Source organism: Ruegeria sp. BF12, from assembly GCF_056538705.1.
Genome location: NZ_JBQFTP010000005.1, coordinates 171,315 through 285,555, shown reverse-complemented (window position 1 = coordinate 285,555; position 114,241 = coordinate 171,315). Strand labels below are relative to the sequence as shown.

Below are 114,241 nucleotides of genomic sequence, written 5' to 3'. Positions count from 1 at the left end.
CATCTGCTCAGCAGTCAGCCAGAAAAGGTCGCTCATATCACCGCTCCGGTTTTCGAGCCGTGAATCACGCAGCGCTTTGAAAATCAATGCATCCTGACCCTAAGCATATCAGCAACAGTGCATTCATACTTGTTACTATTTTTAACGGCGCAGTTAGTGAAAATCGTACAAATGATAGGTGTTAAAAAAACGTGATGTAATTGGTCACGAAGATCTCCGAAGGTGTATTTGCCTATGCCGTGCTACTCTTTCGGTTGCGTTTGGCCACTAGGCGCGCCGCGCCAATTAACCTAAACCGGCGTGGCATCCTGTCTAATTCGACGCAGCACGCCACAACAACTTCACAAAAATCCATCTGCAAACAACGCGCAACTGCCTCCCGCGCTACATCAAGAAAGTACTTATTTTTAATATATTACGCGGTTTTTTCCATTTACTAAAAATTTAGTTTGACAGGTGCGCAAGAAATCGCTGATGCTGAGCGCCATCCGGTTACACCCGGTTATGCTAAAATTTTGGGAGGAAAGAGATGCGGAGACATCTACTTTCCGCAGTGGCGGCGGCTGCCGTCATTGCGGGGCACGGCTCTGCTTGGGCCGACGAAGCCGCAGCACAACGTTGGATCGACGACGAATTCCAGCCATCGACCCTGTCGAAAGACGAACAGATGGCCGAGATGCAGTGGTTCATCGAAGCTGCGCAACCTTACGCGGGAATGGAAATCAATGTTCTGTCCGAAGGTATTCCGACCCACTCTTACGAATCTGAGGTTCTGACCAAAGCATTCGAGGAAATCACCGGCATAAAGGTCAACCACCAGATACTTGGTGAAGGGGAAGTGGTTCAGGCTGTTCAGACACAGCTACAAACCGGTCGAAACCTGTATGACGGCTATGTCAATGACAGCGACCTAATCGGCACCCACTCGCGTTTGCAACTGGCTTATCCGTTGACCGACATGATGGGCGGCGACTGGGCGGCGACAACCTCGCCGACGTTGGATCTGGATGACTTCATGGGCATTCAGTTCACCACTGGTCCGGATGGCAAGCTGTATCAGCTGCCTGACCAGCAGTTCGCCAACCTCTACTGGTTTCGCAAGGACTGGTTCGATGACGAAGCCAACAAGGCGGCGTTCAAAGAGAAATACGGCTATGATCTGGGTGTTCCGGTCAACTGGTCCGCTTACGAAGACATCGCCGAGTTCTTTACGAATGACGTCAAGGAAGTCGATGGTGTGACAATCTATGGTCACATGGATTACGGCAAGCGTGCGCCTGACTTGGGTTGGCGTATGACCGACGCCTGGCTGTCGATGGCGGGTGCTGGTGACGTGGGTGAGCCGAATGGTGTACCCGTTGATGAATGGGGCATCCGCATGGAAGCGGGCACCTGTAACCCTGTCGGGGCCTCCGTCTCGCGCGGTGGCGCGGCCAACGGTCCGGCTGCGGTCTATGCGATCCGCAAGTGGGATGAATGGCTGCGGGCCTATGCGCCTCCGGGTGCGGCGTCATATGACTTCTACCAGTCGCTGCCGGCACTTAGCCAAGGCAACGTGGCCCAGCAAATCTTCTGGTACACCGCCTTTACCGCAGACATGGTGAAGCCGAAATCCGAAGGCAATAACACTGTCGACGACGAAGGCACGCCACTTTGGCGCATGGCGCCCAGCCCGCATGGCCCCTATTGGGAAGAAGGTCAGAAGGTTGGCTATCAGGACGTGGGGTCCTGGACCTTCCTGAAATCGACCCCCGAGGATCGTGCTCAGGCGGCCTGGCTCTATGCTCAATTCGTGACCTCCAAGACTGTTGATGTGAAGAAATCCCATGTGGGTCTGACCTTCATCCGCGACAGTTCGGTCAATCACGAGTCGTTCACAGAACGCGCACCCAAGCTGGGTGGTCTGGTCGAGTTCTACCGCTCACCTGACCGCGTGGCATGGTCGCCGACCGGCATCAACGTGCCGGATTATCCGAAGCTGGCCCAGATCTGGTGGCAGCAGATCGGTGACGTGAACTCGGGCGCCTTCACCCCGCAAGAGGCGATGGACCGTCTGGCAGAAGAGATGGATATCACCATGGCCCGCATGCAGGCCGCGGATGAAAGCGCCGGTGTCTACGGTGGCTGCGGCCCCCGTCTGAACGAACCGCAGGATCCCGCCTTCTGGCTGGAAAAAGCGGGTTCGCCCAAGGCCAAGCTTGAGAACGAAAAGCCGCAGGGCCAGACCGTCAACTATGACGAACTGGTTCAGCGCTGGCAGTCTCAGTAAGGCAATGAAACCAGGGGACGCCGTTTCAGGCGCCCCCAACCTCAAGACCAGTGCGGCGCACTGAAGGACCGGAATCCACGGACATGATCGAATTACAGGACGCGACCAAACGGGTCGGTAACGTCATCCACATTAAGCCCACGAACCTGACATTGCAGACCGGCCATTTCAACGTGTTGCTGGGGGCGACGGGATCGGGCAAAACCTCTCTGATCAAGATGATGGCCGGATTGGACCCAATTGCGTCCGGTAAGGTCGTGATGGATGGGCAGGACGTCACACGGCTGAACACGCAAAAGCGGCAGATCAGCCTGGTGCACCAGTTCTTTGTGAACTACCCGCATATGACCGTGTTCGACAACATCGCCTCGCCGCTGCGCGTGGCGGGCATGGCGAAATCTGAGATCGAAGGCCGCGTGGAAGAGGCCGCCGACCTGTTGCAACTGCGCCCGATGCTACACCGCCGCCCGCATGAGTTGTCGGGCGGGCAGCAGCAACGCACCGCCTTGGCGCGTGCGATTGCCAAGGAAAGCCGCGCGGTGTTTCTAGACGAACCGCTGGCTAACCTGGACTACAAGCTGCGTGAGGAACTGCGTGAGCAACTTCCGGACCTGTTCGCAGGTCGCGGAGCGGTCGTCGTCTACGCGACTTCGGAACCGGAAGAAGCCCTGCTGTTGGGCGGCTACACCGCCTTGATGGAAGACGGTCGCGTCACACAGTTCGGGCCGACCGCCGACATCTACCGTAACCCGGAAAACATCGCTGCCGCGCGGGTCTTCTCGGACCCGCCGATCAATGTAGCGCGCATCACCGTATCTGGCGCTCAGGCGCAACTGGCTGGCGGAGGCGGCTGGGCTGTCACCGATGTGGCCGACGGAGATTACATGGTCGCCGTACGACCCCATCGGGTAACGCCGTTCCGCTCTTCCGATGATGATGTGGAACTCACCGGCCGCGTGATTGTGACCGAACTGTCCGGCTCGGATTCCAGCGCGCATTTCCAACATGGCGATGACGCGTGGGTGTCGCTCGCCACAGGTGTGCATCCGTATCAGGTTGGCGAAGATCACAGCTTCTACATGAACCCGGCCCACTGCCGGTATTTCGGCCAAGACGGCAAAAGGGTGGCCTGACATGGCACAGATCAAGCTTTCAAACCTGCGACACAGCTACATGCCGACGCCAAAAGGCCCGGAAGACTATGCACTGAAGGAAATCGACGTGACATGGCGCGATGGTGGCGCTTATGCGCTGCTGGGGCCATCGGGTTGCGGTAAATCCACGTTGTTGAACATCATTTCGGGCCTGCTGACTCCGTCAGAGGGGCAGATTCTGTTTGACGGCAAAGACGTCACCGCCCTGCCCCCCGATCAGCGCAACATCGCGCAGGTGTTCCAGTTCCCGGTGATCTACGACACGATGACCGTGGGTGAGAACCTGGCTTTCCCTTTGAAGAACCGAGGCGTCGATGCCGCGACCATAAACCGCCGGGTCTCGGAAATTGCCGAGATGCTGGACGTCACCGACATGCTGAACACCCGCGCCAGCGGCCTCAGCCCGGACAATAAACAAAAGATTTCGATGGGTCGCGGTCTTGTGCGTGATGACGTGAACGCAGTGATGTTCGATGAACCGCTGACCGTGATTGACCCGCATCTGAAATGGAAGCTGCGGTCCAAACTGAAAGAGCTGCATCAGCGCGTCAAAGCGACGATGATCTATGTGACTCACGACCAAACCGAGGCGCTGACTTTCGCCGATGAGGTGGTAGTGATGCAGGAAGGCGAAGTGGTGCAGATCGGCACCCCTGTCGAATTGTTCGAACGCCCTCAGCACACCTTTGTTGGCCATTTCATCGGCTCTCCGGGCATGAACGTTCTGCCGTGCGAGGCCAAAGGCGACCGCGCCGTGTTCGAAGGGCACGAGGTAGTGCTGGAAGGCCCGACCCACGGTGAGGGAGGCCGCACCGATCTGGGCATCCGCCCCGAATATGTAGGCTTTGGCGACACCGGTATCCCGGCGCATGTGACCAAGGTCTCGGACATTGGCCGTCATTTTGTGGTCAGCGCGATGGTCGGCAACACGGCTCTCAAAGCCGTGACCGAACACAGCGTGCCCGAACCCGGATCACAGGTCTTCCTGCAATTCAAACCAGAACAATCCCGCGTCTATCGCGACGGCTGGATCGCTACCGAGGAGCGGGCGCAATGAGAACAGAAAACCAAAAGGCGTGGTTCTTTGTACTGCCCGTGTTGGCGCTGGTCGCGTTCAACGCACTTGTGCCGATGATGACGGTGGTCAATTACTCGGTGCAGGAAACCTTCGGCAACAACCAGTTCTTCTGGGAAGGTCTGGGTTGGTTCGAACAGATCCTGCGCTCTGACCGGTTTCAGGCCGCACTGGGGCGCCAGTTCCTGTTCACCTTCCTGATCCTGATCATTGAGGTGCCACTTGGCATCATCGTGGCCCTGTCAATGCCGCGCAAAGGTTTCTGGGTGCCTGTCTGTCTGGTCCTGATGGCCCTGCCGATGCTTATCCCATGGAACGTGGTCGGCTCGATGTGGAACATCTTCACCCTGCCCAAGATCGGCCTGCTGGGGTATTTCCTGAATGACGTATTGGGCATCAATTATGACATGACACAACAGCCGCTTTCGGCCTGGATCACCGTCATTGTCATGGATGTCTGGCACTGGACCTCGCTGGTCGTGCTACTCTGCTACGCGGGCCTCGTGTCGATCCCAGATGCCTACTATCAGGCGGCGAAGATCGACGGTGCCAGCCCATGGTCCGTGTTCCGCTACATCCAGTTGCCCAAGATGAAAACCGTTCTGACGATCGCCGTTCTGCTGCGCTTCATGGACAGTTTCAACATTTACACCGAACCTTTCGTTCTGACTGGCGGCGGCCCCGGCAACTCAACCACCCTGTTGTCGATCGACCTTGTGAAGATCGCGCTGGGACAGTTCGACCTCGGCCCTGCGGCGGCGATGAGCCTGATCTACTTCGCCATCACGCTACTGGTTAGCTGGGTCTTCTACACTCTGATGACAAAGGATGACGCGCAATGAAGAAGCGGTCCCTCATCCCGATCCTCTATATCGCGTTCCTGATGCTGCCGATCTATTGGCTGGTGGCGATGTCCTTCAAGACCACGAACGAGATCCTGTCGGGTTTTTCCCTGTTTCCCCAGACGTTTACGCTGGAAAACTATATCACCATCTTCACAGACCCGACATGGTATTGGGGCTACATCAATTCGATCGCCTACGTCACGATCAACACGGTTTTGTCCGTCTGTGTTGCCCTGCCTGCGGCATATGCGTTCTCGCGCTATCGGTTCCTGGGGGACAAACAGCTGTTCTTCTGGTTGCTGACCAACCGGATGGCCCCGGCGGCGGTGTTCGCGCTGCCGTTCTTCCAGCTCTATTCGTCGATACACCTGTTCGACACCTATCTGGCCGTGGCGCTGGCGCACACGCTTTTCAACGTGCCGCTGGCGGTCTGGATTTTGGAAGGCTTCATGCGTGGTATTCCCAAGGAACTGGATGAAACTGCCTATGTCGACGGCTACTCCTTCCCGCGGTTCTTCGTGACCATATTTCTGCCGAACATCAAAGCGGGCGTAGGCGTTGCGGCATTCTTCTGCTTCATGTTCTCATGGGTCGAGATGCTGCTGGCGAAAACCCTGACCGCAGTCGAGGCCAAACCCATTGCTGCCGTAATGACCCGCACCGCCTCAAGCGCAGGGTACGAGCTCGGCCTGCTGGCCGCTGCCGGCACCCTGACCATCATCCCCGGAGCCATCGTCATCTGGTTTGTCCGCAACTACATCGCGCGCGGTTTCGCGATGGGTCGTGTGTGAGGTTCGATATGCGAAAACTACTTCTCGCCCTCCCCTTTCTGCCCTCGACAGCCTTCGCCCAGGCGCAGGCCGGTTGGGGCAATGTCGGCCAGCAAGAGGAAAAGGGGTTCTCCTGGACCGACCCGCTATGGCCAGATTTCTGGATGGCCTGGACCCCAGCCACACTTGCAATTTTTATCGGAATTTTCTCGGCTATCGCCCTGATTGGCATTCTGGAAGTCTTCAAGTTCCGCGACGGCATTGAACGCCGCGGCGTGCTGGGCCTGACCACCACTCTGGGTGACCGCTTGTTCATCACGCTGTTGGGCTCGGCTTATATCTTCCTGGCCTGGCTTGGATTGGTGGGCCAGCCGGTCTGGACACCTCTGTTCCTGTCAATCGGCTGGGGCGTTTTTGTTTTCTGGAAAGTTTAGGCTTTGCGAAACCACAAAAGAATGCTTGTCTGGCGGGCATACTAAAAATGGCGACACAGTACCCGATGCGTAAGAAAAAAACGACAAATCTGATGACCGAAGTTGAACTAGAGTTCATGAACGAGCTCTGGGCGATCGGACAAGGGTCGGTGCGGGATGTACTTGATCGCCTGCCATCGGAACGCAATCTGGCTTATACATCAGGCGCGACTATTCTGCGAATTCTTGACGAAAAAGGCTTCGTTGAGAGTCGCAAGGACGGCAAGACGCTGATCTACAAGCCACTGCTGGAAAAGGACAGGTATCAGGCGCGGTCACTCCAGAACCTGTCTCGCACCCTGTTCGACGACACCCCCGCGACGCTGGTCGCGCGTCTTGTCGATGATGCGGGGCTGAGTGAATCCGATCTTGAGGAAATTCGGGCACTGGTAGAGAGGAGACTGCAAAATGACGGCGGTTAAACCGGTTCTCGATGCATTTCTCGAGTTCAATGTCGTGCTTGGATTATCAGCGCTGATCTGGCTGGCGGCCCGTGCCATGTTAGATCGGACATCGATGCGACACGGCTTTGTGGCCCAACTCCGCTCGCTCAAGGCTCTGTGTCTTTGTGTTGTGCTCAGCCCGGTTCTTGCGCTGGGTGTATCGACAATTGCCAGTCTGCTTTGGCCGGGGCGTGCAGTGGCATTGGGTGACATTGCCGTAGCGGCCTTCCTGCGCGGCGAAATCGCGATGCCTGCCGCACAATTCGAGTCACTGCTGAATACGCGTGAGCGATGGCTCGATCACATCCTGTCAGGCAACAGCTTCTTTGTTACTTGCGTTTTTGTTCTACTAACTTTTGTGTCGGCAATATTGGCCATCCGAGTAGCACGCGACGCTTGGGCAATCCGAAAAGCCGTGAAGTCCAGTTTCCTTTGGCGCCAGTCATCGAAAGTCGACATTCGTCTGTCGGACCGTGTAACCGTCCCTTTCGCAGTGCGCGGTTTGCGCCGCCGTCACGTCGTTTTGCCCAGTCACCTGCTGAACACGCCGCGCGAATTGCGGTTTGCCCTGGCACATGAGTTCCAGCACATTCGGTCTCTGGACGTAGAATGGGAGCTGGGCTTTGAACTTCTGCGCCCGGTGCTTTTCTGGAACCCGGCCTATCTGGCTATGAAGCATCAGTTCGATCGTCTCCGCGAAATGGCATGTGATCAGTCCGTTGTGTCCCGCAAAGGGATCGACGCAAAAGAATACACCACCTGCCTGTTGGATTACTGCACGCGTTCTGTCGCCCTCAGCAACCCGCGTGTGCTTCACGTTGCCCTCGTAAATGGGACCAAAGCAAAAAACACGTTGCGTCAGCGTGTGATTGCGTTGACCGAGGCACCGGCGTCGACATCACCTTTACCTGTCGCGTTTCTCGGCCTGACACTGTCATTGGCCACGGTTCTTGCCATTGGTTCAGCATCTGTCCGGCAAACTCAAGATTGGAGCCACGACCGCTTGATGCTTTCAACGGTTGTGAATCTGGAACGGTTGGAGGCCCGAAACCGGGGAAACTGAAAAGGATTGATGACTATCGGCCTCCGGCAGAAGTCGTGAACCATTGAACAGTTCTCTGGCGTTCGGTTGTTCAAAACAGTTTTGCGATACGACCTTTGCAAGAGGCTTGGTCGGCGTGGCACAGTACCCTTCAAACGTTCACGTTTGGGGCAACGCGAAAATGAACCAGATCAAAATAAACCTGATCGGAGCAGGTCGAGTCGGGCAAACATTCCTGACCCTGTTAAATGAATTGCCGAATTGCCAGATACAGGACGTTCTCAGCGCAAGCCTCACTTCTGCGCAGAAAGCGGTTCAGCGAACCGGAGCAGGCAGGGCCGTGGATAGCGTTTATGATCTGAGACCCGCTGATCTTTGGATCATCGCGGTTCCGGATACTCAGATATCAGCAGTTGCAGTTGATCTTGCGGATGCGCTTTCGAAGACAGACACAACAGCGCAGCCGACAATTGCCTTTCACTGCAGCGGGTTTTTCCCTGCCAACGAGATGGAGCCTTTGCGAAATTTGAATTGGCATTTGGCGAGTGTCCACCCGGTCTTGTCCTTCGCTGATCCCGAAAAGGCAAAAGACCAGTTCCAGGGCGCCTTGTGTGGCCTTGAAGGAGACCCCGACGCCCTCGCGTTTCTGCAACCGTTGATGGAAAACTTGGGGGCAGAATGCTTTTCGATCCGCTCCGAAGGAAAGAGCCTTTATCACGCGGCGGCGGTGATCTCGAACAACTTTGCCGTCGTGTTGCAGGCGATTGCATGTGAAGCATGGGCAGACGCGGGCGTCGCAGATGACGTGATACCACAGCTAAACGCAAAACTACTTGAAAGCACCGTCGAGAATGTGACCGCTCTGGGTCCTCAGGACGCCCTAACAGGTCCTGCGGCGCGGGGAGACGAAGAGGTCGTTGCCATACAGGGCCGCGATGTTGCGCGCTGGCATCCTCAAGCGGGCAACGTGTACCGAACTTTAAGCGACATGGCGCGTTCTCTCAAAAAGGACGGCTCAACCAAATAGGACTTCCAAGTCGCGGCGCGCTTATTCTTCAAAGCAAAGATGTCCCGAGAAAGCTTCGTTGAGAAGTCGACAGGTTCGAGGCTCCACAGAAGGTTGCCCGGACTTCACCAAGTTGCTTCGAAGCGACCCCTTGCTAGTCGGCGATCCCGACAAATCGGTTGTGAGCGATGCCTGCAGCGAGCGCTTTAATGTCTCCACCCAATGGCCGGTCTTTGGTGAGCGCAGGAGACACCTCACGAATATCTTCGCAGAGCCTGCTCAAAACTTGCCCCAATGAGCGACGGCTTCCACGCAACTCTACCGCTTGGCACGCTGTCAGAAGCTCAATAGCCGTCAATTGCCGGAGATACCTGACAACCGCGCTCAGGGCTTTGACAGCGGTTGGTGATCCGGTGAAGCAGTCCTCGACTCCATTGGCGTTCAAGCTGGGCCAGATCGGCACTGGTTGGGCTGCGTGCGCAAGTTCTGACACCAACGCCTCGGCCACTTTCATCACCGGCGCAAACCCGTTTGAGGCGCTGTCCTGCTGAGCCAGAAAACTAGGCAACCCGCTGAATTCAGGGTTCAGCAGTTTGGCGATACGCGCCACCAGTGCCATGGCCAACGGAACGATGGACCGGCTGAGCGCTTCGACGGCGCAGGTAATCTCGGACGTGAAGTAAGCGCCACACGATATCATCTCCTCACTTTCGACCAGAGCTATCGGATTGTCGCTGGAACTGTTGATTTCGATGGTCAAACACTCAATCGCGCGATCCAGGGCCGCACGGGCCGTGCCGTGGATCTGAGCCACGTTTCGGAACGACAGCGGATCCTGCAGGCGACGGGCCTGCCCCGGATCGAACAGCAGCCCTCCGGCCAAACGCTTGCGCAGACCTTCGGCTGCCTTCAATTGACCGGGATAGGGCTTGATCCGCAGCACCCTTGGCTCCAGCGGTCCGGTATTCGCACAAAACCCTTCCATAGACAGCGCCACGGCAGATTGCGCCGCCTCGAATGCGCAAGCTGCCTCGGTGACTGCAAGCGCGGCTGCCCCGCTAACCGCACCAGCGTGATTGATCAGGGCCAGCCCGTCACGCGGCGCAAGCGTGAGCGGTACGATCCCGTGGGCGCGCATGACCTCGTCGCTTGGGCCTATTGCTCCTCTCGCGTCTCGCATCTGACCTTCGCCGATCAACGCCAGACCTACGGTTGCATTCAAAACAAGATCCGCCGCGCCGATCGAGCCGATATCACCTACGACAGGTGTCAGGCCGGCGTTCAGGCAGGAGGCTATGTGCCGCGCCACCTCGGGTCGGGCGGCGCTGTGCCCCTTGAGCATGGAGTTCAAACGCACGATCAGCCCTGCCCGCACCACCTCCGGCGCGGTCTCTGAACCGATCGCTTGCGCGCGGCCACGCAAGGTTTGAACTGAAAACTCAGACAAGGCTTGTGCAGACAGCACTTCGGTCGCCCGGGCACCCAAACCCGTAGTAACGCCATAAACCGGAATTTGATCCTGAATTGCCCGTGTCACCAGCGCATGAGATCGATCCATGGCCGCCAGCCCAGTGGGATCGAGCACAACCTTCTGCGATAGCTTGGCGGCCCCGCTGAGTGCTGCAACTGTCAGCGATTCACCGTCAAGGCCAAGCGTCTCCATATCAAACGTTCCGGTACAGCAGGTTTTGAACGATACCAAGCTCGCGGGCGCGTTCTAAAATCCGCGCGCCCAACGCGATATCTCCGGTCGACATTCCGCGATGCCAAAACAGAATGGTTTCGTCATCTGCCTCGCGGCCCGGTTTCGATCCTGCCGCTATTTCGCCGATTTCCGCATAAAACGTGTCTTCACTGACTAGGCCCGCATCAATATGCGGCCGCAGGGCACCAAGATGGCCCGCTCGCATCTGCCCCAGATCATCCATGACGAATTTATCAAAACCCTCGGTGAAGTTCAGCGGTAGGGCACTCATGGTGCCATAGGGAACAACAAACGCGCCTTTCTTGACCCAAGATCGGTCAAACATCGGCGTTGGCTTGTTCAATCGCGTCGCCTCGACCAGGATGTCCGCGTCTTTCAGACAGCTTTCCCAATCCTCGCTTACGATCACCTTTTTGCCAAGATCACGGCTCAGCCTTTCACCGAACGCTTCCCGGCTTTCAGGGCGTCGTGAATGCACCCGGATTTCGTCGAAATCGAACAGGTGATCCAACAGCCTGACATTCCAGTAGGACGTGCCGCGCGCGCCCACATGCCCTAAAACTCTTGGATTTCGCGGCCCCAGCCATTTGGCGCCAAGGGCAGTGAGTGCACCAGTCCGCATATCCGTTATTCCCGCGGCATCAATCACGGCACGCGGGGCGCCAGTTCTTGGGCAGAACAGGTTCAACAGAGCCAGTTCCGACGGCAGGCCACGCTTATAATTATCGACATAGTCGCCGACGATTTTCACACCTGCATATCCCAACGGCTCGACGTACCCGCGCAGCACATTGAAGTGACCGTTGAATGTCGGGTCAGGTGTCAGGTGCATACGTGGCTCGATGACCGTTTTACCCTCGCCCGCAGCAATCAAGCCCTGCTCGATCGCATCCAGAATATCATCATTGCCAAGCGACACCTGATCAATTTCAGGCTGGCCCAAGTATTCAATCTCAATCTTCGCCATGCACGCTTCCTTTGCTTTTCTCCATAATTGGCGGGCGCGAGCTGGCGTTCCAGATCGAAAAATGTCAGTCATGGTTAAGAAAATCTGATGCAGATAGGATGTTCTGCAATGCGACTTCCACCGCTGAATTCTCTAAAGGCCTTCGAAGCCACCGTTCGCATGGGCGGCTTCACCGCAGCCGCGTCCGAACTGGGCGTGTCACCCGCCGCCGTCAGCATGCAGGTCAAAAAGGTCGAAGAATTTTTAGGAAAAACACTGTTTCGTCGCACCAATAACAGTCTACATCTGACCGATGCCGGGCGGTACTACTACCCGACTATTTCTGATGCCCTGATGAGCATTTCAGTCGCCACCGACCAGTTGCTTGAAAGCGAAGTGCGATCCCGGATCGTAATCAGCACAATCCAGTCTTTGGCAGAAAAATGGGTCGCGCCAGCGGTTTCGAAGTTTCGTTCATTAAATCCAGAGACTGGACTGGAATTGCGTATCGAAAGTGATCCGGTGGACCTTCTGCGCACCCAGACCGATATAAGGGTGACTTCCGAAAGCCACCTTTATCCGCAGCACACATCAGTGCCTCTCTTCGCCGACACCGTCTATCCCTACTGCAACCAGCCGTTCAGAGAACAGAACCTTGCCGAAGGAGATCTGACCAGAGTACCCGATAGTCTGCTGATCCACACCGACTGGGGAGAGCAATATGCCTCGTATCCGACATGGTCAGCATGGTTTCGGGCCGCAGGAACTGCAAGAACACCGGACGTTCGCAAAGGCTTGCGGGTCGGCGGTGCGGCTGTCGCTTTTGCACTTGCGTCTCAGGGTGCCGGTATCGCACTGGTTCCTAAGATGCTAATCTGTGCGAAGACCGGATCGGAACACTTTCTGCAGTCGGATTGGCCCGGCCTGCCGCTGCCTTATGCTTTTGTCGCTATTCTCCCTAAACACACTTCGCCCCCTCATGAGACTTCCCGCAAGGCTGCATTGGTGCAGGCTCTTCTTGGCAACCTCACTCAAATCAATGGACAAACCTGACGCGCATTTCAGCCTTCACAGACAGGTGCAATCGGGCCATCGCAGCCGTTCGTTCGGATCACAGAACGAAAATCTTCAACTCTGCTTGTCGTCCGCCTCATCGATCTGCTCTGCGTGCGGATTGGCCTTCACTTCTTCCAGCATCTGCAAGACTTCGGACTTCCAACCCGCTTTGATCTTCAGAGCCAGTTGCGATGGAGGTCGGTGGTCAGGCTGCAGTATCGCATATTCGTATCTGAGCGGTCTTTCGAAAGGCACGAAGACGACCTTTCCTTGCGAGAGGTCAAGTTCCCGCTCGGTTGCGACCGTCAACGGATCAACAATCGTGCAGCACTGACCCGAACTTACAAAGGGTATCAGCGGCAGAAAGTACTGGCAGGTCACGGTCGGGTTGTAGTTTGCGGACTCTTCCTGAAACTCTTGTCGAACCTTACGCTGGAACGGATGAGTGGCGTGCAATCCCCCCATTGGAATCCCGTCCAAATCTGAAATCGTTATACTCTCGCGAGCGGCCAGAGGATGCGTAAGGTCAACAGCGCAAAAACAGTCGGCCCGGATGATCTCGGTCGAATATTGTGGCTCCCTTCCGACCGAGTGTTCAAAATCAGCGAAGCCAAAATCGATATTCTGTGTCCCGGCAAGTTCCATGATCTGGGGTGAGCTGCGCGTGGACAGCGTTATCCGAATATTCGGATTTTCACCAACGGATTGGCTGATGAACCGGGGAAACAGGAATGCCGAAGGACCGGGCATAGTGGCGATATTCAAACTGCCGGAGCGACCTTTGATCAAACCCTCCATCGTGCCGGATATCGTTGAGAGGCGGTCCAGGATACCTGTCGTTTCCGCAAGAAGGTAATGCGCTTCCGGCACCGGAACCAGACGACGGCCCTTGCGTTCGAACAACGTCAAACCCAAGGACTTTTCAAGGTTCTTCAGCGCCAGGCTGATCGCCGGTTGCGTGCGGTGCAGTTTTTTCGCGGTCTGAGAGATGGACCCGGTTTCCATCACTTCGCGAAAGACGGCTAGTTGTGTGAGATTCATCCTCAATACATAAATCAAACTTTAGTTTAGTGAAATATAACAAATTTGTATTTATGAAATTTGCCTCTACGCTTGCGGGATCGAAGTTTGGGAAAACCGAATCCGACGATCTAAAAAGGGAGATGAGAATGAAATTTATGAAATGCTTGACCGGATTGGCCTTGGCTGGCGCGCTGGCCGCGCCTGCGCTGGCACAGGACCCGACGTTTTTCCGCATCGGCACCGGCGGTGCTGGCGGAACCTATTTCCCCATTGGCGGCACCATCGCAAACGGTATCTCTGCCCCTCCGGGATCGCGTCCGTGTGAAGAGGGCGGACAGTGCGGTGTTCCGGGTCTGATCGCTATTGCGCAATCCACGACTGCATCGGTCTTCAACAATGCGGCCGTTCAGAACGGCGAATTGGAGGCCGGCCTGGCCGCAGCGGACGTCACGCGCTCGATGTATCTGGGTGAAGGAAAGTTCGAGGGCAAACCCCACCCCAAGCTGCGCATCGTGGCCAACCTGTTCCCCGAAGACCTACATCTGGTGCTGCCCGCCGGGGCAACGATCAACGATCTGAGCGATCTTGAAGGCAAGCGCGTTGGTATCGCGCAAGCTGGTTCCGGCACGCAGGTTGCCGTTTTGCAGATGCTGGATGCCTGGGGCATCAACCGTGACAACATGGACGAAGCCGAACTGAACAACAGCCAGAGCGCCGAGCGTCTGGCCGACGGTCAGCTGGACGCCTATTTCTATGCCGCAGGATGGCCGGTTGCCGCAATGGTGCAGCTGTCCTCGACCAAGGGCATGAACCTGCATTCCTTCTCGGACGAGGATCTGGCGAAAATCAACGAGATCATCCCGGCCTATATCCCCTCGGTCATTCCGGGTGGAGTCTATGAAGGGATCGACGCCGAAACCAAAACCCCCGCGGTCAGCGCAATGCTGGTTGTGTCCTCGGACCTGTCGGACGATCTGGTCTATGAGTTGACCAAAGCCCTGTGGAACGACAACACCCGCAAGTTGCTGGATAACGGTCATGCCAAGGGCAAGCAGATCACAGCCGATACGGCCCTGGACGGTGTCGAGGCGCTGGGTGTTCCGCTGCATCCGGGCGCTGAGAAGTTCTACAAAGAAGCCGGGCTTCTTCAGTAATTCAGCTTTACGAAACCTAAACGTCCGGTGTCCCATCTGGGGCACCGGGTACTCGAAATACGCGTAATCAGGGGGGCCATCATGTCCGAGACACAGAAACTTGATGACCACGAGCTGACAGCCGAGGAACTGGCTGCCATTGAAGAACAATTCGACGAAGGCGCCGCCGTCCGGCAAGTCACACCGACAACCGGTAAGGTTCTGCGTGTCGTTGCCCTGATCTTTGCATTCTATGAATTCTTCACGGCCGGTTTTGGTCTGCCCGCCGATCACTGGCATATGGGCATCTATCTGGCCCTGCTGTTCATTTTGGTCTACGCAACAATCCCGATTATCGGCGCCAAAAGCCTCTATGCGCTCAAGGTAAGCCGGTTCCGCATCGGCAACATCCCCCTGTATGATCTGGTCTTCATGGCCCTGGGGATCATCGCTGCGCTGTATGTCGGCGTCGCCTGGCGCGGCATTCCGCTCCTGGGGATCGAGGAACAGACGTTCCGCATGGGTAACCCCAACACTTACGACGTGATTTTGGGCGTGATCATCATCCTGCTGGTGCTGGACATCGCGCGCCGCACTTTGGGTTGGGTGCTGCCGCTGATCATCTGTGTCTTTATCTCATACGCCCTGCTCGGGCCCTATTTCCCCGGCCTGCTGCAGCATCCCGGCGTGAATTTCAAAACCTTCGTGTCGTCGATGTATTTCCCGCAGGAAGGCATCTACGGCGTCACCCTTTGGGTTGTTTCGACCATCGTGTTCCATTTCGTGCTGTTTGGCGTGATCGCGCAGCGCACCGGGTTGGGACAGCTTTTCATCGACAACGCAACGATTTTGGCGGGCCGCTATACCGGCGGTCCGGCAAAAGTGTCGGTGGTATCCTCGGCCTTCTTCGGCACGATCTCGGGTTCTTCGGTGGCCAACACCGTATCAACCGGCGCGCTGACAATTCCCAACATGAAGCGCCTTGGATACCCCGGCCATTTTGCAGGCGGCGTCGAAGCTGCTTCTTCGGCCGGTGGTCAGATCACTCCGCCGATCATGGGCGCAGCCGCCTTCATCATGGCCGAGTTCCTTGAGGTTCCCTACACAACCATCGTGATCGCGGCGATCTTCCCGGCCATCCTGCACTATGTCGGCGTATTCGCTGTGGTGCACCTGATGGCGCGCAAGCTGAACCTGAAAGGTCTGGCGAAAGAGCAACTGCCGCAGCTCAAGGCCGTCTGGGCCGAAGGCTGGGCCAACATTGTGCCTCTGATCGGACTTTTGGTGGTTCTGTTCACCGGTTACACGCCCTTCATGTCGGCCTTCTGCGGTATCTCGCTGGCGGTGATAGCCGGCATGTCGCGCCTGAAACAGCCTCCGACACTGATTTACGCGGCGGCGTTCCTGGCCTTTGTGCTATGGAAATTTTCAGATGGCGGGTTCGATCTGACCATGACGGCAATCTTGTGTACTCTGTCCGTAATCGCGACGCTTAACCCGCAAAAACGGATCGAAGTCCCCGAGATGCTTCAGGCGGTCGAGTTGGGCGTGAAATACTCGCTGGCCGTGGGTGCTGCGGCCGCAGCGGTGGGCATCGTTGTAGGCGTGATCAACACGACCGGCATCGGCTTCCGCATCGGCTTTATGGTGACGCAAGGCGCGGGCAATCTGGCGGCGGATCTCTATAACATGATCTCGTTCGGCAGCTTCCAGCTGTTTGCCATGGAAGACCTGCAGCTGTTCATCTCGCTGGTCTTCATTGCTGTTGTCTGCATCCTGATGGGCGCGGGCATCCCGACGACCGCGCTGTACATCATGCTGGTTTCCGTCGCCCAGCCTGCGCTGGCACAGCTGGGTGTTCCGCCGATCGCAAGCCACCTGTTCGTCCTCTACTATGGTGTGGTGTCCGAGATCACGCCCCCGGTCTGTACATCGGCCTACGCGGCCGCAGCCATTGCCAACTCGAACCCATTCCGAACCGGATTGTCCGCCTTTACACTTGGCTTGGGTAAGGTGATCGCGCCAATGGCCTTTGTCTACGCTCCGGTTCTACTGTTCGTGTCGTCAACCGGGTTCAACCTCTGGGAGTTCACCTACACCGCAACCAGCTGTATTGCAGGGGTGATCGCGCTGTCGGCCGCAGTGGTGGGCTATTGGCTGAAACCGATGAACATTGCATCGCGGGTTTTGATGGCAATCGCCGGGGTCATTTTCGTCGCGCCAAGCCTGACTGCGGATCTGATCGCGCTGGCCGTGGCCTCACCGGTCATCGTCACCCAGATGATCGGTCGCAATCGCAGCCATTCTCCGGCGTGACACGATGACAGAACAAGTCACCATTATCGGCGCTGGGATCGTCGGCGTTTGCTGCGCCTTGTCGCTACAGGAACGCGGCGTCCCGGTCCGGCTCATCGACCGGGGCGAACCGGGGCAGGAAACCTCGTTTGGCAATGCCGGTGTGGTGTCGCCATGGTCGATTATTCCACAAGCGATGCCAGGTATCTGGAAGAAAATTCCCCAGATGTTGCTGGATCCGAAAAGCGCGCTGTCAGTTCGACTTGCCTTCTGGCCAAAAATGATCCCCTGGGGAATGCGTTTCTTGGGCAACTCCGGCGAAAAGACCGTTCGCGAGGTCTCGGATGCGATGGAAATTTTGTGCCGCCCGTCCATCGATCTTTACCGCCGACATTTGCAAGGCACAGGGCACGAAGACCTGATCACCGACAGCTATTATGTCCATGCTTTCCGCCATCCGGAACAAGCCAATCTGGGCGGGCTTGATTACCTGATCCGTAAGGAAAAGGGCGGCGATCTGGAGCGCATCGACGGCGACGAGCTTCGGCGCCTTGAACCCGCGCTGACGGATGCGTTCAAGGCAGCAATCGTGATCAAGGGTCAGGCACGCGTGACCTCTCCGGGGCGCATGGGTGCGGTTCTGGCAGACAAAGCGCGCATGCAAGGTGCTGAGATCGTACGAACCGAGGTTACAAAACTGACCCGAGCTGAGGATGGCGGCTGGACGCTTACTACCCCGCAGGAAACACTGCACGCCCAGTGCGTCGTACTGGCGGCTGGTGTTTGGTCCGCCGACTTGCTGAAGCCGCTGGGCCTGCCTGTGCCGCTTGTCGCCGAACGGGGTTATCACGTTGAGTTCCCGATCCCCTCGGCGGAATTGAACAACTCGGTCATGGATGTGGATGCAAAGGTTGTCGCAAGTTCTATGCAAGGCGGCCTGCGGGTCGCCGGCACGGCCGAGTTTGCCGATATCGACGCCCCCGTCGATCCGCGTAAGGAAACGATCCTGACCAAACAAGCAAAGTCCATGATCCCGAACCTTGAGACAAACGAGGCACGTTTCTGGATGGGACGACGCCCGTCCTTTCCCGACAGCCTTCCTGCAATCGGCTCTGTAGATGGCAATGACGGACTCTACACCGCGTTCGGGCACTCTCACTATGGGTTGATGATGGCCCCGAAAACCGGCGAGCTCATTGCCGACCTTGTGTCCGGGCGCAGCCCAAACGTCAATCTGGACCCGTTTTTGCTGGCCCGGTTTTAAACCCCAAATCGAAAGGACCTGAACACCATGCCAATTTACGATGGCGGCCAAAACATTTGCGGGGCATCGATTGGGGTTTTGTGCCTTGAAAGTTATTTTCCGAAACCACCCGGTCACATCAAGAACCCGTCCAGCCTGCCGTTTCCGGTGCTCTATGAGATGATCGACGGCGTCACAGTTCCGACCCTGTTGAACAATCCCTCTCCGGAACTCTTGGAGCCTTTTATCAAAGGCGCACAGCATCTTGAGGCCGAAGGCGTACGGGCCATAACCGGCAGCTGCGGTTTCCTGGCGTTGTTTCAAAAGGAATTGGCGGCAGCCGTTTCCGTACCTGTCTTCGCATCCAGTCTGATCCAGGTCCCTTTGGCCTACCACATGACCGGAGCCAACGCTCCGGTGGGTGTGTTGACGGCAGACGCGTCGGCCCTGACTCCGCAGCATTTCGAAGGCGTCGGAGCAGCAGAGATCCCGGTTGCAGTACAAGGGTTAGAGCACACCAGAGAATTCGCCGAGGTGATCTTGCGCAACATGCGGACTCGTATGGATACCGATGTGATCGAAGCCGAAGTTCTGGAGGCAGCCCGGCGCCTGAAGCGCCAAACGCCCGAAATACGGTCACTAGTTTTGGAATGCACGGATCTGCCGCCCTACGCCGCCCGGCTTCAGGAAGAGCTGCGTCTTCCGGTCTTCGACCTGACGACGCTGGCACAAATGGCGCATTCCGTTGCAGCCCGAAGTTCGTATTCAGGGATCATGCCTTGGTCGCGATGATGCCGCGGATCATCACGGATTATTGGGCCAGGTCGGGCCCCGACGATATAGGCATGGACCTGGCTCGAAACTCTGGATACTTCCACCGTTGCAACGGGTGGTCGCTGCCATGAGGGGTTGAAGTGTCCGTCGAACTATCCATTCTGATAGCCGCCATCTGCCTTGGCGCCATGCTGCAGGTCGGGGTCGGCATTGGGTTCAGCATCATTGCTGGGCCGCCAATGATGGTTTTGCTTGGTACGTCGACCGCTGTTCCTGTTCTGCTTCTGTTGAACACCGTTGTGTCAGCCGCAGCCACCGACAGGCACATCCTTCAGACCGAAGGCAAGACTATTCGCATCGCAGTTTTTGGATGCCTTATCGGAGTGATTGCCGGTCTTGCCGTTTATCCCATGTTGAACGAGGCATTTGTTCTGGCCCTGACCGCCTGCCTGCTGCTGATCGGTCTGATCACGACCCTGATCCCTTTTCACAACGCGATTGGAACTGCGGGATTTTCAGCGGTATCCGGATTGTCCGGTCTTGCGACCGTTTGGGCGGCAACGCCCGGCCCTTTGATGGTGTTCGGTTTGATTGCAAAAGGCCGCTCGGGCAAAGATGTCGCCAAGCTGGTTCAACCCATTGCGCTGGTGGCATACGGTATCGCCTTTCTGTTGCACAGTTTTTCTGGGGCTCAGGCAATCCCGTACGGGTCGCAACTTTGGATCTTTATTGTCACAACTCTGGTCGGCAGCTTGCTAGGTCGCGCCACCGGCGCTTACCTGCCGCAGACATTCACCACGACAGCCATTCGGGTCGTTTCCCTGATTGCTTGCTGTGTTCTCTTTCAACGCGCTTTCGCGATGGCATAGTTTCGGAGGGCAGAAGATGACACCAACAAACACTCTGGCCAGTTTCCCTCGGGCCCGGCTCATGTCCGGTCCGACACCGCTGGAAAGGCTGGACCGGATGTCGAGCACACTGGGCATCGACCTCTGGCTCAAACGCGACGACCTGACCGGCCTAGGATTTGGTGGAAACAAAACACGCCAGTTGGAGTTCTACTTCGGTGACGCGCTGCAACAGGGAGCGAACACCATTTTAATCACAGGTGCCGTTCAGTCAAACTATGTGCGCTCCGCAGCTGCGGCAGCAGCCCGTTTGGGTATGCAATCCGTTCTGCAACTGGAAGAGCGTGTTTCTGGTATGGGACCGGATTACTACACTTCGGGCAATGTGCTGTTGGCCAAAATTCTGGGTGCCGAGCATATGAGCTATCCCGAGGGTGAGGACGAAGCAGGCGCCGACGCTGCGCTGCACGCCCGCGCGGAAGAGCTGAAGGCTGATGGACGCAAACCATACGTGATCCATCTGGGTCTGAACCATCCACCGCTGGGCGCATTGGGCTATGTCGTTGCCGGACAGGAATTGTGCCAGCAAATGCCCGATTTTGATGCGGTCGTCGTCCCATCGGGCAGTGGTGCAACGCACGGAGGGTTGTTAACGGGAGTTGCGCTGGCTGGGGTGAATTCCCCGGTATTCGGGGTCTGCGTCCGTCGGGACAGACACAAGCAGCATGCCCGAATGCAGACGGTCTTGCAGAAACTGGCGGATTTGCTTGAAATTGATGCGCCGGCTCTGCAGGCCAAGATCGAGGTTCTGGACGAGGCACTGGCACCGGGTTACGGCAAGTTGAGCGCCACGACCCGCAATGCATTAGAGATGATGGCCCGGACCGAGGGCGTTTTCCTTGACCCTGTTTACTCTGCAAAAACCTTCGCGGGTTTACTGCATTTGGTAGATGTGGGCAAAATCCAGCCCGGACAGAAAGTCGCAATGCTGCACACCGGCGGGCTGCCCGCATTATTCGGCTATCAAACCGAGTTGACGACCAGCTGATAGCAAGAAACCTGCATTTCTCCGCTCTTGCGCCGCGCGTAATCACCATCAGGTTCCATAAAGGGAAAGACACACGACATGACCATCACCCGGATCGAAACCGGCCAACGTATGAGCCGGATCGTCAAACACAACGGCGTCGCCTATCTGTGCGGCCAGACGTCGGACGCGGAATCCGTGACCGAGCAAACGCGCGACATCCTGGCCAAGGTCGAGGACCTGTTGGCAAAGGCCGGCAGCGACAAGACCCGTATTCTGAAATGTGAAATCTGGCTCGCTGACATAGCGGACTTTGCCGAAATGAATGCCGTTTGGGACGCATGGGTACCGGAAGGCCATGCACCTGCCCGCGCGTGCGGGGAATCCAAGCTCGCCCGCGATGTGTTGAAGGTCGAAATGATCGTCACCGCCGCCTGCGACTAACGGGCTTGCAGCAAGACATACGGGGCGCCGGGGCATCAAGTGTTTGAATTCAAAAGAGCGCGCCTAGATTCGCTCTGACCGGAACCCGGGTATTGTGCCTAAGGCAGGATGCGCCGCTTAGCGGCGCATCCCTTGACTATAGGTCTCTCAAAGAGAGCGTGAGTTCAACTTACGCAGGGACCTCGTTCAGAGGTAGCTTTTGCGGGTAGGGATCACCTTGTTTGTACGACCCCGCCGCAGTGAACAGAACGTCTGTTGACGAGTTCAGCCCAGTTTCTGCAGAATCCTGCAGGACGCCGACAATGAACCCGATACTGACAACCTGCATGGCTGTGGCGTTGTCGATTCCGAACAGACTGGCGGCCATCGGGATCAACAGTAGCGATCCGCCCGCAACGCCCGAGGCTCCGGTCGCGGCGATTGCTGCGATGATGCTCAGCAACAGAGCCGAGAGGAAGTCGACCTCGATGCCCATGGTGTGAACTGCGGCCAGTGTCATGACGGTGATGGTTATGGCCGCGCCGCCCATGTTGATGGTGGCACCAATCGGAATGGTGACCGAATAGGTCTCTTCATCCAGATTCATCCGCCGGCACAGCTCCATGTTAACCGGGATGTTGGCGGCGGAACTGCGCATGAAGAATGCTGTAATGCCAGATTCTCTGAGACAGGTGAACACCAGTGGATAGGGGTTTCGCCGAATACGCAGGAATACGATCAGCGGATTGACCACAAGCGCCATGAACGCCATGCAACCAATCAACAATATCAACAGGTTGGCATAGCCGAGCAGCGTGCCGAACCCGGTTTCCGCAATGGTCGAGGCAACAATGCCGAAAATGCCAATCGGTGCGACGCGGATAATGGCGGAAACGATCTTGGTGATCCCGTTGTCCAGATCCTGCATAAACGTCTTGGTCGTGGCGCTGGCATGACGGAAGACCAGGCCTAAACCAATCGCCCAGGCGAGAATGCCGATGTAGTTGGCCTGTGCCAGGGCATTGACCGGGTTATCCACGATCTTAAGCAGGATGTTCTTCACAACCTCGGCCAGACCGTCGGGGGCATCCATGATCTGAGGTGTTCCAGTCAGTTGCAATGAGACCGGAAACATAAAGCTGGCCAAAACCGCAACCAAAGCTGCCGCGAAAGTGCCGAGGATGTACAGAAACACGACCGGGCCCATACGGGCCTCACTGTCCTTCTTGTGGTTGGTGATCGCGGCACAGACCAGGATCAGCACCAGAACCGGCGCGACCGCTTTCAGCGCATCGACAAAGAAGTCGCCGAGCAAACCCATCGCCATGCCAGCCTGAGGCCAGACAGCGGCGAGAAGAACACCAGCGATGAGCCCGACAATGATTTGTGTAACCAGGCTACTTTTTAGAATGAAACTCATCGGGACCATCCTGTTTGTTATGGGCCTTGCAGGTGGATCGGACACCTGCCAAGGCACAGTGAAAGTTAACAGATTGGCGGCTATATGGGTTTCAGGGGCGCGATTGTAACCGTCCCGGCGCGCTCGATCGGTCCGGGTTCAGCCGTAACCCCGTGGTTCCACCCTTGCGCAATTCCAATTTTGGCACAGACACCGAGCCGGCCAATTGACGCTAATATGCATCAATATATAGATATTTTGCGATCTTAGAAAGATTCCCGTCTTCCCCTACGTCAACTGAGGTTGCCGCGATAAATATTTTCAGAATTTCTAAGATTTTTGACGGCCTTGGCCAATTTAGGGGATCGTCTACTGAGAATTCGTATCACAAGATCGTATTTTGGGAGTGTCCGTAGACACGCGCGTAAGGCTCCAAATGCAGGTCTGAACCGTCAGTCCCGGAATGTTCGGCACCTGATCCGAAGCCCAGACACTCGTGACCGACAAGCTGAACGGCGCAGATGAGGTTGATGCCGGGAAAAACCGCGCCAGCTCTTTTGATGGGAAAGTGCCGCCACAGGCCTCAAAGTAACCGCTGATCAACGTGCCATCAGGTGACAGTGCGATTGAGCCAGAGTAAAGCGAGTATTCGGCCCCAAGCTCTTGTTTGTCGGTGTAGAGCAGGTCAATGGATATGTCGTCCCCATCCTGCACGATCCCGGCGCGCATCGGGTCTGACCAGCTTGCAGGAACACCCCCCGTGGTACTGTCACAGGCGTATCGTCCCTCGTATTGCCCGGTCAACGAAAACGTCTCGGCCAGCGCTGCCGTCGCGATCTGCCCAAATACAAGGGTTACTATTGCGGCACGTCCGAAAAAATGCTTCGCGGTCATTATTCGCCCTCCTATGATTTTAAAGCTCGGTTGTTTCCTTCACAGAGCATCCGAACGCCATCGATGGTAGCGACTGAAAAGCTAACCGCCAATAAGTGACTACATTCAGCCACTTATTTCGCTGGTTACCCTTGGCATGTCACAGCTATTCCCATCATCCAACGCGCTGCCGACAGAATCCGGCAATCAGCGATCAGGACGAACCCACGGTTTTTTTATCAACCTGACACGGCGGAGGGGCTCGCACCATTCCAGAAACCGCGTTTCCGACAATTGCGGCCAACAGCACACTACCGCCGAGCAACGTGTGGAAAGATGCTGTTTCACCCAGAAAAACCCACACCCAAACCGGACCAAGCAGAACCTCTGCCAATGACAGCAGAACAAGTTCTGCAGCGGGCAAGCCACGCGACCCGAGAGTGTACAGGATAAGGCCTGCCCCGACCTGAAAGACGCCCATGGCCATCGCTATGCCACCATCGCGAGGGGACAGAAGCAAAGGAAGTTGCAGAAACTTGCAGACAGCAAAAGTGATGAAAATGGCGAATACGCCCGAAAGGAACACCGAGGGCAGCATTTCACCGGATTTTCCCCAACGCAGCGCCACCGTGAAAACGGCAAACCCAACGGCCGATCCCAACGCGGCCAGACTACCTCTCAGAGCTCCACCCCCGGACTTGTCCGCGACCATGATGGCAATACCGCAGATGGCGACGGCGATAGATACCCAGGTCGCGCCGCGCACTTCTTCCTTCAGAACAATCCATCCCAAAACCGCAGCCATGAATGGCGCGGTAGCAAACAAAAGCATCGCATTCGCGACAGAAGTGACCTGGATCGCATAGATCCCACCAGAATAGGCCGCAACCAGCGACAGCCCTGCAACTACCGCAGGAAAGCCGAGACGCCGGAGATGCGTGATAGGCGTCTCTCCGGTGCGCAATCGGATCACAACAAACAGGAAAATGCTGAGGCTGATCGACCGGTAGAGCAATATCTGCCAGACGACCGCGTCTTCGATCAGCCGGATGCCAAGCCCAACTGTCGACCACAAGACACCGGCCGCAAAAACGAAAAACACACTTCGCCTGCGGTGTTCTAGTCTGGTCGAAATCTCGTTCAAACCGGTTGTCATCCGACCCTCGTCCGCACAGGCAATGGCTCAACCGTATTGAAAACAGAACCAAAATACCGACTGATTGCGACATCGGTGGTTTTTCGAGATTGGCCTGCTTCAGTCAGACCGATCTTCGGCCTTGAGAGTCAGAGCATGCGAATAGCTGGTCTTCTGCCTCAGTTTGACGGGATCTGTCACTCGCTGAAAATGAAAGTCCGGCACACACAAATTTGGTCAAAAGCTGGCTTTTAGTTGCTTTGCATCGGCCAGAGTTTGTTGGTGAATAACACATTCGCCGTTCGCAATGACCGCCTAATGCAGCGGTGCAACCGTTGACCCAGCCACAAACATGGTTTCGGTCAGGTTGCGCGAGGCGATCATTCAAAAACCACCCCGCGCGTGACTTCAGATTAGCTTGCGGTCTAGTGTGCCAGCGCGTCCAGCAGAGTGCCCAGGTTGTGCTGGAACATCGCCAGATAGCTTGTGGCCGGACCGCCGCGCTCGGACAAAGCATCGGAGAAAAGACGACCGCCGATCACGATACCTGTCTCGTCCGAAATTTGCTGAACCAAAGCCGGGCTGGTGATGTTTTCCACGAACAGGGCAGCGGCACCATCAGCCTTCAACTGGTCGATCAGAACGGCAAGCTGCTTGGCGGAAGGTTCAGCCTCGGTGTCGATGCCGACCGGCGCAAGGAAGGTCAGTCCGTAAGCGTCCGCAAGATAGCCGAACGCGTCATGAGCCGTCACGACGGTGCGGCGGTTCGCGGGCAGGTTTGCCAGCTTGGCTTTGGTTTCGGCATCCAACGCCTCAAGCTCAGCTATATAGGCTTTGGCATTGGCAACGATCTCGTCTGCATGCTCGGGCATGGCTTCTTTCATAACGTCGGCGACGTTGGTCACATAGATCACGCCGTTTGACAAAGAGTTCCATGCGTGGGGGTCGGTCTCACCATCCACTTTGACCGGCGTGATACCGTCGGTTGCAACGTGTACAGACGCTTTGGTTCCAGACTCTGAGATCAGGGTGTCTGACCAGGTTTCAAAGCCCAGTCCATTGACAAAGATGATGTCAGCCTTGGCCACGGCCTTCGCGTCGGCAACCGAAGGCTGATAGACATGAGCATCAGCGTCGGGGCCGACAATGGTCGTGACTGTTGCCAGTTCGCCGACAACTTCTTCGACCATGTCGCCAAGGATCGAGAAGCTGGCCACGATCCGGACGTCGTCTTCAGCAGCCGCAGCCGGCAGTGCGGCCAAAGCAAGGGACGCCGAGGCGATGCCGGCATAGAGGGATTTCACAAGAGTCATTTTGCTCGCTCTTCTTGATGAACTTGCGCAACGGGGATGTCTTTTGAAACGGACGGTTTGCGCAACCGGCCGCCAAAGCCTAAGGGGCCGAAAATGGCTGAGAACAGAAACAAACCACCCGCGACCAGCACAATTGCAGGGCCGGAGGGCGTTTCCGGGAAAAAGTAGGACAGTGTCAGCCCGATCCAGCAACTGGACAGGGCGAAAATGAAACCCAGTACCAGCTGCGCCGTTATGGTGCTCGCCCAGTAGCGCGCCGCAGTGGCAGGCAGGATCATCAAACCAACGGCCATCAGCGTGCCAAGCGTCTTGAACGCCGCCAGCAGGTTCAGAACCAAAAGCAGCATGAAACCCTGATCAATCAACCAAGGCCGCCGCGTCTGGGTTTCAAAAAAGACCGGGTCGCACGTGCTGACGATCAGAGGTCGCAACAGGAAGGCAAAGGCGACCAGGGTCACAGTCGCAACTCCACCCACAAGCATCATCGAAGCGTCGTCGATCCCGAGGATCGAGCCAAACAGGAAGCTTTTGAGCGGAACGGCGGATCCTGCCGCCGACAGGATGAAGATACCGACAGCCAACGCAATCAGATACAGCGACGCAAGGCTGGCATCGCTGCGCAAAATCGTCCTGCGCGCCAGAAAAGCGGTTAGTATGGCTACACCCACACCCGCAATCAGACCTCCAACCAGCAGCGACATCACCGATAGGCCGGCGGTCACAAACCCGATAACGATGCCCGGCGTGATCGCATGGGCCATCGCCTCCCCGGCAAGGGACAAGCGACGCAACACGAGGAAGGCTCCTACCGGAGCAACCGAGGCGGAAAGGACTGTGGTCGCCACGAAGGCGCGCCGCATGAAAGCAAAGCTCCACATTTCGGTGAAGAGTTCAAGCATGTGTGCGCTCCGCATTTGCTGGCCCGCCCCGGAACATCCAGGAGGCTTGGCTTTCCGATAGATACCCTTGGGCTACCAGCCGGTCGGGTGTGAGCACGTCGTTTACCGAACCATGCGTTGCTTCTTGCCCGCCCAAAAGCAGGGCATGGCTGCAATGGTCCAGTACAGAAGAGAGGTCGTGAACGACCAAAACAACCGCGCGGCCTTCATCGCGCCATCGACGAATGATCGACAACAAATGCGCCTCCGTGCTTTGGTCCACGGCTGCAAAGGGCTCATCCAACAAAATCAGCGGCGCATCCTGCATGATGACCCGTGCGAACAGGGCGCGCTGCAATTGCCCGCCGGACAGCATGTGCAAGGGGCGGTCCGCGATGTCGAGAACACCGGCCTCATCCAGCGCAGCTACCATTCTGTCGCGCGCCGCATGGTCCAGCCCGTTTCGAAACCCAAACCCTCGCCAAGCCCCCATCGCCGCAAGATCCCGCACGCGAATGGGGAAGCGACGGTCAAACTCGGTCATCTGCGCCAGATAGCCAATTTCACGGGGGCGGCCTTTTGGCCAGGCAAGACTGCCCGAAAGCGGGTCCATCAATCCAAGCAGCATTTTGACAAAAGTGCTTTTGCCCGAACCGTTGGCACCCAAAACGGCCAGAGTCGTGCCCGCTTCGATGTCCATGGACAACCGATGGAACAGCGTCAGATCACGGTATCCGAGAGTCAAATCGCGGAGTTGAAGAACAGCAGACATCAGATCACCGTGTAAATCGCGAACCACAACAGAGCGGACAGCGCCAAAGCACCCAATACCAGTACCGGTACGCTGAGCTCAGAAAAACAGCGGCCTTTTTGCGCTCCGGCGTCATTATGCGATGCGCGCCGTGTCATCGGGCTGCCCCGACGGTTACGGCGTACTCGTGAATGCTGAATCTGGACAAGGTGGCTTTGACCCTGTGGGTTATGCAAGGTCGGAAATCAGAATTTTGCAAGTACAACGACATCGCCTCCTCCGGTTGGAAGGGGGCGAAGCAGGTGCAAGGTTGCGGACGGCATGGGCCGTTTGAAACATTGACATCTCCCTCTGGGACACCCCGCCCAGGTTCATTAATATTCGGATGGCAGGTCTCCTGACTTGCGGGTCGACGCTGTCCCGATCCTTCCCAGGCAATAGCCCAGTGGACGATCTCGGGTCGCTCACCGCCTACAGTTGCGGGGGCAGTCACGGATTTGGCTTTTCGAGAAGGCCGCACCGTATTCCCTTTTATCCCTTCCCGCAAAACGCGGTCGGGAACCATCGCCGCGACAGAACACAAAACAATTTGATTCGGCAAGAGTGCGCATTATGTTCCGGTAGCTGGGGGATATCTTTTTCGGATGGACCACGTAGGAAAACGGTGCCTCTATCACCCGCCATATTGCGGTTTCCCTTGATCGCAACACATCATGTTGCGTTTTCCGCTTTTTCACCTCGCGACGAACGCTACAAGGGAAACCGGTGAAATTCCGCCCGCCCCTCGCAATTGAAAATTGAAAGCCGGCTGATCACACGATTGAAATCACCTGTTCGGAAAGGCCGCTCCCAACAGTGATCCCCCAGCCTGAACACCCGCTGCTAAAGCGCAATTCAGCCTTAATCTGGGTCATGATTTGGCTGGTTTCCGCGCTATGATGTCCTCGAGCGCAATTTCAAAAGCAGTGGACAACGGGCCTCACCAATTTCCCCCCGGATTGCTGCGAAAACTCCACGCGGGTTCTAGTGTTTCATTCGGGCGTTCGCCGGATCAAACGGAGGTTTTGACAGAATTTTCGCGTCTCGTTGTTGCCCAAGAATTTGAACCTCCAGCCCCTCCTTCGCGTTCCGATCACGCAGATAGGCCAGCGCCAGTGTTTTTCCCGTTCGGTGACCATAGGCGGCCGAGGTGACAATACCGACCATTCGATCCCCTTGGATCACCCCATGCGCGTAATATGGATCAACATCCCCGGCTTCAATTTCAAGCAGGACCATATCCCAGCGATTATCGCTTTCCAAACGCGCGGCCAGGGCGTTCTTGCCGGTAAAGTCGTGGTCCATCTTGATCAGGAAACCCGCTCCCGTTTCGGCAGGCGTCCGCTCAGTCGTGAAGTCCGCGCCCCAGGCTCGGTACCCCTTTTCAAGGCGCATGGCGTTCATGGAATAAGCCCCGAACAAACTTAGCCCATAGGGCTTTCCCGCTGCTTCAATGGCCAGGAACAATGCGCGCATCTGGTCGGCTGCGACGTGCAGCTCCCAACCCAGTTCTCCCACATATGACACGCGCAACGCGCGCACGGGAATGCCCGCTATTGTAATCTCGCGAACCGAGAGCCAAGGGAACCCTGCCCCCAAATCAGCGTCCGTCAGCGTAGACAGGACGTCGCGAGATTTCGGTCCCATCAGACCAAGCACGCCATAATTCTCGGTAACTCGCGTGATGGAAACGTCGAATCCATCCGCGCGAGCGCGCAACAGATCCTCGTCCATCTCTTCAGCGGCTGCAGCCGAGATGAGATAGAAATAATCGTCGGCTAGAACCGTAACGGTGAATTCCGAATGCGTTCCCCCAGCAGGGGTCAGGGCATGCGTCAGTCCGATGCGGCCAACATTTGGAGCAAGATTCGTGCCGATGGAGTCCACAAATGCGCGGGTATCCGTGCCCTTTACTTCGAATTTCGAGAACACCGACATGTCGGCAAGCCCGACCGAATGCGTCACGACCTGGCATTCTCGCGCAACCGGTTCGAACCAGTTCGTGCGGCGGAAGCTGGGCACCGCCTCGTCGCCCTGCTTGTCGCTGAACCAGTTGGGCCGCTCCCAACCATAGGCCGTTCCCATGACGGCGCCACGCTCGACCATCAAGTCATGCAAGGGAGATAGGCGCTTGCCACGTGCTGCGGGGCGCTCTTCTTGCGGGTAATGTACACCAAATTGCAAACCGAAGCATTCGATAGCTTTATCGACGCGATAGTCGCGATCGGCCCAGTTGCCAAAACGGCGGCTGTCTACTGCCAGCGCGTCCATCGGCGGCGCGCCGTGGGTCATCCAATGGGCCAAAAACCAGCCTGAACCGCCTCCCTCCATCACGCCCATCGACGATCCGGTCAGCAGCCAGGCATTCGGCAAACCATGCGCCGGACCGATCAGAGGGTTGGCGTCTGGTGTAAAGGTAATCGGGCCATTGACGACAGATTTGATGCCACCGGTTTCCAACGCGGGGATACGCTCCATCGCCATCATTATGATGTCCTCGACCCGGTCCAGATCGGGCGGCATCAGGTCGGCTCCGAATTCGGGCGGGCAGCCGTCGACCGACCAGGGCTGTGCGTCTTTCTCATACGGCCCAAGGATCAGACCGTCGCGTTCCTGCCGCACATACCAGCTTTCTTCCGGGTCGCGGATCATCGGCAGCTCGGGCAGGCCCTGTTTGATGCGGTCGGATACCGCCTCAACCGTGTCAGTCACCAGATATTGGTGCAACACTGGCACAGAGGGAATATTCAGCCCCATCATATGCCCTATTTCCCATCCCCAGGTGCCGGCAGCATTGACGATATGCAAAGCACGGATCGTGGTTTTTTCCGCCTCGACCACCCAGGCGTCATCCTCGCGCCGGATTGCGGTCACCGGGTTGTACCGCAGGATCGTGGCACCGTTCTGACGCGCCACCTTGGCCATCGCGTTAGTGGCCAAAGACGGGTCCACATGGCCGTCATCGGGCTCATATATGCCACCGAGCAAACCTTCGGTTCGGGCCAGCGGGTGCAGGCGTTCAATGTCCTCGGGTTTCAGCAGTTGTAAGTCGTACCCAGTAAAACGGCTAAGCCCCGCGACATGAGCGAACTCGTCCATCCGGTCCGGGTTTGAGGTAATCCGCATCGCACCAGAGCGGTGAAAACCACACGTATCACCGGTCTCTTCCGGCAGGATATCACGATACAGTCGCACGGATGTGGCGCGCAGTTCCTGAATGGTCGGGTTGTGGGCGAAATGCGTGCAAAGGCCCGCTGCATGCCATGTCGAACCGTGGGTCAGATCGTTCTTTTCGGTCAGAACAACGTCGGTCCAGCCCGCCTTGGTCAGATGGTACATGAGGGACACGCCCATTGCGCCCCCGCCGATGATCAGGACCCGAGCGTTGGTGGTGCTCATCCGCGCATCCTTTCGCCTGTGGGATCAAACGGGGGGCGCATCAGCACATTGGCCTGATGACGCACACCCGCGACTTCAATTTCGAACTTTCGTTCGCAGGTGGCGGACAGTTTCTCGCCTGTCGCAACCTCAATCATACTCAGCGCCAGCGTCAGTCCGGTGCGAGCACCACGCGCGCCGCTGGTGGTCATGCCGATAACGCGGCCGTTTTCCAATATGGGTTCGTCATGCAACATCAAAGGATGCGTGGGGATGTCGAACATCACCTGCCTGCGGGTCAGGCCCCGTTCTTTCTGGGCGGACAGAACATCCTTGCCCAGAAAATCCTTGTTCCAGTCAATGGCAAAGTCAAGCCCGGCCTCAAGCGGCGTAATCTCGGGACCCAGATCGTGGCCCCAATGCTTGAACCCTTTCTCGATCCGGCAACCATCCACGGCGAAATGGCCCAAAGGTCTGGCCCCTATGGCGTAGAGCGCGTCAAAGACTGGGCCACCTTGTTCCACCGCAATGGACAGTTCCCAACCAAGTTCACCCACAAAGCTGACGCGCGTGGCCGTGGCAGTCTTGCCTGCAATTGTCACGGTCTTGAAGGTTGAAAACGGGAAGTCGTCCCAATCCGCGTTGGACAAAGATCTGAGCACATCTCGGGAACCGCCGCCCATAACGCCGATGACCACCTCGGCCTCGGTTACGTCAGTAATTATCACGTCGCGCCCAGCGCTGTGCCGACGCAACCAAGCCAGATCCTTTTGCCGGCTCGCGGCAGCTGAGGTCATGCGAAAACGATCTAACGCGACCCGAGCGATGGTTACATCTGCCTCGGTTCCACCCTTGCCATTTGTCAGCAGGGTATACACCGCGCGTCCGACGGGCACATCCAGATTGGCGGTTGTCAGATACTGTAACACCGACAATGCATCCCGGCCCTGAATGTCGAATTTTCCGAAGGGTGACAGGTCAATCAGCGCCGCGCCTTCCTGCATCTGCGCGGCCTCGCGCTGCGCAATCGGATACCAGGGCTGATCGCCTACCGAATAGGGCAAATCGCGCTCACTATCGTCCTGGGCATACCAAAGTCCGCGCTCCCAACCGGCGGTCAGGCCGAATTGCGCGCCCGCTAGGGACCAGCGATCATGCAGCGCCGACTTTCGCAGGCCACGCCCGGCTTTGGGCTGTTTGAACGGCCAGTGCAGAGCAAAGGCATCGCTGACCGCCTCTTTCATCCGGGATTCAATGTGATCCTTGTCAGCCGTCAGCGGATCGACACGGGCGATATCGACCTCCCACAGGTCCATCGGCGGCTCACCGTCGACCATCCAATCGGCCAGCACGCGTCCGACGCCCGCCGAAGACATCACGCCGACCGAGTTCATCCCGGCTGCTACAAACAACCCATCGACATTGGGCGTCTGACCAATCAGGGGTTTTGTGTCGGCGGTGAAGCTCTCGGGGCCGTTCATAAAGTGCTGAATGCCCGCCGCTTCCAACCCGGGAACCAACGCCAGCGCCGCGGTCATGAACGGCATGAACTGATCCCAATCCTCGGGCAATTCCAGAAATGGGCGGTCGCCTTCTGGGCCAAACGCATCCCAGACTTTGGCATTCGGCTCAAACCCGCCAAAGACCAGTTTGCCCGCGTCGCCTTTGACGTAAACACCGCGATCCAGATCGCGCAACACCGGATAAGGGGTGGGCAGATCAGCCATAGGCTCGGTCACGACATACATATGCTCGACAGCCTGCAGGGGCAGCGCAACACCCACCTCATCCGCCAGTTTCTTCGACCACGCACCGGCACACAGCGCCACTTGGTCGGCCAGCATTTCAGACCCATCCGCTAGACGCACACCCTTGGCCGACCCGTTTTCCACCAGCAGTCCGGCGACCTGTACATTCTCGCGGATCACGGCCCCTTTGGCGCGGGCAGCCTTTGCATAGGCCATGCACAGGTCCACCGGGTTCACATTGGCATCTTCTTCGACACGCAGCGCGCCAACGATGCCATCAAGGTTCAGTCCCGGTACGTCGACCTCATCCCGTTCTAAAATCGACGGTGTCAAACCAAAATGGCGACCCAGAGAGGCAATGCGGTGCAGCTCGTCCATACGCGCTTCTTCACGTGCCAACCAAAAGCCGCCGGTCTGGCGGTAGCCGGTGGACATGCCCGATTCATCCTCGAGCTGGCGAAACAGCTCACCTGCATACATGGCCAGTCTGGTCATGTTCGGCGTTGCACGTAGCGGCCCGATAATCCCGGCCGCGTGCCAGCTTGTACCGCTGGTCAGTTGGTTTCGCTCGAGTACCGTGACCTGCGCCCGACCGGCCAGATGGTAGGCCAGCCCAAGGCCAATGGCACCTCCGCCAACGATGATAGCTTTCTGCATGCGCTGCCTCACTCCCCAAGCTCCTGTTTTTCGGCGTATTCGATCCTACGGCGCAGGCGTGAATATCCCCGCAAGGATTGACTTCCGTCAGCGCGCGGATCAAGAAATCAAAACAGAAATTAGAAAAACTAATGGAAGTTATTGCCAAATGAAGAAGCGGCAATCGGAGACAGATGTCAGCTTGCTACGCGCGCTAGAAGTGTTCATGGCGGTGTCCGACAGCCAGCATGTAACGGCTGCCGCGTCCGCATTGGGAATGACGCAATCCGCTGTTTCTCAGCAGATCAAAAAATTGGAATGGGCGCTTAACGTTTCCCTGTTCGACAGATCGCGTCGCCCGCTGGAGCTTACGCATTCCGGTGAAATACTCCGCCGACGGGCCTTTCGTATTCTTAATGAGGTCGAAGACCTCCGATCCGAGTTGCGTTATGTCCAATCCAGCTCGTTGCCCATTCTGCGCGTCGCGCTTCTGGCTTCGATTGCAACAACCCTGACGCCCGGGTTGTTGGACATGGTTCGCAGCGATCTTGGCATTCCAGAACTCAGCTTGTCCGCAGGGCTTGCGACCGACCATCAGCAAGCATTCAATGCCCGAACAATCGATGTCGCTATAACTTCGGACCCTCAGTTCGACCTGACCGACTTTGAATGCACCCCGATCCTGGAAGAACCATTTTTTCTTGTTCTTCCCGGGGATTATGACGGTTCTGCCGATGATATCATGTCGGTTGCCAACGACCTGTCATTTGTTCGGTTCAGCTCTGATGCACCAGTCGGCAGGCGAACGGACCAGCATTTGCAGCGTTGCCGCCTGGACCTTCCGCGCTCAATGGAAGCCGACCGGGCATCCATGGTTGTTGCAGGCGTAATTACGGGTAAGTGTTTTGCCATTCTGACACCCAGCCTGCTGATCGACGCCGTGGCCGAGGGCATGAACCTGCGCGTGGAACCACTTCCGATTGCGGGATTCAAACGATCCATACTCATGATTCACCGTGCCGGTGAATTGGACGACATCCCTGAACGCATCGCCCTACAATGCCGGGAAACCATGCGGCAGAGTTTCGAAAAACTTCTGCCAGAAGTTTGCGAACACGTTATTTACCCGTCCTAATCCGCATCATTATTACATCTAATACTGTTGGGTTTTGCTATCCCCGCAGCCCTTTCCTTGTCATGAGAGTCTCCAGAAGAATGGCACGGAGGCCGATATGGCACGAAACACGACCCGACGCTCCGGCAGACAAGAGCGTATGGCCGCACGTGCCGCAAAAGGGGCGCTGGCCGCTCCCTTTACCATCCGAAAGATTGGCAAGGTCAGCCTGATCGATGACGAGGCGGTTGCAATCATCGAACGGAACGCAGACCGCATTCTGGATGAGATCGGCATGGATTTTCGTGGCGACCAGGAAACGCTGACACTCTTCAAGGCGAACGGGGCGCGGGTCGAGGGCGAACGGGTGCGCTTTGATCCGGGCTGGTGCCGCGACAAGATCCGCACGGCCCCTTCGGTATTCACTCAGCATGCGCGCAATCCTGCGCGATCAATTCAGATAGGTGGTGACGCGCAGGTCTATGCGCCCAGCTTCGGCCCCCCTTTCGTTCATGATATGGAAAACGGTCGCCGCTACGCATCGATCGAGGACTTCCGCAACATTACCAAGCTGCATTATCAGCTTGGGGCGATCAATCATTCAGGTGGCGTTGTGGTTGAACCTGTGGACGTCCCCGTTCCGGTTCGGCACCTGCACATGGCACACACGCATCTGACAATGAACGACAAGCCGTTCATGGGTGCCGTCACCGCACCGGAGCGTGCTCGCGACACGATCGAGATGTGCCGTATCGCCATGGGGCGCGAGTTTGTCGACAAAAACTGCGTTCTGTATTCGGTGGTCAACACCAATGCGCCACTGGTGATGGACGAAACCATGCTCTGGGCGCTCAAGGAATACGCGCAAGCCGGGCAGTGCACTGTGGTATCACCCTTTGTGCTGGGTGGCGCGATGTCACCTGTCTCGGTCGCTGCAACCCTTTCACAGGTTCTGGCCGAAGTGATGGCTTCGGTCGCCCTGATTCAGCTTATCCGGCCGGGCGCTCCGGCCGCATTCGGCACGTTCTTTTCACCGATCAGCCTCAGGACCGGGGCGCCCACCTTCGGCACGCCCGAAGGCACCCAATTCCAGATGTGCGCCAAAACGCTGGCGGATCGGCTGGGCTTGCCCTTCCATTCCGTGGGTGGATTGACCGCGTCAAAAGTGCCGGATGCACAGGCAGGCTATGAAAGCCAGGCGCAGCTAATGGGCGCAGCCATGGCTGGGGTGAACTTCATCATCCACGCCACCGGGTGTCTCGAAGGGTTGCTAACCACAGGATACGAGAAAATCGTTATGGATGCCGACCGTTGTTCGGCCATGCAACGCTTTGTCGGCGGCGTCGACTTCTCGGAATCGGCACAGGCGATGGACGCGTTTTTTGAGGTTGAGCCAGGTGGCCACTTCCTGGGCGCGCAGCATACCCAGGACAATTTCGAAACCGCCTTCTGGATGGGCGAGATGTCCGACAACGGAACTTTTGAACAGTGGCATGCCGAGGGCGGCCAGTGGCAGCACGAACGCGCCAGCGCGCGCGTAGCGAAATTGATTGATGAATACGAAGCGCCGGCGATGGATGCCGGGACCCGTGAAGCACTTGATGATTTCGTCGCCCGGCGCAGCCGGGAAATCGGAGGAGATGACACGTGAACATGCAAACCGACTGGACCTTGGATGAAACGGCTGCGCGTCGCGACAACTACTATGCCGCCTCGCAACGCAAGTTCATTCCCTTCAAGGACCCCATGGTCTTCAAGAAGGGGTCGATGCAGTACCTTTGGGATGTCGAGGGGCGCAAATACACTGACCTTTTGGGTATGAACGTGTGCATCTCGGTCGGCCACAGCCACCCCAAGGTGGTCGCCGCCGCAATGGAACAGGCGCAGGAGCTGACCCACTGCACCACCATGTTCTATCACCCCGTCCCGGCGCACTTCGCCGAGGAACTGGCCGCCACCATGCCCAATCCCAACGGCGACATCGAATGGGTTGTGCATTTCACCAACTCTGGCTCCGAAGCCGTGGATCTGGCCATGACCATGGCGCGAAGCTACACCGGAAACCTCGATTTGCTGGCGCTGCGCTCGGCTTATCACGGGCCCACTGCGGCGGCGCAGTCGATCACAGGCATTTCCGGCTGGCGGCATCCTGGCATGCCCGGAAACGTGGCCTTTGTACCCGAGCCGCATCAGTATCGCGGCATCTTTGGTGAAAATTCCGGCGCCCAGCCGTATCTCGATGAAATCGAGCGCACCATTCACACGGCTACATCCGGTCAAGTTGCGGGTATCTTCATCGAAAGCGTTCAGGGCTATGGCGGTGTCGTCGAAATGCCCAAAGGATACATGACCGGCGCGGCGGAACGCGTGCGCGCAAAAGGTGGCCTGCTGATTGCGGACGAGGTGCAGGCGGGTTTTGGTCGGACCGGCGATCATATGTGGGGCTTTGAGGCCGATGGTGTCATCCCGGATATTGTGGTCATGGCCAAGGGTATCGGAAATGGTTTTCCACTGGGCGCGGTCGTGGCCCGAAAACACATTGCTGCGCCGATGGCGGAAAAGTTCATGTTCCACACCTACGGGGCCAACCCCACCTCATGTGCGGCTGGCCGCGCGGTGCTTCAGGTCATCAAGGAAGACAATGTGCGCGAAAACGCCCGCGACGTAGGGACCGCCCTGCTGGAACGTCTGCACGCGCTGAAGGACAAGTATCAGGTCATCGGCGACGTTCGCGGGCGGGGTCTGATGCTGGCCATCGAAATGGTCAAGGATCGCAAGACCAAAGAACCTGACCCGGCAACCACCGCCGCCGTGTTCGAGGCGACGCGTGAAAGCGGGATCATCCTGTCGAAATCCGGGGCTTATCAATCCTGCCTGCGTCTGGTCCCACCAATGTGCCTGTCGATGGACGATGTTGATCAAGTTCATGACGGCTTGGATCGGGCTTTCGGCAGTCTATAACAAAGACCTCAGACCCGAGGCTTCAAAGTTGAAGCACCCCGTAGAAAAACATGACGGTCGGGTGGCGCAAAAGAGTGCTGCCTGGCTCTTATTTGCTCGAACCGCGCTTTGTGCGGGGTTCCTATTCGGCGGATTGCACCGGTTTGTTTTGGGACGCCAGCCATTCAATTGCATAACGCGCTTCCCGATGCCTTTGGCTGCCCTTCCATGCTTCTATGTAATAGCCATGGGTCGGGGTAATCTCTTCGTCGAACAGACGTGCGACCCGGCCTTCTTTCAGATCCTGATCGATCAGAGGAAGCCAGCCAACAATCGCGCCCTGCCCTTCGGCTGCGCCGCGTAGCAGCGCATTGGCATCCTCAAACACGGGCCCACGCAAAGGACCTGCCACTTGCACATTCATCGCTGAAAACCAGTCCAGCCAACCCCAGTGGTTTCGTTGGTGCAGCAGAGGAACCTGCAACAAGTCCTCGGGCGATGTTACGCGCCCGTACCTTGCGGTAAATCGTTCTGACGCGATCGCCACAGGGCTGAGCTCGATCAATTTGACGGCATTTTCAGGCATTTCTGCCATCCGTTCCCAGCGGATCACAACGTCGACATTCTCGCGATCCAGCAATCCGGGCTGGTAAAACGGCACCACTTCAAGTTCGATATCCGGATGGGTTTCCCAAAAATCGCTGATCTTGGGCATGAGCCATCGAGCCGTAAATATCGGACCAGCGGCCAGGCGCACAGCTTTGCGTGTACTTCGGCGCAACTTACGAACGGCGTCGTCCAGTATTCCAAAGGCCTGCGCCGTTGCCTCGGCCAGGCGTTTTCCATCTTCGGTCAGAACAACATCGCGCCCCACGCGTTCGAACAGTTTGACACCCATCTGGTCTTCCAAGCCGCGGATGTGATGGCTGACGGCCGTTGGCGTCACGGACAACGCCTCAGCTGCGGCGCGAAAACTCTGGTATTGGGCTGCCGAGTTGAATGCCCGCAGGGCTGGAAGGGACGGCGTCACGTCAACCTCATAGATAAGTTTCATTCATCTATTGATGAAAAAATGGCTTTTGTAAACTTATGCAAGTTGGGTTCATTCTGGGGCAAAGACAATCTGAGCTCATGAATAGATGCCAAAATCGAACCGACGGCGCGGTAGAAAAGATCGCCTGGCCCAAGAAACGATCGTCGACACCAATCCTCCGGTCTGGGCGGGGGTGGCCGGAGGGCGCCTGAAACCGCTAAGCCCATCCGAGGTGGCTTTGGTGGAAGAATCCGCCTTGTCATTGCTGGAGACACTTGGGCTAAGCCAGGCCATCCCTTCGATGGTTCGAGCCGTCACTGCAGCGGGCGGCACTCTTTCTGAAGACCGACGGTTGTTGTTCCCACGAACCCTGGTGCAAAGCGCGATCGCCGGGGCACAGCGGGATTTCCGCTTGTGCGGTCAATCCCCCGAACACGACCTGCTCATCGCAGGTGCGCGCGTGCATATGTCGACCGGCGGGGCGGCCCCCGGTGTTTTTGACATTGATACGGGACTGTACCGACCTTCTACTTTGGCCGACCTCTATGATGCCGCAAGGTTGGTGGATGCGATGGAGAACATCCACCATTTCAGCCGTCCGGTTGTTGTGCGTGACATCGAAGACAACGCAACGATGGATATCAACACAGCCTATGCCAGTCTGATCGGCACATCCAAACATGTGTCCATGTCGATCACCGAGCCCCAGAACGTTCAGGCGATCGCTGAGCTTTGCTACACTATCGCCGGTGGGGAAGCTGCGTTCCGCGCCCGCCCGTTCCTGACTGTCATGGTCTGCCACGTTGTTCCACCCATGCGCTTTGCCGAAGACGCCTGCGAGGTCCTGGAAGCGGCCATAAAGGCTGGGTTCCCTGTGCAACTAATCAGCGCTGGTCAGGCCGGGGCCACCAGCCCCGCCACAATCGCCGGATCCTTGGTACAGGCCTTGGCGGAAACACTGGCCGGGTTGGTCTTTGCCCGCCTTGTCGACCCTGAGGCGAAAGCCATTTTCGCGCCCAAGCCCCTTGTCGCTGATCTGCGCACCGGATCAATGTCCGGAGGGGGCGGCGAACAGGCGATCCTGATGGCGGCTGCGGCCCAGATGGGTCGGCACTTTGGCCTTCCTACATCCTCAATTGCCGGGATCACGGATGCCAAGACGCTGGATACGCAATATGGTGCCGAAAAGACCCTTGCCATTGCGATGGCGGCGCATGCGGGATCGAATATCGTAACTCAGGCGGCAGGCATTCATGCAAGCCTTCTGGGGGTATCGCTCGAAGCTTACGTCAGCGACAACGACCTGATTGGGAATATTCTGCGCACAATTCGCGGGGTCGAAGCCACGCCCGAGAACATCGCGGCGGATGTCATTGCCAACGTGTGTCGCGGGCCGGGACACTATCTGGGCGAAATTCACACATTTGACCGGATGAAGTCCGACTATTTCTACCCCCATATCGGCGATAGACGCACCCCCGTCGAATGGCAGGAAGACGGCGCGCACCCTGTCGGCGATGTGGCCCGCGACCGGGCGCGGGAATTGTTGGCCAGCCATTTTCCGAACCATATCGCAGATGAGACGGATATCGCGCTGCGGGGCGCTTTCGACATCCGCCTCAGCCGATCCCGAATTGGGAGGAATGAATGACCAACAAGGCTTTGTCAGAACGCGCCCGATCGGCATTGCCCGGCGGTGTCAGCCACGAATTGCGGTTTCGCGATCCCCACCCGATTTTCATCGACCGTGCCAAGGGTGCCGAAAAGTGGGACGTTGAAGGCCGACGCTATATCGACTTCAAAATGGGCAGCGCCAGCCAAATGCTGGGCCATTGCCATCCGGCCATCGTAGAAGCGGTGCAGAAGCAAGCGCAACATTCAATCTTCAGTGCCGATTGTCATGAGGCCGAAACCCTTTGGGCGGAATGGATAAACCACCTTTACCCTTCGGCCGAGCGGACCCGGTTCACTTCGTCGGGTACCGAAGCAACGATGCTTGCCATCCGCTTGGGCCGCGCGTGGTCCGGCAAGGATCGCGTTCTGCGCGTTGATGGCCACTTTCATGGTTGGCATGACCACGCGCTTAAAGGGGCCAAACCCGGCAGCCAGACCGCGCCCACACTGGGAATTCCCGAGGCTGTGAACGACCTGATCGATATCTGCGACGCCGACCCACAGTCGATGGAAAGTGCCCTGCAGGACGATCGGATCGGAACCGTGATCATCGAGGTTTCGGGGGCGAACTATGGTTGTGTACCTTTGACATCCGAAACCCTGCAAGCCCTTCACGATGTCGCCCGAACTGCTGGTGTGGTTTTGATTTTTGACGAGATCATCACCGGTTTTCGCTGGTCTCCCGGCGGACGACAGGCGCGCGATGGCATAACGCCAGACCTCACGACTCTGGCCAAGATTGTTACAGGCGGTCTGCCGGGTGGTGCGGTTTGTGGACGGGCCGACATCATGGAACTGATGAACAACACCACTTCGATGGGCGGGTTTGCCCCGGCAGTCAGCCACAAAGGAACGTTCAATGCCTCACCCCTTGTTGCAGCGGCGGCCCATGCGGCCATGCCAATACTGGCAACAGGCGAGGTGCAGGCGCATGCCAACGCAATGGCCGAGCGAATGCGCGCGGGTATGAATGCAGCCCTGGCCGATGCCGAGGTCTCGGGCCTGGCTTATGGCGACAGCTCGATCTTTCACCTGCACTTCGGTAACAGCTCGCTTGACGGGTTGACGCCCGCACACATCCGTGGACTGCCGGCTGCGCAGGTCCGTGCGTATCGTAACGGGATGCTTACACGCGGCGTCGACGTGATGTCCTACACGTCGGGTCTTACCAGCGCGGCCCATACGCCCGAACTGATCGACGAGGCGCTTGAGGCATTCCGCGAAACCCTGTCCGACATGATCCGGGAAGGCTCAATCACATGACTCTGCCTCAACAAGCCCGCACAATTGTGATTGGCGGCGGCGTTATCGGCTGTTCGATTGCCTATCATTTGGCCCGTGAAGGGCGCAAAGACATTGTGGTGCTGGAGCGCTCGAAACTGACATCCGGGACAACCTGGCATGCGGCCGGGCTTGTTCGACGCCTGCGCCCGTCAGCTACGCTGACCAAGCTGATCAATTACTCCATTGACCTTTATGGCGAATTGGAGCGCGAGACCGGGCAGGCGACAGGCTGGACCCAGACCGGATCGTTGACACTGGCTACAAACGAGGACCGGCTGACCAACATCAAACGACAGGTTTCGTTAGGCCGCGCATTCGGGCTTGAAGCCGTGGTTGTCGATGCCGCACGCGCGCAGGAGTTATGGCCACTCATAAGAACAGACGACGTAATCGGCGCCGTCTGGTCACCGGCAGATGGGCGTGTAAACCCATCGGACGTGGCGCTGGCGCTCAGCAAGGGCGCAAAAGCACGCGGGGTACAAATCCATGAAGACACTGCCGTAACCGGCTTGAGAAAAAAGGAAGGCCGCATCGCAGGGGTCGAGGTTGGGGACCACGTCATCGACGCCGACGAGGTCGTCATCTCCTGTGGACTGTGGTCCCGAGAAGTCGCCGCAATGGCCGGGGCACATATGCCGCTATACGCGTGCGAGCATTTCTATATCCTGACCAAACCGTTGCCCGAGGTTCAGGCGCTTGGCCCCGGTACGCATTTGCCGACCCTGAACGATCAGGACGCTTTTCTTTACGCCCGCGATGATGTCGAAGGATTGTTGGTCGGCTCGTTTGAACCCAACGCCAAGGGGCTGCCGCTTAGCCGTCTGCCCGCTGATTTCAGTTTTGATCTGCTGGATGAGGACTGGGACCATTTCATGCCGATGATGGAAAATGCTCTGCACCGCATTCCGGCGTTGGAGCGCGCCGAGGTGCGGATGTTACTGAACGGCCCTGAAAGCTTTACCCTGGATAGCCAATTCATGCTGGGCGAAAGCCCGGAGGTGCCCGGTCTGTTCCTGATGGGTGGGATGAACTCGACCGGGATTGCTCTGGCGGGAGGTGCGGGTAAGGCCATGGCCGAGTGGATCATCGCAGGCGAACCAACGATGGAGTTGAACGAAGCCGATATTCGCCGTTTCAGCCCTGAGATGAACGTTCTAAAGGCGCTGGAGGAACGCATTCCCGAAGTTCTTGGCCGCCACTACGACAACCCTTTCCCGGGCAGGTCGATGGATACGGCACGTGGACAACGGCGTTCGCCGATCCATGCCGGACTGGTCGCGGCAAACGCCCGGTTCGAGGCGCGCGGCGGATGGGAACGGGCGGTGCATTTCGGCGGTCAGGCAACGCATCTGCCGTTGACATTCGGCACTCCGGCCTGGCGCGATCAGGTCGGCCTTGAGGTCGACGCCTGCCGAAACGGGGCCGCCATTCTCGACCAAAGCGCATTCGGCAAGATCATGGTGCAGGGACCGGATGCCTGCAGTTATCTGAACCACCTGTGTGCGGCGCAGATGGACATCCCCTCAGGACGAATTGCGTATAGTCAGATCCTGAACCCCCGTGGCGGCATCGAAAGCGACGTGACCGTGCAACGTCACGGGCTGGACTCCTACCTGATGATCGTGGGCGCGGGTGAGGTGGTGCGTGATCTGAAACGGATGCGCGAAACCAAAGGTGATTACCGCGTGGAATTCACCGATGTAACCAGCGGACACGCCGTTGTCGGCCTGGCCGGGGCACGGGCGCACAAGGTTTTGCAAGCCACTTCGAACACGCCTCTGCCCGATTTGAAACGGTTCCATTTCGCTCCGGTGGAAATTGGCCTAGCCTGCGGCTGGGCCGGGCGGCTGAGCTTTACTGGCGAGGAAGGGTACGAGCTGTACATCCCTGCCGAGATGGCGATGGCGGCACATGAAGCACTGGTCGAGGCCGGGGCGACACACACTGGTCTATACGCCAGCGGATCCCTGCGTATCGAAAGTGGCTTTCGCGCATTTGGCCATGAACTGACCCCTGGTACCACGCCGATTGAGGCAGGGCTTGGGGCATTCTGCGCCTTTGGCACGGCTTTTGTCGGCGAAGCGGCCTTGCAAAACCATTCACCAAATCGGCGCATCGTCTCGATGCTGTTTGATGATGCCGAGGCAATCCCCATGCATGATGAACCGATCTACTTCGGCGGTCGGGTCGTCGGGCAGATTACCTCTTCTGCGTGGAGCTACCGGTTCAAACGTTCCGTCGCATTGGCGATGGTGGATGCACCGCTCGACCAACTCTTGGAAAAGACTGTGGTCGAGGGTTTTGAAGTTGAAATCGCCTGCACTCGTTTTCCCGCAAAAGCATCTCTCAAACCCGCGAAGGAGGCGTTTGCGTGACTGACACTATTCGAACCACCCGGGTCGCCATAATTGGTGGTGGCATCATGGGTGTCGCGGCGCAGTTTCAACTGGCGGAAAACGGATGGACCGACACGATCCTATTCGAAAAGGCGGAACTGACCAGCGGATCGACCTGGCACGCAGCGGGGCAGATCGCGCATGCGGTGGGCAGCCGCATCGCGGGATGGATCAACAAAACCTCGATCGAAACTTACAAACGCGTCGAGGAAGAGACCGGCCAAAGTATCGGGTGGCACGAAGTTGGTGGGTTTCGAATTGCCACGACCGACGACGAAGTCGACTGGATGAAATCCATCATGGGCGTGGGCAGGCTGCTGGATCTGCCGATGGAACTGGTCGGACCGAAAGAGGTCGCAAAGGGCAATCCGTTCTACAAGGTCGACGACGTCAAGGCCGCCGTTCAGACCTTCAAGGACGGGCATATCGACCCGTCTGGCGTGACAATGGCCTTGGCCGCAGCCTCTCGCGCGCGCGGCGCAAAGATCGAGCGGCGCAATCAGGTTACAGGCGCCAGCAGAAAAGGCGACATGTGGCTGCTTCGCACGGAACAGGGCGATGTTCTGGCCGAGCATGTGGTTATCGCCGCGGGCAGTTATGCCAACCAGGTTGGGCAATGGTTCGGCCTGAAAATCCCCTCGGTCTCGTGTCTGCATCATTACCTGGTCACCGACACCGTTCCGGAATTCGAAGGTCGGCCGGAATTGCCTGTAATGCGTGACAATGCCTTCGGTGGATACATCCGGCAGGAACAGAAATCAGGGCTCATCGGAATCTATGAGGGTCATGTTTGTCCGACTGTGTGGGAAATGCCGCAAGGTGCCCCCTGGGCTGCAGAGAACGAACTGTTCGAAGCAGACTATGACTCGATCGGCGACTTCCTGATGGTGGCGCTTGAAAAGATGCCGGTTCTATCCGAGTTGGGTATCAAGCGTGTGGTGCGTGGCGCAATCACGCATACCCCCGATGGTGGGATGCTGGTCGGGCCATCCGGCGTGCCCAATATCTGGCTATCCTGCGGATCGTCTATCGGGCTGGCATGGGGTGGCGGCGCGGGCAAAGTACTGGCCGACTGGATGGTGCACGGCGAGGCCGAGATAAACACCCGGTCGATGGACCCCCGTCGTTATGGTGACTTTGCCAATGACAGTTTCATTGTCGAGCGGACCAAAGACGAATTCATGCGCCGCCATGATACGCCCTGCCCCGGCAAACAGTTTCACAGTCTGCGGCCTGTCAATCGACACACGCTTTATGACCGGCTGGCAGACAAGGGCGCGGTCTTTGGCGAGGTCGCAGGCTGGGAACGCCCGCGCTATTTCGGCAAGGTTGGTGAGGTCGAACAGGTTGGCTGGGGTCGCCAACCCTGGCATGCGAATGCAATGGCCGAGGCCCGAGCCACACGCGAAGGCGCGGGTGTGATTGACCTATGCGCCTTTGCGCAGTTCGAAATCTCCGGCCAGGATGCAGGCAAACTGCTTGACCGACTGTCCGCCAACAAAATCCCATCACGCGATGGCAACATGAGCCTCAACCACTTGCTGACGCACAGAGGCCGGTTCGAGACCGAATTCACCGTTTGGCGCATAGCCGGTGATCGCTATTTAACCGGATCCGCCATCGCCCGCGCCAACCCCGATTTTGACTGGATCAGTTCACATATCTGCGCTGGGGAAGACGTGCAAATGATCAACCGGTCGGCCAATTGGGGAATGCTGGCTTTATGCGGCCCGAATTCTCGCAAGATCCTGAAGAAACTCACGGATACCGATCTGTCCAACGCAGCCTTCCCTTGGTTGTCCGGGCAGGAAATCACCGTCGCCGATGTTCCGTTATATGCGTTGCGCGTGTCATTTGTAGGTGAACTGGGTTGGGAATTGCATGCGCCGCTTGACCGAATGGGCACGCTATATGATGCGCTCCACGCAGCGGGCGCAGAGCTTGGGCTGGTCGATTTGGGCAGCTACGCATTTAATGGCATGCGCATGGAAAAAGCCTATCGCGCATCGGCTGAGCTGACCACAGATGCCGGGCCGTTCGATGTGGGGCTGGAGCGCTTCGTGCGCAGCGAAGAGCGCGATTTCATCGGTCGTAATGCGCTTTTGGCGCACACGCCACAATGGGAGCTTCTTTATGCTGAGGTGCATAGTCAGGATATCGATGTGCATGGCGGTGAGCCTGTATTACTGAACGGCACGCCCGTTGGTCTGACCACTTCCGGCGGCTACGGGTACACCGTCGGTAAATCGTTAGGCTGGTTGTTCGTGCGCAAAGGAACACCGCGTGAGGGTCTGTCGGTGCAGATTCTGAACCAGGTCATTCCCGTTACAATCCACCAAGATGCCATCTTTGATCCGCAAAACCTGCGGCCCCGATCCGAGGAGTAGAACATGAACACTATCAATGGCGGCGAAGCCGTTTATCGCGTCCTGAAAGCGAACCGAATTGATACTGTGTTCGGCCTGCTGGGTGGCTCGATGCTCGAACTTTATGACGCCATGTATCAGGGCGGCGACATCGCTTATGTCGGGGCGCGGGATGAACGCGCTGCAGGGCATATGGCGGACGCCTGGGCAAGGATGACCGGCAAGCCCGGCGTCGTTCTGGGGGCGCAGGCGGGGCCCGGTGTTGTAAACCTCGTGACAAGCGTAGCCGAAGCCCATTTGGCCTATTCCCCACTGGTGGTGATCGCCGGAGCGATCACTCGCGCGGATCAGGCCAAGGACACCTTTCAGGAGGTCGACCAGGTCGCGTTGTTCGCCCCGATTTGCAAACGTTCCGTTATGGTTACGAATCCGGGCCGGCTGGCCCCTATGTTAGAGGATGCGATCCGTCTGGCCAATTCCGGGAGGCGCGGACCGGTTGTCCTGCATGTGCCCCGTGACCTTTTCGCCACCAGTGTTCCGGCAATTGATCCCGAACCGGTCAACATAGCGCGCCCCGGCCCGGCTGCGCCCGCCGATATCGCTGCAATAGCAGACCTACTAGGAGGTGCAGAACGTCCGGTAATCTTTGCCGGCGGCGGTTTCAAATGGGGCGCCGGGCGGGACGCGCTAACGACTTTGGCCGAAATACTCGAAGTGCCGGTTGTGGCATCCACGGGGCACGCAGACGTCATGCGTCACGGCCATCCCTGGTTTGCCGGTCAGGCCGGACCGCGCGGCAACCGGGTTGCGTCACGGTTGACCAAAGAAGCCGATGTCATGGTCGTTCTGGGCGCGCGATTGGGGTTCAATTCGACGTTTCATTCCAATGATTACGTTGGTGAGGAAACCCGCATAGCTCATGTCGATATCGAAGGTTCGGCCGTGGGGCGTTACTTTCCTGCAGAAATCGCCGCTCAAGGTGACGCTCGCTTGACGGCCGAGGCCTTGGCCGACAAAACCCGAAAGCCCGTCGCAGACAGCTGGCGCAAAGCATTTCGCGCCGACATGGACAGCCTGCTGAAGGAACGCGAGGAAGAGGCCAAGATCGCCACAATGCCTTTGCACCCAAGACGCGCCCTTGCTGAATTACGTGACGCATTGTCTGAAAACGCCATCGTCACGTTGGATACCGGAAATACTTGTCTGCAGGCCGCAGATCGGCTGGCGCATTACCAACCGCTTTCGTTGATCACGCCACTGGATTTTGGGCTGGTCGGATTTGGACTTGCCGCCGCCATCGGGGCCAAAGCGGCCGCACCCGAACGTCCGGTCGTGGCGATCATGGGTGATGGTGCAATCGGGTACACAATGATCGAAATCCAAACGGCCATCTCGCACAATCTGCCAATTACGATCGTCGTCCTCGACAACGAAGCCTGGGGAGCTGAGAAAGCCTATCAACAGGAGTTTTACGGCGGTCGGTTGTTGGGGGCGGAAATCGCCTCGCCCCGCTTTGATCAGTTTGCCGAAAGTTGCGGCGGCAAAGGGATTTGGGTCAACGGTCCCGGAGAAATGGGCCCTGCCCTCACACAGGCTATCGCCAGCGGCAAGACCACCGTTATTCAAGGAAAAATCGACCCCGGCGCACTGATGACTTTGCGCAAGGATCTGTTCACCGCGCAAACAGAGGATTGATAAAATAGCGACCTGAGACACTAAAACCATCGGAGGCGGAAAACGGTAACAATTCGCACCATACATTGGACGCAATTCGAGTTGTCGTTGGCAGTGTGGCAGTATCCGCGCCTTGTGCCCGAACTTGTCAGAAGGTCCAATCGAAGTAACTAGTTTCGTTACATTTACAACAGATCAGTTCTTCAACGACATGCGCAGTGTGACCCGTCGGTGCTCCGAACCAGAGTTTTTGAAGTCGGTCGGTCACACACCCTGCAAGATCATTCATTGGATGCCTCAGAATTTGACCGCACGAGTTCTGCTTTGTTGCTGACCTTCTGATCATTGCGGGTTTGGGCCCGGTTCTGTTGACTCGGATGCGAGTTCCGACGTTTATCGCCTTCGATTTACGCTCCAACAAAGGTCCGAATGCCATCTTTGCATCTGTCGCGGCAGTGGTCACTTACCTTTGGTATCAAGCGACTGAACGCCCGGATGCCGGAACAGTTTTGCCATCGCGATTAGTGCCAAAACGCAGCAGATTATGGCGATCAGGAATGGCATGCGCAGATTGATTGTCATAAGAGAACCGCTGAGCGCTGTAATGGTTCCTGAGCCCAAGGCATAGATTGCAACCGTAACGCCCATCACCCAACCTTGCTCGGACGGTCCGACGCTTCCTGAGAACAGCGACAAGGTTTGCTGTGGGTCCTGCAAGATCGTGTTGAATATCGGCAGAATTAATCCAAATCCAATCACATCAATAAACACAACAAGCAAAGCGACAAGCGTGACAGGTTTACAGCAACTACTTAAAAACAGCCCTCGAATGAAAAAACTTGAATAAAGGCCATGCTGGCAGATCAAACCGCCGAGAACACGCATTGAACGCCAAAAGTCATTCTATTGATTGCTGTGTTTTGTGTCCAATTTGACCAAAACGGGCAGCACGTCGACAGGCCAGATTGTTTGATCCAATTCCGTTCTTGCAACAGAGACCTTGCGAGATCACCCCTGCGCGGATTACGCTTGAAAGGGTTTCGCGTCGAATACTGGGATGCCATCGCTTGAAGCCTGCAATATCACAAGAAACCATCGCCAAGTGGCAGAGGATCGTGAACCTCATTGCACGGGTCGCAAACGTGCCGGCCAGTCTTGTCATGCGGACGCACGAACCCCACCATTCTGTTTTTGTCTCCAGTGTCTCAGAGGGTAATCCGTACAAGCCCGGTTGCCGTTTCACACTGAACGAAAAGCTCTATTGCTACGGGGTTTTACGCAACAACGGCGAATTGACTGTAGAAGACGCCACCTGTGATCCCGACTGGGTCGACAATGACGACATGGAACACGGGATGCGTTTCTACATCGGCTACCCGCTGAAGTGGCCAGACGGTAGTATCTTCGGAACAATCTGTGTTTTGGATACCCGCCGGAATAGGCGCGCGTTGCTTTTTCGCGAAGGTTTGCAAGAGTTTGCCAGGGTCATAGAGGCAGATCTTGAGCTGTTGACAGAGATCGACAGACGCGCGGCGCTTGAATCCGAGTTGCAGGCCACGCTGGACCAATTGGAGCAGCGTGTCGCAAACCGCACCGCAGATCTTGAGGAAGCGAATGCCGCGCTGCGCGTACTTCTCAACAGCGTGGAAACATCGCGCGAAGAGTATGACGAAAAGATTCTGCGCCAGATAAAGGGGCTGGTCCTGCCTCATCTGGCGAAGCTGCGTGGCAGGCTTGACGGAGATCCTGCAGGCCGTGCCTATCTGGAACTCGCCGAGGAAAGTCTAAAATCCATCACATCGGAAATGCGCGGGCAATTGGCCACCGTCTTTGAGGCCCTGACCCCGACCGAGCAGGAAATAGCGCAGATGATTATGCGCGGTCAGACAACCAAGGACATTGCGCGCACTTTGTCGCGTGAACCAAGCACCATAGAGTTTCACCGCAACAACATTCGCGCCAAGCTTGGGTTAAAACGCAGCGGTCGGAACCTGCGAAGCCTGTTGCTATCAATTCAATAAAACATGGGGATCTCCCCAATGTTTTCCCCTCGGTTTTTCAGTGCCTTCGACTGCAGGTGCAGTTGATACCCTTCCGTTACCCCGAAATGGACTTCGGGTTACAGGACAACAGGGAACTGAAAAATGGAAAAAGACGATTTGAACCTTAAACCGACACTCTTGCGCGGGGACAAGGACGACCTAAGCCCTGGTCTGTCCCGCCGAACCTTCTTTGCTGCAGCAGGGGCTGCCGGGGTAAGCGGAGCGGCGACGTTGCTGGGCAGCAGCCCGGCCAAGGCGCAATCTACGGACTGGACCCAACCGGGCAACAACAACGGTGTGATCGAATTGCAAAAGACAACGGGGAGTTCCGTCGAAGGCGCGGTCGGCATCGACTATTTCGGGCATTGCGCGATAAAAATCACGTCCCCCGGTGGCGCGACGGTCCTGTTCGACCCGTGGCGTGACGACCCCTCGGGCGCGTGGGGATTGTGGTTCAAGAACGAATTCCCCGAAACTCCGGTAGATATCTGCATGTCGACGCATACGCATTTCGACCACGATGCGATTCATCGCCCGGTATCGACGATGGTGCTGGACCGTATGGTCGGAAATTTCGAGTTTGCAGATATCAAAATCACTGGCTTTGCCGATAAGCATGTATGCCGCGCGCCGGGCTGGTATGATTGGACCAATGCGCTCGGCGAATTTGGCGTTCAGGCCTGCCCGCCGGACAATGTCAGCCACATGGATATGGTGGTGTACCTGATCGAAACCGGCGGAATCCGGACTTTGATCTGGGGAGATAACCGTCACAATCCGCCGCAGGAGTTTTGGGACGCAATCGGACAGGTGGATGTCCTGACATTACCTGTCGACGGGTCCCAGCATATTCTGGACTACAAACAGGGCAATGACATCGTGGAAAGGCTCAAGCCGAAGGTTATCATTCCAACGCACTACCTGAATGAAACCACCAGCTATACGCTAACTACCCTCCAACATGCGGATGACTGGGTGAAGTCCCAGAAAAGCTACAAAATGCTGGACTCCGCCAGCCTGTCGCTTGAGGCCGGTGACGTGGCCGGAATGGACCGTGAGTTCATGTATTTCGGGCATAACGCTCTGACGGCTTAACCATAACGCGAGCGCCAGGGCCAAAACGCTCTGGCGCCCAGGTCCGACCTTAACGCCTTTCCTAAAATTGCTCATATGGCTTCGCCACGCTATGGGCAGGTTGGTGTCGGGCAACGAAAAGTTATGCTGATCCTGTTGTACATTTCCCGCATTCAGGGCTTTGGCTTCCTCGTCCCGTGATAGCTACGCTGTCGGGGTATAGCCAATTCCTGATCAAAACCCGCGGCCGGGCTAAAATTCTACTGTTAAACCGGGCTACGATCAGAAACCTGTCTGACTTTACGGATCAGGCAAGCTCCGCCAGGGCTGTGTCGATCCGCGTCAGCATCGGTGATCGTCCGGCAGTTTCGACGACAACACGCGCTTTCGTCAGATAGTCTCTGGCCTGCGATTTCTTTTTCTTTGCCTTGTAGAGCAGCCCCATGATCATGTCACAGCGCGCAATGTAATGACCTTTTTTGTCGAACTGCGGGTTACTCCGCACCTGTTCGATCATCGCAATCAACCGTTTTCTGCCAAACAGCGTAACCCAGATGATAGAGCGGAAGTTCTTGATCAGAACCCCGATCGAGCCACCGCCCTCGCCGGTCAGAATGGCCAGGTACATCTCGCACAGGAACAACCGCGCCCAGTCTGCCGAAACCGGAGTACCCTCATCCGTGCGCCTCTGAATGGCCCATTCGACTTGTCGCAGCCCGGCCGTGACCTGACCGTTCAACGCATATGCCACGCCCAACATCGTCGCAGGCCCGAAAGTGAACAAGGTCCACCCTTTTTCGTCGCAATCCTTTATATGCCTTTGGACGGTTTCAATCGCACCGGGTTGTTCCAGCGGGACCATGGCGGCGACACGGGCCGCTTCGGCAATGGCCTGTTCAAACTCGACCTGCGAGGCCTGCCGCGCCTTTTCCGCCATCGTCAGCGCCAGTTCATGGTCATCCGTAACCATTGCGATCAACGCTTTCATCGCGGTCCCATATCCCAGCGCCCGCGGGTCGTTCTTGGATTTGCCAAGCGCAATCATACGATCCGATGTCGCGTGCGCCCGGGCCACACGGCCACGGGTCAATTCGTTCCAACCAACCGTGGCAAGAAAAAAGTTGTGGATGTAAGCATCGTCAATTTTTGCCAGAACGGTCTCGATCTCGCGCTTTTTGGCCTCAAACCGCTCATTCGGGATCGGGGAATGATAGATCGAAACTGATAGTTCGTTGACCATGGCATAAGCGCTGGAGGAAGGATCCCTCAGGCGCTGAGCCATTTCGGTCAATTCCTGCTGCACCCAGTGCGCTTCGCGATACTTGCCATTGCACACCAGGCACGACACGTAATGGTGCAGGAACAGCGCATGGTCCTGACTGTCCCCCGCTTTTTGCAAGATCGGCCGTACGGTGCCAGCCAGTTCGATGATCGTTTTGACCCGCAACGAGATGTTGGAGCAGAGCGCGAAACTGGCCATGAACGACGCAAACTGTTCATTCGAGGCACAGTCCGGATCGCTTTGATAAAGTTCCAGCGCCGCGACAAAGAACTGGTTGGCTTCGTCCAGCGAGTACACACCCAGGCTTTTGTCCCCGGCCATCGATGTAAAGCGGAACGCCTGATCGGTGCGATTGGTTTGGCCATAATGGTGGGCCAGCGTTTCAGCCGCCTCCTGCAGCCGGTTTGCGTTGCGCACAACAAGCGCGTCGGCGATCGCCAAGTGCAACGCGGACCGGCGTGAGGGAACGAGGCTCTGGTACACCGAGTCCCGCAGCAGAACGTGTTTGAAGATATAGTCGGCCGAGTTCGCCTCGCGATACAGCACATCCTGCGCCTGCAGCCGTTGCAGAGTTGTGCCAATTTCGTCGGCATTCGCCACAATTTGGGATAGCAGACCGGGGTCAAAGCGGCGGCCGACAACGGCGGCAACCTGCAGGACCTCGCGATCCCCGGCCGCGAGACGCTCAATTCTGGCTGTCAGCAGACTGCGCATTGTAAGGGGCAATCCGCTGTCGTTGATATCCGCGTTGAAACAGACGGTTCCTCCATCGACGCGCAAAGCACCCTGATCCAGCAGAAAGCTCAGGATTTCTTCGCCGAACAGCGGGTTGCCCCCGGCGCGTTCGGTGAGTTGTTCCGCCATTCCGTCCGGCAGGTCGGACACACCCAGACGGCCCTGGGCCAGATCCCCAAAATCCGCAACCGTCAACGGATTCAGCGCGACTGTTGTCACACCACTTTTGCCAAGCCATTCCGGTGTGTATTCCGGCCGCCGTGTTTGAATGATTAGCAGGTTCGAAATTTCGGGGTCTTCAAGCACGATCGCCATCAGATCTTTCGAAGAGGTGTCGATCCAATGGGCATCTTCGATCACCAGAACGACCCAGTCTGTTGCGCATTTCTTCTTGAGCAGGGTTGTCAGCAATTCGCGGATGCGCAACCCGATTAGAACGCCGTCGAGACCATCCAACGACCCTTCGGGCGCTTTGAACCCCAGAAGGCTCATCAGAAGGCCCAGATTTTGCTGAGAATACAGCCCGAAATTCTCAAGCCCCGCTTCTAGTTTTGCCTGAACTCGCAGCGGATTGTGCCGGTCGCTGATGTGAAAGGACTTTTTGACGATTTCCAAAAAGGGCAGGAACGGTACCTGTTGACCGTCGGGATAACAATGTCCCGTCAGGACGGTGACTTCGTCGGCCGGCACCCGGTGAACAAATTCGTAGACAAGGCGCGATTTCCCCAAACCCGGTTCGGACACCAAGTCAACGACTGTTCGCTCGGATTTTGATCGCAGCAAGGCTGCGGACATCGCATCCAGTTCACCCAACCGACCGACGTAGTCGCTCAACCCGCGCGCGACTGACGCATCAAAGCGCGTCGCGCCTTCGTTGATGGCTTTCAGCTGCCAGATCTTTTGCGGCGCGGACAAACCCTTGATCGTGTGCTCGCCGAAAAAGCTGAGATCGGAAACCCATTCGACCAGATCGCGGGTGGTGTCGCAAAGGAGGCTGCCTCCGGATGGCGCAAGATTTTCAAGACGTGCCGCCAGATTAACCGTGCTGCCAACCGCCGTCGTCGGCCCGAATTCCCCCTGAACCGCCGCCATCAACACATTGCCTGAACTGACACCGACACGCATTTCCGGGCGCACACCAAAGCGCTTGTCAAACTCTGCCGCGGCGGATTTGAAGGCTGCGTGGATTGCCAAAGCGGTCCGGCAGGCTCGCAGGGCCGGGTCCTCAAGCGCGTCAGGGATACCGAACAACGCCATTATGCTGTCACCGGCAAAATCACGAACCGTGCCGCCGTTTCCTTCGACCGCGCGGACCAGCGTGTCATAGACCTTGCGCACGAATTCAAGCGCTTTTTCTTCGTCCAAACTGGCAACGATGGCAGTGTAGCCGACCATATCGGAGAACAGAACCGAAACTTGGCGTCGTTGCGCCTGATCCGCAGGTGTCCGCGATGGTGTATCCGTCATATTCCCCATTTAAGTTATGGGTCTACAACACCCGATCTGACCCCACCATAGTTTGCGGGCGAAACAGTAATTAGCACGTTCAAATGGCGGCGAGAGTGTCACGGCAGCCACAGAAGCTGTACTGTTAACTGGCGCTGATACAGTTTTTTCGTCAATCTGGACCCAGAGTGTGCAGCACAACCTTTGCTAGTTTTCGAACGCCGCATCGAAACCCCAGATTTGCCGTAGATGGCCCAAAGTCGCTTCGCAGGCCTTTTGGTCCAGTGGCACTCCGTTGCGCACGGAGTGTTGTAACCTGAGGTGGCGATCCCCCATTAAGTCCACGTCGACGATCTGAATATCGGGGTCGTGTTCCGCAGTGTCGAAGCTGCGCGCCAGAGTGTCACGCACCTGATGATATCCGCGTTCGTCATGAATCGCGTCGACTGTGTAGAAGGGTTTTCCGTCGTCATCGGTCAGCGAGAACATGCGGAACCGGCGCATGACATTGGGGCTGAGGAATTGCTGAACAAAGCTTTCATCGCGATAGTTGGCCCAGGCGTCCTTTAAAACTTCACGCCACGCGCGACTGCCCGCAATGTCCGGAAACCACTCCCGGTCCTCCTCGGTCGGGTCGGAGCAGATGCGCTGGATATCCTGCATCATCGCGAACCCCAGCGCATAAGGGTTGATCCCCATCGCGTTCGGGGCGTCAAAGTCGGGCTGCGTCAGCACGTTGGTATGGCTGTGCAAAATTTCGAGCATTGCTCCATCCGTCAGGAGACCGGCGCTGTGCAACTGGTTGGTGATGTAATAGTGGACGAAGCAGGCGCATCCTTCATTCATCACCTTGGTCTGACGCTGCGGGTAAAAATACTGCGCGATGTTGCGAACGATGCGCAGAACTTCACGCTGCCAGGACTCCAGAACCGGGCTGTGACGCTCGACGAAATAGAGCAGGTTTTCTTCCGGAAGCCCCATTTCGCGCTTGCGTTTCTGCGCCTCTTCATCGGTTTTTGACGACTGCATGGGATGATCGAAGGCGTCCCACAGGTAATGTACCGCTCGCTCTTCTTCGATTCGCCGCTCACGCTGCCGGGTTCTCTCATCTGCAAGCGATGAATGGGGGGGTCGCCGGTGCCGGAAAACGCTCGACGGCATGAGCGCATGGGCCGCATCGAGTAAATGTTCAACCTCACGTTCACCGTGCTGTTCTTCGCATTGGGCAATAAAACCGCGTGCGTAGTCGAGGTAGTCGAGAATACCCTGCGCATCGCTCCACTGGCGAAACAGGTGGTTGTTCTTGAAGAAGTGATTGTGTCCGAAGGCCGCGTGGGCAATCACAAGGACCTGAAGTGCCATCGTGTTGTCTTCGAGGCAGTACGAGATACAGGGGTCGGAATTGATCACGATCTCATAGGCAAGACCGTTTGCGCCTTTGCTATAGGCTTTCTCTTCGTGAACGAAACGCTTCCCAAAAGACCAGTGCCGGTACATGAGCGGCATCCCGGTCGACGAATAGGCATCCAGCATTTGTTGATACGAGATAATTTCGATTTGGTTCGGGTAGACGTCAAGTTCGAGTTCGTCGATCGCCACGCGCTCGATCGCGTCATAGCTGCGGTGGATGGTATCGAAATCCCACTCTGCTCCTTCAAACAGCGGTCGCTTTGCATCAGTCCCATCAGCCATTGGAAACTCCGTTCGTCTTGCGCGCAAACAGCTCATGCAAAACCGGGTAGATGTCACTGGCGCGCGCGATCCTTTTCATGGCGAAGTTTGGCCAGGTTTCAGCGACCTGCCGATAAGAGCGCCACAGCTCCATACCGTTATCTTCGCTGTTCATCAGATTGGCCTCGGTCTCGTCAACGATTTCCGTGTAGGCAAAATACTGGCAGCACTTCATCAGTTCACTGTTCAGCAGGTCAGCGCACAGTTGGGAATCTCCACTGAAATTCTCACCATCGGATGCTTGCGCGGCATAAATGTTCCACAATGAGGGCGGGTAGCGGGCGTCGATTATCTTTTTCATCTCATTGAGCGCACTGCTCACGACCGTGCCGCCGGTTTGGCGAGAGTGAAAAAAGGTATCCTCATCTACTTCGGTCGCGACCTGGGTGTGGCGGATGAAGACAAGCTCGATCTTGTCGTAGCGTTGTTTGAGGAAAAGATGCAGCAGGACGAAGAACTGCTTGGCAAGGCTCTTCTCCCGCTCGCCCATCGAGGCCGAAACATCCATCAGGCAGAACATCACCGCATTCGACGCCGGCTCGGGACGCATCTCGAAATACTTGTAACGCACATCCAAGGGATCAATGTAGGGAACGATCTGGCGTCGCCGGAGCAACTTGTCGAGTTCTTCGCGCAGCAAGTGCGTTTCCGCTTTTCGCGCCGCATCTGGCTTTTCCAGCGCCTCCAGTTCTTCAACCTGGTCAGTAAGAGCCTGTATCGCGGCGTTTGTCGGACGCCGCATTGCGAGCCGCCGGCCAAAAGCATTGCGCATCGTTCGCGAAACACTGAGATTGGCGGGCGTTCCCGCGGCAGTATAGCCCATGCGATGGGGTTTGGAGACGGTAACCTCTTTCAGGCTGTGCTTGACCATGTCGGGCAGTTCGAGATCCTCGAAGAACATGGCAAGAAACTCGTCCCGCGACAGAACGAACATAAACTCGTCGTCGCCTTCTCCGTCGGGGGCACCCTCACGTCCCCCTTGCCCGGCCTGGCCCGCTGGCGGTTTCTTGAGCCGGTCACCCGCCTTGAACTTCTTGTTTCCGGTCAGAACCTGGTGTCTGGTACCACCTTTGATGTCATGCTGAAAATGCGGTTCCCCGATCCCTTCTGACGGGACCGAGATGTTTTCCTGCTGTCCGACATCGGCGATTTTTCTGTTCCGGACACTTTCGTCAACCGCCTTTTTGACGGCAGAGCGAACCCGGCGCAGGAACCGCCTGCGGTTCCCAAGGTTCTTATCCTTGGGGTTCAGCCTTCGGTCGATGAAATGGGCCATTTTAGCATAGACTCCTCATCCTGCCTTGTTGACCCGCATGTACCATTCAACCAAGCGCCTGACCTGTCGGCGCGTGTATCCGCGACCGATCATGCGATCGATGAACTCGTTATGCTTGGCTTCAGTTTCCTTATCCCGCTTGGCACCAAAACTGATGACCGGCAGCAAGTCCTGAATCTGACCGAACATGCGCTTTTCGATTACCCTTCTCAGCTTTTCATATTTGCGCCAGTCAGGGTTGCGACCGCGATTGTTGGCCCGTGCGCGCAGCACGAATTTGACCACTTCGTTCCGGAAATCCTTGGGGTTGGAAATTCCGGCCGGTTTTTCAATCTTTTCAAGCTCCTGTTCCAGAACGCTGCGATTGAGGATCTGGCCGGTATCCGGGTCCTTGAAGTCCTGATCTTCAATCCAGGCATCCGCAAAGGCGATGTATCTGTCGAACAGGTTCTGACCAAAGTCGGAATAGGATTCCAGATAGGCTTTCTGGATCTCGTTCCCGATGAATTCCGCGTAGCGCGGCGACAGGTCGTCCTTCATGAAAGACAGGTACCGGCTCTCGACCTCGTCAGGGAATTGTTCGCGTTTCACCGCCTGTTCAAGAACATAGAGCAGGTGAACCGGATCGGCGCCGACTTCCTCGGTGTCGTGGTTGAAGGTCTCGGACAGTACCTTGAACGCGAAGCGCGTAGATGTGCCCGTCATCCCTTCATCCACCCCGGCCGCATCCCGGTATTCCTGCACGGAACGAGCCTTGGGATCGGTATCCTTTAGGGTTTCACCGTCGTAGACGCGGAGTTTTGAAAATGTCGGCGAGTTTTCGTGTTCCTTCAACCGTGTCAGGACGCTGAACTGGCTCAGGATGGACAGCGTTTCCGGTGCACATGGGGAGTCGCCCAGACTGCTTTCCTCAAGCAATTTCTCGTAAATCTGGGTTTCGTCTGAGGCACGTAGGCAATAGGGCACCTTGACCAGACTGATCCGATCCAGAAAGGCCTCGTTATTCTTGTTGTTTTTGAACTGCTGCCATTCTGCTTCGTTCGAATGCGCAACGATGACACCCTGGAAGGGGAAGGCACCGATGTTCTCTGTGCCCGCGTAAGACCCCTCTTGCGTAGCGGTCAGCAACGGATGCAGCACCTTGATCGGTGCCTTGAACATCTCCACGAATTCCATCAACCCCTGCGTGGTGCGGTTCAGAGCACCGGAATAGGAGTAAGCGTCCGGGTCGTTCTGGCTGAATTCCTCCAGCTTGCGTATGTCGAGCTTACCGACAAGCGAAGAAATGTCCTGGTTGTTTTCATCGCCTGGCTCAGTCTTCGCAACACAAATCTGGCGCAGTTTCGACGGATAGAGTTTGACAACCGAAAACTTGGAAATATCGCCGTCGAACTCTTGTAAACGCTTTACGGCCCAAGGCGAAATCAATCCGTTCAACAGCCGTTTGGGGATATTGTACTTGTTCTCCAGCAAATCTCCCATCCGCGCGCGGTCAAATAGGCCAAGCGGCGATTCAAAGATTGGGCTGAGCTCGTCACCTGCCCGCAGCACATAGATTGGCTGCCGCTCCATCAGGTTTTTGAGTATCTCGGCAAGCGTTGACTTGCCTCCACCGACCGGCCCCAGCAGATAGAGGATTTGTTTGCGTTCCTCGAGTCCCTGGCTGGCATGGCGGAAAAAGCCAACGATACGCTCAATGGTTTCCTCGACGCCATATATGTCCTGGAAGGGTTCGTATCGCTTGATTGTTCGATTAAGAAATATGCGACTAAGCCGAGCCTCCTGGCTGGTATCGATAAGCTCTGGCTCGCCAATCGCAGCGACCATCCGCTCGGCTGCGGTAGCCCGCATAGTCGGGTCTTCACGACATTCCAGCAAGTAGTCCTGCAATGTCATTTCGATGAGCTTGGTCCGCCCATACTCTTCTGCAAACTGCTCGAAAATCTCCATCTCAACAATTCCTCTAGGTTTCGTACTCCTTCGTCCCAGCGCGCTAAGTTCATCCTAGTCTACCACAAAATTGGTCCGTAATTGTTTAATTTCTAATCACAATTTGTTTCCCACCCGACGCTTTGTTGAAATTTACGATCATTTGAGCGTTCGCAACGCCCCACCGCACGCCCATTTTACAGCCTGCACCGTTGCATTCAGAACGCTGAATGAGTGATTAAATTAGGGGTGATGTTAAGCGGATATGTCCATTAAAAATCCACCGGCCGATGGTGGGCCTGACCACTTGAGAATTAAGGCGACGTAAGCCGCAATTTTCCAAGCGCCGAAGGTTGTGCCGATTTTTTTTGAGACCAAGAACCTCTGCTTGCAAAGCGCGCCTCTGCAAGAAGCCATAGATTAGCTTTCAACTGGAAAACGCCATTCGCTGCACAGGCGCTGACATCTAACTCGATGCATGACCATCACTCGCTCATTTCGGTCATGGCGAAATTCGTTAGCAGCCAGTCAGCCCTTACTGACTTCGCAGGTGAAATATGCCGTTCAGAACGAAATCCGCTGTACTCGGGCTACTTGCAAAAGGCAGGTCATAAACAATCGCCAGCCGACTCAGGGCTTTGACATCCACGTCGTGAGGCATCGGCGACATTGGGTCGATGAAAAAGAACAGACCGTCCAATCGACCCTCGCAGATCATCGCGCCAAGCTGCTGGTCTCCGCCCAGCGGGCCGCTGTTAAGCGCGGTGACCTGAAGATCGGGCAAAGCGTCGCTGATGCGGCCACCAGTGGTTCCGGTGGCGAATAGATGCGCCTGACGCAGGGTGTCAGCGTGGGATCGGGCCCATTCGACCATCATGTCTTTCTTGGCGTCATGGGCAACCAGAGCCAGATTCAGCGGTCTATCTGATGAATTTTTCGACATAGTCCGCCCCCAAACCAACCTCCTCATAGTGCTTACGGCACATGTCGATTTTGGTAAAGACGTCCTCGTAGCCCATGGTTTTACCCCATGGGTCGACGTAGAGCATAACGCCGTTGACCTGGAAGTAGGTGATCATCTCGTCGACATCTTCGGGAACAACCAGCGTGTGGGTTTCGCCCGGTGGCTCGAACACATAGCCGCCTTCCTGCGCCACCCAGTCATGTTCCAGATAATGCCAACGGCCTTTCAGAACAAAGCCGTGAACGGGCTGGGGGTGCCGATGTCGCGACAGAACCCCGGATTTCCGCACCCGCAGCAGGTTCATCCAGTACCCTTGCGACCGGTTCAGGCACAGCGGCCGGAATGAGACGTTTTCGGTTTGCGGCACCCAGACACGCTCATCCGCGGCCACGGCGTCAGGGATGACAATCTCATCCTGCGCGTCCTTGGGGAAAGGCAGCTGGTACGGCATTCTTGGATCGTCATCATGTCCTTGTACTGGCATCAGATGCCCTCCTCACATTGCTGAATATCCACCGTCCACGGGATAGACGGCACCCGTCACGAAAGCAGCCTCATCCGACAGCAACCATGCCGCCAGCGCCCCCACTTCTGCGGGCTTACCCCAGCGATCCAGCGGCGTCCGGCTCAGGATTGGTTGGTTGCGACCCGGATCGGCGCGCAGGGCCTCTGTCATCTCGGTTTCGATCCAACCCGGAGCGACCGCATTGACTCGTACACCATCTAGTGCCCATTTCCCGGCAAGCGCCTTGGTCAGCTGCGCCACCCCGCCCTTACTTGCGGAATAGGCCGGAACCAGAGGCCCGCCGAAAAAGCTTAGCATTGACGCGGTGTTCACGATGGCCCCGCCTGATGCGGCCAAAAGCGGGTGCGCTGCCAGACAACATCGCATGGTGCCGGTCAGGTTGATGTCGATCACCGTTTCGAAGGTTTCGATTTCATATTCCGCACCGCGGGCTAGAACGCCGGCGCAATTGACCAAACCGTCCAATTTTTCAATCCCTCCGAAAAATACGGTGACGGCCTGAGTATCCCGCACGTCCAGCTGCACAAAGGTCTCGTCAGGGTATTGCGCAGCGCAGGCGGCAACCTCGTCTGCGCCAACGCCGGTCGCCGTCACACACCAACCCTTGCGGCGCAATTCACCCGCGATACCAGCGCCAATGCCGCGGGTGCCGCCAATGACAACGGCGTGTTTCATGGGTTAGTCTCCTTCCGCTAGAAACGCCTCGACCGCGTCCTTGCGCGGCATTGGGGCGACTGCGCCATACCCTTGGGTCGACAGGGCAGCGGCGGCGTTGGCATAGCGTGCGGCCTGAAACGGGTCATCGCCCGCAACAATACGAGACAGGAAGGCACCGTCAAATGTGTCGCCCGCAGCCGTGGCATCCACCGCTTCGACCTGGCGGCCTTTGACACGCTCGCGCTTGTCAGGTGTCGCAACCAAGGTCCCTTCGGCCCCCAGCGTCAGAGCGACAATTGTTGCCCCTATATTCAGGTAGTAGTCTGCGATGGCATCCGGGTCGGAAAGGCCAGTCAGTTGCTCGGCATCATCCAAACCTGGAAGGGCGATATCGCACTGTGACATGGCGGCATGCGTTACGGCGCGCGCGCGCTCGATCGGCCAGAGCTTTAGGCGTAGATTGGTGTCGTAGGACACAAGGCCTCCGACATCTTTCACGATCTGGATAGCGCGAAACACAGCATCAGCCGCAACATCCGATATCGCCTGACTGATGCCCGAAACATGCAGAATCTTGGCCGATTGCAAGGCGGCTACCGGCAGATCTTCCGGCCCCATCCGGCTGCTGGCAGACCCCGCGCGGAAATAGCTGAATTCATGCCCGTTTACGCTGTGGGTTACAAAGTAGACACCGGTATGTGCGTCCGTAACCTGGCGGACGGTCGACGTATCCACTTTTTCGGCCTGCCAAAGATCCATGAACGAATTGCCGAAGGTATCCGCCCCGATATGCGTCACGTATCCAACGGATGCACCCTGACGCGCAGCGGCGATGGCACAATTCGACGTGTCGCCGCCATGTCCGGGCAGGTAGTTCCCGTCGGGCTGCTGATTGAACTCCAGCATCGGTTCGCCAAGGCAGAGAATATCCGGGGTCATTGGTGTCTCATTTCCGAAAAAAGGGGTCAGCCACGAAAGGCTGACCAAGATGTATGGGAGGATTATTCGGCCGTATAGCTTTGGCCGACACCCGGAATCTTCCAGATACGGAAGTTCGGGATTTCGGGGTCTTCAAAATTCATGTCGCCATCGACCCAGACATGCAGGTGGTTCGACACCACATACATTTCGCCATCCGGACCCCAAGCCAGCGTGTCGGGCCAGTTCATTTCCGGATGGTGGACGAAACGACTGACTTCGCGCGTGGATTCATCGAACTTCATAATCCCGTCCAAGGACAATGCGGTCATGTAGATGTTGCCCGCATTGTCAGCGGTCATCCCGTCGGTGTTCGAAGGCAGCACTGCGGCAACCTCAACCGCGTTTTCGATCACGGTTTCATTGGTCTCGAAATCACGCAGGATTTCGGTCGGCAGGCTATACAGATGATTGCCGGTCAGGTTGGTCCAGTAGAGCGTTTCCTTGTCGCCCGACAACGCTATGCCGTCGGCACCCGTGCGCATCCCGCCCTCTTTCAGAACAGGACGGTTGTCGATGTTGAAGAAGAAATTCGGCTCATCATTGGTGAACCGGTGCTGATCCAGAATGCGGCGCACCGAATTGGTGTTGCTGTCATAGACAATCAGACCGCCATGTAGCGGGTCACAAAAAATACCGCTGTCCGCGATATAGGCAAAGCCGGTATCGTTATCGACGGCCAGATCGTTCAGGAAGGAACACTGGCGGTCCGCTTCTTCCGCCGTAAACATATAGCGCTGGATTTCCTTGTTCTCTTTCAGATCCCAAAGCACCAGCTTGGCGTCACCGTCTTCGAACGGAGGGCCGGCCACGTGGCCCTGATCCAGGATCCACATCACATCGTTACGGTCGATCTCAAAACCCAGCACAGCCTTCAGGCCATCAGGGTTGGACATGCTATTCATTTCCTCTGACGGAAACGCCTCCAGCTCCCACGTGTCGCCGCTCTTGACCAGCTTGGAGACTGTCGAGGGGATCTCGGCCCCGCCCCAGCGCGCGGTGGACAAATAGATGTTGCCCTGGCTGTCGACCTTGGCGCCCTGGACCAGCGCTTTGCCGAAAATCTCGCTGCCTTCCCAGGCGGATTTTGTCGCCTCGTCCTTGACGGCATAGGGCAGACTGTTCCATTCCGCGACGACCTCGGGCCCGTTCGCGAGCGCCGGGGTGGCCAGAACGGCGGTAATGGCCACCGTGTTGAGCATTCGTTTCAGCATGTATTCCTCCCTTGCTGTGCTCTGGTGTCCCGCAGGTTGTTGCGAGCAACCTGCGGGACAGTTTGTTGTTTTAGATGCGGCCGTATTTCGCCAGACCTTCGCGCAGCGAACCGGTTTCGATGATCAGACGGGCCTGTTCCGCTTCGCGTTCGTCGATCTCGCGTGCCATTTCCAGAACCGCTTCGGCATAATCTCGCGGGACGGCGACTGCGCCATCGATATCGGCCACGATAATGTCGCCCGGATGGACGATCACACCGCCCATGTCGACTTCAACGTTCGAGGCCAGTGTCCGGATGCGACCCAGCGTAGTGCCCGGGCTGACACAGCGGGAATAGACCGGGAAGTCATAGTCGCGTTTGATTTCAACCAGATCGCGGACGCCACCGTCTAGGACAGCGCCTTCATGTTTGTTGGCAACAGCTCCGGCGGTCATCAGACCACCCCACAGCGCCACATCGGTGGTGCCGTTGGTCGAGATCACGATGACCGAACCGGCCTCGGATTCATCGATTGCATCTAACGCGTGTTGCGGCGGCAGGAATTCATCGGTCGGACCTTCCAGGATCGTCAAGGCTGGGCCGACGATCTTCTTTTCATTGATCCGGGGTTTGATCGAGGCGGGCAGAAATCCAGTCTTGCCCGCAACCTTGTCCACGGCATCGGCGACGGATGCGGTAGCCACGTCGCGAAACCCGGCAACGAGTTCTTGGGTGTTCATGAGAGTATCCTCTTACGTTGGGAAGATTGAAAGGATGCAGCCGTGAGGGCTGCGTTGATTTGTGCGCGGGCCAGGTCGATGTGACCGGCCTCTAGCGCCTGGGCGGGCAGCAGATTGCCACCCATGCCAACGCAAAGCGCACCGGCGTTCAAATAGGATTGCGCAGTGTCAGGTGACACGCCGCCAGTCGGCATCAGGGCGAGACCGGGAAACACGGATTTGACGGCCTTCAGGAAGCCGGGCCCACCGGCAGCATCGGCCGGAAAAATCTTGATCACTGCAGCGCCGTTTTCCACATGATGCTGAACCTCGCCCGGTGTCATTGCACCGGGCAGATATGGCACTTTTGCAGCCTTGGCTTCCCGTGCGGCGGCATCGCTCCAACACGGAGAGACGACAAACTCGGCTCCGGCCGCCAACACCATGTCAGCCTCACGAGCGTCCAGAACCGTTCCGGCACCAGTACAGATCGCAGGGTAGCGTTTCCGCAGCTCGACAATCAGCGCAGCGGAATCCGGAACCGTCGTGGTGATCTCCAATGCGCGTATTCCGGCCTCGGCAAGCAACTCGCAGGCTGTCAAAGCGATCTCGGGGTTGCTGTGGCGAATTACCGGGACAATTTGTGCAGAACGTAATGTTTCGACCAATTCTACCATTTGTTCACCCAGTGATCGGGATGCTCATCATTCAGAACCTTGGCGACCTCGCGCGCCGCGCATCGCTGCAGCACTGCGACCGAGCGTTCCGAGTACCAAGCGGCGTGATCTGACACGACGGTGTTGCGGCAATGCAGCAGTGGATTGTCCGGCGCGACCGGCTCCTGTTCGAACACGTCGATACCAGCCCCGAAAATGCGCCCTTGGTTCAGGGCTTCAGCCAACGCTGCTTCATCCACCAGCCCGCCGCGAGAGACGTTGATCACGACCGAAGTCGGTTTCATTAGCCCTATTTGAGCGGCGTCCAGAATATGCCGCGTCTCGGGCGTCAGCGGCGCATGCAGGCTGACCACGTCGGCCGCTTTGCACAGATCGGTCAGATTGACCTTTTGCACATCGGCGGCGGCGGCCGCGTGGTTCGTCAGATAGGGGTCAAACACCCGGACCGATGTGAAACCCAGCGCACGAAATTTCTGCGCCGCCTGCAACCCGATCTTGCCGCAGCCGATCAGACCCAGAACAGCGTTTTCGCGGCTGGGGATCAGGGCAGCCTGACCAATACCCCACTGGCCTTGCCGCACCTCGCCATCGCGGGACGGAATGCGCCGCTGCACCGCCAGATACAGCGCCAGCGCATGCTCGCTGACTTCATTTTCAGCGCCATAGTCAGGCACATTGGCCACGTAGATGGCACGCGAACGGGCGTAATCCAGATCGATATTGTCGACGCCCACCCCATAGCGGACGACGACTTTCAGGTTCGGGCAGGCATCGATCACCGCCGCATCCACGGTGCGTTCCCGCACCAGGATGGCGACCGGATCCAGAGCCTGCAAAGCCGGGACCGCCTCAGTATCCGGTGTGACCGGCGCGATCTGAGCGCCCTGCGCGGCCAGCACCGAGGCCTCGGTGTCATAGGTGGCATAGCCGGGTTCAAGGATTGCTATGGTCTGGCGGGTCATGTGACGGTCCCTTGGCATCGGTTACTGGGCCTGGTAGGCCGCTACGGCGGCGTCGAGGCGGTTCGGCCAGTCTTCACCAATCTCGCTGACGATGTATTCGCGCACGGCGGGCTGGGCCGCGGCCCGAAACTGGGCCTTCTGCTCGGGGCTGACCGGGATCACTTCCATGCCTTTTTCAGACAGGATCGTAGTTGCGTTCGCGTCTTGCGCAGCGGTCATGCCGCGGTGGATCGTCTTTGAGATCTCAACGCACTGTTCTACAGCCTTTTTCTCGTCGTCGGTCAGGCTTTGGTAGAACATGTCCGACATCAGATATGCGTGCCAGCTGAACACATGCCCATCCAGAGATACGTATTTCTGGTGCTGATAGAGCGAGGCGTTGACAATGTTGGTCACGCCGTTTTCCTGACCGTCCACAACGCCTTGCTGCAATGCGCCGGGCAGTTCAGGCCACGGAACCGGGGTTGCCGAGGCGCCCAGGCTTTCCACCAGCGTCACCCAGACCGGCGCGGTCATGACCCGCATTTTCAGGCCTTCCATATCTGCAGGCTCGGCCACGGGCTTGACGTTATTGGTGAAGTTGCGCACGCCGTTATCGGCCACGCCAAAGTTGCGGATGCCGGTTTGGGCCAGCATGTCCTCGGCCAGCGCATCACCGAATTCGCCGTCCATAACGGCCCAGGCCATGGCCTGATCTTCGAACAGGTAAGGCATCGCCAGAACCGAGAAAGGTTTATAGACGGTCGAGATCGGTCCGTCGTGGATGGCTGCCATCTGAACGGTGCCCAGCTGCAGGCCTTCCATGATCTCGGACCCGCCACCCAGCTGCGAGGCCGGAAAGATCTGGACGTCGATCGAGCCCGAGGTCTTGCCCTCGACACAGGCCTCAAAGGCCAGCGCGGCGGCATGTTTGGGCGAGCTCAGGTCAGCGGCCTGAAAATGCGCATATTTCAGTTCCTTGGCCGAGGCGGCGCCAGCGGCGGTCATCGCAACAACAGCCGTGGCCGTCATAAGTTTCGACATGGTTTTCATGAGGTTCCTCCCTTTCATGTCAGTTCGCAAATCCAAAGAAGTTGGGGATGAAGGTGCTTACGCCTGGCACAAGAATGACCAGAAGCAGCACCACGAGTTCAGCCAGCAGCAGCGGCACAACCGCTTTTGACAGGAGTTCGATTTTCAATTGTCCGACTGTGGCGATCACAAACAGCACCGGACCAACCGGAGGGGTGATCATCCCGATAGTCAGGTTCAGCACCAGCATCATGCCGAATTGCAGCGGGTCGATCCCGGCGGAATAGGCAATGGGACCGAGGATCGGCGTCAGGATGATCAGCGCGGGCAGCGTGTCGATGAAGAAGCCGCAGATCAGGGCAAAGGCCGCCAGAATGAACAGAATACCCAGTCGGTTGTCGGTGATCTGGGTGATCAGTTTCGCCAGTTCCTGCGGGATTTGCAGGTAGGTCAGCAGCCAGGCGAAGATCGACGCCATCGCCACGATCAGAAAGACCGAGGACGTCACCACCGCGGCGCGCACAAAAGCCGCGTAAAGCGTACGAAGGGTGAAGGCCCGAAGAATGAAGCCCAAAAACAGCGCATAGGCTGAGGCCACCGCCCCCGCTTCGGTCGGAGTGAAGACGCCGAACAGGATGCCACCCAGAATGATCGCGGGCATGATCAGGGCCGGGATGGCCGACAGGGTCGCGCTGCGCAGCTCGGTCAAGGTCGCGCGATGCTCGCGCCCGCGATAGCCGTAGCGGGTCGACACGATATGGTTGGCAACGGCCAGTGCAACGCCCAGAAGGATTCCCGGCACGATACCGGCAAGAAACAGGCCAGCAACCGTCACACCGTTGGTCGAGATCGCAAAGATCACAGCCAGAATGGAGGGTGGGATGATCGGCCCGATGGTGGCCGTCGCGGCGGACAGAGCACCAGCATAGTTCTTTTCATACCCGGCTTCACGCATCATCCGCATGACGATGGCCGAAGGTCCCGCCGCGTCCGCCAGCGCCGAGCCGCTGATCCCGGCAAATAGCATGGATACCAGAATGTTCACATGCCCCAGACCACCACGCACATGCCCGACCAGAGCATTGGCAAACCGCAGCAGGGCATTTGTCAGACCACAGGCCGTCATCAGCTCGGAGGCGAGGATAAAGAACGGCACTGCCATCAGGGGAAAGCTGTCGATCCCGGCAAACATGCGCTGGGTCGCCACCAGCGGGTTCAGCGACCCGTCGATGAAGATCGCCGAAATACCGGCAACACCCATTGTGAACGCTACGGGGACGCCCAGAAACAGAGTGGCAAAAAACAGGATGATCAGGGTTTTTGCCACGGCTCAGACCTTCGCCTCATCGCCCTCGGCGCTGAGGCCATGTTCGAAATCCTGATTGACGAAGCGTTTGGCGAAGAAGGCCAACTGGATCAGGAACAATGCGCAGCCAATCGGTATCGCCAGATAGGGAATGCCCCGCGAAATGCCGGTGGACATGGTTTCCTTGTTCCAGCCAAATTCAACAAACCGGATGCCCAGCCACAGCATCGTGGCCATGAAGGCAAACATGACGATGACGATGCCCCAGCGCAGCAGACGTGCCAAAGCCGCCGGCAAACGATCTGGGATGGTGGTGATCGCAACCAGCCGCCCCTCTCGCAGGGCAAGGCCCGCGCCGCAGAACGCACCGAGGATCATCAGGTGTCGCGCAACCTCTTCGACCCAAGCGAACGAGGTGCCTAGCCCGTATCGTCCGACCACATTTGCAAAGACGATTGCAAAAACCGCAGCCAGCGCCAAAGCGACCAATGCGCGGTTCACTGCAACAATCCATTTCTCCAAAATGTACAAAGACGCCCCTCCCAATGCCGTCTCTTCGTTGGAAGTGACACTGGCATACAGTATGCCAATATGTCAACGCTACCACATTGTATGCCAGAAGCATCGCTGCTACTGTCATCCCGAGGAGAGCGACATGAGCCTATTCAACAGACCGAAATCATTGACGGAATTGGTCACCGAGAACCTGCGCGAACGGATCATCGCAGGTGAATTTGAACTGGGTGAACAGTTGTCGGAGGCGCGAATCGCCAAGAATCTCGAGGTCAGCCGCACCCCTGTCCGCGAGGCGATCAACAGGCTTGAGATGGAAGGGCTGCTGATTGTTGAACCTCAACGCGGGTCTTTCGTGTTCAATCTGGAACCTGAGGAACTGGCAAAACTCTGCGATGCACGTGTCTGCCTTGAGACAACGGCTATGACGATAGCCATGCAGGCAAATTCAGAAGCACTTCACGCTGCGCTGAGCGACTGTGTCAGTAAGATGAAAGCTGCGCGAGAGGCCGCGGATGACGCGGCATACTTGCATCTGGATACGGTGTTCCACCAATGCCTGTTCGATTGTGCCGACAATCGGTTCCTGAATGATGCATACCAAACGATTGCATTAAAAATGGCGGCATTACGTAGCCGGTTGGGTCACCACCCGGATCACATGGCAAAATCCTACCGCGAACACATAGAACTGGTCCAATGTGTCGAGGAGGGTAATATTCAGAAAGCGCTGGATGTGCTCAAACTTCACATAGACAGGAAAGAAGGGTCCTATTGGAGTGATGCGACAAGCATGGACAGCCTTACTCCAAAGTCGAATTGAGCGAGCTTGTTTCGCTGCGCTAAGTCGAAAAAATGAAGAGACCCGGATCAAGGAAAATGGTGCCTGGGCCTACCTCTATCGAGCAGTGTGCGACATGTTCAAAGGTTCAACCTTCTACGTAATAAACCACCTACAGCGAAGTTCTTAGGTAGGATGCCGGAGTAGGATGCAGCGCCGGGAAGTTAGCTATCGATATAAGCGCCAACACCGCGCGCCGTAAGGCGATCTACAAATTGTCGAAGGGGTTTGGATTACCGATCCCAATTGAGATGGTGAGGGGTTGTTGGCGTCATTCTTGCCCGACCGTTTTACGAGTGGTTCTTCGTAAATCGAAGGAATCAGGCGAAATCAAAGGCCAAAATACTGCACCAATCGCCTGCAGAAATCGGCTGGTTGCGCACGCCTCCTTGGCAAAACAACCCCGAGAATGACCAGTCAGAGGCCCTTTGAGTTTCGCGTGTGCAAAGCGCTGATTGAAGGCATCACTACCCTTAAAGGTGGTCGCACAACCCGGAAAACGTTCTAAAAAAAAACCGGTCAGCGCAGTGCTCTCGGGCATGATGGTTCGCTTCAGCAGACGGCATCAGTGCATTGTCGCATGTTTCGATGCCGTCTGGTCGGGAGAACATCCACAATCACGGTTCAGGTATCGTTCAACCCCTCAAACTCCATCACAAGCAGCGGTCACAATCATCTCAACCTTGAGCACGTCGCGCGCCAGCTTGGCTTCGCCACAGGCGCGCGCCGGGGAGTAGCCTTCCGGCACCCAAGAATCCCAAACATCATTCATCTCGGCGAAATCCGCCATGTCGGCCATCCAGATCACACATTGCAAAATGCGGGTCTTGTCACTGCCCGCCTTGGCCAACAGATCCTCGACCTTGGACAGGATTTCGCGGGTTTGATCCGCGACCGTAGCGGCGTCTGAGGTCTGGCCGCATAGATAGGCGACGCCATTGTGCTTTACGATCTTGCTCATTCGCTGGCCGGTTTCGATACGGGTGATTGTCATGTCGGTTATCTCCATTACAGAACCTTGCGGTCAAATCGGTCGATGCGGAAAGGCGATAGATTGAACCGGCTTTGCCCGCCTGTCACCAACTCCGCCAGAACCTGCCCAACGACGGGTCCCATCTGAAATCCATGCGCGGAAAACCCGAAGGCATGGAAGGCACGCGGCGCGTTCACGGCTGGACCGATTACGGGGAGGTTATCGGGCATATAAGCCTCCAGCCCAGCCCACATCCGGTTGATGCTGGCCGTGCGCATGATCGGGAAAAACTCGGCTGCGGTACGGCAAGCGGCGGCCAGTTTGGCGTAATCCAGCCGTGTGCGGTTATTGGCGCGGTCAGCAAATCCCTTGGCACCGCCGCCGATCAAGACAGTGCCATTCTCGAACTGCTTGAAACTCAATTGCCGGCTGATCGCCCCAACGACCGGCTTGGCAAAATGCGGCATCCGAGAGGTGATCATCAGCATCGGCGCGGCGTGGCTGAGGGGAACATTGTCACCGATCATCAACGCAATTTTATCCGCCCAGGCCCCGGCGCAATTGACGACGGTTTCGGCCTCATACCTGTGCCGGACGCCCTGCGCCAGCCACGCGTCGCCCACCCGTCGGAGGCCCAGAACTTCTTCGCCTTCGATGACCTGCACACCCAGATTTTCCGCCGCCAAACGAAACGCAGATGTCGCCTTGTAAGGGATTGCATATCCGTCCAGCTCCGAGATCACACCGCCAACGCAATCGGAACTCACATGAGGCAGTCTCTCCCTGAGTTCGGCCTGATCTATGATCCTTTCATACGTGAATCCAGCGTCATGCATCTTGGCCTCGCGGGCCTGCGCAGTTGCCAGATCGGTCTCATCCACCGCGATGTTGACCAGCGTTTGACGGCGAAACCCTGTGTCATGACCCAGGTTTTCATCCAATGTCTGCCACATCTCCATCGACGCTTTCGACAAAGGAACCTCAGCCATGTCACGTCCCAGAAGCCGCACCCCACCTGCATTTACGCCCGAGGCATGCCGTCCGGGGTAATCCTTTTCAACCACGATCACGGATGCGCCTTTGCGCGCCAGATGGTAGGCAGTTGCGCAGCCCTGGATGCCGCCACCAATGACCAGAACATCCGCCTTCATTCTGCCGCCTCCGCGGGAAAAGTGCCGTAACGGCTCAGTTCATCCAGGGTCAGCAAACGCTGGGGGCTGCGTAGTCGGTAGTAACCAACCGCTTCGGGGCATTCTGCGCGCCACTGCGCCAACAGCCCGGCCACCACATGACCGCATTGCCGTCCCTGACATGGGCCCATTCCACAGCGTGTCAGGGATTTCAGGGCGTTCGGATCCCGCGCGCCCTGTTCGAACCCGTTTCGCAAGTCGCCCAATGACTGCTCTTCGCAACGGCAAACCAGAGTTCCTGCGTCACGCGGCAATCTCAGCGCCTCGGTCGGGCGGTACAGGCGGTCAATGAACCGGCGAAACGGTTTCAAGGTGGACAAGTAGTTCAGATTAGCGCGCGCCCTTTGATCCCTGTCAGCCCCAGAAATCCGACCAAGGCGAAATAGAATATTTTGCGCGGCCACACGCCCTGCCGCGCGCGCGCCATCCGCACCGACAACACCTGCGCCGTCACCGGCAACCGAAACATGCGGCACCGAGCTTTGGCCAAAGGCATCAACCGTAACCTGCCAGCACATCTGTGCGCTGTTCCAGTGATGCGCCAACCCCATCGCTCGGGACATATTCAGATTGGGCTGGACGCCATGATGCAGAAACACGGTATCGGACGTGACCTCGTGCTGTTGACCTGAAGCCTTAAATCGTAGCCCTGTGGCCGTGTCACCGCCGATCACCTCAAGGCTCTCGGCATATCGAAAGGTGGCAACGCCGGTAGCATGGATTTCTCGCAATAAAGACAAACCCTTGCGCAGTTGCCCGGCTTGTCGCAACGCGCGTGGCATAAGAGGTACTGCGTCCAGGTAATGCTGACGCGGGGTCGTATCGACAAGCGCGGCCACATGTACGCCCAATCGCAAATATTGCGCCACAATCAGGTACAGCAATGGTCCGGATCCGGCAAAGACAGCTCCGTCTGCAACAACCGCATCGGACTTGAGCATCACTTGCGCTGCACCGGCTGTCATGACGCCGGGCAAAGTCCAGCCGGGTATCGGCATGGGTCGTTCCATCGCCCCTGGACACAACAGCATCTCACGGCAATGCAGCTCGCGGGTTTCACCCTGATAAGAAAACAGAATGCGCCCATCATCCCCAAGATGCCAAGCATCGGCTCCGGCAAGATGTGTCGCACCCGATTGCTCAAACCGAGTGATCAGATCGGCGCCGGTTGTATAGTCCGGTCCGAGGCGTGTTGCATCCGGCAAAGGGCTGTCGGCCGCAGACCGATAAATTTGTCCCCCTGCCCGATCGGCCCGGTCCAGAACAACCACATCCGCTCCGGCCTGTGCCAATTCAATGGCTGCGGACATGCCAGCCGGGCCTGCCCCGATGACCGCGCAGTCAAAGGCTTTCATCTGTTGCCTCAGTGTCTTCGGTGATGTTTTGCATAGTAACGCTCATCCCGTCCGCCACCCGACGCAGACAGGCTTGCTGATTGGGCAGGCCATCGATTTCGACCATGCATTCGAAACACACGCCCATGGCGCAATACGCACTGCGCGCTTCGCCCGATAGGGCCGCCTTGCGGGTTACGACCTGACCGGTTACGGCCATCGCAGACCATACTGACTGGCCTTTGCGCGCATAGACCTGCTGACCATTGACGCTCAGCGTCACCAGATCGTGGTCATCGTCTTGCAAGGATCTGAACATGAGCTGATCTCCGTGGGCTGGCAGGGCAAGGCGCGGGGAGGAGTACGCCTTGCTCGATATCAGGGTCCGACCGCTTACTCGCCGATCTTGTCGAGGATGGACTGACCCCAATCCTGGCCCACGTCCTCAAGGACCTGCGGCCAGACCTGAGCACGTACATGGGCAGCGGTGGCGGCAAGCTCTTCGTCCGTCAGTGACACAATGGTTGCGCCATTGTCGGCCAGCTTCTGCTCGAACGCGCCCTGATCTGCCTCGGCGGTTTCCCAGCGCTTGGTTTCGAACGCAAGTGCAGCAGTTTCCAAGGCCGCGCGGTCTTCATCGCCCAGCTCGGCCAGAGTGCCCGAGTTGATAATCATGTACCAAACTTCGAAATGCGTGTTCACGGGGACATAGGACGTGGTCACGTCGCGGAAGGATGCATAATAGCCCTCGGCGCCCGATCCGACGACACCATCAACAACACCAGTTTGCACGGCAGTGAACGCCTCCGAGAATGGAATCGGCGATGAGATATATCCCAGAGCATCCGCAGTCAGCTGGAAGCTCTTGATGCCCGGTACGCGAACCTTGATCCCCTTTGCGGTTGTCGGGTCGCCCGGGTTCACCGCGTCGGTGTTTAGGGCAACGCCGCCGAAATACACCGGATAAGCTGCCAGCATGGTGATATCCTGCTTGGCATAAAGTTCCTTCATGGCGGTGTGGATCGCGCCACCGGGACCGTAGATCTTTTTCGCCTCGTCCCAGTTTGCCGCAACATAGGGGAAAGCCGAGATCTGCATACGGCGATCAACCGCTGTGGCGGCGGGTTGCACGGCCATGTCGATCGCACCGACCGAAATCCGTTCCTGAACCGAGGTGTAATCACCCAGGGCGGATGCCGGGAACAGGTTCAGCTCCAGCGAGCCGTTGGTGGCGGTTTTCAGTTCCTCGGCAAAAGCGCTCAGTTCATTGTCGATGGTCGCGCCCTGAGGCCGGATATGGCTGATTTTCAGCGTGTCGGCAGCAGCGATGCCCGCAGTTGCGACAACGGCCGCAGCCAGACAGGTGGATTTCAGAAAGTTCATCATGGATAAGTCTCCTCCGTGAATGATGAAAGGGGTGGCTTAGTAGCCAAAGAAGCGGGGCAGCCACATCGACAGGTCCGGCCAGAAGCTGGTCAGGAAGACGACAGGCAGATAGCCCAGCAGGATCAGGGTCATGGCCGGGCGGATCACCTTGGTGACCGGCACCTGACCGATGCGCGCGCCCAGATACAGGATCGAGGCGTAGGGCGGTGTCACACCGCCCATGGCCGTGTTCACGCCCATAATCGCGGCAAACTGGATCGGGCTGACGCCGATGGCCTGCATCAGCGGCAACAACAACGGCGCGATCAGGATGATTGCGGTGACGTCATTCACGACCATGCCGACGAGAAACAGCAGGATGTTGATCAGGATCAGCAGCAGCACCTTGTTTTCTGTTACTGAAAAGATCGCTTTGACGATGGCCTGTGGCACGCTTTCGAGCACGAACATCTGGCTGAGGATCATCGAGAACAGGATCATCAGCATGATGGCACCGACCGAGGTCGCAGCCTCTTTGCCCGCACCAAAGAAGGTTTTGATGTCCAACCCTTTGTAAATCAGGAAACCTACCGGGATCGCATAGATCACTGCTACGGCGGCGGCCTCGGTCGGCGTCATGATGCCGCCATAGATACCGCCCAGAATGATCACCGGCATCAACAACGCGGGCGTGGCCTTAAGACCGCGCGAGGTCGCCTCGGAAAGAAAGGCCTGCCCTTTCGGCGGCTCATTCAACTGCAGGGGAAATTTGCGAGCCATGCGGATGTTGACAACCGAGAAACTCGCCATGATCAGCAGGCCGGGGCCCAAAGTAGCAAGGAAGCAGGCCAGAATGGATGTATCGGTTACCCAGCCATAGACGATCATGGTGACCGAGGGGGGAATAAGCAGACCCAGCAGCGAAGCATTGGCAATCAGCGCCGTCGCGTATTCGCGAGGATAGCCTTGTTTCTCCATTTCGGGGATCAACAGCGGACCAATCGCGGCAACGCCGGTCAGGCCCGAACCTGAGATGGCTCCGATCAGCGCGCAAGAGACGGTGGCGACCACACCCAAACCGCCGCGCAGGTGCCCGATGAAGATATTGACGAAGTTCAGAAGGCTCGCAGCAATGCCCGAGACGGACATGATCGTCCCGGCCAGAACAAACAGCGGAATGGCCAGCAGCACCGGATTGCCAAGCTGCTGGAAACCCCACAGCATGTTGCCTTTCATGACCACGCCACCGGCAAAATACATCACCATCAGACCCGCGCCAAAACAGTATGGCAGCGGTACGCCCAGCGTCAGCAGGATGACCAGGACCAGGACGGCCAACAGCGCGATCTCGATCATTGCGCTTCTCCTTCAATGGCGGGGGTAGACGGGATGAACAGCGCGCGCAGGTGCATCAGCAGATGCCAGGCGGTAAAGATCATCATCAGGACCATTCCGACGAACAGCGCGACGTCGACATAAAAGGTCGGCAGATACAGCGTCGGGCTTTCGCGCCAGACGCGCATCGAGTATTTCGTAAAGTCCCAGGCCCAGGTGGTCAGCCAGATGCCGACAATCAGGCTGATGACTTCTCCGATCACAGCAAGAACTTGATGCTGACGCTCGGTGGACAAAAAGATCTCAAGAACGTTTGCCCGGATATGAGTGTTCTCGCGCGAGGCATTGACTGCACCCATCATGTAAAGCCACAGCGTTGGATAAAGCAGGCTTTCTTCCAGCCCCATAACTGGGATTTCCAGCACGTACCGAGTGATCACCTGCACGAATTGCCCAAGTGCGACCAGGCAGATCAGGACTGTCAGCAAGACACTTGCAAAGCGCGTCATTTCCCCCTCCTTCAAAATGAATGCCGGCGGTGCATTCGTGGCGGGAAAAATTGCGAACAGATGTCATTAAGTCAAAACGATTAAATTGATCATGAAATAGAGTTGCTTTATACAATGCGAAAAAATCATGGATTAACAAAGGCACATGAATCTCAGCTTTCGCCAATTACAGGCCTTTCGCGAGGTCATGCGGACAGGTTCGGTATCGGATGCCGCCCGAATCCTCGGCCGGACACAGCCAGCGGTCAGTGCACTGATTGCGAACCTCGAGGCCGAATTGCAGATCGCCCTGTTCCGTCGGCAGCGCGGGAAAATGGCCCCCACGCCAGAAGCGCAGTATTTCATCACCGAGGCCGAGGCGATCCTGGACCGTCTGTCATTGTCGACCCGAACGATGCGCGAGATCGGCGCTCTGACCAAAGGCCGCCTCAACATCGCCTGCATGCCAGCCGCCGCCAGTCTGCTTATGCCGCAGATTCTGAGTGAATTCCTGCTGGACAAGCCTGATGTGAAAGCGTCGCTGATGATGCGTGCCTCACCGGTGATCGAGGAATGGGTGGCCTCTCAGCAATATGACATCGGATTGGGTGAGACGCCGAAACCGACAGCGGCGATTGATACCATCGACTTTGACATGAGATGCGTTTGCGCAATCCCGGCGGGTGACCCACTGACTCAACAGGACACAATCGACGCCCGCGATTTGTCGGGTCGCCCGATGGCCGGGCTGCAAGACGGACATCCAAACCTGATCGCCACCCAAAGAGCTTTCGCCAGCCAAAAGGCCCGCTTCGACCAACGATTTGAACTCCGCACGTTTCACCCGGCATTGACCCTGGTGGAAAAAGGCCTTTGTTACTGTATCTGCGATCCGATCACCGCGGCTGGGTACGTCAATATGCGACCCGAGCGGAGGCCCGTTGAGTTCCGGGCGTTCCGCCCCAATGTCGTTCTAAGCGTCTCTATCATGCGACCGGCGCACCGTCCGCCATCTGCCTTGGCAAGTGAATTTGCCCTGCAATTGAAGGCAGCGTTGGAGCGCGTAAACCAGCAGTTTTGAAGCAGATTCCGCAACACCGGATGGCATAGAATTGGTCAGACCAATTGGAGTGTCGACGAGGCACTTTTCATTGAGTGAGGTCTTATACGGCACGCCAAAGGTCATGACCGGAAATGATGAGGGGTGATCCGCTCAACGCTGAGATCTTCGACCGTTTGCGCTAGGCTTAGATCCTGATCAACCAATTGAGAAAACACAACAGCACCTAAAGACCCCGCAGTACTTTAAGGTATCGCCCACCGGCACCAGAAGCCTTTTAACCGATTGATCAACGGCCAATGATGCACTCACAATCGAACTGAACCTGTCAGCTGACGTTAGGCAAGACTTAGTGTGTCGCCTGTTTTTCCGGATTATTCTAAGTCAATGCTTTTTGCCTGCACAGCAGTCGACCATCACACTAACTTCACTGTAGCTTCCGCATAGCTACCAAGCACCTTTCGATATGTCGGCTCGCATCTGCAGACCCAAGCCGACAACTCATCTCGCCAACCACCTTGGCGTAGCTGTGTGCCTTGTCCGAGACGATCGCCCGAGTGAAGCGGTGATCGGCCCAAACAACTACGCCATGATCGTTCGACGGTAACGAAAGCCTATAGGTCAGGGTGCCTCGGATCTTTCGATCATGCCTGCCGCACCACAATGCATCTATCGAAGCGGCAAGTTGGCGATTCCAGTCAATTAGTTCTGCAACTGCGGCGAAATTTGGCACATTTTCCTTTATTGACTGGTGTTCAATTTAAATTGAATTCGTTACTGAAGGCACCACAAGTAAGCTAGGCAGAAATCAGACCCGTGTTCGACCTACCCGCGCAGCGCGCGCATCTCTCCGAAAAGTATGATCTGACCCCATCGCCCCAGCTGGCCGCCAGCATGAACGATATCTATGACCGGATGTCGCGTGTGGTATCGCCTGTCGATTGGGCAATCTATGCGCCATACGTGAAGGCAATCAATGATCTCAAGGCCAAACGAAATGCGGTCATTTTGGGTCACAACTACATGACACCAGAGATCTACCATGGCATTTCGGATTTTGGCGGGGACAGCCTGCAGCTTGCCATCAAGGCGACCGAGGTCGAGGCAGATGTTATCGTGCAATGTGGCGTGCATTTCATGGCCGAAACGTCCAAAATTCTCAGCCCGGGTAAAACTGTGCTGATGCCGGACATGGAGGCGGGGTGCTCGCTGGCGGAATCGATTACTGCAGAAGGCATCGAAGAAATGCGTGCTCGGTATCCCGGAGCTCCGGTTGTATCTTATGTGAACACCACTGCAGAAGTTAAAGCGGCGTCGGACATCTGTTGTACGTCATCCAACGCAGCTCAGATCGTTGCGGCCCAGGACAACCACACTGTGATCATGACCCCCGACCAGTATCTGGCGCAGAATGTTGCGCGCGATGTGCCACAAAAGAATGTTGTCTGGTGGGAAGGGTCCTGCATCGTCCACGAACAATACAGCGCCAGTGATCTGCGTGATTTTCGCGAATGGAATCCCGGGACACGCCTGATCGCGCATCCGGAATGCCCACCGGACGTTGTGGCGGAATCCGATTTTTCCGGATCAACCAGCGGCATCATCAAATACGTCACCGACGAAAAACCCGAAAAGGCATTGCTCATTACCGAATGCTCGATGGCGTCGAATATTGCCGATGAACTGCCCGAGGTCGAATTCGTCGGCCCCTGCAATATGTGCCCGTACATGAAGAAAATTACTTTGGAAAAGGTGCTGTTTGCGCTCGACACCATGACCGGTCAGGTTGAGGTTGACGCCGACGTTGCAGCCAAAGCGCGGCAGTCCGTGCAGCGCATGATAGACCTGTCGCGGCAACTGGGTATCTGATCGTCTCAATGCAACAGATAACCACAAATCGCGTGGTCATCATCGGCGCCGGTTTAGCTGCGGTTTATGCGGCGTTGAAACTAGCACCGCGACCGGTTGTCATGATCTCACCGGAACCTTTGGGAACCGGGGCCAGTTCTGCCTGGGCTCAGGGCGGTGTGGCGGCTGCCATGGCGCCAACCGACAGCGCCCAGGCCCATGCAGATGATACGGTGCGGGCTGGATCCGGGGCCGTTTTGCGCGGAGTGGCAGAATTCGTGACCCGCGCGGCGCGCGAGCGTGTTCTGGACCTGTCAGACCTTGGCACCAGCTTTGATCGCAAGGCTGATGGAAGCTTTGTTCAATCGCGCGAAGCCGCCCACTCCGCTGCCCGTGTGGTACGCGTCAAGGGCGATCAGGCCGGGGCTGAAATCATGCGGGCGCTGATTGCGGAATTGCGCCGGACGCCTTCTGTTCAGGTGGTTGAGGCCGCGCAGGCTGTTGCATTGGAAAGTGACGGCACGCAAGTTACAGGGGTTTTCCTGACCAGCGTCGACGCGCCTGATGCGCAACCGGTTTTGTTACGTGGAACTGCGCATGTTCTGGCGACGGGCGGCTCATCGGGCTTGTATGAGCAGACCACCAACCCCGCGCGCATCCGGGGACAGGGGATCGGGATGGCGGCCCGGGCCGGCGCGCGTATCGCCGATGCGGAGTTCGTGCAGTTTCATCCCACAGCAATCGACGTGGGAGAAGATCCAACGCCATTGGCAACCGAGGCGCTGCGCGGGGAAGGTGCAGCCCTGATTGACAAGACCGGCCATCGATTCATGGCCAATATTCATCCCGATGGTGAACTGGCCCCACGCGACATTGTCGCCCGCGCTGTTTATCTGCACGCGCAGTCCGGGTTACGCCCTGCGCTCGACACACGAGCGGCTATCGGGTCCGAGATTGCGACCCAATTCCCTTCTGTTACCGACGCCTGCACTCGCAATGGCGTTGATCCGGTTTCTGAAACCATCCCGGTAACGGCATCGGCGCATTACCATATGGGCGGAGTGGCAACGGATATGGCCGGCCGTAGTTCTTTGGCCGGGCTTTGGGTTTGCGGTGAGGCTGCCTGCACCGGTTTACATGGCGCCAACCGTCTGGCCTCCAACGGACTACTTGAGGCTCTGGTCTTTGCCCGTGCCTGCGCTCGGGATATTGCAGAGGTTGTACCTGCAGAAAATACACCGCCGGTCGATATCCGTTTCACCCCCGGTAAAAAGATTTCTGATGAAAACGCCGTGTCCGCCTTGCGCCGAACCATGACCGCAAATGTGGGCGTAGTACGCGAGCGGGCCGGTTTGGAAAGCGCCCTTGCCGATATCGCAACGCTCGAGGCACATCACGCGGAGTCGGAAATTTTCCTAAATATGACGGCAACGGCCACCCTGATAACCGCCGCCGCTCTGATCCGCGAGGAAAGCCGCGGTGCGCATTACCGATCTGACTTTCCTGAAACCACCCCCGGCCCTAGCCAACGCGCTATCCTGACGCTGAGCGAGGCTATGGCGCTAAGAGACCGTATCGCAAAGGACGCCACATGATTTATCCGGCACTGCCCGACTTGATCCTTGAACCGCTCGTCCGGTCAGCGCTGATGGAGGATCTGGGGGCCAACGGAGACATAACCACACTGACCGTTATCCCTGCTGCGGCGACCTACAGCGCTCGACTGAACGCGCGCGAAGACGCTGTGATCTCGGGTATGCAAGTGGCAGAGCTGGCCTTTCGTCTGGTCGACCCCAAGCTGGATATCATCACCCATTTCCGTGATAGCCAGCATTGTGCGAAAGGGGACACGCTGATGGAAATCCGGGGCAGCGCAGCCTCGATCCTGTCTGCTGAACGGGTAGCTTTGAACTTTGTTGGACGACTTGCAGGGGTCGCCACGCTAACCGCAGCGTTGGTCGCCGAAACAAAGGGAACCAAGGCGCGTATAACCTGCACACGCAAGACAACCCCCGGACTCCGCATTGTGGAAAAACAAGCCGTTCTGCATGGCGGCGGATTCAACCACCGCTTTTCACTTTCAGATGCGATCCTGATCAAGGACAACCACATTGCCGCCGCTGGCGGGGTACGCGCGGTTCTGGAAACTGCTAAGGCGCGCGCTTCTCATATGATGAAGATCGAAATCGAAGTGGATAATTTGGATCAATTGGCCGAAGTGCTTGAGGTGGGAGGGGCGGACGTTGTTTTGCTGGACAATATGTCCCCGGAAAACCTGAAAGAGGCAGTAGCGATGGCAGATGGCCAATTGGTGACCGAAGCCTCTGGCAATGTCAGTCATGACACTGTTGCGGCCATCGCCGCGACCGGAGTAGACTACATATCTTCCGGAGCGTTGACCCATTCATACCGCTCTGTTGATGTCGGCTTGGATTTTTGAATAGCTGATAATAACTGGTTTCGACAGTAGAAGACCGCAGACAAAACGTTTCCGGATAACTCGGTTTCCACGAATGGGTGATTGATTGAAGTTGTGTTCTGGAAAGTGTCGCGAAGTTAGTCATTCCGGTCGGCAAAACTAAGCTTCCGCATACATCAGTTGTCGAGGCTGACCTCTCGGATACCTGCCGTACTCGCGCCACTCTTGTCGGTGACGATCTTGCTTGGCACCCTTTTAACGAAGGTGCCCTGGCGACTAACCCTATCGCTTTACGATCGTTTCTTCGTTCCAACAGCATGAAATTAGGGGTGTTTCCTGCCTGCGAAATCAAGTTATTCGGCCTCCAAAAACCGCCAGCCATTCGATTGCGACGTACGTCGTGGTAGCGCAGGTGGCGGGGCGGAATAGAGAAGGTTTTTAGTTTGGATGAGCGTAGATGACCCTGAACGCAGCAAAGAAGGTCAGGTGCCGAAGCCCCTGACCCACTGAGGATTACCATGTCGAGTCAGGATTAACCTTGAACAGGTGCTCCATGAACACTCGGGTGCGGTGCGACGACGCACATACCGAAAAAGCGCTTACCCTTGCGGGTCGCGGGATCACCCGATAGCCGGAAATTTCATGTCGGGCCGAACTGGACGCCGGAACACTTGTTCCCGTACTCACAGCGTTCGAAAAGCCACAGCTTGGCGTTCATGTGATCTATGCCAGCCGAGAAAACCTGCCGGCAAAAACGCGTGCCATGATCGATTTCATGGTCGAAAAGATCCGTTGAAATCGCGCCCCTCGCCGTATTCACGCAGCGTATTGACGGCAAAGTCGCTGATGCCTTTGAACCCGGCAACAAACACTGGTGTAGCCGCTGCACCACTTCACGGGACCGGACATCTACCGGCTTCGGAGGTGCCATTGCTTTGGACTGCAACGAATACCACCGAGATGGCCCTACTTGCCGAATACCGCTCTATGCCCGAAACGCCACCTTTTTTGACGAAGCTCTCTGCGAGAGTACGCCCGCGGCGGTCACGAAGCTAAGCAGGGGCAATCCCCATTTCAAGGTGGTTCAGAACATCACATGAATCTGTCGGACCAGCCAATAACCTCATCGGGGTGGCTCCCAACATAGCCGTAAGCAGCAAAACGGTTTTTTTTCGAGGTCGAGCAGTTTCAACTCCTTCTCGACGCTCAATGCTTGGAAGAAATCTTCCACCATGCCGATCTTTGTCCACGGGTCACTCCTGTTCTGAACGACCAACGTTGAAACAGAGATTTTGGGGGTGTCGTCTATGAAATTCGGCGCGCCCATGTCGAAGCCAAGCCGCCTTTCACTGATTTTTTCACCAGCCCGCGCTATGAACCCGAGCATGCCGAGTGCCACGACGAAGCAGGTGTAAAGCAAGGGTTGAACAGCGACAATGGCTTAGATTTTCGGGCGGCTGACCAAGCTGTTGTCGCAACCGTACGCATGCGTTTTCGAAGCCGCGCCCATGCAGATTCTCAACAGCCCTATCTAAGCATCGGGGAAACGACCGGTTACAAAGTCCACGGTGGCTATAACGCCCTTTGTCTCCTCTGGGCCCCAACTAACCCAAGGGATCGGACCAAGATCACTCTCGCCATGACCGCGCATTTCATACATCAGAACAGAGAAACCCCGATCCACCAGGTATTTGCCTGACGCAAAAATTGGATGTCCTGCTTCCATGGCGTGATCGGACCATTCCCCTTGGGAGTCCCGCCGCCACGATTGCGCTGCATGACGAATTGGGTTTGCGCTATTACCTTGTCGCTTCCGCCATTTATCAACCACCGGCGCAACGCTACGCCGTCTCGGGTTTTGAATTCTACGTTTTCGTAATCCAGCCCGTGAACTTCGGGCCTGTCGAACAAGGGTGATGGGCTCGACTTGACCTCATATTGGATATCATTGTTCCAAACATCGGTTTCTCCAGTTTATTGATCAGGCTGCGGGAAACAGCATGGCGGACAGTTGGTCGATAATGCCTTGGCGGTTTTGTTGATCCGACAAATTCGTCAACATTTCTGCGTCAGAACCGCTGGGGTTGTGGATTGGGTGACCCTCTATCGCGCAAGCAAACATGTGATCCGCCGCTTCTTGAGGATCGGCAAGCGCACCCCGTTCATTGGGCACTTGCGCAGCTAAAGCACCTGTTTGCGCCCGCAACTTTTGAGAGAATGCCACCAGTTGCGGAGCCCCGCTGTCCAGACGTTTGTCTACCGCCTCATCGAGGCCGTTCGTCGTACAAGCGCCGGGCGCTACATCGAAAACTCTGACGTCAAGAGGGCCGTGTTCCTGCGCCATGGCTTCCGTCAAACCGATCAGAGCGAGCTTGTTGGAGGAGTAGACCGAATTGCCGGGCAAACCGAGATGGCCAGCCACCGAGGTTACACTAACGATGACCCCGCCGCCCGCATGTCCGGCAGTGCCGATCGCATGACGTTCATCGGTCCAAAGACATTGGTTTCATGCATTGCGCGGATATCTTCCGGACTGAACTATTGGAATAAACCGCTGTTGCCAAATCCTGCATCTGGATAGACTCCGACAGACGCACCGACACCCAGTGCATTTACATAATCATCATTGGCTCAGTTAACCCTGAACTGGCGGGAAAATTGGGAAGTTTGTTATCGAAGCATCTGCGGAAACGTGGCCAAGCGATAAGTGACCGACATGGCGAAGATGCCGGTCATTGCCCAAAGGAAACTCCCAGCCGGTTCCGTGATCCCTCATCACCGTGGCAAAATGGAACTGCGGAGAACTCCGAGCGGCGCGTCTGAAGATAGTCGCCCGGGAAACGCAACATCCTAGCGATCCAAGTTCATGCATCGAAAATAATCCGCGACCTTCTCAATGCAACGCTTCGTAATTGACTCGGATGGCAAAACACCGGGGCGAATGCATCCGCGAAAAAATGATGAAGGAAATGCGCCAACCACCCTATCCTGATTGGCATTAGGAATCACGGATCAGGTATCGCTCAGACTTTGCCCACGCATTATGTCGCCCGTCCGATTGCAAGTTGGACGCATAGAGTAATTCCATTGGTTTTATTCTGCGGATTTTTCAAAACTTTTCGAATAGAGCTGTTACATTTTTACGGGTGGTCCACACAATCCGCCCGGCGCATATTTTTGAGGGACTAGTATTTCTTCAGGAGCATACATGAGCAACAAGTATTTCGCACCAATCGGCGGACATCCCGGGCAAGAGCAATTGTTGACTGACCGAGCTGTTTTTACTGACGCTTATGCCGTTATCCCGAAGGGTACGATGCGGGATATTGTGACCAGTTTCCTGCCGTTTTGGGAAGATACACGTTTGTGGGTGATTTCACGTCCTTTGAGCGGCTTTGCTGAAACCTTTTCGCAATACATAATGGAGGTTCAGCCCGGTGGTGGCTCTGATCGGCCCGAGACCGATCCCGAGGCCGAAGGCGTTTTGTTTGTGGTCGAGGGTACAGCGACCTTAGTCGCCGAGGGCACGACCTATGAACTGACGCCCGGAGGTTACGCCTACCTGCCCCTAGAAAGTGATTGGACCCTGCGAAATCAAGGGGATGAAACCCTGCGTTTCCATTGGATTCGAAAGGCTTATGAAGCCGTCGAAGGCCTCGACAGCCCTGACATACTTGTCCTAAACGAAAACGACATTGAGCCGACGCCTATGCCCGGGACGGATGGAAAGTGGGCCACAACGCGATTTGTCGACCCAAGCGATTTGCGCCATGACATGCATGTCACCGTGGTGACGTTTGAGCCCGGCGCGGTCATCCCCTTTCTTGAAACCCACGTTATGGAGCACGGTCTCTATGTTCTGGAAGGAAAGGCAGTTTACCGGTTGAACAATGACTGGGTCGAAGTGGAGGCGGGCGATTACATGTGGTTGCGCGCGTTCTGCCCCCAAGCATGTTATGCTGGTGGTCCGGGCAAGTTCCGCTACCTGCTTTACAAGGACGTAAACCGGCATATGGCGCTGCGACCGGGACCCGCTGCCTAGCCACAACACGGGCGTCTCAGGATTGCGGCTGAGAAACCGTTCCACCGATAGCAAGCGTCAATTGATGAGCCGCCTCCATGACAGGGCGGCTTAGCCTTTCAATTTCAGCCTCGCTGACCCGGCTTGTCGGTCCGGACACTGAAATTCCTGCAACCGCTTCTCTGTTGATATCGAAAACCGGCGCCGCAATGCATCGCATGCCCGCGTTCTTTTCTTCATTGTCGACTGAGAAGCCCCGCGCCCTGACTATGGCTAGGTCCTCTTTCAACACCGCCGGATTGGTAATCGACCAATCAGTAAATGCCTGTAGCTCAACATTGGCCAACAGGCGGTCCAACCTGTCCTCATCCATAAATGCCAACAGAGATTTCCCAATTCCCGATGCGTGCATGGGCGACAACGTACCGGGTGGAAAAAACGCGCGGATGCTGGCGTGGGTTTCCACCTGACTCAGGAACAGCACCGAACCTTCTTTTTCCACCCCTAGATTGGCGGTTTCGCCAGTGGCCTCCATGAGCTTTCGCATCACCGGTCTGGCCCGATCCACAAGGCTGGTGCGGCGTAGGAAGCGAGAGCCAATGACAAACGCACGTGGACCTATGTGCCAGACTTGCTCATCGTGATCAAATTCGACGAGCCCCCTGCCCTCAAGTGTCACGAGTATACGGTAAACCGTGGCCGGCGACTGGCCCATTTCATCGGACAGCGCGGTTAACGCCTTACCTTGCGCCTCGCTCAAATACTCAAAAACTTCCATCGCCCGGTCGAGGGATTTGATCGTATTTTGCGCGGTCTTGTCATCCCATCCCCGTGGTCTTCCACGGGCTTTTCGGCGGGCTCCGGGTGTATTTTCTTGAGAATCCATAAAAACCCTCCAATCATTTGTGAAAGAAGAATTCACCATATGAAAAATACAAACCACTGACAAATATAAAATAAAAAGCAACCTTCGTTTTTTGAAAGGCAATTTCAAAAATATATCCGACTAAGCGACTGGAACCTATTGTGTGGTCAACGACGGAAGGAGACCATCCATGAGCTTTCAAAATCCCGTTTTCATCCCGGGCCCGACCAATATCCCTGAAAGCCTGCGCAAGGCCTGCGATATGCCCACGATCGACCACCGCTCGCCGCTGTTCGGGCAGATTCTGCACCCTGCGCGTGCGCGTGTTCAGAAAATTCTGAAAAGCGACAGCGCCGAGATTTTCATCTTCCCTTCGACCGGGACCGGCGGTTGGGAAACCGCACTGACCAACACTCTGTCCGCCGGTGACAAGGTTCTGGCGGCGCGCAATGGCATGTTCAGCCACCGCTGGATCGACATGTGCCAGCGCCACGGTCTGAATGTCGAAATCGTCGAAACCCCTTGGGGCGAAGGGCTGCCAGCCGATCGTTACGAAGAGATTCTGACCGCCGACACAAACCATGAAATCAAAGTTGTTCTTGCCACGCATAACGAGACGGCAACTGGCGTGAAGTCTGATATTGCTGCCGTTCGCAAGGCACTGGATGCAGCACAGCACCCGGCCCTTCTGTTTGTTGACGGCGTATCGTCTATCGCATCTATGGATTTTCGCTTTGACGAATGGGGCGTCGACGTCGCCGTTACAGGTTCACAAAAGGGGTTCATGTTGACTGCGGGTCTGGCCATCGTCGGCTTTAGCCAAAAGGCAATGGAGGCAACCAAGACGGGCACCCTGCCCCGCACCTTCTTTGATGTGCACGACATGGCGAAGGGCTACGCAAACAACGCCTACCCCTACACGCCTGCTGTTGGCTTGATGAACGGCCTCAACCAAGCCTGTGATATGCTGTTGAACGAAGGCCTGGAAAACGTCTTTGCCCGGCATCATCGGATTGCCGAAGGGGTACGCGCCGCCGTTGGTGCCTGGGGGCTGGAGCTTTGCGCGGCCGACCAGTCGGCGTATTCTGACACGGTAAGCGCGATCCGCACCCCGGGCGGTTTCAATGCGACCGATATCGTTACGCACGCAGCAGAAAAGTACGGCGTTGCTTTCGGTGTGGGACTCGGCGAAGTCGCTGGCAAGGTGTTCCGGATCGGACATCTTGGAAGCCTGACGGACGTCATGGCTCTGTCCGGGATTGCCACCGCCGAGATGTGCATGGCCGATCTGGGTCTGAATATTCAACTCGGCTCCGGTGTGGCCGCTGCGCAGGAATACTATCGCGGTCATCCAGCTGCCGTTCAAAAGGACGCCGCGTGATGAAGGATTGCACTATGTACATCCCAACCTATGAGGACATGCTTGCGGCGCATGATCGGATTGAACCTTTTATCCGCCGTACCCCGGTTCGGACTTCGGATTATCTTAACGAGCTGACCGGGGCGCAACTGTTCTTCAAATGTGAGAACTTTCAGGAACCAGGTGCCTTCAAAGTGCGCGGTGCCACAAACGCGGTGTTCGGCCTTAACGCAGAGCAGGCAAAGAAGGGTGTTGCGACGCATTCTTCGGGCAACCACGCCTCATGCCTGTCCTATGCAGCGATGAAGCGGGGCATCCCATGTAACGTGGTCATGCCGCGCACGGCACCGCAGGCAAAGAAAGACACAGTTCGGCGCTATGGCGGTAAGATCACGGAATGTGAGCCCTCCACTTCGTCGCGCGAAGCCACTTTTGCCGAGGTCCAGGCAGCCACGGGTGGGGATTTTGTCCATCCCTATAACGATCCACGTGTAATCGCAGGACAGGGCACATGTTCGCGTGAGTTCATCGAGCAGACCGACGGCCTGGATGCGGTGGTTGCTCCCATCGGCGGCGGCGGCATGGTGTCCGGCACCTGCCTGACCCTTTCCACATTAGCCCCGGAAACCGCGATTATCGCAGCTGAGCCCGAACAGGCCGACGATGCCTATCGCAGCTTTAAAGCAGGTCACATCATCGCCGATGATGCGCCAAAGACAATTGCCGACGGTCTGCTGGTTCCGCTGAAAGACCTCACCTGGCACTTCGTGTCGAACCACGTCTCCGAGATCTACACGGCCTCGGAACAAGAAATCGTCGATGCGATGAAGCTGACGTGGAAACACCTGCGGATCGTGATGGAACCATCCTCAGCCGTTCCGCTGGCCACAATCTTGAAGAACCCGGACGCATTCAAAGGCAAGCGTGTCGGCCTGATCATAACAGGGGGCAACGTCGATCTGGACAAGCTGCCCTGGCTGAACGCGTGACATCAATCCCGACATAGGAATACGGAAATGAAAGATATGACCAATCTCGACAATTTCGAAGTAGGCTATGACATTCCGGCCAAGCCCGGAATGGATGAAGCAGATATCCAGACCCCCAGCCTGATATTGGATCTCGACGCGCTTGAGCGCAACATCAAGAAAATGGGCGATTACGCCAAGGCCCATGGCATGCGTCACCGCGTGCACGGGAAAATGCACAAGTCGGTCGATGTGGCCAAGTTGCAAGAGAAAATCGGCGGTGCGGTCGGTGTTTGCTGTCAGAAAGTCTCGGAGGCTGAGGTGTTCGTGCGCGGCGGCATCAAAGACGTCTTGGTGTCGAACCAGGTGCGCGATCCCGCCAAAATCGACCGCCTTGCCAGCCTGCCGAAGCTGGGCAGCCGCATCATCGTTTGCGTTGATGATCTGGACAACGTTGCGGACCTTTCGGGTGCGGCCGTCGACCACGGAACGCAACTTGAGGTTTTCGTCGAAATTGACTGTGGTGCCGGTCGTTGTGGTGTGACAACGACACCCGAAGTGATCGAGATCGCCAAAGCAGTCGAAGCTGCCGAGAACCTGAAATTCACCGGCATTCAGGCTTATCAGGGTGCCATGCAGCACCTGGACAGCTACGAAGCGCGCAAGGAAAAGCTGGATACCGCAATCGCGATGGTGAAAAACGCCGTTGAAGGCCTGAAGGCAGAGGGGATCGAATGCGAGCTGGTCTCGGGCGGTGGCACCGGTTCTTACTACTTCGAGTCCAACTCCGGCGTGTACAACGAACTGCAGTGCGGGTCCTACGCGTTCATGGATGCCGATTATGGTCGCATTCTGGACAAGGATGGCAACCGGATCGATCAGGGTGAGTGGGAAAATGCCTTCTTCATCCTGACCAGCGTCATGAGCCACGCCAAATCGGACAAAGCCATCGTCGATGCTGGCCTCAAGGCACAATCTGTTGACAGCGGTCTGCCCGTTATCTTCGGACGCGACGATGTCGAATACATCAAATGTTCAGACGAACATGGCGTCGTCATGGACCCGCAAGGGGTGCTCAAGGTAAACGACAAGCTGAAGTTGGTGCCGGGGCACTGCGACCCGACCGCAAATGTGCACGATTGGTACGTCGGCGTTCGCAACGGTAAGGTCGAAGCCGTCTGGCCAGTATCCGCCCGCGGTCGCGCATATTGAGCCGAGCAATTTTAAGGCAGGAAAATCCGGCTCGAATGTAGCCTGATAGCCGCCCGTGTGCCTTCCCTCCCTTCGGGAAAAGCACACGGGCGCACGAATGTTTGATTGGAGAAAGATATGCTGATTGTACCCGAGCGCGAAATCGCTGACCTCATGACCCGCCAAGCGGCCTTTGATGCCGTTGAACAGGTCTTTGCCGCCATGGCGTCAGGCGACGCCTACAACTTCCCTGTCGTGCGCGAAGCCATCGGGCATGAAGACGCGCTTTATGGCTTCAAGGGCGGGTTTGACCGCGCGGGGCTGACACTTGGTCTGAAAGCGGGCGGCTACTGGCCGAACAATCTGGAAAAACGCGGGCTGATCAACCACCAGTCCACCGTGTTTCTTTTCGACCCCGACACTGGCAAACCCTCGGCAATGGTCGGCGGCAACCTTCTGACGGCCCTGCGCACAGCCGCGGCCTCATCCGTGTCGATCAAGCATCTCGCTCGTACTGACGCCAAAGTCATCGGCATGATCGGCGCGGGCCACCAGGCGGCATTTCAGCTGCGCGCAGCACTGGAACAGCGCGTCTTTGAAAAAGTCATTGGCTGGAACTACCACCCAGAGATGCTGCCGAATATCGAGAAGGTCGCCAATGAAGCCGGTGTTGCGTTTGAAGCGGTTGAGCTTGACGGAATGGCTGAGGCGGATGTGATCATCTCGATCACCTCGGCATTTGCACCGTCGCTAATGGCGGATCACGTCAGCCCTGGAACGCATGTCGCCTGCATGGGGACGGACACCAAGGGCAAGCAGGAAGTGGAAGCGGCTCTGCTGGCCAAAGCATCTATCTTCACCGACGAAGTCGCACAGTCCATCACCATTGGAGAGGCACAGCACGCTATTGCCCAGGGCCTCATCAAAGAAAGCGACGTTGCCCAGCTTGGCGCGGTCATCAACGGCACAAACCGGGGCCGAACATCGGACGATCAGATCACGCTGTTCGATGGCACTGGTGTTGGCCTTCAGGACCTCGCCGTCGCTGCCTCCGTGGTCGATCTCGCCGTTGAAAAAGGGATCGCGATTGAGGTCGATTTCTGATGTCACATAGTGACAACCTGCCTGAGTGGCTCGTCGGCAAACGTCTTCCCAAAGTTCCGATAACGGCGACCAACGGCAGCGATATCGACCTGTCAACTCTGGTAGGTTGGATCTGCCATTCGAGATCCTGCCTGACGAAAACCTAAAGCCGCGATCCGCGCTCTCGCTTCAGACGTTAGGAGCTGGCAGAATGAAGCTGCCGGAGCGTTTTGCAATGATCTTGCGCAAAGAGCAAGTTTCGCGCGTGTTCCATCCCCATAACAGACCCTGCCAGAAACGCCGAAACAGTTCGCAACGATCTCACCGACGTCGGCTGAGGTCAGGCTGATCCCATTGCCACACCGGATGGAAATCCTGACTAAAAAGCGGCGCGCCCTGGCACGCCGCTTTTTCTTAACAGTGGCACTCTGAGCGTCACCTACGCCCCATCAGACATGGTCGTCATGGCCAATAGACCCCAGTCCGTGACCCGCCATGCCACCTGACACTTCTTCCGTCGCTTCGTCCGAAAGCTCATCGGGAAGCACCAGGTTCAGGACAATTGCAATGACCGCGGCGGGAAGGATTCCCGAAGTGGCCAGAACTTTTAGTGTGCCGGGCAAATACTGAAGCGCACCTGGCTCCAGCTGCAATCCCAGACCGAGGCTCAGGGAAATAGCAAAGATCACCATATTACGGCGGTTCCAGTTCACGTCCGACAGCATCGAGACGCCCGCCGCCACAACCATTCCGAACATCACGATGACGCCACCACCAAGAACCTCGATCGGGATTGACGAGATAATCGCACCGATTTTCGGAACAAGGCCGCACACGATCAGGAAGAGCGCGCCGATGGTAACGACCATTCGGCTCATGACCCCCGTCATGGCGATCAAACCGACATTCTGACTGAACGAGGTGTTCGGCAATGCGCCAAAGAGACCAGAGATCGCTGTGCCGATACCATCAGCGTAGGTTGCACCCTGAATTTCCTTGTCGGTTGCTTCGCGTCCGGCGCCGCCTTTTGTGATACCCGACACGTCCCCAACAGTTTCAACGGCCGACACAAAGGACATCGCACAGAAACCGATGATGGCCGCGACTGAAAATTCAATACCGAAATGCAACGGGTTCGGCAGCGCGAACGAGGCCGCTCGACCAACGTTGCCCAAGTTGACCTGACCAAGAGCAAAAGCCACAGCGTATCCAACGAGCAGCCCTATCAGAACAGCCGACACCGACAGCATTCCCCGCGCAAAGAACTTCAGCCCAAGCGTTACGACGATCACGATTCCGGCCATGAACCAGTTCAGGCCAGAGCCATACTCCTCGGTACCTATAGCAGGTACGCCACCGGCTGCGTATTGAATGCCGACTTTCACCAGCGCCAAACCGATCATAGTCACCACAAGACCTGTAACCAATGGCGGTAGGGCGAAGCGAATACGCCCAATGAACAGCCCAAGGAATGCGTGGAACAGGCCGCCGATGACAACACCGCCCATCAGAACGGCAATGGCATCCACGCCCTTTCCCACCACCAGCGGGATCATGATCGGGATGAAGGCGAATGACGTCCCTTGTACGATGGGCAGCCGCGCGCCAACGGGCCCCACACCAATGGATTGAAACAGCGTGGCGACGCCTGCAAAGAACATCGACATCTGGATCATGTAGATCATCTGCGGAAAATCGGGGCTGTTCGATCCGAACCCAAACCCGGCCGCGCCACAAACGATAATGGCTGGCGTGACGTTGGACACGAACATCGCCAGCACATGCTGAATTCCCAGTGGCACCGCTTTTATGATTGGCGGAGTGTAATTCGGATCGCGGAGCTGTTCCGGCGTTCCGATGGATGCATCTGACATTTAGTCTTTCCTCCCTTGAGGTTCGTAAACCGGCTCCTCTTCCGGCCACGTCCCTCATTCCGTGATTAAAAAAGCCTCCCCGAACCAGTGCTCTTCGAGGTTGGGCCCGGCTCCAATTCGGTCGACCACCGCAAAGAGTCCGGGTGCATGAAGTGGCGTCAACACGCCATGCCAAGTGTTGCGATGATAGTTCACGCCCTGCCCCGGCGCTGTTTTGAATGCGATGGGCTGTCCTGGTGTGCCGTCTAGATCCGGGGCCACAACCACAACAAAGGGTTTGTCCGACAAGGGCAGAAACGCTTGGCTTCCCTCCGGGTGGCGTTCAACCATCTCCAGCTTGATCGGCAGGCTAAAGGCTTCTGATTGAAACACACTAATTCCAGCGCGCCCGTCATGAAAATCCAGCGCGGCGCGATCGTGATACCGTGCGCACTTGCCCTGATTGATGTATTTGTCCGCGTCGCCCGCCACTTCGATGACATCGCCAAACGGGGCAAAAGCCTCTGCATTCAGTGGCCGGAGTTTTAACGCTGTTGTCATTCCGCAAACTTCTCAATCAGGCGCAATTCGGCGATCCGTTCAACCTGACGGCAGGCCTCAGAAAATTCGGTGTCCCGGTCGCTGTCGATGCGACGTTGAAAGGCTGCCAGAATGCTGGCTTTCGTGTTGTCCTTGACCGCAATAATGAAGGGAAAGCCAAACTTGGTCGTGTAGGCCTCGTTCAACGCAGTGAATGTTGCGCGTTCCTCATCGGTCAGCATATCCAAACCGGCCCCGGCCTGTTCAGCTGTGCTTTCCTTGGTCAGTCGTCCAGCCGCGGCTAGCTTGCCCGCTAAATCCGGGTGAGCGGTCAGAACACCAAGGCGTTGTTCGTCAGAGGCCGTTCGGAATACTCGGGCCAACGCGTTGTGAACACCGGCAGCATTGTCATGGGTCGGCCCCAGCTCAAGATCATACGCACCTTCGGCAATCCACGGGCTGTGTTCGAACACGCCGCCGAATTCGGCAACAAAGGTGGGCTGGTCCATTTCGGACGGGGTCAGGCGTTGCATCGGTGGGTGTTCCTTTGCCCAGTGGTCGGCAATCTGTTCGCGTGTGGCAAACCAGACACCGTCGTATTTCTTGAAGTAGTCCAGCGCACGTTTTAGCGCCATGGCGCGACCGGGGCGGCCAATCAAACGGCAGTGCAGACCAATCGAGAGCATTTTCGGCGCGCCGGCTTCACCCTCGGCGTAAAGCATGTCAAAGCTGTCCTTCAGATAGCTTTCGAACTGCTGCCCATTGGTGTACCCAGCCTGGATCGCAAAGCGCATGTCATTGCAGTCCATCGTGTAGGGCATGATGAGTTGATCCTTGCCCCCAGCCTTGGTCCAATACGGCAAATCGTCGGCGTAGCTGTCGGCGATATAGGCAAAGTCACCTTCCTCAGCGGCCAGATCGACAGTGTTCATAGAACAGCGGCCCGTATACCAACCACGCGGTGGCTGACCTGTAACCTCGGTGTGCAGCCGAATTGCTTCACGGATCTCGGCGCGTTCTTCTTCCGCGCCCATGTCCTTGTGTTCAATCCATTTCAAACCATGGCTGGCAATCTCCCATCCCGCGTGCTTCATCGCCGCAACTTGCGCTGGTGCGCGGGCCAAAGCCGTGGCGACGCCGTAAACGGTAATCGGCAGATCCTGGAGAAGGTGATGCACACGCCAGAACCCGGCGCGGCTGCCATACTCATAGATCGATTCCATGTTCCAGTGCCGCTGCCCCGGCCATGGGGCGGCACCTGTGATTTCGGACAAGAACGCCTCGGACGCGGCATCGCCGTGCAGGACGTTGTTTTCGCCACCTTCTTCATAGTTCAGTACAATCTGAACCGCGATCTTTGCATCATTGGGCCAGTTTGCTTTTGGCACTTGCCCACCATAGCCGGTCAAGTCTCGTGGATAGCGCGTCACATCAATTTCCTTCTTCTTCTTTTCATCAATACCTCAGATAATTTTAGATGTTTTTCAAAAAATTCAGAAAGCAGCTTCGAATAGACAGCCTTTGCCCCCTGCGACGAAAACAGATTAGTTACCGTGTAACTTGAGGAGTAACGCACATGACCGGTTACCTTACGACACATGTTTTGGATACGGCGCGGGGGTGCCCCGCCGAAGGATTGAAAATCGAGCTGTTTCGCATCGATGGCGCAGAACGCACTTTGCTGAAAGCTCTGGTCACTAATGACGATGGCAGGACCGACGAACAGATTTTGCCCGAGGCAGAGTTTTCAACAGGCGAATACGAACTGATCTTCTATGCCGGAGATTACCTTGATGCCTCAGGCACCCCTCCTGAGGACCCACGTTTTCTGGACGTGATACCGATCCGCTTTGGCATGTCCGAACACTCACATTATCATGTGCCGTTGCTTCTTTCGCCCTTCGGTTACTCGACCTATCGTGGAAGCTGAGCGACTTACCGAAACGTATTTGTCGCGGCAATTGAAGATCCGATGCGGTCTATTATAAACTCCATGAACAGCCGCGTTTTAGGATCCTGCATACGGCGGTGCGTAAACAGACAAGCCATTTGAATCGGTTCCGGCGGCGTTTTTTCTGCAACCGGGACCAGATTTCCGGCCTTAAGATGCTGAGCAATCTCAAAAATCGGTTTCAGTGCAATGCCATGGCCGCCCAGCGCCCAATCCGTCAACACATCGCCGTCATCTGACTCATAACGCCCAGAGACTCGGAAACGTTTTGGTCCCGCATCAGTTCTCAAGAGCCACTGAAATTCGGTCGCACCCGGAAACCGCAAACTGAGACACTCATGCTGATCAGCGATAATGTCATCGCCGCTCTCAGGCATCCCACGTTTTTTGATATATTTCGGAGATGCGCAAAGCACTCTTTCGACATCAGCAATCTTGCGAATACGCAAGTTGCTGTCCTCTGGCTGACCGAGGAAAAACGCCAGGTCCAGTCCCTCAGTGGTCAGGTCCACCTTTCGATCCGTCAACCTTAGCCTAACATTCACCTCCGGGTATTCGGCCAGGAACTTTGGCACCTGCGGCGCAATCAATCGTCGCCCAACACCCAAAGGCGCTGCGACATAAAGTGAACCTTTCAGGTTCTCTGTAATGTTGACGATCTGAGCTTCAGCGCGATCAACCGCTTCAAGTATCTCTGCCGCCCCCCGATAGAAAGATTTTCCTTGCTCGGTGGGCGTAAGACTGCGCGTAGTGCGTTGAAACAACCGCACACCGAGATGCTCTTCCAGTTGTGAAATTCGTGCCGAGGTCACGGCCGGTGAAACCCTCAGATCACGGCCTGCGGCAGACATGCTGCCCAATTCGTAGACACGGACAAAAGTGCGAATGTTGTCAAGATAGGACATTTTTTTGCATTTTTTGATACTGCTTGGTCTTTACCAGCAATACCAGAACAAAACTGTCTCGCATAGAGTGACCGGAACTAAAGAATCTTAGGAGCAATGCCATGTATGACCTGGCCGTAATGTGGGAGTGGATCGCCTTTTCCGTCCGCTGGCTGCATGTGATCACCGCAATGGCGTGGATTGGAGCGTCATTCTATTTTATCGCACTCGATCTCATGCTTAAGCCGAACCCCGCCCTGCCGGATGGGGCCTACGGCGAAGAGTGGGAAGTGCATGGGGGCGGGTTCTATCATACCGTCAAATACCTGGTGGCACCTGCGCGGATGCCTGAACACCTGACCTGGCACAAATGGCAAAGCTATACGACCTGGCTGTCCGGTGCGGCTCTGCTGATGATCATTTACTGGGTCGGCGGCGAGTTGTTCTTACTTGATCCAACCAAAGTGGATTTGGCGCTGTGGCAGGGTATCCTGATCTCCGGCGGATCACTAACCATTGGTTGGCTGCTGTACGATCAGATGTGTAAATCCAAGCTGAGCGACCACCCGACCGTACTGATGCTATTGCTGTTCGTGATCCTTGTGATCATGTCCTGGGGCTATAACCAGATATTCACCGGTCGTGCCGCGCTTTTGCATCTTGGTGCGTTCACCGCGACGATCATGACCGCCAACGTGTTCTTTCAGATCATGCCAAACCAGCGTATTGTGGTCGAAGACCTCAAGGCTGGTCGCACGCCAGACGCCAAGTACGGCAAGATCGCCAAGGTGCGTTCTACGCACAACAACTATCTGACTTTGCCGGTCGTGTTCCTGATGCTGTCAAACCACTATCCGCTGGCCTTCGGCACCGAGTATTCCTGGATTATCGCCAGCCTGATCTTTCTGACTGGTGTCACTATCCGTCACTACTTCAACACGATGCACGCAACCGGAACCGGCCCGCACTGGACTTGGGCAGCGACAGTCATTCTCATGGTTGTGATCGCTTGGCTTTCTTCGGTGAGGCCCACGGAGACCTGGGAAGATGCGGAAGCGCGGGCACTTACACCGTATGAGGAAAAATATGCGTCAGCCGCTGGTTTCGAAGAAGCGTACGACACGGTTATCGGCAACTGTTCCATGTGCCATGCACGCGAGCCGGTTTATGGCACCATTAAATGGGCCCCCAAGAAGGTGTACCTTGAAACACCCGGCGACGTTGCCCGTCAGGCCGACCAGATTTATCTGCAGGCAGGGATCAGCCATGCGATGCCGCCCCCATCTGCGGTGCAAATGGATGACGAAGCGCGCCAAACCATCATTGCATGGGTGCGTGAAGTCAGAGACCAGTAAATGCCGGCGCTCACTAAATCGAAGATTGCAAACCGGGTCGCGACGCCCGGTTTTTCTGTTTTTTGCGCTACGCGAAATAGCGTTTGCTGTGCTGCGCGATATGTTCAACAAACAGGCGCACTTTGGGGTCTTGAAGTTTCTTATGTGGATAGAGACACCCGAAAATCGTTGGTAATGGTGGCGTTTGGGGTAGTAACTCGACCAATCGACCATCGTTTAGGTATTCGCGCACATCAAAGCGCGGCTTATTAACGATCCCCCTGCCCGCCAAAGCCCAGTCGGTCAGCACGTCACCGTCATCCGCATCGTATCTTCCACGCACTTCAAGTTTCCGCGGGCCCATGTCGGTCTTGAGCGTCCAGAAATACTCAGGAGATCTGGGATAGCGCAGCAACAAGCAGTTGTGCGGTGTGTGCAACAAGTCATCTGGTGTCTTAGGCACACCAAATTGCGATAGGTAATCCGGCGACGCGCACAGGACCCGATCGCAATCCGCGAACTTCCGCAATTTCATTGTGGAGTCGCCGGGTTCTCCAATAAAGAATGCGATGTCCAGCCCGTCCGCTAGAATGTCCACCTTCCGGTCGGACAAACGCATACGAATCTCTGTCTCAGGGTAGCGATCCGAAAACTCCGGGACCAATGGCGCAACGATTCTCCGCCCGACGCCCAGCGGTGCAGTGATGCGAATGGCGCCACGGGGAGCATCTGAAAAGCTGGCGACACGCGCCTCGGCGTGATCCAATGCCAGCAGAACGGCCTTGGCCTCATCGTAAAAAATTGTTCCAACTTCGGTCGGCGTCATTGACCGGGTTGTTCTGTTGAACAGCCGCACGCCCAAATGGTTCTCCAACTCTTTCAAGCGCTTGCTGGCCACCGCCGGAGTCAACCGAAGGTCGCGCCCACCGGACGTAATGCTGCCCAACTCCATCACTCTGACAAAGACACGCAGACTTTCAATGTACGACATTTGATCCTCCCAGTGGTGAGAGAGTGCGTTACGATCAATTCTTTTTCAACGTTCTGTTGAAAGTATTTGCCATTTGCGGCGATTTTCCGACCCAATCTTTGCTTTTATGGTCCTTCCGATCACCCGCCGGAAGGCAGGGGCAGAGGGAGAATTCCATGACGCATCGCACCAACATCCAGTTTATCCTCAATGGCAAGGATGTGTCCGTCCCAAACGTATCAGCAGACCAAACGCTTTTGGACTTTCTGCGCCTGGAGCGCCGTCTAACTGGTACAAAGGAAGGCTGCGCCGAGGGCGACTGCGGCGCGTGCACCGTGCTTGTCGGACGGCTTGGCGACGCCGGCCTGACCTATGTCCCAGTGAATGCCTGTATTCGGTTTCTCGCCTCCGTCGATGGTTGTCATGTTGTGACAATCGAACACCTGTCCGGTCCCGACGGTCGCCTGCACCCCGTTCAACAAGCCATGGTCGAGCATCACGGCAGCCAGTGCGGGTTCTGCACACCGGGGTTCGTGATGGCGCTTTACGCCCTTTGGATGCAGACACCCGAGCCGACCGAAGCGCAGGTTGAGACCGCTTTGCAGGGCAACCTGTGCCGCTGCACCGGATATGAACCAATCATCCGCGCCGCCGTTGCCGTCAGCCGTTATGGCACCCCAGCGTCGGACTACTTGAATACTGAGCGAGAATTCATGACCAAACGTCTGGCTGGTCTCAAAGACGGACGGCGCGTTGCGTCCGGCCCTGAGAACAACCTGAGCATTATCCCATCCAGCGTTGATGACCTTGCCGAGTGCCTGCAGACGTACCCCAAGGCCACAATCGTGGCTGGTGCCACAGATGTAGGTCTGTGGGTCACCAAATTCCTGCGTAACATCGGGCCTGCCATCTTCACAGGTCACCTCGAGGACCTGAAAACCGTCGAAAGACAGGGTTCCCTCCTCCTGATCGGTGCTGGTGCCAGCTACACCGATTGCCAGGAACTCCTGTCAGAGCACTTGCCGCACCTGTCCTCTTACTGGGATCGCATCGCAGGGTGGCAGGTGCGGAATATGGGAACCGTTGGCGGGAACATCGCCAATGGCTCCCCCATCGGGGATACGCCGCCTGTTCTGATCGCGCTCGGCGCGGACATCACGCTGCGCCGTGGCTCAGAAGTCCGGACCCTGCCTCTCGAGGAGTTTTTCATCGACTACGGCAAACAGGATCGCAAGCCTGATGAGTTTGTTGAAAGTATCCGTGCCACTCTGCCCGGGCCTAACGATCTGGATGCGGCCTACAAGATTTCCAAGCGCCGCGACGAGGATATCTCTTCCGTGGCGGCCGGCATCCACATGACGGTCACGGACGGCACCATCAGCAACGCCCGTATCGCATTTGGTGGCATGGCTGCCACGCCCAAGCGTGCATCGTCTGCCGAGGCGGCGCTGAACGGTCAACCCTGGGCACGCGAAAGCTTTGAAGCCGCCGCTGTGGCGCTGGCGCGAGATTTCTCTCCTCTGACCGATTGGCGTGCTTCGTCCGACTACCGGATGCTGACCGCGCAAAACCTGCTGCGTCGGTTCTTCCTCGAATACGACGCTAAAACCGACACCCCCGTTCAACTGGCTTGCGCCTAATCAGGAGACGACAAAGTGAAAGACAACGTTTCCATCATTGGGGCGGCCCACACCAACGTAAACCACGACAGCGCGATCAAGCATGTCACTGGGCGGGCCGATTACACCGACGACATTGCCCAACCCGAAGGCACGCTGCACGCGTATCTCGGCGTCTCTGACGTCGCGCACGCCAAGCTATTGGGCGTCGACTTCACCGATGTTCTGGCCGCGCCCGGCGTTGTCGGCGTGTTGACCGCGGATGATGTGCCGGGGGCCAATGATATCAGCCCGACACATCTGAACGACGAACCGGTTTTCCCAACCGATGCCATTCAGTTTCATGGGCAGCCTTTGTTTGCTGTAGTTGCCGAAACCCGCGACATCGCGCGCCGGGCCGCCGAACTGGCAAAGATCGAGTACGAAACCCTGCCCCACGCGCTGGACCCTATTTCCGCGCAAGACGCCGGATACCCGCATGTCACGGCACCGCTCAAGCTGGAGCGCGGCGATGTCGCGCCCGCGCAGGAAGCCGCCCCCAATCGGATCAAAGGCCGGATGAGTGTTGGCGGTCAGGATCACATGTACCTCGAAGGTCACATCGCTTTTGCCATTCCCGGCGAAGACGATGACGTGGTCGTGCATTGTTCCACGCAGCACCCGTCCGAGGCGCAGCATATGGTAGCCCATGTTCTTGGCGTACCGTCCAACGCCGTTGTGGTCAATGTGCGCCGCATGGGTGGCGGATTTGGCGGCAAGGAAAGTCAGATGAACCTGTTCTGCGCTGTTGCTGCTATGGCCGCGAAGAAATGGAACCGCGCCGTGAAAATCCGCCCCGACCGGGATCAGGATATGACGGCGACCGGTAAACGCCATGACTTCGTGATCGACTACGATGTCGCCTTTGACGACGACGGCCGCATTCGGGCTGTCGAAAGCAGCTTTGCTGCGCGGTGCGGGTTCTCGGCCGATCTTTCGGGCCCTGTGACCGACCGGGCGCTCTTCCACGCGGACAACGCCTATTTCTATCCAAACGTGCGCCTGAACAGCCACCCGATGAAAACCAATACGGTTTCGAATACCGCGTTTCGCGGGTTTGGCGGACCGCAAGGCGTGATCGCGGCAGAACGGATGATCGAAGAAATCGCTTATGCCACGGGGCAGGACCCGCTGGATGTGCGAAAGGCCAATTTCTACGGCGCCGACGACCGCAACATTACCCCGTACCACCAAGAGGTCGAAGACAGCATTCTCGACCGGTTGGTCGGAGAGCTGGAAGAGACCTCGGAATACCGCCAGCGCCGACAGGACATCATCGAATTCAACAAGACTTCGCCGATCCTGAAAAAAGGTATCGCGCTGACACCGGTCAAATTCGGTATTTCCTTCACCGCGACCTGGTACAACCAAGCCGGTGCCTTGGTTCATGTCTACAATGACGGCTCGATCCACCTGAACCACGGCGGCACCGAAATGGGGCAGGGCCTCAACACCAAGGTCGCGCAGGTCGTGGCCGAGGCGTTCCAGGTTGATTTCAGCCGGATCAAGATCACCAAAACGACCACCGAGAAAGTTCCCAACACCTCGGCTACTGCGGCCTCCAGCGGGACCGACTTGAATGGTATGGCCGCCTTGAACGCGGTCGAACAGATCAAAGAGCGTCTGGTGAAATTCGCAGCCGAGAACTGGAACGTCGCCCCTGAGGAAGTGGCTTTTCACGCCAATCAAGTCTTTATCGGCCAAGATGTTCTGCCGTTCGAAGTGTTCATCAAGCAGGCCTATCTGGCCCGTGTGCAACTGTCGGCAGCCGGGTTCTACAAAACTCCGAAAATCCACTGGGATAGGGCCAAGGGTCAAGGGCGACCGTTCTATTACTACGCCTATGGCGCGTCGTGCTCGGAAGTGACGATTGACACCCTGACAGGTGAGTACCGCGTAGAACGTACGGATGTGCTGCACGATGTCGGACGTTCGCTGAACCCGGTGCTTGATAAGGGTCAGGTCGAAGGCGCGTTTATTCAGGGCATGGGGTGGCTGACCACCGAAGAGCTCTGGTGGGATGATGCCGGTCGTCTGCGCACGCATGCTCCGTCGACTTACAAAATCCCGCTCGCGTCAGACCGCCCGCGCATCTTCAATGTCAACCTCGCCGATTGGTCAGAAAACCGCGAATTGACCATCAAACGGTCCAAGGCCGTTGGCGAGCCACCGTTCATGTTGGGAATCTCGGTGTTCGAAGCCCTGTCGATGGCCGTGGCCTCTGTTGCCGACTACCGAGAATGCCCACGCCTTGACGCTCCGGCAACCCCCGAGCGTGTGCTGATGGCAGTTACACGGCTGAAAGAAGGTCCCTGAGCCATGACCGCCCTGGGTTCCCTAAACGAATTTCTGTCCGCTCAGCGTTGCGTGATCCAAGTTGCCCTTACGCGTGTGCGCGGGTCTTCTCCACGCAATGAGGGGACAGAAATGTTCGTGACTCCAAAGGCACTTTGGGGAACCATTGGTGGTGGGCAATTGGAATTCATGGCCATCAACGCAGCGCGGGACATGCTGCGCGACGGTACGCTGCACCAGGATTTGGATGTACCGCTTGGCCCTGAAATCGGGCAATGCTGTGGTGGTCGCGTCGAGTTGCAGCTGAACCGTATGCGAGTGTCAGACAAATGGGCCGCAACAGAACGTGCGGCCCGGCGCGAGCAAGCACTGCCGCACGTATACGTCATGGGCGCAGGCCATGTCGGGCGTGCATTGGCAATTCAGTTTCAGCACCTACCGGTACGCTGCATCCTCGTCGATACACGCGCTGACGAAGTCGAGCTTTGCACCGCAAATGTCGAAACCCGAGTGAGCGCCATTCCAGAGGCCGAAATCCGGAGTGCCCCTGCAGACAGCGCCTTTATCATTCTGACCCATGATCATGGGCTCGACTTCCTGCTGACGTCTGCAGCGCTGGAACGTCAGGACGCAGCATATGTGGGGATGATCGGATCCGCCACCAAGCGGGTAAAGCTCAGAAACTGGGCGCACAAAAACTGTGACGGACAGTCTATCGAACACTTGAATTGCCCCATTGGGGCAAGCGGTAGCCGCGATAAGCGGCCCAGCGTCATCGCCGCCTTTGTGGTGGCCGAAGTGATGGCTGAATTGACCTCTGAAACTGCCGCGACCGCCCTGACCGGGGCAAACCAGGCGCCCGCCGAGGGCCACCATAGCGACCGGAAAGGGAGAACGGCCTGACATCCGTCGGGCAATTCCGGTCATATCAGAGGAGGAGACCGTCATGGACGGGAGGACCTACGAATACAAGCTGTTTACCCGCAGCGACTTCAGCGCTTTCTGGGCGCTGTTTACCGACAACCTTGTGAACCTGCTGATCCTTTCCGGGGTCTGCCAGTTCGTGTTTCAGATGCCTGCAGAGATCGTCTTTGGCCGCATCGTTCCCGGTGCCGCTATCGCGATTTTGGCCGGTGTGGCCGTCTACACGTACCTCGCCAAATGGGCGGCATCCGCTCAAGGCAAAGACGTAACGGCCTTGCCCTACGGCATCTCGACACCGGTAATGTTTGTCTACTTGTTTGGCGTGATCGGACCCATTTACTGGGCGACCAACGACCCGATGCTTGCATGGCAAGTGGGTATTGGCGCCGGATTTATGGGCGGCATCGTGGCTGCACTTGGTTCCGTGATCGGACCGTACCTCAAGCGGATCACGCCGCGCGCCGGGATGCTGGGCACGCTTTGCGGCATCGCACTGGTCTTCATCGGCGCCGTCCCACTGGCGGAAGTCTTCGAAAACCCAATCATCGGCTTCACGTCACTGCTGTTTATCCTCTGGGGCCTTATCGGTCGTTTCCGCCTTCCGGGCAATGTACCCGCCGGTTTGGTTGCAATTGCTGCCGGTACCGTGATCGCAATTCTTCTTGGTGAGTCCAAAATTGACGTAAGCGGCATCGGTTTTTACCCACCGATCCCGTATTTCGGTGACCTCGTTGCCGGTGTGCAGTACCTGTTCGCAAACCCCGAGCTGTTCCTGGTGCTGATCCCCGTGCAGATCTACAACTTCATCGAAACGATGAACAACGTAGAGTCCGCCGAAGCTGCAGGCGACCATTATCCGGTCGGACTGTGTCAGGTGACGGACGGAGCAGGCACGATGCTGGGTGCTCTCTTTGGTTCGCCCTTCCCGACAACCGTTTACATAGGTCACCCAGCCTATAAGCGGCTGGATGCTCATGCAGGGTACATCGTCGGTGTGGCAGTCGTTATCGCTGCTGCTGCGTTCCTTGGCTTTCTGTCCTTTCTTGCCGGCCTGATCCCGATTGCCGCCGCTGCACCTGTTTTGGTCTTTGTCTCTGTGAGCCTAATCACCAATACAGCCTGGGCTGTGAAGCCGATGCACATGGCAGCTGTGTCCTTTGCGATCTTGCCTCACATCTCGGCCTTCCTGATGGTTAAATGGGGTTCATTGATGAATGCTCTGCGCAGTTCCGGTGTCGAAGGTTTGCCGTCTTTGGGTGATGAGGGGCTGACTGCGGCCCTTCTCATGGAAGGTGCCCATTACGAAGGTCATCTTGCCTTAAGCCAGGGTGCGATCATTACTGGTTTGATCTGGGGTGCAATCGTGGCCGACGTGATCGACGGTCGATTCCGGATGGCAGCGGCGTTTGCTTTCGCGGGCGGACTGATGTCTTCGTTTGGAATCATTCACTCCTACACGCTGCAGATGCCTCAGCTTGACGGGATCACTGTTGGCTACTGGATCATCGGCGCATTCCTCTATGCTTACCCGGTGCTCGCACCGAAAGAGGACCTCGAGCATCGCGTCATCGTGCCGGATGAGCCGGATCTCATCGACGACGACTCGCCCGCCCAACAGGCCTGAACCATCGAGGGCAGCTGCACGGCTGCCCCCACCCTTCCCTTTCAAAGTAACCGAGACTATTCATGACACAGAGATTGCTCCGCGGTCGTCTGCTGACCTTTCACCGCGAACCGCAGAACGGCGAAGATTTCGACGCTTACACTTATCTCGAAGACGGTGCCTTGCTGATCCAGGACGGGATCATCCAGGATACAGGACCCTTCGCCGAGATCAGTGCGAAAGCCGGGAATGTACCAGTGACAGACCATCGCCCGCATCTGATGATGGCTGGTTTCATCGACACGCACATTCACTTCCCGCAAGTACAGGTGATCGCCTCTTGGGGCGCGCAACTTTTGGATTGGCTCCACAACTACACCTTTCCGGAAGAGACCCGCTTTGCTTCGGAAGAGCACAGCACACTTATGGCTCGGGCGTTCTTCGATCAGCTCGTCACGCACGGCACGACGACTGCTGTTGCATATTGCTCGGTCCACAAGACATCGGCGGACGCCTTCTTTACCGAAGCGACAAGACGCAACATGCGCATGCTTGGTGGCAAGGTCCTGATGGACCGCAATGCGCCCGAAGGTCTTCAGGACACGCCACAATCCGGGTACGATGACACTAAGGCCTTAATCGCGGATTGGCACGGTAAGGGCCGGAACGGCTATGTCATCACGCCTCGTTTCGCAATCACGTCAACCCCGGAACAGATGGCGATGGCGCAAGCGCTGGCGCAGGAACATCCGGACTGCCACATCCAGACGCATCTGTCGGAAAACAAGGATGAGATCGCCTTTACCAAGCAACTTTATCCGCAGGCCCGCGACTATCTGGATGTCTACCAGTCTTACGGTCTGCTGGGGCAAAAAACGTTTCTTGGGCACTCCATCCATCTGGAACCACGCGAGATCGACGCTCTTGCCGAAACCGGTGCGCATCCCGTGTTCTGTCCGACCTCAAACTTGTTTCTTGGCAGCGGTCTTTTTGATTATAGTGGTTTGAGAGCGCGAGGTATATCGAACGGTATCGCGACCGATGTTGGGGCAGGCACCAGCTATTCGATGCTGCAAACCCTGAGCGAGGGTTACAAGATCCTGCAGTTGCAAGGGTCGGCACTGCATCCTCTACAGGCCTTTCACTGGGCAACGCTCGGAAATGCGCGCGTTCTTGGGTTGGAAGATAGAATTGGAAATCTCGACCCCGGAACCGAGGCAGACGTTGTTGTCCTGAATGCGCGCAGCACGCCCTCCATGGCCTTACGCATGAACCGTGTGGGCAGTCTTGCAGAGGAGTTGTTTGTTTTGCAGATGATGGGAGATGACCGCGCGATTGAGGAGGTATATGTCTCCGGATCACCCAGCAAGATTACGCCTGATCAAATACCCAAGGCCCAAGTTTCATAACGGAATCGCCAGGCTATCTGACTGTTCTTACCGTGCCACTCGCTTCGGATGAGGATTTCGAACAATATGGGTTATGTCGCAAGCTTTTGGTTCAGATTGAGGGAAGGCTTGTTCCGTCGCTCGGACGGGATGAAAACAAGGGGCTTGCCGTGATTATCTCAGATTCGACAAAGTACACCGATTTGTCTTTCACTTTGATGTACGTTTCACCCATTCTTCAGGAAGGGTCACTTGCGCACTCAGTACACCTACAGCCATTCACGCACTACCTATGTGAGCTTCGCCTGCATGAAAGTCCTGCATATCCGAGGTTCGGATTGAATCTCTGTCAGCCCGACTAAAGTCGGGCCGATCTTTTTTGCGGCCGGCGCATCCGAGGTGCTACACCGCCTGGTACTGCGGGCAGGAGGCGAGGTATTCACCGTACGCCCTGTGGTTGGGATAGCTGAATTGCTCAGCCAACGGGTTCGACCGTTTGTTCTTTTTAGCCCCCATATCCGCAAGCAATTCGTCAAGGTGCTTAAAATGGAACGGCGCCGAGCACTGACCGCCATAGATCTGAGCCGCAGGGCGCTCATGCCGTTTCCAGTTCAGCATCATGTCGATGTTCTCATTCATCTGTGCTGCGGTCGGTTGTTGTTCCAGTTGACCATCAGCATAGCGCACCAGCCAGTTCGCGATCATCTCGGCCGACAGGATGGTGCAGAACGACGAATTGAACCCGACAAATCCCATATCCGGCAGGTCGGGATTTACCGACAGACGATAGGTCCGGTACTGGCCATCGGATTCAATCAGCTTATCCTGATATTCTTGCGGCAAGTACGGAACGCCCATCTTCCAACCCACGGCAAGGATCGAGACGTCGGCCTCAACCTTTTCTCCGGTGCTCATGTAAATGGTCTTGCCGTCGTACCGGTCATAAGTGCCTTCGATGTTCTTTAGCGTTCCGTCGTTCAACGCTTCAAACAATCCCGGGGTCACAATAGGTACTGAACAGGAGATATCCTTCTCAATCGGGACTTTGGGTACAAGGTTATGCTTTTTCAGCCCGAGTTGTAATTTGAGCAAGGTCTCCAGCCCACGGAAGTTCGCCCAGACCAACGGCTTGAAAAGGGTCGCGATTGTGCGTTGCAGGCCGGTCCTGCCCCAAGAATTGAACTGCTGTTCCTGCGCCCGCATGTAGAGCAGCCGTTTGAAGTTGATGCCGCCCACGAAATAGGGAATGCGCCACATCCGTTCACGATAGACCCAATGGACAGAACGCGCGCCGTTCTTGACGGCATTGACCGCAATATCCGTGGCGGACTTGGACCCGCCCAGCACCACTACGCGTTTGCCTTTGACCACCGAAGGGTCCGTGTATTCGGACGAATGCATGACCTGCCCACCGGCCGCTTCAAAGGACTCCTGACCGGGATGGGTAATGATATTCTTGTCCGAGAATTGTCCGGTGCCGATGGCCACGAAATCGAAATCCTCGGTCCAGCGCTGGCCGCCGGAGTCCAGCGTCAGGGTCCAACCGGGTTCCCCGTCCGAGCGCCGATCCATGGAAACCACATTGGTGTTGAGCCGGAAGAGCCGCTGCAGATTGTGCTTGTCTGCATAGGAATGCAGATAGGCGTGCACCTGAGGACCCTTGGGCCATTCCGGATATTCATCCGGCATCGGGTGATCGGTATAGCAATATAGATCCTTGGGGGATTGGGTCTGCACATCCGGGTAAGACCGGCTGAGCTCCCATACACCGCCAAAATCGTGGCTTCGTTCGAAACCGACGACGCGGTGGCCGCGTTCGTCAAAGGCCTTGGCGGCCGCAAGGCCCGAGACCCCGCCCCCGATGACCGCTACTTTTTTGCGTTTGGCCATGTCTGAACCCCCTTAACCCGCGCCCGGAGGCGGCGGCAGGAAGTCGACCTCGTGCAGGGCCGACAGGCGCACCAGTTCGTCGGGGTCTGTCACGCCGTCCAGCTGACCAAAAAGGTCAAAGAGCTTGCGAGCCGGCGCAACGCCAAAGACACATGTCGCCTCCGCCCCAGAGCGGTTGAAGATGCCATGCGACTTGCCCATCGGCATCCGCACGAGATCACCGGCACTGGCCGGATTCGTTGTTACTTTGCCTTCATCATGGCCAAACTCGACCTCCAGATTTCCGGTCAGCATATATATCCATTCATCCTGCGTCGGGTGGATATGGGGCGGGACAAAGGTGCCGTCCGGGATCTGCGCGTGCCAGATAAATGCATTCGGGCTGTGCAGTTTCGGGGTGTAAATATGTCCGACAACGTTCCAGGCCCTGTCGCCGACATGACCGTCGCTTTGAGTGATGCCCAGGTCCATGTTGTTTCCTCGCTGTTGTTGCAGGAATACTCTGCACCGAACCGGGTCCGAGGCATTATCCACTTTGCGAGTCAAAAAGGTTCAGGCTTGAAATAGTTTTCCCATCGGGTAGTTTTTTTTCATGGGGCATCAGGGCACATTGCTTGAGAACTATAATGTTCTGCGCACGCATAAGCTGGACGAAGCGCGGGCAGCCGTAACGCAGCGCTATTGCGATCATCGGCTCGAGCTTTTCTCAGATGGTGAAGTCACGGTCGTGCATCACCATGTTCGCGGCGCTCAGGTCTCGCTTAACGTTCTTGGGTATGGGGCCGACGTCGCGATCAACCCCGGAGAACTAAAGGATTTCTATCTGCTGCAACTGCCGATGGCCGGCAGCGCCCGGATTGAACATCGCGGCGAAGAGGTTGAGGCGAGCGCCAGCTGCGGCACGTTGCTCAACCCCGACAGGCCGTCGCGGATGGTATGGAAGGGTGACTGCCGCAAGCTGATGGTTCAGATCGACGCGGATTACCTTTCGCGCGTCGCAACCGAGGAAATCGGCGCAGAGCTTCCCGGACCTGTGCGATTTGACCCGAAAGTTGTGCTTTCGAAAAAGGCCGGTCAGCGTATCAGGGCCATGTCTCTTATTGCGGCACGGGCCTTTGATACGGGACGCGTGCGACCGATCGCGCAGGATCTCAACCTGCTCACGCTAGAGCGGCAGATTGCGGTCACCTTGCTGAAAAACCAGCGCAGCAATATCTATCACCTCATGAATGCGGTGGTGCCGCCCTGCTCTGCCGCGCATGTGCGCCGCGCCATTGCCTTTATCCATGAAAATGCCCACGACAACATCGGGTTGTACGATATTGCATGTGCCGCAGGGGTGCATCACCGCACGCTGCAAACGGCGTTTCGCGAGAGTTTGGACATGACCCCGATCCAGTTTTTGCGCGACGTTCGTTTGGACAAGGCGCGGTTTCATCTTCTGCGGCGTCAGAACCGCGCGAGTGTGTCTGAAATCGCCTATGACTGCGGTTATAGCCATTTGGGTCGCTTTTCTCGGGACTTCCGCGCACGGTTCGGCCACGCGCCAAGCGAGACCCGGTAGATCCGCGGCCTCCTACAGGAAACAGGGACTGGAAATCATAACAGAGTTCAAAGTGAACTTTCAAAACGGCTGGTCAGACGGAATACCGCCGGTGCTACACGCGCTCTATGATGATTGCGGCTCCCTGCCCGACACCGACACACATAGAACACAGCGCGTATCGCCCACCCGTTCGGCGGAGTTGATAGGCGGCGGTCATCACCAGTCGCGCGCCAGACATACCCAGAGGATGTCCCAGAGCGATTGCGCCGCCATTGGGATTCACGTGTGGCGCATCGTCGGGCACGCCAAGTTCGCGCAGAGACGCCAACCCCTGAGCGGCAAATGCCTCGTTCAGCTCCATAACATCCATCTGATCAATGCGCAGCCCGGCGCGTGCAAGTACCTTGCGCGTCGCGGGTACAGGGCCAATGCCCATAAGGCGCGGTTCCACACCCGCAACTGACATACCCACGACGCGTGCCAGCGGCGTCAGGCCATTGCGGTTAGCAGCGGTCTCGTTTGCCAGCAAGATGGCGGCGGCCCCGTCGTTGACGCCCGAGGCATTGCCCGCGGTAACCGTTTTGTCAGGCCCGTTTATGCCGCGCAGACCGGACAGCTTTTCCACACTAGTTCCCGGCCGGGGATGTTCGTCCTCTTCCACGATAATCGGCTCACCTTTGCGTTGCGGAATCGTGACCTTGGTGATCTCGTCCCGGAAAAACCCGCTGTTCTGCGCAGCGGACCAGCGGGCTTGGCTGCGGGCAGCAAAAGCATCCTGATCGGCGCGGTTGATACCATAGTGCTCGGCCACGTTGTCGGCCGTCTGCGGCATCGAGTCGGTGCCGTACATGTCTTCCATCACCGGGTTTACAAAGCGCCAGCCGATGGTCGTGTCATAAACCGCATTGGCTCGTGAAAAGGCGCTGCTGGCCTTAGGCATCACAAACGGCGCGCGGGACATGCTTTCCACGCCCCCTGCAATTGCCAGATCATAGTCACCGGACCGAATTGCACGGGCAGCCATGCCCACCGCGTCCATGCCTGATGCACAAAGCCGGTTGATCGTAGTGCCCGGCACCTCCACCGGCAACCCGGCCAAGAGCGCCGCCATTCGCGCTACGTTGCGGTTGCTTTCACCCGCCTGGTTCGCGTCCCCAAGAATTACGTCATCCAACGCGGCCCAATCCACCTGTGGATTCCTCTCAACCAAAGATGCGATCGGAATCGCCGCCAGATCATCGGTGCGCACCTGCGCCAGCGCGCCGCCATACCGGCCGATCGGGGTGCGTTGTGCGTCACAGATAAATGCGTCGGTCATAACTCAACTCTGTTCTTTGAATATGCGTGGCAGTGTGTTTGCCTTACCGGTTCAGGAAATGATCGATCCTGTGGCGAACCCGATCAGGCCACGGTTGCGGTCGTCCCTGCTCGTTTACGAATACCAGGGTCGAATTGGTCTCGAATCTCGTTTCGCCGTCGCACTTCGCCCGAAGTGCAAGACCCATGGACGTGCGGCCCAGATTGGTGACCTCCAGTTCCATGTTCAGTTCTTCGCCTATCCTGCAAGGAGCCAAGAACCTGGTCGAGGTTTCAGCAGTTGGAACCGCTCCATCCCGGTGAATCTCTGCAAAGGGAAAGTCCAGTTCCTGTTCAAAAAAGGCCTCGACGCAGTCATTTATCATTTCGAAAAACCGCGGGTAGAAGACGATTCCTGCCGGATCACAGTGCCTGAACAGAATTTTCTGCGGAAAGTTAAAAGCCATGGCTCAGACCCCAAGATACTTGTCAGTGATTTCCGGAGTGAGCGAACCAAAGTCCCCCACCCAAACCGACCTGCCCTTTTCCAGAATGACGGCTTTGTCGGCAACCGCGGACAATTCCTTGAGGGATTTGTCCACAACGATAATCGCCATTCCGGTTTCGGCTTTCAGCTTGGAAATCGCCGTCCAGATTTCCTGCCGAACAACTGGTGCAAGGCCCTCGGTCGCCTCATCCAACACCAGAAGACGGGGGTTGGTCATCAGCGCCCGGCCAATGGCCAGCATTTGCTGTTCACCGCCCGACAGGGTGCCAGCGGTCTGATCCTTGCGTTCCCTCAGTCTGGGAAACAACCGGGCGACCCTGGCGAAATCCCATTCACCCGGTCGCGCGGCGGCGATCAGGTTTTCATAGACCGTCAGATCGGTGAAGCATCGACGCCCTTCCGGCACCAGCCCTACCCCCATGCGAGCAACCTTATGGGGGGGCAACCGAGTGATATCCTCGCCACTGAACAAGACCGAGCCTCCGCGGTTTTTCAATAACCGGCAAATGACCTTGATCGTGGTCGACTTCCCCATCCCATTACGGCCCATCAGTGCGACAAGCTCGCCGTCCTCAACCGAAAGATGGACATCGAACAACGCCTGAGACGGTCCGTAAAAGGCGGACACATGGGCCATTTTCAAAAGGCTCATACTGCGTCCTCCTCGCCCAGATAGGCACTGCGTACAGTTGGATTTGACCGAATCTCTGCGACCGACCCCGATGCAATGATTTCGCCGTAAACCAGCACGCTGATCCGATCGGCCAAGGTGAAGACGGCATCCATGTCATGCTCAACCAGCAGGATGGGCGCTTTGCTCCTTAAGCCGTCAAGGAAACCGATCAGGCGTTGAGAGCCTTCCAGCCCAAGCCCGGCCATAGGTTCGTCCATCAGAAAGGCCTTGGGCTCCAGCGTCAGGGCGACCGCAACCTCTAGCTGGCGCCGCTGACCATGAGACAGGTCGGATGTTCTGAAGGCGCGAAACTCCTCCAGACCGACCTGTTCGAGGGCGTTTTCGGCGGCCTGAACCAGCTCCTTATCTTTCATGACTGGTTTGAAGAACCGGAACACATCGCCACGATGACCCAATGCTCCCAGAACCGCGTTTTGCAAAACGGTGTAATCCATGGCCAGAGACGAAATCTGGAAGGTTCTCCCCATGCCCAGTCTCGCACGTGCGGCCGTCGACAACGGGCTGACGTCCGTCCCATCGAAGTAGACGCTGCCCTCGTCCGGCTGCAGCCCTCCGGCGACTTGCTTGATCAGCGTCGACTTTCCCGCACCGTTTGGTCCTATCAAAGCATGAATTTCACCCGGACGCAGATCAAGGCTGATGTTTTTACTTGCGACCAGCCCGCCAAACCTTTTGGTCAGGCCACGTATGTCGAGAACCGGCTCAGTCATGTGCCACCTCCCGGCCCGCGATCAGTCCGAACAGCCCGCCCCGGGCAAACAGCACGACGCCAAGCAGGATGGCACCCAGGTAGATGTGCCAATACTCGCTTAGCCCGCCAAGACTGTGTTCGAGCAAAACGAACAGGGCAGCCCCGGCAACGGGTCCGAATACTCGACCGACCCCCCCGAGGATGACAAAGATCATGATTTCGCCCGATGTCTGCCAACTAAGCATGGACGGGCTGACAAACCGATTCAGATCGGCGAACAATGCGCCGGCCAGCCCGGTAATCGCACCGGATATCGTGAAGGCTGTCAGATAGAGGCGATAAGGTACCTGCCCCACGGCCTGCACGCGGTCTTCATTTTGCCGCGCCGCCTGCAGCATCAACCCGAATGGCGATTTTTCGGTCCTATATACGCCGTAGACCACCACCAGAAGCAGCACATAGCAAATGATGAAGAACTGGATCGGATCCATGGTGTTCAAACCGGGAAACCCGTTCCGCACGTAAATCGAAAGGCCGTCTTCGCCACCATATGCAGACCAGGATATCGTGAAATAATAGAGCATTTGCCCGAAGGCGAGTGTGATCATAATGAAGTAAACACCCGTCGTTCGCAGGCTCAATGCGCCGATAGCCAGCGCGGCGAGGGCACC

Annotated in this window: 97 protein-coding genes and 1 riboswitch (1 of these 98 running past the window's edge); of the genes, 45 read left to right on the top strand and 52 right to left on the bottom strand. The window is 57.0% G+C overall.

Annotated features, from left to right (window positions below; genetic code table 11):
• Window positions 1–529 precede the first annotated feature (529 nt).
• The 9 genes from ACR0J0_RS11015 to ACR0J0_RS10975 all read left to right on the top strand — a co-directional run bounded on the left by ACR0J0_RS11015 (window position 530) and on the right by ACR0J0_RS10975 (window position 9,098).
• The gene (locus ACR0J0_RS11015; protein ID WP_480663870.1) at window positions 530–2,269 is read left to right on the top strand and encodes an ABC transporter substrate-binding protein; all 1,740 of its coding nucleotides are present in this window, start codon (window positions 530–532) and stop codon (window positions 2,267–2,269) included.
• Between the two features lie 83 nt (window positions 2,270–2,352).
• Window positions 2,353–3,402, top strand: coding sequence for an ABC transporter ATP-binding protein (locus ACR0J0_RS11010; RefSeq protein ID WP_480663868.1), 1,050 nt, complete (start codon window positions 2,353–2,355; stop codon window positions 3,400–3,402).
• Between the two features lies 1 nt (window position 3,403).
• Window positions 3,404–4,480 (top strand): ABC transporter ATP-binding protein, encoded by a 1,077-nt coding sequence (locus ACR0J0_RS11005; protein ID WP_480663867.1) that lies wholly within the window; start codon window positions 3,404–3,406, stop codon window positions 4,478–4,480.
• Window positions 4,477–5,340 carry a carbohydrate ABC transporter permease gene (locus ACR0J0_RS11000; protein ID WP_239343820.1) on the top strand — a complete coding sequence of 288 codons (864 nt, stop codon included), beginning with the start codon at window positions 4,477–4,479 and terminating at the stop codon, window positions 5,338–5,340. Before ACR0J0_RS11005 ends, ACR0J0_RS11000 begins: the two co-directional genes overlap by 4 nt.
• Window positions 5,337–6,134: a carbohydrate ABC transporter permease gene (locus ACR0J0_RS10995; protein ID WP_480663865.1), complete on the top strand. Its 798-nt coding sequence runs from the start codon at window positions 5,337–5,339 to the stop codon at window positions 6,132–6,134. Before ACR0J0_RS11000 ends, ACR0J0_RS10995 begins: the two co-directional genes overlap by 4 nt.
• A gap of 8 nt (window positions 6,135–6,142) precedes the next feature.
• On the top strand, window positions 6,143–6,547 hold the full coding sequence (locus tag ACR0J0_RS10990) for a DUF2160 domain-containing protein (protein ID WP_480663863.1): 405 nt from the start codon (window positions 6,143–6,145) through the stop codon (window positions 6,545–6,547).
• Between the two features lie 65 nt (window positions 6,548–6,612).
• Window positions 6,613–7,008: a BlaI/MecI/CopY family transcriptional regulator gene (locus tag ACR0J0_RS10985; protein ID WP_480663861.1), complete on the top strand. Its 396-nt coding sequence runs from the start codon at window positions 6,613–6,615 to the stop codon at window positions 7,006–7,008.
• The gene (locus ACR0J0_RS10980) at window positions 6,995–8,092 is read left to right on the top strand and encodes a M56 family metallopeptidase (RefSeq protein ID WP_480663859.1); all 1,098 of its coding nucleotides are present in this window, start codon (window positions 6,995–6,997) and stop codon (window positions 8,090–8,092) included. Before ACR0J0_RS10985 ends, ACR0J0_RS10980 begins: the two co-directional genes overlap by 14 nt.
• 160 nt (window positions 8,093–8,252) lie before the next feature.
• Window positions 8,253–9,098 (top strand): Rossmann-like and DUF2520 domain-containing protein, encoded by an 846-nt coding sequence (locus ACR0J0_RS10975; protein WP_480663857.1) that lies wholly within the window; start codon window positions 8,253–8,255, stop codon window positions 9,096–9,098.
• A 133-nt stretch (window positions 9,099–9,231) separates the two neighbouring features.
• Here the strand turns inward: ACR0J0_RS10975 and ACR0J0_RS10970 are convergent, their stop codons facing one another.
• Complete coding sequence (locus tag ACR0J0_RS10970; RefSeq protein WP_480663855.1) at window positions 9,232–10,740, bottom strand: aromatic amino acid lyase; 1,509 nt, start codon at window positions 10,738–10,740, stop codon at window positions 9,232–9,234.
• Window position 10,741: 1 nt separating this feature from the next.
• Window positions 10,742–11,749, bottom strand: a complete 1,008-nt coding sequence (locus tag ACR0J0_RS10965; protein WP_480663853.1) for an ornithine cyclodeaminase family protein — start codon at window positions 11,747–11,749, stop codon at window positions 10,742–10,744.
• Window positions 11,750–11,836: 87 nt separating this feature from the next.
• On the opposite strand from ACR0J0_RS10965, the gene ACR0J0_RS10960 reads away from it, so the two are divergent.
• Window positions 11,837–12,781, top strand: a complete 945-nt coding sequence (locus ACR0J0_RS10960; RefSeq protein ID WP_480663851.1) for a LysR family transcriptional regulator — start codon at window positions 11,837–11,839, stop codon at window positions 12,779–12,781.
• A 75-nt stretch (window positions 12,782–12,856) separates the two neighbouring features.
• Here ACR0J0_RS10960 and ACR0J0_RS10955 read toward each other — a convergent pair whose 3' ends face one another.
• A complete protein-coding gene (locus tag ACR0J0_RS10955) occupies window positions 12,857–13,825 on the bottom strand; it encodes a LysR family transcriptional regulator (RefSeq protein WP_480663849.1) in 969 nt (322 codons plus the stop codon).
• Between the two features lie 128 nt (window positions 13,826–13,953).
• Between ACR0J0_RS10955 and ACR0J0_RS10950 the strand changes: the two genes are divergently transcribed.
• The 7 genes from ACR0J0_RS10950 (at window position 13,954) to ACR0J0_RS10920 (ending at window position 21,571) form a co-directional block, all read left to right on the top strand.
• Window positions 13,954–14,961 carry a TAXI family TRAP transporter solute-binding subunit gene (locus tag ACR0J0_RS10950; RefSeq protein WP_480663847.1) on the top strand — a complete coding sequence of 336 codons (1,008 nt, stop codon included), beginning with the start codon at window positions 13,954–13,956 and terminating at the stop codon, window positions 14,959–14,961.
• Between the two features lie 81 nt (window positions 14,962–15,042).
• Window positions 15,043–17,256, top strand: a complete 2,214-nt coding sequence (locus ACR0J0_RS10945) for a TRAP transporter permease (protein WP_480663845.1) — start codon at window positions 15,043–15,045, stop codon at window positions 17,254–17,256.
• 4 nt (window positions 17,257–17,260) lie between these two features.
• Window positions 17,261–18,499, top strand: a complete 1,239-nt coding sequence (locus ACR0J0_RS10940; protein WP_480663843.1) for an NAD(P)/FAD-dependent oxidoreductase — start codon at window positions 17,261–17,263, stop codon at window positions 18,497–18,499.
• Between the two features lie 27 nt (window positions 18,500–18,526).
• Entirely contained in the window at window positions 18,527–19,270 is a 744-nt protein-coding gene (locus ACR0J0_RS10935) for an aspartate/glutamate racemase family protein (protein WP_480663841.1), read from the top strand.
• Window positions 19,271–19,392: 122 nt separating this feature from the next.
• The gene (locus ACR0J0_RS10930) at window positions 19,393–20,121 is read left to right on the top strand and encodes a TSUP family transporter (protein WP_480663839.1); all 729 of its coding nucleotides are present in this window, start codon (window positions 19,393–19,395) and stop codon (window positions 20,119–20,121) included.
• A gap of 16 nt (window positions 20,122–20,137) precedes the next feature.
• Window positions 20,138–21,148, top strand: coding sequence for a D-cysteine desulfhydrase family protein (locus ACR0J0_RS10925; RefSeq protein ID WP_480663837.1), 1,011 nt, complete (start codon window positions 20,138–20,140; stop codon window positions 21,146–21,148).
• A 78-nt stretch (window positions 21,149–21,226) separates the two neighbouring features.
• Window positions 21,227–21,571, top strand: a complete 345-nt coding sequence (locus ACR0J0_RS10920; RefSeq protein ID WP_480663835.1) for a RidA family protein — start codon at window positions 21,227–21,229, stop codon at window positions 21,569–21,571.
• Between the two features lie 169 nt (window positions 21,572–21,740).
• Here the strand turns inward: ACR0J0_RS10920 and sstT are convergent, their stop codons facing one another.
• The 9 genes from sstT to ACR0J0_RS10875 all read right to left on the bottom strand — a co-directional run bounded on the left by sstT (window position 21,741) and on the right by ACR0J0_RS10875 (window position 33,721).
• A complete protein-coding gene (gene sstT, locus ACR0J0_RS10915) occupies window positions 21,741–22,970 on the bottom strand; it encodes a serine/threonine transporter SstT (RefSeq protein WP_480663833.1) in 1,230 nt (409 codons plus the stop codon).
• 348 nt (window positions 22,971–23,318) lie between these two features.
• Complete coding sequence (locus ACR0J0_RS10910; protein ID WP_480663831.1) at window positions 23,319–23,843, bottom strand: hypothetical protein; 525 nt, start codon at window positions 23,841–23,843, stop codon at window positions 23,319–23,321.
• Between the two features lie 193 nt (window positions 23,844–24,036).
• A complete protein-coding gene (locus tag ACR0J0_RS10905) occupies window positions 24,037–24,978 on the bottom strand; it encodes a DMT family transporter (protein WP_480663829.1) in 942 nt (313 codons plus the stop codon).
• Between the two features lie 404 nt (window positions 24,979–25,382).
• Window positions 25,383–26,270, bottom strand: coding sequence for a metal ABC transporter solute-binding protein, Zn/Mn family (locus ACR0J0_RS10900; protein WP_480663827.1), 888 nt, complete (start codon window positions 26,268–26,270; stop codon window positions 25,383–25,385).
• Window positions 26,267–27,169, bottom strand: a complete 903-nt coding sequence (locus tag ACR0J0_RS10895; RefSeq protein ID WP_480663825.1) for a metal ABC transporter permease — start codon at window positions 27,167–27,169, stop codon at window positions 26,267–26,269. The genes ACR0J0_RS10900 and ACR0J0_RS10895 overlap by 4 nt, the downstream gene beginning before the upstream one ends.
• Window positions 27,162–27,920, bottom strand: a complete 759-nt coding sequence (locus ACR0J0_RS10890; protein ID WP_480663823.1) for a metal ABC transporter ATP-binding protein — start codon at window positions 27,918–27,920, stop codon at window positions 27,162–27,164. Before ACR0J0_RS10890 ends, ACR0J0_RS10895 begins: the two co-directional genes overlap by 8 nt.
• Window positions 27,920–28,057: a hypothetical protein gene (locus ACR0J0_RS10885; RefSeq protein WP_480663822.1), complete on the bottom strand. Its 138-nt coding sequence runs from the start codon at window positions 28,055–28,057 to the stop codon at window positions 27,920–27,922. Before ACR0J0_RS10885 ends, ACR0J0_RS10890 begins: the two co-directional genes overlap by 1 nt.
• 212 nt (window positions 28,058–28,269) lie before the next feature.
• Window positions 28,270–28,480, bottom strand: a riboswitch (cobalamin riboswitch).
• 442 nt (window positions 28,481–28,922) lie between these two features.
• Window positions 28,923–31,337, bottom strand: coding sequence for a GcvT family protein (locus ACR0J0_RS10880; RefSeq protein WP_480663820.1), 2,415 nt, complete (start codon window positions 31,335–31,337; stop codon window positions 28,923–28,925).
• Window positions 31,334–33,721, bottom strand: coding sequence for a GcvT family protein (locus ACR0J0_RS10875; RefSeq protein ID WP_480663818.1), 2,388 nt, complete (start codon window positions 33,719–33,721; stop codon window positions 31,334–31,336). Before ACR0J0_RS10875 ends, ACR0J0_RS10880 begins: the two co-directional genes overlap by 4 nt.
• Before the next feature lie 148 nt (window positions 33,722–33,869).
• Between ACR0J0_RS10875 and ACR0J0_RS10870 the strand changes: the two genes are divergently transcribed.
• The 3 genes from ACR0J0_RS10870 to ACR0J0_RS10860 all read left to right on the top strand — a co-directional run bounded on the left by ACR0J0_RS10870 (window position 33,870) and on the right by ACR0J0_RS10860 (window position 37,775).
• Entirely contained in the window at window positions 33,870–34,835 is a 966-nt protein-coding gene (locus ACR0J0_RS10870; RefSeq protein ID WP_480663816.1) for a LysR family transcriptional regulator, read from the top strand.
• A gap of 97 nt (window positions 34,836–34,932) precedes the next feature.
• Window positions 34,933–36,465, top strand: coding sequence for a trimethylamine methyltransferase family protein (locus ACR0J0_RS10865; RefSeq protein WP_480663814.1), 1,533 nt, complete (start codon window positions 34,933–34,935; stop codon window positions 36,463–36,465).
• Between the two features lie 2 nt (window positions 36,466–36,467).
• Window positions 36,468–37,775, top strand: a complete 1,308-nt coding sequence (locus ACR0J0_RS10860; protein WP_480663879.1) for an aspartate aminotransferase family protein — start codon at window positions 36,468–36,470, stop codon at window positions 37,773–37,775.
• Between the two features lie 121 nt (window positions 37,776–37,896).
• Here the strand turns inward: ACR0J0_RS10860 and ACR0J0_RS10855 are convergent, their stop codons facing one another.
• A complete protein-coding gene (locus tag ACR0J0_RS10855; RefSeq protein ID WP_480663812.1) occupies window positions 37,897–38,808 on the bottom strand; it encodes a LysR substrate-binding domain-containing protein in 912 nt (303 codons plus the stop codon).
• A gap of 85 nt (window positions 38,809–38,893) precedes the next feature.
• Between ACR0J0_RS10855 and ACR0J0_RS10850 the strand changes: the two genes are divergently transcribed.
• From ACR0J0_RS10850 to ACR0J0_RS10830, 5 genes are read left to right on the top strand one after another with little or no spacing between them, the layout of a single operon-like run.
• Entirely contained in the window at window positions 38,894–40,438 is a 1,545-nt protein-coding gene (locus ACR0J0_RS10850; protein WP_480663810.1) for a trimethylamine methyltransferase family protein, read from the top strand.
• On the top strand, window positions 40,435–41,724 hold the full coding sequence (locus ACR0J0_RS10845; protein ID WP_480663809.1) for an aspartate aminotransferase family protein: 1,290 nt from the start codon (window positions 40,435–40,437) through the stop codon (window positions 41,722–41,724). Before ACR0J0_RS10850 ends, ACR0J0_RS10845 begins: the two co-directional genes overlap by 4 nt.
• Window positions 41,721–44,120: a GcvT family protein gene (locus ACR0J0_RS10840; protein ID WP_480663807.1), complete on the top strand. Its 2,400-nt coding sequence runs from the start codon at window positions 41,721–41,723 to the stop codon at window positions 44,118–44,120. Before ACR0J0_RS10845 ends, ACR0J0_RS10840 begins: the two co-directional genes overlap by 4 nt.
• The gene (locus ACR0J0_RS10835; protein ID WP_480663805.1) at window positions 44,117–46,528 is read left to right on the top strand and encodes an FAD-dependent oxidoreductase; all 2,412 of its coding nucleotides are present in this window, start codon (window positions 44,117–44,119) and stop codon (window positions 46,526–46,528) included. The genes ACR0J0_RS10840 and ACR0J0_RS10835 overlap by 4 nt, the downstream gene beginning before the upstream one ends.
• Window positions 46,529–46,531: 3 nt before the next feature.
• The gene (locus ACR0J0_RS10830; protein WP_480663803.1) at window positions 46,532–48,202 is read left to right on the top strand and encodes a thiamine pyrophosphate-binding protein; all 1,671 of its coding nucleotides are present in this window, start codon (window positions 46,532–46,534) and stop codon (window positions 48,200–48,202) included.
• Between the two features lie 438 nt (window positions 48,203–48,640).
• Here the strand turns inward: ACR0J0_RS10830 and ACR0J0_RS10825 are convergent, their stop codons facing one another.
• On the bottom strand, window positions 48,641–49,066 hold the full coding sequence (locus tag ACR0J0_RS10825; RefSeq protein WP_480663801.1) for a hypothetical protein: 426 nt from the start codon (window positions 49,064–49,066) through the stop codon (window positions 48,641–48,643).
• A 230-nt stretch (window positions 49,067–49,296) separates the two neighbouring features.
• Between ACR0J0_RS10825 and ACR0J0_RS10820 the strand changes: the two genes are divergently transcribed.
• Together ACR0J0_RS10820 and ACR0J0_RS10815 are read left to right on the top strand one after the other, a co-directional pair.
• The gene (locus tag ACR0J0_RS10820; protein WP_480663799.1) at window positions 49,297–50,202 is read left to right on the top strand and encodes a LuxR C-terminal-related transcriptional regulator; all 906 of its coding nucleotides are present in this window, start codon (window positions 49,297–49,299) and stop codon (window positions 50,200–50,202) included.
• Window positions 50,203–50,325: 123 nt separating this feature from the next.
• On the top strand, window positions 50,326–51,318 hold the full coding sequence (locus ACR0J0_RS10815) for an MBL fold metallo-hydrolase (RefSeq protein WP_480663797.1): 993 nt from the start codon (window positions 50,326–50,328) through the stop codon (window positions 51,316–51,318).
• 286 nt (window positions 51,319–51,604) lie between these two features.
• Here ACR0J0_RS10815 and ACR0J0_RS10810 read toward each other — a convergent pair whose 3' ends face one another.
• From ACR0J0_RS10810 to ACR0J0_RS10740, 15 genes are all read right to left on the bottom strand, one after another.
• Window positions 51,605–54,781: an ATP-binding protein gene (locus ACR0J0_RS10810; protein ID WP_480663795.1), complete on the bottom strand. Its 3,177-nt coding sequence runs from the start codon at window positions 54,779–54,781 to the stop codon at window positions 51,605–51,607.
• A gap of 186 nt (window positions 54,782–54,967) precedes the next feature.
• Window positions 54,968–56,452, bottom strand: a complete 1,485-nt coding sequence (locus tag ACR0J0_RS10805; RefSeq protein WP_480663793.1) for a SpoVR family protein — start codon at window positions 56,450–56,452, stop codon at window positions 54,968–54,970.
• A complete protein-coding gene (locus ACR0J0_RS10800) occupies window positions 56,445–57,767 on the bottom strand; it encodes a YeaH/YhbH family protein (protein ID WP_480663791.1) in 1,323 nt (440 codons plus the stop codon). Before ACR0J0_RS10800 ends, ACR0J0_RS10805 begins: the two co-directional genes overlap by 8 nt.
• 15 nt (window positions 57,768–57,782) lie before the next feature.
• Window positions 57,783–59,717, bottom strand: a complete 1,935-nt coding sequence (locus ACR0J0_RS10795; protein WP_480663789.1) for a PrkA family serine protein kinase — start codon at window positions 59,715–59,717, stop codon at window positions 57,783–57,785.
• Window positions 59,718–60,231: 514 nt separating this feature from the next.
• Window positions 60,232–60,639: a methylglyoxal synthase gene (locus ACR0J0_RS10790; RefSeq protein WP_480663787.1), complete on the bottom strand. Its 408-nt coding sequence runs from the start codon at window positions 60,637–60,639 to the stop codon at window positions 60,232–60,234.
• Entirely contained in the window at window positions 60,617–61,144 is a 528-nt protein-coding gene (locus tag ACR0J0_RS10785) for a 2,4'-dihydroxyacetophenone dioxygenase family protein (protein WP_480663785.1), read from the bottom strand. Before ACR0J0_RS10785 ends, ACR0J0_RS10790 begins: the two co-directional genes overlap by 23 nt.
• A 12-nt stretch (window positions 61,145–61,156) precedes the next feature.
• Window positions 61,157–61,861, bottom strand: coding sequence for an SDR family NAD(P)-dependent oxidoreductase (locus tag ACR0J0_RS10780; RefSeq protein ID WP_480663783.1), 705 nt, complete (start codon window positions 61,859–61,861; stop codon window positions 61,157–61,159).
• A gap of 3 nt (window positions 61,862–61,864) precedes the next feature.
• Window positions 61,865–62,782: a sugar kinase gene (locus ACR0J0_RS10775; RefSeq protein WP_480663781.1), complete on the bottom strand. Its 918-nt coding sequence runs from the start codon at window positions 62,780–62,782 to the stop codon at window positions 61,865–61,867.
• A 62-nt stretch (window positions 62,783–62,844) separates the two neighbouring features.
• Window positions 62,845–64,035: an L-dopachrome tautomerase-related protein gene (locus ACR0J0_RS10770; RefSeq protein WP_480663779.1), complete on the bottom strand. Its 1,191-nt coding sequence runs from the start codon at window positions 64,033–64,035 to the stop codon at window positions 62,845–62,847.
• Between the two features lie 70 nt (window positions 64,036–64,105).
• A complete protein-coding gene (locus ACR0J0_RS10765; protein WP_480663777.1) occupies window positions 64,106–64,756 on the bottom strand; it encodes an RraA family protein in 651 nt (216 codons plus the stop codon).
• Window positions 64,753–65,412 carry a bifunctional 4-hydroxy-2-oxoglutarate aldolase/2-dehydro-3-deoxy-phosphogluconate aldolase gene (locus ACR0J0_RS10760; protein ID WP_480663775.1) on the bottom strand — a complete coding sequence of 220 codons (660 nt, stop codon included), beginning with the start codon at window positions 65,410–65,412 and terminating at the stop codon, window positions 64,753–64,755. Before ACR0J0_RS10760 ends, ACR0J0_RS10765 begins: the two co-directional genes overlap by 4 nt.
• Entirely contained in the window at window positions 65,406–66,374 is a 969-nt protein-coding gene (locus ACR0J0_RS10755; protein WP_480663773.1) for a C-terminal binding protein, read from the bottom strand. The genes ACR0J0_RS10760 and ACR0J0_RS10755 overlap by 7 nt, the downstream gene beginning before the upstream one ends.
• A gap of 21 nt (window positions 66,375–66,395) precedes the next feature.
• The gene (locus ACR0J0_RS10750; RefSeq protein ID WP_480663771.1) at window positions 66,396–67,406 is read right to left on the bottom strand and encodes a DctP family TRAP transporter solute-binding subunit; all 1,011 of its coding nucleotides are present in this window, start codon (window positions 67,404–67,406) and stop codon (window positions 66,396–66,398) included.
• A 19-nt stretch (window positions 67,407–67,425) separates the two neighbouring features.
• Entirely contained in the window at window positions 67,426–68,712 is a 1,287-nt protein-coding gene (locus ACR0J0_RS10745) for a TRAP transporter large permease (RefSeq protein ID WP_480663769.1), read from the bottom strand.
• Window positions 68,713–68,715: 3 nt separating this feature from the next.
• Entirely contained in the window at window positions 68,716–69,192 is a 477-nt protein-coding gene (locus ACR0J0_RS10740) for a TRAP transporter small permease (protein WP_480663767.1), read from the bottom strand.
• Window positions 69,193–69,346: 154 nt separating this feature from the next.
• Here ACR0J0_RS10740 and ACR0J0_RS10735 point away from each other — a divergent pair, with 154 nt between their 5' ends.
• On the top strand, window positions 69,347–70,027 hold the full coding sequence (locus ACR0J0_RS10735) for a GntR family transcriptional regulator (RefSeq protein ID WP_480663765.1): 681 nt from the start codon (window positions 69,347–69,349) through the stop codon (window positions 70,025–70,027).
• A 289-nt stretch (window positions 70,028–70,316) separates the two neighbouring features.
• Here ACR0J0_RS10735 and ACR0J0_RS10730 read toward each other — a convergent pair whose 3' ends face one another.
• The 8 genes from ACR0J0_RS10730 to ACR0J0_RS10695 form a co-directional block, all read right to left on the bottom strand.
• Complete coding sequence (locus ACR0J0_RS10730) at window positions 70,317–70,586, bottom strand: hypothetical protein (RefSeq protein ID WP_480663763.1); 270 nt, start codon at window positions 70,584–70,586, stop codon at window positions 70,317–70,319.
• 102 nt (window positions 70,587–70,688) lie between these two features.
• Window positions 70,689–71,039, bottom strand: coding sequence for a RidA family protein (locus ACR0J0_RS10725; protein WP_480663761.1), 351 nt, complete (start codon window positions 71,037–71,039; stop codon window positions 70,689–70,691).
• A 14-nt stretch (window positions 71,040–71,053) separates the two neighbouring features.
• On the bottom strand, window positions 71,054–72,169 hold the full coding sequence (locus tag ACR0J0_RS10720; RefSeq protein WP_480663760.1) for an NAD(P)/FAD-dependent oxidoreductase: 1,116 nt from the start codon (window positions 72,167–72,169) through the stop codon (window positions 71,054–71,056).
• Window positions 72,166–73,563 (bottom strand): FAD/NAD(P)-dependent oxidoreductase, encoded by a 1,398-nt coding sequence (locus ACR0J0_RS10715; protein WP_480663758.1) that lies wholly within the window; start codon window positions 73,561–73,563, stop codon window positions 72,166–72,168. The genes ACR0J0_RS10720 and ACR0J0_RS10715 overlap by 4 nt, the downstream gene beginning before the upstream one ends.
• Window positions 73,550–73,861 carry a (2Fe-2S)-binding protein gene (locus tag ACR0J0_RS10710; protein ID WP_480663756.1) on the bottom strand — a complete coding sequence of 104 codons (312 nt, stop codon included), beginning with the start codon at window positions 73,859–73,861 and terminating at the stop codon, window positions 73,550–73,552. Before ACR0J0_RS10710 ends, ACR0J0_RS10715 begins: the two co-directional genes overlap by 14 nt.
• A 74-nt stretch (window positions 73,862–73,935) precedes the next feature.
• Complete coding sequence (dctP, locus tag ACR0J0_RS10705) at window positions 73,936–74,928, bottom strand: TRAP transporter substrate-binding protein DctP (RefSeq protein WP_480663754.1); 993 nt, start codon at window positions 74,926–74,928, stop codon at window positions 73,936–73,938.
• Between the two features lie 36 nt (window positions 74,929–74,964).
• Entirely contained in the window at window positions 74,965–76,263 is a 1,299-nt protein-coding gene (locus tag ACR0J0_RS10700; protein WP_480663752.1) for a TRAP transporter large permease, read from the bottom strand.
• Window positions 76,260–76,751, bottom strand: a complete 492-nt coding sequence (locus ACR0J0_RS10695) for a TRAP transporter small permease (RefSeq protein ID WP_480663750.1) — start codon at window positions 76,749–76,751, stop codon at window positions 76,260–76,262. The genes ACR0J0_RS10700 and ACR0J0_RS10695 overlap by 4 nt, the downstream gene beginning before the upstream one ends.
• Before the next feature lie 145 nt (window positions 76,752–76,896).
• Between ACR0J0_RS10695 and ACR0J0_RS10690 the strand changes: the two genes are divergently transcribed.
• From ACR0J0_RS10690 to nadC, 4 genes are all read left to right on the top strand, one after another.
• Window positions 76,897–77,811: a LysR substrate-binding domain-containing protein gene (locus tag ACR0J0_RS10690; RefSeq protein ID WP_480663748.1), complete on the top strand. Its 915-nt coding sequence runs from the start codon at window positions 76,897–76,899 to the stop codon at window positions 77,809–77,811.
• A 795-nt stretch (window positions 77,812–78,606) separates the two neighbouring features.
• Window positions 78,607–79,659, top strand: coding sequence for a quinolinate synthase NadA (gene nadA / locus ACR0J0_RS10685; protein ID WP_480663746.1), 1,053 nt, complete (start codon window positions 78,607–78,609; stop codon window positions 79,657–79,659).
• A gap of 8 nt (window positions 79,660–79,667) precedes the next feature.
• Window positions 79,668–81,233: an L-aspartate oxidase gene (locus ACR0J0_RS10680; protein ID WP_480663744.1), complete on the top strand. Its 1,566-nt coding sequence runs from the start codon at window positions 79,668–79,670 to the stop codon at window positions 81,231–81,233.
• Window positions 81,230–82,078, top strand: a complete 849-nt coding sequence (gene nadC, locus ACR0J0_RS10675; RefSeq protein ID WP_480663742.1) for a carboxylating nicotinate-nucleotide diphosphorylase — start codon at window positions 81,230–81,232, stop codon at window positions 82,076–82,078. The genes ACR0J0_RS10680 and nadC overlap by 4 nt, the downstream gene beginning before the upstream one ends.
• A 1,102-nt stretch (window positions 82,079–83,180) precedes the next feature.
• Here nadC and ACR0J0_RS10670 read toward each other — a convergent pair.
• Window positions 83,181–83,444 carry a hypothetical protein gene (locus ACR0J0_RS10670; protein ID WP_480663740.1) on the bottom strand — a complete coding sequence of 88 codons (264 nt, stop codon included), beginning with the start codon at window positions 83,442–83,444 and terminating at the stop codon, window positions 83,181–83,183.
• Window positions 83,445–84,038: 594 nt separating this feature from the next.
• The gene (locus ACR0J0_RS10665) at window positions 84,039–84,530 is read right to left on the bottom strand and encodes an SDR family NAD(P)-dependent oxidoreductase (RefSeq protein WP_480663877.1); all 492 of its coding nucleotides are present in this window, start codon (window positions 84,528–84,530) and stop codon (window positions 84,039–84,041) included.
• Window positions 84,531–85,265: 735 nt separating this feature from the next.
• On the opposite strand from ACR0J0_RS10665, the gene ACR0J0_RS10660 reads away from it, so the two are divergent.
• Window positions 85,266–86,099 carry a bifunctional allantoicase/(S)-ureidoglycine aminohydrolase gene (locus ACR0J0_RS10660; RefSeq protein WP_480663738.1) on the top strand — a complete coding sequence of 278 codons (834 nt, stop codon included), beginning with the start codon at window positions 85,266–85,268 and terminating at the stop codon, window positions 86,097–86,099.
• Window positions 86,100–86,115: 16 nt separating this feature from the next.
• On the opposite strand, the gene bhcR is transcribed toward ACR0J0_RS10660, so the two are convergent.
• A complete protein-coding gene (gene bhcR, locus ACR0J0_RS10655) occupies window positions 86,116–86,964 on the bottom strand; it encodes an HTH-type transcriptional regulator BhcR (RefSeq protein WP_480663876.1) in 849 nt (282 codons plus the stop codon).
• A gap of 169 nt (window positions 86,965–87,133) precedes the next feature.
• Here bhcR and bhcA point away from each other — a divergent pair, with 169 nt between their 5' ends.
• From bhcA to bhcD, 4 genes are all read left to right on the top strand, one after another.
• Window positions 87,134–88,324: an L-aspartate--glyoxylate aminotransferase BhcA gene (bhcA, locus tag ACR0J0_RS10650; protein ID WP_480663736.1), complete on the top strand. Its 1,191-nt coding sequence runs from the start codon at window positions 87,134–87,136 to the stop codon at window positions 88,322–88,324.
• The gene (bhcB, locus tag ACR0J0_RS10645) at window positions 88,324–89,292 is read left to right on the top strand and encodes a beta-hydroxyaspartate dehydratase BhcB (protein WP_480663734.1); all 969 of its coding nucleotides are present in this window, start codon (window positions 88,324–88,326) and stop codon (window positions 89,290–89,292) included. The genes bhcA and bhcB overlap by 1 nt, the downstream gene beginning before the upstream one ends.
• Before the next feature lie 27 nt (window positions 89,293–89,319).
• Window positions 89,320–90,483 carry a 3-hydroxy-D-aspartate aldolase BhcC gene (gene bhcC, locus ACR0J0_RS10640; protein WP_480663732.1) on the top strand — a complete coding sequence of 388 codons (1,164 nt, stop codon included), beginning with the start codon at window positions 89,320–89,322 and terminating at the stop codon, window positions 90,481–90,483.
• 117 nt (window positions 90,484–90,600) lie between these two features.
• On the top strand, window positions 90,601–91,566 hold the full coding sequence (bhcD, locus tag ACR0J0_RS10635) for an iminosuccinate reductase BhcD (RefSeq protein WP_480663730.1): 966 nt from the start codon (window positions 90,601–90,603) through the stop codon (window positions 91,564–91,566).
• 428 nt (window positions 91,567–91,994) lie between these two features.
• Here bhcD and ACR0J0_RS10630 read toward each other — a convergent pair whose 3' ends face one another.
• From ACR0J0_RS10630 to puuE, 3 genes are read right to left on the bottom strand one after another with little or no spacing between them, the layout of a single operon-like run.
• Window positions 91,995–93,419 (bottom strand): uracil-xanthine permease family protein, encoded by a 1,425-nt coding sequence (locus ACR0J0_RS10630; protein ID WP_480663727.1) that lies wholly within the window; start codon window positions 93,417–93,419, stop codon window positions 91,995–91,997.
• A gap of 54 nt (window positions 93,420–93,473) precedes the next feature.
• Entirely contained in the window at window positions 93,474–93,959 is a 486-nt protein-coding gene (locus tag ACR0J0_RS10625; RefSeq protein WP_480663725.1) for an ureidoglycolate lyase, read from the bottom strand.
• Entirely contained in the window at window positions 93,956–95,368 is a 1,413-nt protein-coding gene (gene puuE, locus ACR0J0_RS10620; RefSeq protein WP_480663723.1) for an allantoinase PuuE, read from the bottom strand. Before puuE ends, ACR0J0_RS10625 begins: the two co-directional genes overlap by 4 nt.
• 146 nt (window positions 95,369–95,514) lie before the next feature.
• Between puuE and uraH the strand changes: the two genes are divergently transcribed.
• Window positions 95,515–95,868 carry a hydroxyisourate hydrolase gene (gene uraH / locus ACR0J0_RS10615; RefSeq protein ID WP_480663721.1) on the top strand — a complete coding sequence of 118 codons (354 nt, stop codon included), beginning with the start codon at window positions 95,515–95,517 and terminating at the stop codon, window positions 95,866–95,868.
• Between the two features lie 5 nt (window positions 95,869–95,873).
• On the opposite strand, the gene ACR0J0_RS10610 is transcribed toward uraH, so the two are convergent.
• Window positions 95,874–96,794, bottom strand: coding sequence for a LysR family transcriptional regulator (locus ACR0J0_RS10610; RefSeq protein WP_480663719.1), 921 nt, complete (start codon window positions 96,792–96,794; stop codon window positions 95,874–95,876).
• 101 nt (window positions 96,795–96,895) lie between these two features.
• Here ACR0J0_RS10610 and ACR0J0_RS10605 point away from each other — a divergent pair, with 101 nt between their 5' ends.
• On the top strand, window positions 96,896–98,128 hold the full coding sequence (locus ACR0J0_RS10605) for a urate hydroxylase PuuD (RefSeq protein ID WP_480663717.1): 1,233 nt from the start codon (window positions 96,896–96,898) through the stop codon (window positions 98,126–98,128).
• Window positions 98,129–98,195: 67 nt separating this feature from the next.
• Here ACR0J0_RS10605 and ACR0J0_RS10600 read toward each other — a convergent pair whose 3' ends face one another.
• The gene (locus tag ACR0J0_RS10600) at window positions 98,196–99,098 is read right to left on the bottom strand and encodes a LysR family transcriptional regulator (RefSeq protein WP_480663715.1); all 903 of its coding nucleotides are present in this window, start codon (window positions 99,096–99,098) and stop codon (window positions 98,196–98,198) included.
• Between the two features lie 155 nt (window positions 99,099–99,253).
• Between ACR0J0_RS10600 and xdhA the strand changes: the two genes are divergently transcribed.
• The 5 genes from xdhA to guaD all read left to right on the top strand — a co-directional run bounded on the left by xdhA (window position 99,254) and on the right by guaD (window position 106,966).
• Entirely contained in the window at window positions 99,254–100,717 is a 1,464-nt protein-coding gene (gene xdhA / locus ACR0J0_RS10595) for a xanthine dehydrogenase small subunit (RefSeq protein ID WP_480663713.1), read from the top strand.
• Window positions 100,718–100,732: 15 nt separating this feature from the next.
• A complete protein-coding gene (gene xdhB / locus ACR0J0_RS10590) occupies window positions 100,733–103,051 on the top strand; it encodes a xanthine dehydrogenase molybdopterin binding subunit (protein WP_480663711.1) in 2,319 nt (772 codons plus the stop codon).
• A gap of 3 nt (window positions 103,052–103,054) precedes the next feature.
• Complete coding sequence (gene xdhC / locus ACR0J0_RS10585) at window positions 103,055–103,933, top strand: xanthine dehydrogenase accessory protein XdhC (protein ID WP_480663709.1); 879 nt, start codon at window positions 103,055–103,057, stop codon at window positions 103,931–103,933.
• 43 nt (window positions 103,934–103,976) lie between these two features.
• The gene (locus tag ACR0J0_RS10580; RefSeq protein WP_480663707.1) at window positions 103,977–105,578 is read left to right on the top strand and encodes a xanthine/uracil/vitamin C permease; all 1,602 of its coding nucleotides are present in this window, start codon (window positions 103,977–103,979) and stop codon (window positions 105,576–105,578) included.
• A 62-nt stretch (window positions 105,579–105,640) separates the two neighbouring features.
• Window positions 105,641–106,966 carry a guanine deaminase gene (gene guaD / locus ACR0J0_RS10575; protein ID WP_480663705.1) on the top strand — a complete coding sequence of 442 codons (1,326 nt, stop codon included), beginning with the start codon at window positions 105,641–105,643 and terminating at the stop codon, window positions 106,964–106,966.
• A 381-nt stretch (window positions 106,967–107,347) separates the two neighbouring features.
• On the opposite strand, the gene ACR0J0_RS10570 is transcribed toward guaD, so the two are convergent.
• On the bottom strand, window positions 107,348–108,835 hold the full coding sequence (locus tag ACR0J0_RS10570; RefSeq protein ID WP_480663703.1) for a flavin-containing monooxygenase: 1,488 nt from the start codon (window positions 108,833–108,835) through the stop codon (window positions 107,348–107,350).
• 12 nt (window positions 108,836–108,847) lie between these two features.
• Entirely contained in the window at window positions 108,848–109,306 is a 459-nt protein-coding gene (locus ACR0J0_RS10565) for a cupin domain-containing protein (protein WP_480663701.1), read from the bottom strand.
• A 121-nt stretch (window positions 109,307–109,427) separates the two neighbouring features.
• Here ACR0J0_RS10565 and ACR0J0_RS10560 point away from each other — a divergent pair, with 121 nt between their 5' ends.
• A complete protein-coding gene (locus tag ACR0J0_RS10560) occupies window positions 109,428–110,399 on the top strand; it encodes an AraC family transcriptional regulator (protein WP_480663699.1) in 972 nt (323 codons plus the stop codon).
• A gap of 94 nt (window positions 110,400–110,493) precedes the next feature.
• Here ACR0J0_RS10560 and pcaF read toward each other — a convergent pair whose 3' ends face one another.
• The 5 genes in view from pcaF to ACR0J0_RS10535 are tightly spaced (at most 43 nt apart) and all read right to left on the bottom strand, a layout consistent with a single transcriptional unit that may run on beyond the window.
• Complete coding sequence (gene pcaF, locus ACR0J0_RS10555; RefSeq protein WP_480663697.1) at window positions 110,494–111,699, bottom strand: 3-oxoadipyl-CoA thiolase; 1,206 nt, start codon at window positions 111,697–111,699, stop codon at window positions 110,494–110,496.
• A 43-nt stretch (window positions 111,700–111,742) separates the two neighbouring features.
• Window positions 111,743–112,144: an acyl-CoA thioesterase gene (locus ACR0J0_RS10550; RefSeq protein ID WP_480663695.1), complete on the bottom strand. Its 402-nt coding sequence runs from the start codon at window positions 112,142–112,144 to the stop codon at window positions 111,743–111,745.
• Window positions 112,145–112,147: 3 nt separating this feature from the next.
• Window positions 112,148–112,837 (bottom strand): ABC transporter ATP-binding protein, encoded by a 690-nt coding sequence (locus ACR0J0_RS10545; RefSeq protein ID WP_480663693.1) that lies wholly within the window; start codon window positions 112,835–112,837, stop codon window positions 112,148–112,150.
• Window positions 112,834–113,589 carry an ABC transporter ATP-binding protein gene (locus tag ACR0J0_RS10540; RefSeq protein ID WP_480663691.1) on the bottom strand — a complete coding sequence of 252 codons (756 nt, stop codon included), beginning with the start codon at window positions 113,587–113,589 and terminating at the stop codon, window positions 112,834–112,836. Before ACR0J0_RS10540 ends, ACR0J0_RS10545 begins: the two co-directional genes overlap by 4 nt.
• Window positions 113,582–114,241, bottom strand: partial view of a branched-chain amino acid ABC transporter permease gene (locus ACR0J0_RS10535; RefSeq protein WP_480663689.1) — the 3' portion only. It continues 324 nt past the right edge of the window; only the last 660 of its 984 coding nucleotides appear in the window; its start codon lies beyond the right edge, outside the window — the gene reads right to left on this strand; the stop codon is at window positions 113,582–113,584. Before ACR0J0_RS10535 ends, ACR0J0_RS10540 begins: the two co-directional genes overlap by 8 nt.

What these genes read in the sequence shown, in the direction of transcription:
- ACR0J0_RS11015 (WP_480663870.1), top strand. Translation starts at nt 530, where the DNA reads ATGCGGAGACATCTACTTTCCGCAGTGGCGGCGGCTGCCGTCATTGCG.
- ACR0J0_RS11010 (WP_480663868.1), top strand. Translation starts at nt 2,353, where the DNA reads ATGATCGAATTACAGGACGCGACCAAACGGGTCGGTAACGTCATCCAC.
- ACR0J0_RS11005 (WP_480663867.1), top strand. Translation starts at nt 3,404, where the DNA reads ATGGCACAGATCAAGCTTTCAAACCTGCGACACAGCTACATGCCGACG.
- ACR0J0_RS11000 (WP_239343820.1), top strand. Translation starts at nt 4,477, where the DNA reads ATGAGAACAGAAAACCAAAAGGCGTGGTTCTTTGTACTGCCCGTGTTG.
- ACR0J0_RS10995 (WP_480663865.1), top strand. Translation starts at nt 5,337, where the DNA reads ATGAAGAAGCGGTCCCTCATCCCGATCCTCTATATCGCGTTCCTGATG.
- ACR0J0_RS10990 (WP_480663863.1), top strand. Translation starts at nt 6,143, where the DNA reads ATGCGAAAACTACTTCTCGCCCTCCCCTTTCTGCCCTCGACAGCCTTC.
- ACR0J0_RS10985 (WP_480663861.1), top strand. Translation starts at nt 6,613, where the DNA reads ATGCGTAAGAAAAAAACGACAAATCTGATGACCGAAGTTGAACTAGAG.
- ACR0J0_RS10980 (WP_480663859.1), top strand. Translation starts at nt 6,995, where the DNA reads ATGACGGCGGTTAAACCGGTTCTCGATGCATTTCTCGAGTTCAATGTC.
- ACR0J0_RS10975 (WP_480663857.1), top strand. Translation starts at nt 8,253, where the DNA reads ATGAACCAGATCAAAATAAACCTGATCGGAGCAGGTCGAGTCGGGCAA.
- ACR0J0_RS10970 (WP_480663855.1), bottom strand. Translation starts at nt 10,740, where the DNA reads ATGGAGACGCTTGGCCTTGACGGTGAATCGCTGACAGTTGCAGCACTC.
- ACR0J0_RS10965 (WP_480663853.1), bottom strand. Translation starts at nt 11,749, where the DNA reads ATGGCGAAGATTGAGATTGAATACTTGGGCCAGCCTGAAATTGATCAG.
- ACR0J0_RS10960 (WP_480663851.1), top strand. Translation starts at nt 11,837, where the DNA reads ATGCAGATAGGATGTTCTGCAATGCGACTTCCACCGCTGAATTCTCTA.
- ACR0J0_RS10955 (WP_480663849.1), bottom strand. Translation starts at nt 13,825, where the DNA reads ATGAATCTCACACAACTAGCCGTCTTTCGCGAAGTGATGGAAACCGGG.
- ACR0J0_RS10950 (WP_480663847.1), top strand. Translation starts at nt 13,954, where the DNA reads ATGAAATTTATGAAATGCTTGACCGGATTGGCCTTGGCTGGCGCGCTG.
- ACR0J0_RS10945 (WP_480663845.1), top strand. Translation starts at nt 15,043, where the DNA reads ATGTCCGAGACACAGAAACTTGATGACCACGAGCTGACAGCCGAGGAA.
- ACR0J0_RS10940 (WP_480663843.1), top strand. Translation starts at nt 17,261, where the DNA reads ATGACAGAACAAGTCACCATTATCGGCGCTGGGATCGTCGGCGTTTGC.
- ACR0J0_RS10935 (WP_480663841.1), top strand. Translation starts at nt 18,527, where the DNA reads ATGCCAATTTACGATGGCGGCCAAAACATTTGCGGGGCATCGATTGGG.
- ACR0J0_RS10925 (WP_480663837.1), top strand. Translation starts at nt 20,138, where the DNA reads ATGACACCAACAAACACTCTGGCCAGTTTCCCTCGGGCCCGGCTCATG.
- ACR0J0_RS10920 (WP_480663835.1), top strand. Translation starts at nt 21,227, where the DNA reads ATGACCATCACCCGGATCGAAACCGGCCAACGTATGAGCCGGATCGTC.
- sstT (WP_480663833.1), bottom strand. Translation starts at nt 22,970, where the DNA reads ATGAGTTTCATTCTAAAAAGTAGCCTGGTTACACAAATCATTGTCGGG.
- ACR0J0_RS10910 (WP_480663831.1), bottom strand. Translation starts at nt 23,843, where the DNA reads ATGACCGCGAAGCATTTTTTCGGACGTGCCGCAATAGTAACCCTTGTA.
- ACR0J0_RS10905 (WP_480663829.1), bottom strand. Translation starts at nt 24,978, where the DNA reads ATGACAACCGGTTTGAACGAGATTTCGACCAGACTAGAACACCGCAGG.
- ACR0J0_RS10900 (WP_480663827.1), bottom strand. Translation starts at nt 26,270, where the DNA reads ATGACTCTTGTGAAATCCCTCTATGCCGGCATCGCCTCGGCGTCCCTT.
- ACR0J0_RS10895 (WP_480663825.1), bottom strand. Translation starts at nt 27,169, where the DNA reads ATGCTTGAACTCTTCACCGAAATGTGGAGCTTTGCTTTCATGCGGCGC.
- ACR0J0_RS10890 (WP_480663823.1), bottom strand. Translation starts at nt 27,920, where the DNA reads ATGTCTGCTGTTCTTCAACTCCGCGATTTGACTCTCGGATACCGTGAT.
- ACR0J0_RS10885 (WP_480663822.1), bottom strand. Translation starts at nt 28,057, where the DNA reads ATGACACGGCGCGCATCGCATAATGACGCCGGAGCGCAAAAAGGCCGC.
- ACR0J0_RS10880 (WP_480663820.1), bottom strand. Translation starts at nt 31,337, where the DNA reads ATGAGCACCACCAACGCTCGGGTCCTGATCATCGGCGGGGGCGCAATG.
- ACR0J0_RS10875 (WP_480663818.1), bottom strand. Translation starts at nt 33,721, where the DNA reads ATGCAGAAAGCTATCATCGTTGGCGGAGGTGCCATTGGCCTTGGGCTG.
- ACR0J0_RS10870 (WP_480663816.1), top strand. Translation starts at nt 33,870, where the DNA reads ATGAAGAAGCGGCAATCGGAGACAGATGTCAGCTTGCTACGCGCGCTA.
- ACR0J0_RS10865 (WP_480663814.1), top strand. Translation starts at nt 34,933, where the DNA reads ATGGCACGAAACACGACCCGACGCTCCGGCAGACAAGAGCGTATGGCC.
- ACR0J0_RS10860 (WP_480663879.1), top strand. Translation starts at nt 36,468, where the DNA reads ATGCAAACCGACTGGACCTTGGATGAAACGGCTGCGCGTCGCGACAAC.
- ACR0J0_RS10855 (WP_480663812.1), bottom strand. Translation starts at nt 38,808, where the DNA reads ATGAAACTTATCTATGAGGTTGACGTGACGCCGTCCCTTCCAGCCCTG.
- ACR0J0_RS10850 (WP_480663810.1), top strand. Translation starts at nt 38,894, where the DNA reads ATGCCAAAATCGAACCGACGGCGCGGTAGAAAAGATCGCCTGGCCCAA.
- ACR0J0_RS10845 (WP_480663809.1), top strand. Translation starts at nt 40,435, where the DNA reads ATGACCAACAAGGCTTTGTCAGAACGCGCCCGATCGGCATTGCCCGGC.
- ACR0J0_RS10840 (WP_480663807.1), top strand. Translation starts at nt 41,721, where the DNA reads ATGACTCTGCCTCAACAAGCCCGCACAATTGTGATTGGCGGCGGCGTT.
- ACR0J0_RS10830 (WP_480663803.1), top strand. Translation starts at nt 46,532, where the DNA reads ATGAACACTATCAATGGCGGCGAAGCCGTTTATCGCGTCCTGAAAGCG.
- ACR0J0_RS10825 (WP_480663801.1), bottom strand. Translation starts at nt 49,066, where the DNA reads ATGCGTGTTCTCGGCGGTTTGATCTGCCAGCATGGCCTTTATTCAAGT.
- ACR0J0_RS10815 (WP_480663797.1), top strand. Translation starts at nt 50,326, where the DNA reads ATGGAAAAAGACGATTTGAACCTTAAACCGACACTCTTGCGCGGGGAC.
- ACR0J0_RS10810 (WP_480663795.1), bottom strand. Translation starts at nt 54,781, where the DNA reads ATGACGGATACACCATCGCGGACACCTGCGGATCAGGCGCAACGACGC.
- ACR0J0_RS10805 (WP_480663793.1), bottom strand. Translation starts at nt 56,452, where the DNA reads ATGGCTGATGGGACTGATGCAAAGCGACCGCTGTTTGAAGGAGCAGAG.
- ACR0J0_RS10800 (WP_480663791.1), bottom strand. Translation starts at nt 57,767, where the DNA reads ATGGCCCATTTCATCGACCGAAGGCTGAACCCCAAGGATAAGAACCTT.
- ACR0J0_RS10795 (WP_480663789.1), bottom strand. Translation starts at nt 59,717, where the DNA reads ATGGAGATTTTCGAGCAGTTTGCAGAAGAGTATGGGCGGACCAAGCTC.
- ACR0J0_RS10790 (WP_480663787.1), bottom strand. Translation starts at nt 60,639, where the DNA reads ATGTCGAAAAATTCATCAGATAGACCGCTGAATCTGGCTCTGGTTGCC.
- ACR0J0_RS10785 (WP_480663785.1), bottom strand. Translation starts at nt 61,144, where the DNA reads ATGCCAGTACAAGGACATGATGACGATCCAAGAATGCCGTACCAGCTG.
- ACR0J0_RS10780 (WP_480663783.1), bottom strand. Translation starts at nt 61,861, where the DNA reads ATGAAACACGCCGTTGTCATTGGCGGCACCCGCGGCATTGGCGCTGGT.
- ACR0J0_RS10775 (WP_480663781.1), bottom strand. Translation starts at nt 62,782, where the DNA reads ATGACCCCGGATATTCTCTGCCTTGGCGAACCGATGCTGGAGTTCAAT.
- ACR0J0_RS10770 (WP_480663779.1), bottom strand. Translation starts at nt 64,035, where the DNA reads ATGCTGAAACGAATGCTCAACACGGTGGCCATTACCGCCGTTCTGGCC.
- ACR0J0_RS10765 (WP_480663777.1), bottom strand. Translation starts at nt 64,756, where the DNA reads ATGAACACCCAAGAACTCGTTGCCGGGTTTCGCGACGTGGCTACCGCA.
- ACR0J0_RS10760 (WP_480663775.1), bottom strand. Translation starts at nt 65,412, where the DNA reads ATGGTAGAATTGGTCGAAACATTACGTTCTGCACAAATTGTCCCGGTA.
- ACR0J0_RS10755 (WP_480663773.1), bottom strand. Translation starts at nt 66,374, where the DNA reads ATGACCCGCCAGACCATAGCAATCCTTGAACCCGGCTATGCCACCTAT.
- ACR0J0_RS10750 (WP_480663771.1), bottom strand. Translation starts at nt 67,406, where the DNA reads ATGAAAACCATGTCGAAACTTATGACGGCCACGGCTGTTGTTGCGATG.
- ACR0J0_RS10735 (WP_480663765.1), top strand. Translation starts at nt 69,347, where the DNA reads ATGAGCCTATTCAACAGACCGAAATCATTGACGGAATTGGTCACCGAG.
- ACR0J0_RS10730 (WP_480663763.1), bottom strand. Translation starts at nt 70,586, where the DNA reads ATGCCCGAGAGCACTGCGCTGACCGGTTTTTTTTTAGAACGTTTTCCG.
- ACR0J0_RS10725 (WP_480663761.1), bottom strand. Translation starts at nt 71,039, where the DNA reads ATGACAATCACCCGTATCGAAACCGGCCAGCGAATGAGCAAGATCGTA.
- ACR0J0_RS10720 (WP_480663760.1), bottom strand. Translation starts at nt 72,169, where the DNA reads ATGAAGGCGGATGTTCTGGTCATTGGTGGCGGCATCCAGGGCTGCGCA.
- ACR0J0_RS10715 (WP_480663758.1), bottom strand. Translation starts at nt 73,563, where the DNA reads ATGAAAGCCTTTGACTGCGCGGTCATCGGGGCAGGCCCGGCTGGCATG.
- ACR0J0_RS10710 (WP_480663756.1), bottom strand. Translation starts at nt 73,861, where the DNA reads ATGTTCAGATCCTTGCAAGACGATGACCACGATCTGGTGACGCTGAGC.
- dctP (WP_480663754.1), bottom strand. Translation starts at nt 74,928, where the DNA reads ATGATGAACTTTCTGAAATCCACCTGTCTGGCTGCGGCCGTTGTCGCA.
- ACR0J0_RS10700 (WP_480663752.1), bottom strand. Translation starts at nt 76,263, where the DNA reads ATGATCGAGATCGCGCTGTTGGCCGTCCTGGTCCTGGTCATCCTGCTG.
- ACR0J0_RS10695 (WP_480663750.1), bottom strand. Translation starts at nt 76,751, where the DNA reads ATGACGCGCTTTGCAAGTGTCTTGCTGACAGTCCTGATCTGCCTGGTC.
- ACR0J0_RS10690 (WP_480663748.1), top strand. Translation starts at nt 76,897, where the DNA reads ATGAATCTCAGCTTTCGCCAATTACAGGCCTTTCGCGAGGTCATGCGG.
- ACR0J0_RS10680 (WP_480663744.1), top strand. Translation starts at nt 79,668, where the DNA reads ATGCAACAGATAACCACAAATCGCGTGGTCATCATCGGCGCCGGTTTA.
- nadC (WP_480663742.1), top strand. Translation starts at nt 81,230, where the DNA reads ATGATTTATCCGGCACTGCCCGACTTGATCCTTGAACCGCTCGTCCGG.
- ACR0J0_RS10670 (WP_480663740.1), bottom strand. Translation starts at nt 83,444, where the DNA reads ATGCTCGGGTTCATAGCGCGGGCTGGTGAAAAAATCAGTGAAAGGCGG.
- ACR0J0_RS10660 (WP_480663738.1), top strand. Translation starts at nt 85,266, where the DNA reads ATGAGCAACAAGTATTTCGCACCAATCGGCGGACATCCCGGGCAAGAG.
- bhcR (WP_480663876.1), bottom strand. Translation starts at nt 86,964, where the DNA reads ATGGATTCTCAAGAAAATACACCCGGAGCCCGCCGAAAAGCCCGTGGA.
- bhcA (WP_480663736.1), top strand. Translation starts at nt 87,134, where the DNA reads ATGAGCTTTCAAAATCCCGTTTTCATCCCGGGCCCGACCAATATCCCT.
- bhcB (WP_480663734.1), top strand. Translation starts at nt 88,324, where the DNA reads ATGAAGGATTGCACTATGTACATCCCAACCTATGAGGACATGCTTGCG.
- bhcC (WP_480663732.1), top strand. Translation starts at nt 89,320, where the DNA reads ATGAAAGATATGACCAATCTCGACAATTTCGAAGTAGGCTATGACATT.
- bhcD (WP_480663730.1), top strand. Translation starts at nt 90,601, where the DNA reads ATGCTGATTGTACCCGAGCGCGAAATCGCTGACCTCATGACCCGCCAA.
- ACR0J0_RS10630 (WP_480663727.1), bottom strand. Translation starts at nt 93,419, where the DNA reads ATGTCAGATGCATCCATCGGAACGCCGGAACAGCTCCGCGATCCGAAT.
- ACR0J0_RS10625 (WP_480663725.1), bottom strand. Translation starts at nt 93,959, where the DNA reads ATGACAACAGCGTTAAAACTCCGGCCACTGAATGCAGAGGCTTTTGCC.
- uraH (WP_480663721.1), top strand. Translation starts at nt 95,515, where the DNA reads ATGACCGGTTACCTTACGACACATGTTTTGGATACGGCGCGGGGGTGC.
- ACR0J0_RS10610 (WP_480663719.1), bottom strand. Translation starts at nt 96,794, where the DNA reads ATGTCCTATCTTGACAACATTCGCACTTTTGTCCGTGTCTACGAATTG.
- ACR0J0_RS10605 (WP_480663717.1), top strand. Translation starts at nt 96,896, where the DNA reads ATGTATGACCTGGCCGTAATGTGGGAGTGGATCGCCTTTTCCGTCCGC.
- ACR0J0_RS10600 (WP_480663715.1), bottom strand. Translation starts at nt 99,098, where the DNA reads ATGTCGTACATTGAAAGTCTGCGTGTCTTTGTCAGAGTGATGGAGTTG.
- xdhA (WP_480663713.1), top strand. Translation starts at nt 99,254, where the DNA reads ATGACGCATCGCACCAACATCCAGTTTATCCTCAATGGCAAGGATGTG.
- xdhC (WP_480663709.1), top strand. Translation starts at nt 103,055, where the DNA reads ATGACCGCCCTGGGTTCCCTAAACGAATTTCTGTCCGCTCAGCGTTGC.
- ACR0J0_RS10580 (WP_480663707.1), top strand. Translation starts at nt 103,977, where the DNA reads ATGGACGGGAGGACCTACGAATACAAGCTGTTTACCCGCAGCGACTTC.
- guaD (WP_480663705.1), top strand. Translation starts at nt 105,641, where the DNA reads ATGACACAGAGATTGCTCCGCGGTCGTCTGCTGACCTTTCACCGCGAA.
- ACR0J0_RS10570 (WP_480663703.1), bottom strand. Translation starts at nt 108,835, where the DNA reads ATGGCCAAACGCAAAAAAGTAGCGGTCATCGGGGGCGGGGTCTCGGGC.
- ACR0J0_RS10565 (WP_480663701.1), bottom strand. Translation starts at nt 109,306, where the DNA reads ATGGACCTGGGCATCACTCAAAGCGACGGTCATGTCGGCGACAGGGCC.
- ACR0J0_RS10560 (WP_480663699.1), top strand. Translation starts at nt 109,428, where the DNA reads ATGGGGCATCAGGGCACATTGCTTGAGAACTATAATGTTCTGCGCACG.
- pcaF (WP_480663697.1), bottom strand. Translation starts at nt 111,699, where the DNA reads ATGACCGACGCATTTATCTGTGACGCACAACGCACCCCGATCGGCCGG.
- ACR0J0_RS10550 (WP_480663695.1), bottom strand. Translation starts at nt 112,144, where the DNA reads ATGGCTTTTAACTTTCCGCAGAAAATTCTGTTCAGGCACTGTGATCCG.
- ACR0J0_RS10545 (WP_480663693.1), bottom strand. Translation starts at nt 112,837, where the DNA reads ATGAGCCTTTTGAAAATGGCCCATGTGTCCGCCTTTTACGGACCGTCT.
- ACR0J0_RS10540 (WP_480663691.1), bottom strand. Translation starts at nt 113,589, where the DNA reads ATGACTGAGCCGGTTCTCGACATACGTGGCCTGACCAAAAGGTTTGGC.